The sequence below is a fragment of the Leptospira fainei serovar Hurstbridge str. BUT 6 genome, from assembly GCF_000306235.2.
Classification (GTDB): Bacteria; Spirochaetota; Leptospiria; order Leptospirales; family Leptospiraceae; genus Leptospira_B; species Leptospira_B fainei.
Window position 1 is genome coordinate 57,672 of record NZ_AKWZ02000004.1, and the last position, 115,343, is coordinate 173,014.

Annotated in this window: 87 protein-coding genes, 2 tRNA genes and 1 pseudogene (2 of these 90 cut by a window edge); 44 read left to right on the forward strand and 46 right to left on the reverse strand. The window is 43.7% G+C overall.

The window, feature by feature from the left end; translation table 11 throughout:
- The 5 genes in view from LEP1GSC058_RS06520 to LEP1GSC058_RS06540 are tightly spaced (at most 11 nt apart) and all read left to right on the forward strand, a layout consistent with a single transcriptional unit that may run on beyond the window.
- Window positions 1-1,878, forward strand: the 3' portion of a protein-coding gene (locus LEP1GSC058_RS06520) for a hypothetical protein (protein WP_016548841.1). The gene continues 642 nt to the left of window position 1, outside the view; 1,878 of the gene's 2,520 nt are visible here — the last part of the coding sequence; the start codon falls outside the window, past its left edge; it ends in the stop codon at window positions 1,876-1,878.
- A 2-nt stretch (window positions 1,879-1,880) separates the two neighbouring features.
- Window positions 1,881-6,674: a DUF6603 domain-containing protein gene (locus LEP1GSC058_RS06525; protein ID WP_016548776.1), complete on the forward strand. Its 4,794-nt coding sequence runs from the start codon at window positions 1,881-1,883 to the stop codon at window positions 6,672-6,674.
- Between the two features lie 11 nt (window positions 6,675-6,685).
- Window positions 6,686-8,626 (forward strand): hypothetical protein, encoded by a 1,941-nt coding sequence (locus LEP1GSC058_RS06530; RefSeq protein ID WP_016548894.1) that lies wholly within the window; start codon window positions 6,686-6,688, stop codon window positions 8,624-8,626.
- 8 nt (window positions 8,627-8,634) lie between these two features.
- Window positions 8,635-12,300 (forward strand): hypothetical protein, encoded by a 3,666-nt coding sequence (locus LEP1GSC058_RS06535; RefSeq protein WP_016548771.1) that lies wholly within the window; start codon window positions 8,635-8,637, stop codon window positions 12,298-12,300.
- Between the two features lie 5 nt (window positions 12,301-12,305).
- The gene (locus tag LEP1GSC058_RS06540; RefSeq protein WP_016548784.1) at window positions 12,306-14,081 is read left to right on the forward strand and encodes a hypothetical protein; all 1,776 of its coding nucleotides are present in this window, start codon (window positions 12,306-12,308) and stop codon (window positions 14,079-14,081) included.
- Between the two features lie 11 nt (window positions 14,082-14,092).
- Here the strand turns inward: LEP1GSC058_RS06540 and LEP1GSC058_RS06545 are convergent, their stop codons facing one another.
- From LEP1GSC058_RS06545 to LEP1GSC058_RS06565, 5 genes are all read right to left on the reverse strand, one after another.
- Complete coding sequence (locus LEP1GSC058_RS06545; protein WP_016548854.1) at window positions 14,093-16,123, reverse strand: hypothetical protein; 2,031 nt, start codon at window positions 16,121-16,123, stop codon at window positions 14,093-14,095.
- A gap of 395 nt (window positions 16,124-16,518) precedes the next feature.
- A complete protein-coding gene (locus LEP1GSC058_RS06550; protein WP_016548836.1) occupies window positions 16,519-16,899 on the reverse strand; it encodes a DoxX family protein in 381 nt (126 codons plus the stop codon).
- A 276-nt stretch (window positions 16,900-17,175) separates the two neighbouring features.
- On the reverse strand, window positions 17,176-18,414 hold the full coding sequence (locus LEP1GSC058_RS06555; RefSeq protein ID WP_016548890.1) for an SMP-30/gluconolactonase/LRE family protein: 1,239 nt from the start codon (window positions 18,412-18,414) through the stop codon (window positions 17,176-17,178).
- Window positions 18,411-19,298 (reverse strand): M24 family metallopeptidase, encoded by an 888-nt coding sequence (locus tag LEP1GSC058_RS06560; protein WP_016548821.1) that lies wholly within the window; start codon window positions 19,296-19,298, stop codon window positions 18,411-18,413. Before LEP1GSC058_RS06560 ends, LEP1GSC058_RS06555 begins: the two co-directional genes overlap by 4 nt.
- A gap of 100 nt (window positions 19,299-19,398) precedes the next feature.
- Window positions 19,399-20,184, reverse strand: a complete 786-nt coding sequence (locus tag LEP1GSC058_RS06565) for a helix-turn-helix transcriptional regulator (protein ID WP_016548789.1) — start codon at window positions 20,182-20,184, stop codon at window positions 19,399-19,401.
- Between the two features lie 605 nt (window positions 20,185-20,789).
- On the opposite strand from LEP1GSC058_RS06565, the gene LEP1GSC058_RS06570 reads away from it, so the two are divergent.
- Window positions 20,790-21,797, forward strand: coding sequence for a VOC family protein (locus LEP1GSC058_RS06570; protein WP_016548797.1), 1,008 nt, complete (start codon window positions 20,790-20,792; stop codon window positions 21,795-21,797).
- A 19-nt stretch (window positions 21,798-21,816) separates the two neighbouring features.
- Complete coding sequence (locus LEP1GSC058_RS06575; RefSeq protein WP_016548897.1) at window positions 21,817-22,860, forward strand: alcohol dehydrogenase catalytic domain-containing protein; 1,044 nt, start codon at window positions 21,817-21,819, stop codon at window positions 22,858-22,860.
- 521 nt (window positions 22,861-23,381) lie between these two features.
- Here the strand turns inward: LEP1GSC058_RS06575 and LEP1GSC058_RS06580 are convergent.
- Entirely contained in the window at window positions 23,382-24,275 is an 894-nt protein-coding gene (locus LEP1GSC058_RS06580) for a porin OmpL1 (protein ID WP_039948125.1), read from the reverse strand.
- Window positions 24,276-24,657: 382 nt separating this feature from the next.
- Window positions 24,658-25,278: a TetR/AcrR family transcriptional regulator gene (locus LEP1GSC058_RS06585; protein WP_016548868.1), complete on the reverse strand. Its 621-nt coding sequence runs from the start codon at window positions 25,276-25,278 to the stop codon at window positions 24,658-24,660.
- 73 nt (window positions 25,279-25,351) lie between these two features.
- Here LEP1GSC058_RS06585 and LEP1GSC058_RS06590 point away from each other — a divergent pair, with 73 nt between their 5' ends.
- Entirely contained in the window at window positions 25,352-25,864 is a 513-nt protein-coding gene (locus LEP1GSC058_RS06590; RefSeq protein WP_016548846.1) for a DUF1761 domain-containing protein, read from the forward strand.
- A 723-nt stretch (window positions 25,865-26,587) separates the two neighbouring features.
- Window positions 26,588-26,947, forward strand: a complete 360-nt coding sequence (locus LEP1GSC058_RS06595; protein ID WP_016548808.1) for a PilZ domain-containing protein — start codon at window positions 26,588-26,590, stop codon at window positions 26,945-26,947.
- A 531-nt stretch (window positions 26,948-27,478) separates the two neighbouring features.
- On the opposite strand, the gene LEP1GSC058_RS06600 is transcribed toward LEP1GSC058_RS06595, so the two are convergent.
- Entirely contained in the window at window positions 27,479-30,013 is a 2,535-nt protein-coding gene (locus LEP1GSC058_RS06600) for a methyl-accepting chemotaxis protein (protein WP_016548748.1), read from the reverse strand.
- A 371-nt stretch (window positions 30,014-30,384) separates the two neighbouring features.
- Between LEP1GSC058_RS06600 and LEP1GSC058_RS20465 the strand changes: the two are divergent.
- A pseudogene (locus tag LEP1GSC058_RS20465) lies at window positions 30,385-30,728 on the forward strand (transposase); the annotation flags it as partial.
- Here the strand turns inward: LEP1GSC058_RS20465 and LEP1GSC058_RS06610 are convergent.
- Window positions 30,720-31,997: a PilZ domain-containing protein gene (locus tag LEP1GSC058_RS06610; RefSeq protein WP_039948127.1), complete on the reverse strand. Its 1,278-nt coding sequence runs from the start codon at window positions 31,995-31,997 to the stop codon at window positions 30,720-30,722. The pseudogene LEP1GSC058_RS20465 and the gene LEP1GSC058_RS06610 sit on opposite strands and share 9 nt — an antisense overlap.
- Before the next feature lie 184 nt (window positions 31,998-32,181).
- On the opposite strand from LEP1GSC058_RS06610, the gene LEP1GSC058_RS06615 reads away from it, so the two are divergent.
- Both LEP1GSC058_RS06615 and LEP1GSC058_RS06620 read left to right on the forward strand, forming a co-directional pair.
- Window positions 32,182-32,709, forward strand: coding sequence for a hypothetical protein (locus LEP1GSC058_RS06615; protein WP_039948145.1), 528 nt, complete (start codon window positions 32,182-32,184; stop codon window positions 32,707-32,709).
- Entirely contained in the window at window positions 32,709-33,497 is a 789-nt protein-coding gene (locus tag LEP1GSC058_RS06620) for an enoyl-CoA hydratase/isomerase family protein (protein ID WP_016548839.1), read from the forward strand. The genes LEP1GSC058_RS06615 and LEP1GSC058_RS06620 overlap by 1 nt, the downstream gene beginning before the upstream one ends.
- Window positions 33,498-33,580: 83 nt before the next feature.
- Here LEP1GSC058_RS06620 and LEP1GSC058_RS06625 read toward each other — a convergent pair whose 3' ends face one another.
- Window positions 33,581-34,726, reverse strand: coding sequence for a putative glycoside hydrolase (locus LEP1GSC058_RS06625; protein ID WP_016548911.1), 1,146 nt, complete (start codon window positions 34,724-34,726; stop codon window positions 33,581-33,583).
- Between the two features lie 92 nt (window positions 34,727-34,818).
- On the opposite strand from LEP1GSC058_RS06625, the gene LEP1GSC058_RS06630 reads away from it, so the two are divergent.
- From LEP1GSC058_RS06630 to LEP1GSC058_RS06655, 6 genes are all read left to right on the forward strand, one after another.
- On the forward strand, window positions 34,819-35,745 hold the full coding sequence (locus tag LEP1GSC058_RS06630) for a histone deacetylase family protein (RefSeq protein ID WP_016548752.1): 927 nt from the start codon (window positions 34,819-34,821) through the stop codon (window positions 35,743-35,745).
- A gap of 25 nt (window positions 35,746-35,770) precedes the next feature.
- Window positions 35,771-36,028, forward strand: coding sequence for a hypothetical protein (locus LEP1GSC058_RS06635; RefSeq protein ID WP_016548896.1), 258 nt, complete (start codon window positions 35,771-35,773; stop codon window positions 36,026-36,028).
- Between the two features lie 323 nt (window positions 36,029-36,351).
- Window positions 36,352-38,391 carry a tetratricopeptide repeat protein gene (locus tag LEP1GSC058_RS06640; protein ID WP_016548786.1) on the forward strand — a complete coding sequence of 680 codons (2,040 nt, stop codon included), beginning with the start codon at window positions 36,352-36,354 and terminating at the stop codon, window positions 38,389-38,391.
- Complete coding sequence (locus LEP1GSC058_RS06645; RefSeq protein ID WP_016548877.1) at window positions 38,388-40,397, forward strand: tetratricopeptide repeat protein; 2,010 nt, start codon at window positions 38,388-38,390, stop codon at window positions 40,395-40,397. Before LEP1GSC058_RS06640 ends, LEP1GSC058_RS06645 begins: the two co-directional genes overlap by 4 nt.
- Before the next feature lie 840 nt (window positions 40,398-41,237).
- A complete protein-coding gene (locus LEP1GSC058_RS06650; protein ID WP_016548823.1) occupies window positions 41,238-43,646 on the forward strand; it encodes a TonB-dependent receptor in 2,409 nt (802 codons plus the stop codon).
- 12 nt (window positions 43,647-43,658) lie between these two features.
- Window positions 43,659-44,045 carry a hypothetical protein gene (locus LEP1GSC058_RS06655; RefSeq protein WP_016548887.1) on the forward strand — a complete coding sequence of 129 codons (387 nt, stop codon included), beginning with the start codon at window positions 43,659-43,661 and terminating at the stop codon, window positions 44,043-44,045.
- A 46-nt stretch (window positions 44,046-44,091) separates the two neighbouring features.
- Here LEP1GSC058_RS06655 and LEP1GSC058_RS06660 read toward each other — a convergent pair whose 3' ends face one another.
- Together LEP1GSC058_RS06660 and LEP1GSC058_RS20135 are read right to left on the reverse strand one after the other, a co-directional pair.
- A complete protein-coding gene (locus tag LEP1GSC058_RS06660) occupies window positions 44,092-44,538 on the reverse strand; it encodes a methylglyoxal synthase (protein WP_016548741.1) in 447 nt (148 codons plus the stop codon).
- A gap of 197 nt (window positions 44,539-44,735) precedes the next feature.
- Entirely contained in the window at window positions 44,736-44,885 is a 150-nt protein-coding gene (locus tag LEP1GSC058_RS20135) for a hypothetical protein (protein ID WP_156860662.1), read from the reverse strand.
- Between the two features lie 253 nt (window positions 44,886-45,138).
- Between LEP1GSC058_RS20135 and LEP1GSC058_RS06665 the strand changes: the two genes are divergently transcribed.
- Window positions 45,139-46,092 carry a lysophospholipid acyltransferase family protein gene (locus tag LEP1GSC058_RS06665; protein ID WP_051133774.1) on the forward strand — a complete coding sequence of 318 codons (954 nt, stop codon included), beginning with the start codon at window positions 45,139-45,141 and terminating at the stop codon, window positions 46,090-46,092.
- 61 nt (window positions 46,093-46,153) lie between these two features.
- Window positions 46,154-46,975 carry an FcpA-related putative periplasmic flagellar protein gene (locus LEP1GSC058_RS06670; RefSeq protein ID WP_016548772.1) on the forward strand — a complete coding sequence of 274 codons (822 nt, stop codon included), beginning with the start codon at window positions 46,154-46,156 and terminating at the stop codon, window positions 46,973-46,975.
- A gap of 23 nt (window positions 46,976-46,998) precedes the next feature.
- On the opposite strand, the gene LEP1GSC058_RS06675 is transcribed toward LEP1GSC058_RS06670, so the two are convergent.
- The 3 genes from LEP1GSC058_RS06675 to miaB form a co-directional block, all read right to left on the reverse strand.
- Complete coding sequence (locus LEP1GSC058_RS06675) at window positions 46,999-47,835, reverse strand: hypothetical protein (RefSeq protein WP_016548746.1); 837 nt, start codon at window positions 47,833-47,835, stop codon at window positions 46,999-47,001.
- 73 nt (window positions 47,836-47,908) lie between these two features.
- Complete coding sequence (locus tag LEP1GSC058_RS06680) at window positions 47,909-49,687, reverse strand: LptF/LptG family permease (protein WP_016548813.1); 1,779 nt, start codon at window positions 49,685-49,687, stop codon at window positions 47,909-47,911.
- Complete coding sequence (gene miaB / locus LEP1GSC058_RS06685; protein ID WP_039948147.1) at window positions 49,684-51,033, reverse strand: tRNA (N6-isopentenyl adenosine(37)-C2)-methylthiotransferase MiaB; 1,350 nt, start codon at window positions 51,031-51,033, stop codon at window positions 49,684-49,686. Before miaB ends, LEP1GSC058_RS06680 begins: the two co-directional genes overlap by 4 nt.
- A 144-nt stretch (window positions 51,034-51,177) precedes the next feature.
- On the opposite strand from miaB, the gene LEP1GSC058_RS06690 reads away from it, so the two are divergent.
- Both LEP1GSC058_RS06690 and LEP1GSC058_RS06695 read left to right on the forward strand, forming a co-directional pair.
- Window positions 51,178-51,795: a J domain-containing protein gene (locus tag LEP1GSC058_RS06690; protein WP_016548783.1), complete on the forward strand. Its 618-nt coding sequence runs from the start codon at window positions 51,178-51,180 to the stop codon at window positions 51,793-51,795.
- Window positions 51,773-52,414, forward strand: coding sequence for a hypothetical protein (locus LEP1GSC058_RS06695; RefSeq protein WP_016548822.1), 642 nt, complete (start codon window positions 51,773-51,775; stop codon window positions 52,412-52,414). Before LEP1GSC058_RS06690 ends, LEP1GSC058_RS06695 begins: the two co-directional genes overlap by 23 nt.
- Here LEP1GSC058_RS06695 and LEP1GSC058_RS06700 read toward each other — a convergent pair.
- From LEP1GSC058_RS06700 to LEP1GSC058_RS06710, 3 genes are all read right to left on the reverse strand, one after another.
- The gene (locus LEP1GSC058_RS06700) at window positions 52,397-53,275 is read right to left on the reverse strand and encodes an LA_3696 family protein (protein WP_016548871.1); all 879 of its coding nucleotides are present in this window, start codon (window positions 53,273-53,275) and stop codon (window positions 52,397-52,399) included. The genes LEP1GSC058_RS06695 and LEP1GSC058_RS06700 overlap by 18 nt on opposite strands.
- Before the next feature lie 144 nt (window positions 53,276-53,419).
- Complete coding sequence (locus tag LEP1GSC058_RS06705; protein ID WP_016548774.1) at window positions 53,420-54,259, reverse strand: methylated-DNA--[protein]-cysteine S-methyltransferase; 840 nt, start codon at window positions 54,257-54,259, stop codon at window positions 53,420-53,422.
- Window positions 54,256-54,993: an alpha/beta hydrolase gene (locus LEP1GSC058_RS06710; RefSeq protein WP_039948129.1), complete on the reverse strand. Its 738-nt coding sequence runs from the start codon at window positions 54,991-54,993 to the stop codon at window positions 54,256-54,258. Before LEP1GSC058_RS06710 ends, LEP1GSC058_RS06705 begins: the two co-directional genes overlap by 4 nt.
- Window positions 54,994-55,101: 108 nt before the next feature.
- On the opposite strand from LEP1GSC058_RS06710, the gene LEP1GSC058_RS06715 reads away from it, so the two are divergent.
- Window positions 55,102-55,680, forward strand: a complete 579-nt coding sequence (locus LEP1GSC058_RS06715) for a TetR/AcrR family transcriptional regulator (RefSeq protein WP_016548833.1) — start codon at window positions 55,102-55,104, stop codon at window positions 55,678-55,680.
- A 3-nt stretch (window positions 55,681-55,683) separates the two neighbouring features.
- Complete coding sequence (locus LEP1GSC058_RS06720; protein WP_016548832.1) at window positions 55,684-56,652, forward strand: MBL fold metallo-hydrolase; 969 nt, start codon at window positions 55,684-55,686, stop codon at window positions 56,650-56,652.
- 31 nt (window positions 56,653-56,683) lie between these two features.
- Here LEP1GSC058_RS06720 and LEP1GSC058_RS06725 read toward each other — a convergent pair whose 3' ends face one another.
- The 5 genes from LEP1GSC058_RS06725 to ribH all read right to left on the reverse strand — a co-directional run bounded on the left by LEP1GSC058_RS06725 (window position 56,684) and on the right by ribH (window position 61,676).
- A complete protein-coding gene (locus LEP1GSC058_RS06725) occupies window positions 56,684-57,322 on the reverse strand; it encodes a hypothetical protein (RefSeq protein ID WP_232224631.1) in 639 nt (212 codons plus the stop codon).
- Window positions 57,323-57,401: 79 nt separating this feature from the next.
- Window positions 57,402-58,691: a HEAT repeat domain-containing protein gene (locus LEP1GSC058_RS06730; RefSeq protein WP_198014389.1), complete on the reverse strand. Its 1,290-nt coding sequence runs from the start codon at window positions 58,689-58,691 to the stop codon at window positions 57,402-57,404.
- Window positions 58,692-58,729: 38 nt separating this feature from the next.
- Window positions 58,730-60,799: a tetratricopeptide repeat protein gene (locus LEP1GSC058_RS06735; RefSeq protein WP_039948130.1), complete on the reverse strand. Its 2,070-nt coding sequence runs from the start codon at window positions 60,797-60,799 to the stop codon at window positions 58,730-58,732.
- Window positions 60,747-61,211: a transcription antitermination factor NusB gene (nusB, locus tag LEP1GSC058_RS06740; RefSeq protein WP_084680383.1), complete on the reverse strand. Its 465-nt coding sequence runs from the start codon at window positions 61,209-61,211 to the stop codon at window positions 60,747-60,749. The genes LEP1GSC058_RS06735 and nusB overlap by 53 nt, the downstream gene beginning before the upstream one ends.
- Window positions 61,212-61,214: 3 nt before the next feature.
- Window positions 61,215-61,676 (reverse strand): 6,7-dimethyl-8-ribityllumazine synthase, encoded by a 462-nt coding sequence (ribH, locus tag LEP1GSC058_RS06745; protein ID WP_016548738.1) that lies wholly within the window; start codon window positions 61,674-61,676, stop codon window positions 61,215-61,217.
- 35 nt (window positions 61,677-61,711) lie between these two features.
- Between ribH and LEP1GSC058_RS06750 the strand changes: the two genes are divergently transcribed.
- Complete coding sequence (locus LEP1GSC058_RS06750; protein WP_016548831.1) at window positions 61,712-62,521, forward strand: tetratricopeptide repeat protein; 810 nt, start codon at window positions 61,712-61,714, stop codon at window positions 62,519-62,521.
- Between the two features lie 287 nt (window positions 62,522-62,808).
- Here the strand turns inward: LEP1GSC058_RS06750 and LEP1GSC058_RS20295 are convergent, their stop codons facing one another.
- The gene (locus LEP1GSC058_RS20295; protein ID WP_016548747.1) at window positions 62,809-62,976 is read right to left on the reverse strand and encodes a hypothetical protein; all 168 of its coding nucleotides are present in this window, start codon (window positions 62,974-62,976) and stop codon (window positions 62,809-62,811) included.
- 76 nt (window positions 62,977-63,052) lie between these two features.
- Here LEP1GSC058_RS20295 and LEP1GSC058_RS06755 point away from each other — a divergent pair, with 76 nt between their 5' ends.
- Together LEP1GSC058_RS06755 and LEP1GSC058_RS06760 are read left to right on the forward strand one after the other, a co-directional pair.
- Entirely contained in the window at window positions 63,053-63,637 is a 585-nt protein-coding gene (locus LEP1GSC058_RS06755; RefSeq protein ID WP_016548800.1) for a hypothetical protein, read from the forward strand.
- Window positions 63,631-64,974 carry a peptidoglycan recognition protein family protein gene (locus LEP1GSC058_RS06760; protein ID WP_016548751.1) on the forward strand — a complete coding sequence of 448 codons (1,344 nt, stop codon included), beginning with the start codon at window positions 63,631-63,633 and terminating at the stop codon, window positions 64,972-64,974. The genes LEP1GSC058_RS06755 and LEP1GSC058_RS06760 overlap by 7 nt, the downstream gene beginning before the upstream one ends.
- Here the strand turns inward: LEP1GSC058_RS06760 and LEP1GSC058_RS06765 are convergent.
- Window positions 64,971-66,104: a helix-turn-helix domain-containing protein gene (locus LEP1GSC058_RS06765; protein ID WP_156860666.1), complete on the reverse strand. Its 1,134-nt coding sequence runs from the start codon at window positions 66,102-66,104 to the stop codon at window positions 64,971-64,973. The two genes, LEP1GSC058_RS06760 and LEP1GSC058_RS06765, sit on opposite strands and share 4 nt — an antisense overlap.
- Window positions 66,105-66,409: 305 nt before the next feature.
- Between LEP1GSC058_RS06765 and LEP1GSC058_RS06770 the strand changes: the two genes are divergently transcribed.
- Window positions 66,410-68,725 (forward strand): hypothetical protein, encoded by a 2,316-nt coding sequence (locus tag LEP1GSC058_RS06770; protein WP_016548794.1) that lies wholly within the window; start codon window positions 66,410-66,412, stop codon window positions 68,723-68,725.
- A gap of 124 nt (window positions 68,726-68,849) precedes the next feature.
- Here the strand turns inward: LEP1GSC058_RS06770 and LEP1GSC058_RS06775 are convergent, their stop codons facing one another.
- The 6 genes from LEP1GSC058_RS06775 to lon form a co-directional block, all read right to left on the reverse strand.
- Entirely contained in the window at window positions 68,850-69,317 is a 468-nt protein-coding gene (locus tag LEP1GSC058_RS06775) for a Dps family protein (protein WP_016548904.1), read from the reverse strand.
- Between the two features lie 145 nt (window positions 69,318-69,462).
- Window positions 69,463-70,662, reverse strand: coding sequence for an NHL repeat-containing protein (locus LEP1GSC058_RS06780; protein ID WP_039948132.1), 1,200 nt, complete (start codon window positions 70,660-70,662; stop codon window positions 69,463-69,465).
- A gap of 669 nt (window positions 70,663-71,331) precedes the next feature.
- Window positions 71,332-72,567, reverse strand: a complete 1,236-nt coding sequence (locus LEP1GSC058_RS06785) for an NHL repeat-containing protein (protein WP_016548847.1) — start codon at window positions 72,565-72,567, stop codon at window positions 71,332-71,334.
- Window positions 72,568-72,756: 189 nt separating this feature from the next.
- The gene (gene lvrA / locus LEP1GSC058_RS06790; RefSeq protein WP_016548874.1) at window positions 72,757-75,222 is read right to left on the reverse strand and encodes a hybrid histidine kinase/response regulator LvrA; all 2,466 of its coding nucleotides are present in this window, start codon (window positions 75,220-75,222) and stop codon (window positions 72,757-72,759) included.
- A 279-nt stretch (window positions 75,223-75,501) separates the two neighbouring features.
- Window positions 75,502-76,617, reverse strand: coding sequence for a DegT/DnrJ/EryC1/StrS aminotransferase family protein (locus tag LEP1GSC058_RS06795; protein ID WP_016548888.1), 1,116 nt, complete (start codon window positions 76,615-76,617; stop codon window positions 75,502-75,504).
- Window positions 76,618-76,677: 60 nt separating this feature from the next.
- Entirely contained in the window at window positions 76,678-79,128 is a 2,451-nt protein-coding gene (lon, locus tag LEP1GSC058_RS06800) for an endopeptidase La (RefSeq protein ID WP_016548768.1), read from the reverse strand.
- Window positions 79,129-79,234: 106 nt separating this feature from the next.
- On the opposite strand from lon, the gene LEP1GSC058_RS06805 reads away from it, so the two are divergent.
- Both LEP1GSC058_RS06805 and LEP1GSC058_RS06810 read left to right on the forward strand, forming a co-directional pair.
- On the forward strand, window positions 79,235-80,173 hold the full coding sequence (locus LEP1GSC058_RS06805; protein WP_016548777.1) for an NADP-dependent oxidoreductase: 939 nt from the start codon (window positions 79,235-79,237) through the stop codon (window positions 80,171-80,173).
- A 199-nt stretch (window positions 80,174-80,372) separates the two neighbouring features.
- On the forward strand, window positions 80,373-81,869 hold the full coding sequence (locus LEP1GSC058_RS06810; RefSeq protein ID WP_016548787.1) for a pectin acetylesterase-family hydrolase: 1,497 nt from the start codon (window positions 80,373-80,375) through the stop codon (window positions 81,867-81,869).
- Between the two features lie 127 nt (window positions 81,870-81,996).
- Here LEP1GSC058_RS06810 and LEP1GSC058_RS06815 read toward each other — a convergent pair whose 3' ends face one another.
- Window positions 81,997-83,487 carry a hypothetical protein gene (locus LEP1GSC058_RS06815; protein ID WP_039948149.1) on the reverse strand — a complete coding sequence of 497 codons (1,491 nt, stop codon included), beginning with the start codon at window positions 83,485-83,487 and terminating at the stop codon, window positions 81,997-81,999.
- A gap of 438 nt (window positions 83,488-83,925) precedes the next feature.
- Here LEP1GSC058_RS06815 and LEP1GSC058_RS06820 point away from each other — a divergent pair, with 438 nt between their 5' ends.
- The gene (locus LEP1GSC058_RS06820; protein WP_016548791.1) at window positions 83,926-85,638 is read left to right on the forward strand and encodes a methyl-accepting chemotaxis protein; all 1,713 of its coding nucleotides are present in this window, start codon (window positions 83,926-83,928) and stop codon (window positions 85,636-85,638) included.
- Window positions 85,639-85,646: 8 nt separating this feature from the next.
- Here the strand turns inward: LEP1GSC058_RS06820 and LEP1GSC058_RS06825 are convergent, their stop codons facing one another.
- The 3 genes from LEP1GSC058_RS06825 to LEP1GSC058_RS06835 all read right to left on the reverse strand — a co-directional run bounded on the left by LEP1GSC058_RS06825 (window position 85,647) and on the right by LEP1GSC058_RS06835 (window position 88,326).
- Window positions 85,647-86,318: a hypothetical protein gene (locus tag LEP1GSC058_RS06825; protein ID WP_232224633.1), complete on the reverse strand. Its 672-nt coding sequence runs from the start codon at window positions 86,316-86,318 to the stop codon at window positions 85,647-85,649.
- Between the two features lie 104 nt (window positions 86,319-86,422).
- Window positions 86,423-87,190, reverse strand: coding sequence for a hypothetical protein (locus LEP1GSC058_RS06830; RefSeq protein WP_016548815.1), 768 nt, complete (start codon window positions 87,188-87,190; stop codon window positions 86,423-86,425).
- A gap of 104 nt (window positions 87,191-87,294) precedes the next feature.
- Window positions 87,295-88,326, reverse strand: coding sequence for a zinc-binding dehydrogenase (locus tag LEP1GSC058_RS06835; protein WP_016548867.1), 1,032 nt, complete (start codon window positions 88,324-88,326; stop codon window positions 87,295-87,297).
- Between the two features lie 263 nt (window positions 88,327-88,589).
- Between LEP1GSC058_RS06835 and LEP1GSC058_RS06840 the strand changes: the two genes are divergently transcribed.
- On the forward strand, window positions 88,590-89,171 hold the full coding sequence (locus LEP1GSC058_RS06840; protein WP_016548801.1) for a PaaI family thioesterase: 582 nt from the start codon (window positions 88,590-88,592) through the stop codon (window positions 89,169-89,171).
- A 61-nt stretch (window positions 89,172-89,232) separates the two neighbouring features.
- A complete protein-coding gene (locus tag LEP1GSC058_RS06845; RefSeq protein WP_016548760.1) occupies window positions 89,233-89,850 on the forward strand; it encodes a glutathione S-transferase family protein in 618 nt (205 codons plus the stop codon).
- Between the two features lie 159 nt (window positions 89,851-90,009).
- Here LEP1GSC058_RS06845 and LEP1GSC058_RS06850 read toward each other — a convergent pair whose 3' ends face one another.
- Window positions 90,010-90,396 carry a hypothetical protein gene (locus LEP1GSC058_RS06850; protein ID WP_016548825.1) on the reverse strand — a complete coding sequence of 129 codons (387 nt, stop codon included), beginning with the start codon at window positions 90,394-90,396 and terminating at the stop codon, window positions 90,010-90,012.
- 63 nt (window positions 90,397-90,459) lie between these two features.
- Window positions 90,460-92,352 (reverse strand): PAS domain-containing sensor histidine kinase, encoded by a 1,893-nt coding sequence (locus tag LEP1GSC058_RS06855; protein ID WP_016548893.1) that lies wholly within the window; start codon window positions 92,350-92,352, stop codon window positions 90,460-90,462.
- A 165-nt stretch (window positions 92,353-92,517) separates the two neighbouring features.
- Here LEP1GSC058_RS06855 and LEP1GSC058_RS06860 point away from each other — a divergent pair, with 165 nt between their 5' ends.
- Window positions 92,518-93,684 (forward strand): lecithin--cholesterol acyltransferase, encoded by a 1,167-nt coding sequence (locus tag LEP1GSC058_RS06860; RefSeq protein WP_016548819.1) that lies wholly within the window; start codon window positions 92,518-92,520, stop codon window positions 93,682-93,684.
- A gap of 206 nt (window positions 93,685-93,890) precedes the next feature.
- A complete protein-coding gene (locus LEP1GSC058_RS06865; RefSeq protein WP_016548749.1) occupies window positions 93,891-95,060 on the forward strand; it encodes a PilZ domain-containing protein in 1,170 nt (389 codons plus the stop codon).
- Between the two features lie 114 nt (window positions 95,061-95,174).
- Here LEP1GSC058_RS06865 and LEP1GSC058_RS06870 read toward each other — a convergent pair whose 3' ends face one another.
- Genes LEP1GSC058_RS06870 through LEP1GSC058_RS06890 form a run of 5 tightly spaced genes read right to left on the reverse strand, consistent with a single transcriptional unit; the run spans window position 95,175 to window position 99,649 of the window.
- Window positions 95,175-95,909 carry a histidine phosphatase family protein gene (locus LEP1GSC058_RS06870; protein ID WP_016548842.1) on the reverse strand — a complete coding sequence of 245 codons (735 nt, stop codon included), beginning with the start codon at window positions 95,907-95,909 and terminating at the stop codon, window positions 95,175-95,177.
- Window positions 95,910-95,912: 3 nt separating this feature from the next.
- The gene (locus LEP1GSC058_RS06875; RefSeq protein ID WP_016548898.1) at window positions 95,913-96,308 is read right to left on the reverse strand and encodes a DUF6285 domain-containing protein; all 396 of its coding nucleotides are present in this window, start codon (window positions 96,306-96,308) and stop codon (window positions 95,913-95,915) included.
- A gap of 8 nt (window positions 96,309-96,316) precedes the next feature.
- Window positions 96,317-97,360 (reverse strand): phosphotransferase family protein, encoded by a 1,044-nt coding sequence (locus LEP1GSC058_RS06880; protein ID WP_016548773.1) that lies wholly within the window; start codon window positions 97,358-97,360, stop codon window positions 96,317-96,319.
- 2 nt (window positions 97,361-97,362) lie between these two features.
- Window positions 97,363-98,538, reverse strand: a complete 1,176-nt coding sequence (locus LEP1GSC058_RS06885; protein ID WP_016548828.1) for an acyl-CoA dehydrogenase family protein — start codon at window positions 98,536-98,538, stop codon at window positions 97,363-97,365.
- Between the two features lie 28 nt (window positions 98,539-98,566).
- The gene (locus LEP1GSC058_RS06890; RefSeq protein WP_016548796.1) at window positions 98,567-99,649 is read right to left on the reverse strand and encodes an SMP-30/gluconolactonase/LRE family protein; all 1,083 of its coding nucleotides are present in this window, start codon (window positions 99,647-99,649) and stop codon (window positions 98,567-98,569) included.
- A 162-nt stretch (window positions 99,650-99,811) separates the two neighbouring features.
- Here LEP1GSC058_RS06890 and LEP1GSC058_RS06895 point away from each other — a divergent pair, with 162 nt between their 5' ends.
- The 4 genes from LEP1GSC058_RS06895 to LEP1GSC058_RS06910 all read left to right on the forward strand — a co-directional run bounded on the left by LEP1GSC058_RS06895 (window position 99,812) and on the right by LEP1GSC058_RS06910 (window position 101,874).
- Window positions 99,812-100,444 (forward strand): cyclic nucleotide-binding domain-containing protein, encoded by a 633-nt coding sequence (locus LEP1GSC058_RS06895; protein ID WP_016548876.1) that lies wholly within the window; start codon window positions 99,812-99,814, stop codon window positions 100,442-100,444.
- A 3-nt stretch (window positions 100,445-100,447) separates the two neighbouring features.
- On the forward strand, window positions 100,448-101,650 hold the full coding sequence (locus tag LEP1GSC058_RS06900; RefSeq protein WP_039948133.1) for an acyltransferase family protein: 1,203 nt from the start codon (window positions 100,448-100,450) through the stop codon (window positions 101,648-101,650).
- A gap of 66 nt (window positions 101,651-101,716) precedes the next feature.
- Window positions 101,717-101,790 (forward strand) — tRNA-Ile (locus tag LEP1GSC058_RS06905).
- 11 nt (window positions 101,791-101,801) lie between these two features.
- A tRNA-Ala gene (locus LEP1GSC058_RS06910) sits at window positions 101,802-101,874 on the forward strand.
- Window positions 101,875-101,940: 66 nt separating this feature from the next.
- On the opposite strand, the gene LEP1GSC058_RS06915 is transcribed toward LEP1GSC058_RS06910, so the two are convergent.
- Window positions 101,941-103,518 carry a hypothetical protein gene (locus LEP1GSC058_RS06915; protein WP_156860668.1) on the reverse strand — a complete coding sequence of 526 codons (1,578 nt, stop codon included), beginning with the start codon at window positions 103,516-103,518 and terminating at the stop codon, window positions 101,941-101,943.
- 183 nt (window positions 103,519-103,701) lie between these two features.
- Between LEP1GSC058_RS06915 and LEP1GSC058_RS06920 the strand changes: the two genes are divergently transcribed.
- Entirely contained in the window at window positions 103,702-104,952 is a 1,251-nt protein-coding gene (locus LEP1GSC058_RS06920; RefSeq protein WP_232224634.1) for a PQQ-dependent sugar dehydrogenase, read from the forward strand.
- A 14-nt stretch (window positions 104,953-104,966) separates the two neighbouring features.
- Here LEP1GSC058_RS06920 and LEP1GSC058_RS06925 read toward each other — a convergent pair whose 3' ends face one another.
- Complete coding sequence (locus LEP1GSC058_RS06925) at window positions 104,967-106,607, reverse strand: hypothetical protein (RefSeq protein WP_016548770.1); 1,641 nt, start codon at window positions 106,605-106,607, stop codon at window positions 104,967-104,969.
- A 143-nt stretch (window positions 106,608-106,750) separates the two neighbouring features.
- Between LEP1GSC058_RS06925 and LEP1GSC058_RS06930 the strand changes: the two genes are divergently transcribed.
- Complete coding sequence (locus LEP1GSC058_RS06930; RefSeq protein ID WP_016548900.1) at window positions 106,751-109,030, forward strand: NAD(P)-binding domain-containing protein; 2,280 nt, start codon at window positions 106,751-106,753, stop codon at window positions 109,028-109,030.
- 116 nt (window positions 109,031-109,146) lie between these two features.
- Entirely contained in the window at window positions 109,147-109,605 is a 459-nt protein-coding gene (locus tag LEP1GSC058_RS06935; RefSeq protein WP_016548872.1) for a TfoX/Sxy family protein, read from the forward strand.
- 35 nt (window positions 109,606-109,640) lie between these two features.
- On the opposite strand, the gene LEP1GSC058_RS06940 is transcribed toward LEP1GSC058_RS06935, so the two are convergent.
- Window positions 109,641-111,329, reverse strand: a complete 1,689-nt coding sequence (locus tag LEP1GSC058_RS06940) for a helix-turn-helix domain-containing protein (RefSeq protein ID WP_016548884.1) — start codon at window positions 111,327-111,329, stop codon at window positions 109,641-109,643.
- A gap of 801 nt (window positions 111,330-112,130) precedes the next feature.
- Between LEP1GSC058_RS06940 and LEP1GSC058_RS06950 the strand changes: the two genes are divergently transcribed.
- Both LEP1GSC058_RS06950 and LEP1GSC058_RS06955 read left to right on the forward strand, forming a co-directional pair.
- The gene (locus LEP1GSC058_RS06950; protein WP_016548753.1) at window positions 112,131-113,906 is read left to right on the forward strand and encodes a hypothetical protein; all 1,776 of its coding nucleotides are present in this window, start codon (window positions 112,131-112,133) and stop codon (window positions 113,904-113,906) included.
- A gap of 25 nt (window positions 113,907-113,931) precedes the next feature.
- On the forward strand, window positions 113,932-114,381 hold the full coding sequence (locus tag LEP1GSC058_RS06955; RefSeq protein WP_016548837.1) for an LA_3150 family lipoprotein: 450 nt from the start codon (window positions 113,932-113,934) through the stop codon (window positions 114,379-114,381).
- Between the two features lie 73 nt (window positions 114,382-114,454).
- Here LEP1GSC058_RS06955 and LEP1GSC058_RS06960 read toward each other — a convergent pair whose 3' ends face one another.
- Window positions 114,455-115,343, reverse strand: the 3' end of a protein-coding gene (locus LEP1GSC058_RS06960; RefSeq protein ID WP_016548806.1) for an efflux RND transporter permease subunit. The gene runs 2,216 nt beyond the window's last position; the window shows 889 of its 3,105 coding nt (coding positions 2,217-3,105); its start codon lies off the right edge, out of view — the gene reads right to left on this strand; the stop codon is at window positions 114,455-114,457.

The window sequence follows — 115,343 nt, forward strand, 5'->3', positions numbered from 1 at the left end:
CAAGGCACTTGGTACACTATCCAAGGGAAGGAAGGAATCGATAAATATAATATTAAGAATATAGCAACCCCAAAAAACAAGGGGGATACAAACAAAGGAATCCTCTTGTCTAGATGGTTGGACGGAACCGTAAAAAAATACGATGATTTACTTGCAATAGCAACGGCCATTAAACTTTCTCCCAATTTGAATCCGGAAGAGATCGCGGGTTTATCGCTCAAAAGCGTAAATATGGGAGCCCTCATCAAATCTATACCGGCCAATCTGGCAAACAAAACCCCTTACTATTGGGTAGACCAAGCGGGCACCTTAGCCGCGATATTAGGACGTTTTATCCCGAACATAGGAGGGGGAGGCGTCGGCGGAAGAGGAAGAGCGGATAACGTAGATGAAAATGTGAGTATCTGGTCCGGCAATCAGTTCATCGCGTACGCAATCGGACTGCCTATCGAGACAAAAGATCAATCCGCCATTATATCCTCGGGAGCGGATCGGGTGTTCAAAACCAATACCCCTTCCGCTACGTATGAACCGGATGCATTGTTATCCAAGAGCGAGGATGCAAAGATTTACGGAATCATTAAGAATAAAACCGTTCCGAATATTAAAAAATCCCTAAATAAATTTCCGCCTATCTTTTATTTTAAAAGGTTCAAGGGCGCGGATGCAAAAAGAAAGAATAAGCCTCTTGCCGGATATGACCCACCGAGGGTATTCGAATCGCCTATCAAGAATTTTAAATATATCGGAAAACAACTCTTGACCAAGAAGAAAATGAAAGGAGGCGAAGCCGCCAAGGTAACCCCGGGTGTCAAGTTGAGCCACAAACAATCGATGGAGAGGGAAAATGCGGGAACTGTTATGGGCAAGTTCCTTTATAATAAAAAATTTAAGAAAGACCAAAGTGGAGACGTGTTAAAGACGGGATACGACGCCTATTTCGCCCAAAATAATCCCGGCAATTCAGGAAGCAGTCTTCCCGCCACCGATTTTACCGATTATCTCGCTCAAAAAGACCAGATATTGAAGACTAAAATTTTGGATTTGTATAAAGATGCCACTCCCTATTTCAAAAATTTGGTCGTTCCTAAAGGCGGAGCGCAAGCGCTAAGAGTGATAACCGATCAAGAATGGTGTCACCTCTACGGCCATGGCGACGGAGGACCGGATATCCCCGAAAATTTCGTGTCCGGGAGCAAGCATTGCAATACGGAACAACTCGCGATTGAAACGGGCCAGAGAAAAAGGAAAATCGACGGGCTTACTGCAAAAATCACGGCATATCTGCTTCCCGCTCAAACCGTCTGGTATACCGGAGCGGCCTCCGATGACGGCCCCTTAAATCGAGGAGACGTAAAAATGCCACTGGCCGATTTGAAGGAATTTCCGCTCCCGACCGCACACATGATGCGCTATAAGGTCTATCACGGCGGAAAGAAAGTATTCGATCATTGGTACGACGCTCAAAGCCAAAGTTTCGATTATTATGAATTTCTTATTTTAGAAGAATTTGTGGACTGGAAGGTTTCCCTCTTAGATCCGCTAGCCAAATATGAATACAATACCTCTCTGATATCCAGATTCTTAGAAAGATTATTTCGGGATTGTGCAAAATTGGATCCTCCCATCGATTGCTCCTCGGCTGATTTCACTCCGTTTAAAGCCTTTCCAGCGGGCTACAAAGACGCGAAGCAAAAGAAGAAAAAAGACCCGAAAGCTGTCGCAGCATACGTAGTCGAGGGTGCCGGCAAGGGAATCTATGATAAGTTCAAGTTCGATGACGAAAGTGGAATCATACTCGGAGACGAAATCCAAAATCAAATCCCGCAGCCGATCAAAACGACCTTTGCCCAATTAATTAAGAAACTTCAAGCCTAACCATGCCTATAGTAGAAACCCAAACCTTTGCCCTGAAACTCCTGACCGATCTTTTTAATCGTGTAAAAAACACGGCGGGAGATCTGCTCATCGACCAAAACTTACTCGGACAGGATCACCTTCCGAAGATATGGAATACGGTCTTTAGTGTGGACCATCTGAAGCTAGGTTCCATCCAAGTGGATGCACAAGACACTTCGACCGGTAATTTTACGGTGAAGGGTAAAATCGATTTGATTCCCTTCCAAAATAAGGGAATACAACTCCAAAATTTGGGGGTGCAAATTCAGTTTTTTGCATCTAAGGATTCCAATAAACCGACCGAAACCGTTATCGAATGCATCGTCGATTTTCAAGGCTTACCGACAGAGTGGGACATACTTTCCTTATATCCTTATCTTCCCCCGTTTATGAATTATCAAACGGATATGCTCGCGGAAGGAGCTCAGGAATCTTTCCTTAGAAAGATATCGTTTCAAGATATTCAAACCCGATTCAGTTCCTATGATTTCTGGCGTGTCCGAAACGAAGAGGCAGAAACGCCCGGATTACAACTTCTTACAACTCTTCCCTCGGATCCCACATTAGGCCTAGAGCTTCTACGAGCCGGATTCAACTTTTCTTCAACGATCGTTGCCGACGGGGATTTTTGGGGCGAAGTCAAACTCATTCAGCCGGATCTAAATAAACTTACCGTTTTCGGAGTCGCAGGAGTGGACGATCAAGGATCCGGCAACGTACTCATCGGTCATAGTCTTCAAGACCCTACTACGCAACAATATCCGTCGCTAAGTATCGGCGGGCTGAAGATCGAACTGAGAAGGCTTTGTATTTACTCAGGATTGGAAAATATCAGTGGAGCTCCCCCGGGCTTCTTTTTCGAGGTTTATCTGGGCCCGGAAGGAGGCGGCCTCGAACTCATCGTACAAACCGGAATCGGTTCCACAAGCGCTCGTATTTTAGGAATTTTTGATAAAGGAATTACCCTTTCGGAAGTCGAAAGCTTACTCGGTCTTTCTAATTTAGCCCAAATGCTACCGGCGGGTCATGAATTAGGCCAACTCACGCTGAATTATCTGGAGTTGGGAATTTCTATCTCCCCGATGAGGTTGGATACGCTTGAATTTCACATTACGACGGAAAAACCGATTTCAGTATTTCACGATAAAGTAGAGATCACTCCCACTCTTATTTGGAACCGATATTATCCGCAAGGTTCGGATTCTCCGACCAGCACGCTATCAATCGCAGGAGATTGGATTTTAGGCGGAACGGAATTTTATACCTCCTTAGATCCTTCTTCAGGCGGATTTTTCGTAACCATGAAAGCGGATCAGAGCCTTAATGCCGCAGAACTAATCAATCGTTTTTTTTCGACAAAGGAACTTCCTGATATTGATATAGTCGATTTCGAACTGGATGGGAATTTCAAAGACTCCTCCTTTTCCTTCGAGATAGACTGCACTACCGATTGGGAAATCGATTTCGGCGGAAACTTGCCGGTCGTATTCAGCCAATTGGGAATTCAAGGGGAATACGCCCCTCCCGACGAAGACTCGTCCGGTGATCCGACAACTACCGGTTCGATCGTGGGAATACTTTTGATCGGTAATTGGAATTTAGATGTGGAGATCGATTGGGGAACTTCCCTTAGCATCGAAGTGCAGATTCCGCAGATCAACGTAACTTGGTTGATCGATCAACTATTACACGAAATACATATACCGATCGAGCTTCCTGATTTTATGATCCAAAACCTGGACGTAAAAATCACACCTAAGACGAAAGAATTTACAATCCAAGGCGGATCATCGGATACGATCGATTTCTTTTCAGGATTGGATCTAAAAATAAATTCGTTTCAAGCGCAGAGAAAACTTAGCGATCCGACTAACGGGATCTATTCTAGCACCGCGAGCATTAGTATCACGTTGGATGTTGGAGGAGTCGGCCTCGTTCTTTCGGGGACATACGATTCCAGTATTTCCTCGCAAAACGGAAAACCGTCTACAGAATGGAACTTTAAATTACAACAACAGAATACGCCGATTCCGTTCGGTAAGCTTATCGAAAAATTCGGGAACTGGATCGGTATCGATCTTCCGATGTGGGTAGGGGATCTAAATCTACAACAGTTCTATCTGGAATTCAACATAGGAGCCGCGAACAAATATTTCATCACGTCCGGAGCCGTCTACGACGGAACCGCAATGTTGGGAAGGTTTAGTCTCTTTGCCGAAAAAAACGATTCGACAGATACGTATTTGGGAAGCGTGCAGGATTATCTAACTTCGATTAACTCAGGGACGTATCAATCTGCGCCGGATACGTATTGGGATTACATACTCGACTTTGAAGTGGAGATCAATATTGACGCGGCAAATTTCCCCTTAGTGGGCTCGGAAATCAACTCCATACAAGCGATGAAATTACAATCAATCGCTTGCGCGATCGCATCTAGAAAATTTACCCAGGATGAAATCACCACTCTTGTCAATCGCTTACCGCAAGGCGCCTTAATACCTCCGGTTAAGGACATAGATAAGGGCAAAAATTTTTCCACTCATATACAACTCGGAAGTTCCGTATTGTCGCTCGCTATGCCTTTGGACGGGCCTTCGGCGGGCGGCGCCGGAAATAATTTTCCAGTCAATCCGGCCTCACCTCTCCAGCCGAACTATCCTATTACCCCCGCACAGCGAAGCACGGTTGATAAAACCAAATGGTTCGCCTTGAACGTTCATCTCGGATCCGTTACTCTGCAAAGAATCGGAGTCCGATTTGAAAACTCGAAAGTTACGTTTCTCCTAGACGCTTTCCTAAGTCTGGGCGGTATAGAAATCGGCTTAGCGGGATTAGGCGTTACGAGTCCTTTCGATCATTTTCAACCTAGCTTTATGCTCGAAGGACTAAGCGTAACCTATTCTAATCCTCCGGTTACGATCGGAGGAGGATTCCTAAAAGCGGCGGAAGGATTGTACGAAGGGCAAGCTATCCTGGGCCTCACTCAATTTGAACTTTCCGCGTTGGGCGCTTATTCGAATCGGAACGGAACAGTTTCCTTCTTCGTGTATTTGGATTATTCCGAGCCGCTCGGAGGGCCTCCGTATTTTTATGTAATGGGTTTAGCCGGCGGGTTCGGATACAACTTTACCCTGAATGTCCCTGGAGTGGATCAAATACGGAATTTTCCTTTCGTACAGATAGCGGAAGGATCGGAATCTTCCGCGAATTCCGATCCGGTCGCGATGCTTCAATATCTGGACGAAAATCGGATCACAGTTCCAAAATCGGGAGAATACTGGTTTGCCGCAGGTATACGATTTCTGACATTCCAGATGATCGATTCGTTCGCGCTCGCCACAGCGCAGTTAGGCGATCATTTCGAATTGGATCTCGTCGGATTATCCACCCTGACTATTCCACAGGGCGTTTCAAATCCGATCGCCGAAGCGCAAATGGCGCTCAAGGCGTCTTTCGACCCGCAAAATGGATTCTTCGGAATCAGCGCTCAATTGACTCCAAGTTCCTATATACTGTCGAAAGATTGTCACCTAACGGGAGGATTCGCTTACTTCGTTTGGCTCGGCGGGGATCACGCGGGAGATTTCGTAGTGACTTTCGGGGGATACCATCCGAGCTTCCAAGTCCCCGCTCACTATCCGAATGTTCCCCGTCTCGGGATTTATTGGCAAATCGGATCAAATATTAGTATTCAAGGATATTCTTATTTTGCTCTTACTCCTGGATATCTGATGGCCGGCGGAGGCTTGGAAGCGGTCTGGAGTTGCGGTAATTTAAGCGCTTGGTTTTCGGCTTACGTCGATTTTCTTCTTCGCTGGAAACCCTTTCACTACGATGCGGATTGCGGTGTCGACATCGGAGTCTCTTATCGATTCTCGATCGACCTATTGTTCTACACGATACACATTACGATCACCGTTCATATCGGCGCGGATATTCATTTCTGGGGTCCCGACTTTAGCGGAATCGCAAAAATTCATCTATGGATTGTTTCATTCTCGATCAGCTTCGGCGATAGCGGCCAACATCCTGATCCAATCAAGTGGTCGGAATTTAAAACTTCTTTCTTGCCGCAACAGGATGGTCAGACTCGCGGATTCGAAATATCCGCGACATCGGGAATCGTCAAAGATTTAAGCAAGGATACGTCTTCGAAAGTACAGTGGGTGATCAACCCCCATACATTAAGTCTTTCTTTTGCAACATCGATTCCGTTGAGAAAGACCTCGTTCGGGAAAGACACGCTTACTAGCGAGAATCCCGCATTCGGCATCGCACCTATGGACAGGAAAAGTACCGACATTCTAAACTCGGCGGCATCGATTACTATCACGAGGGATGGGGAAAGTGCGGAAGGAGATTTTGTTTTAGACCCGCTCTATAAGAATGTTCCCGATTCCCTTTGGGGTCAGTCCATTAGCGCCGATTTGAATTCAAAAGCCGTCCTTTCCGGAATTCTAATGGGTTATGAAATATCCCCGAAACCGATTCCGAACCCGGCGGTCACTTCAAATATTCCCTTGTTCAGATTGGAGTTCGCGGACGACCCGATCCAAAATGCCTACGTTTGGGAAACTGTGACGGAGCCGAACATCGGAAATCTAAACCCGGAACAACGAAGAGACAAGATTATCGGCACAATCTCCCAAACCGCACATTCTAGATCGGACTTATTTTCAGCCTTCGGCTTTGTCCCGGATGATTTTGACTTATCGAATCTTTCGAAGGGTTCGGATAACGCGTTTTTAACTCCTCCGAAAATATATTCTTAACGGTAGAACCCATGTCGGATAACAGAACAGTGGAATTCATTCAGTATCATCGCCCGGATTTAAAATCGGGAGATTATACGATTCAAATACAACACCAAGTGGATTTGGGCTTCGGAGATACGGATACGTTTTCGGAAACCAAGGTTCTATCGGTAAGAGGAGAACGATTTAAGATAGCATCGGAGGAGATTGTCGCTTACTTTCCTCCTGATGGAAGTTTCGGAGACTTTTCCAATTGTCTACCTCACGTTGTAATTTCGAAATCTACTTTACCTTGGGAAAGGACGGCGGGAACGGAAACCAGCGGAACTCCTTGGCTTGCGATTCTCTTAATCGATTCCTCCGAATTCTCGCAGGTGAAAACGGACACGATGCCGATCGGAAATCTTGGATTTCCGTTAGAATCCGGGGATAAGGCTGCCGATTCCTGTCAAACTCTTAGCTTGCCGAAAAAAATTCTGGATTCGATCATTCCCCTTGAAAGCGAAATGAATCGACTCACGCACGTCCGACTCGTGGAAACTTCGGATAAAGCAACCGCTACCGAGGAGGGACCCGGCGAATTTGCCGTAGTCGTAGGAAATCGCATCGGAAAACCCGGGTCGGTAAGCACTGCATATCTCGTTTCTTTGGAAGGATATTATGATCCTCTAATGAACTCTCGTTATACTCCGGATTCCACAGGGAGTGTCACACTCGTCCTCTTAAGCAAGTGGAGTTTTTCCGCCGAGTCCGAACAATTTACGTTCAAGCAATTAGTGTCCAATCTGAAGAGGGTTCCGTCTACACTTCGTTTGCCGGATCTCCCCGGACTTTCTGCTATCGCGCAAAATATGATCAAGTCCGGCTATCTACCTCTACCGCACCGTTTACGGCAGGGCGATAAGACCGTATCTTGGTATCGAGGTCCGCTCGTACCGTATTCAGTTCCCATAACGACCTCCTTTCCGGCCTCCTCTTCAGACGAACTCACTTCGTATGACTCCAATAACGGAGTCTTTAATCTTTCCTATTCGGCGGCTTGGGAGTTAGGTCGACTCTTGGGATTGCAAAGTCGTTCTTTCTCGATGGCTCTTTATCGTTGGAAGCTGTCTCAAAAACGACAGGATATTTTAGCGGCAGAAAAGCAGCTGATTAGCCAACTTTTCGGTGATTCGTCTTTAGCGGCGCCGGATACGGCGAACGGATCCGATTGGCAGGATATTATAAACGATTGGTTAGGGAAACTCTCTCTATTAATCGGAGTCCCTTTCTTCTATCTAGTACCTGACGAACGAATGCTTCCGCTGGAATCGATTCGATTTTTCGAACTAGATACGAATTGGGTGGATTCCTTGATCGACGGCGCATTTAGTATCGGTCGCTCAACTGCGGGAGATCTTACTAACGATCAAAAAACGGCGACTTCAATTCGACAAGCTGCCATACAAACTTCTCTGGCAATCCGGAAATCGTCCTCCGATGCGAACCCAACCCCACAAGCTCCTCAAAAAATCGCCGGAGTAATCTTGAGGTCGTCCGCAGTTTCGGGCTGGCCCAATCTAGAGATTAGGGGTTATGCAACTCCGCAGAAAGATGCAAACAACCTTGCGACCGACCAACTCAAGTGCCTGCGAATGGACCATCTCTCTAAAGACGTTATATTATGCCTTTTTGCAGGAGAGCTCCGCCAAATTGATATCCAACTTCCCTCCGAAGGAGTTCATTTCGGATTGGACTTCAACCAGACTTTTAGTAAGGAACTCAGGGATCCAAACGGGGACTTGGAAACTAATTTAATTTTGAATAATATTCCATTTAGGGATTACTCCGGGGTTCTAAATGTCGATCTTCTTGCGAACGAGATAATACAAAAACTAAACGTCTCCGCCGATCACTTCACTTCCGCTCAGTTCGCCATGCAGATGGTGGAAGGCGTGGATAAGATCAGCTTTTTAAAAACACAGGAGTGATTCAATCGATGACTCAGACAAATAATACGCCCTCTTTTTTACTTGTTCCGATCGATTTGGACGCGATGTGCGTAGGAAAGGAAGATTCGGAACAGCGTACGCCGCTTACTGCACCGGCTACAGCGAACTTCGTCACGCTACCTTACATGGGCGGCCCGCAGGGAGCGAACCTTAGCGATCTATTCGTAAACAAGCCTTTTCAAACGGAAAGCCTGCCGTTAAAAATAGGCGTTCATCTGCATTGGGCTCTTCCTGATGCGCTCACACAAGGAATGCAGATAACAAATAAGAACACCGGGGCCGAATCTATTCAATTTCAGAATGTGCCGAATCGATGGTTAGCCACGAGAATACTAACGAGCATAGACGGATTGCAAACGACTCAAAAATCCTGGGTTATCGAATCCGATTTTCTATCAACGGACGCGGATGCATATTACGATCATACGAATATTCCGTTTAATAAGGACGGAAATTTTGCCTTCTCTCAAACGAATCCGCCCTTTCGCTATATGGGAAGAGCGGTCGAATTGGAAAAATGGTCCGAAAGTACTGACCCAAGTACGGAAAGATTAACGCCTTTCACCGCGATCGGATACGGGGAACCTCGGTTTGCGTCATATTATCCGAATTGTAAAACCGTATTCGGATTTCAGGATACATTCGCCGATCTGGTCAATTTTAATCCGGACAACTATTCAATCAGTTATGCGGTCATTGGATGGTATAACGATCAAAATAACGATCCAATTCATTCCTCCGGCGATCTCGCTAAAACATTAGATACCTTTCAATGGGAGCTCCCCGATAAAACTCCGATCGATTCAATTTCCGGAATGGCATGTATAGGGATGCTCGGAAACGTAAAATGGAATCAGTCCACGAATTACATAAGTTCTAAAACGGACTTGAGCGCGACCCAGGTCGCTCTCGCAAATACCAACTCGGAAGGATTAGCTAGCCTACTCTCCGTTCTGATCCAAGTGCCGGGCTTGAACAGAAGCCAATTGGAACGTTTTATCGAAGCTTTGCAGATCGGGTATCTAGATAAATTAACGGATGTGGGGGCAATGGCTGATCTTGAAAGGGTATTGCATAAAAGCTTTTTCGGTACCGAACAAACCGAAACATTATGGACCGTCGTCCCGGCTGACCCGAAAACCGAGGATGCAACCGGATTACCGGAGCAGATAGCCAAAGATCTTAATCAATTAAATCGATACCAGACACAAACGGATCAAAATTCCGCTCAAACCCTTTCTATAAAAAAGCAGGTATTCGCAGATTGGTATAAATTCATCGCCTCGTTATATCCGGCAACGGGGAATACTCCTCCGGTAAGTTCGAATGATATAAGACAATTTATCGAAGCGAATGTGGGCGACCAATCGCAGTTTCAAGTTCTGAACAATAATCTCTCTACGCTTACGTCCGAAATCCAATCCCTTTCACAAAAAATTTCGGATGAGATCGGAAAAGGGTATTCTCTAAAGGCAATCGAAGCTCCTCGTTTTTATCAACCCAATGATCCGATAGTATTAATCTCCGGCAAAGATCTTCAACCCTCGGGTCGTTACGGATTCGACGGTGCATTTTCCGAAAGCGGTAAGTTACTCTGTCGGATTGATTCGCAAACGATCACCGCATTTCAGTTCGCTTATACCGGAACTTCTTATACCGTAGCATCGAGCCAATTGCCTAAGTATCCCGATATTTCCAATCTGCCTTTAGGAAATTTACCGAACCTAGTTCTTTCGGAATCGTATTATTTGGATAAGAGTCAATGGGGAGTTATTGTGAAAACGAGCGAAGCGTCTTCTATCCCCGGCATCCTGGAACAATTGCAAAACGAATTCGACTCGAGCGGATCGGATACATTTTACAAGAATCATATTACTTCGGGAGTCGTACCTTCCCCGTTGCAATTTAGTATATGGGATCGTCCTTGGCACCCGATTCTACTCCAGTGGAATTTCGCATTCCGACCTTACCAGACGATCGAAACCGTCACGCAAGGAGTCTCGCTCCCGAATTACGTACCCGATTTCATTCAAAAGAATTGTAAACTACCGGACGGGGAAACGGACTTAAAATACGGCGGCGAAGGATTGGGACAGGAACAAAACTATACCGGCTCCACGATTCTGACCCCGCAAGCCATCAAGAATTTAAAAGATCGAGTTAGGGACTATCAAAAGTATTCCGCGAACCCGATCGTCCAGAAGATTTTAGATCAGGCCGTAAATATTCCGGTTCTATCTCAATCCCTTTCGGGATTCAACGACGCGCTGGGGATGCAAGCCCAGGAGATGCAATTTCAGGTACACGATCCCTTGGCGCGCGGACTCGAAAGGACATTCAATCAAAAAATACAGACCTTCGTAGGCGGGACGAACGACACGAATCCTTTACCGGAAATCAATTTTAACCCGATTCGGTGCGGACTTGGACGCATCCAGAAGCTAAGGGTGGTGGATGCTTTCGGTCAATATCGGGATTATGATACTCCGCCGACCGTAGCCTCCCGAAGTCTTTTCATTCAAAACGATACTTATCCGGCCTTTCTTCCGCCGCGATTTGTTCAACCGGCAAGACTGTTGTTTCGTTGGTTATCGACTTACGACGATACGGAAGAAATGAACAGTATAAATTCGCCTATCCACGGTTGGATCCTACCGAACTATCTCGATGGAAGTTTGATGTTGTACGACGAGGACGGAAATTCGTTGGGGTCGATCGCGGCTTATGACGGTAGCGGCATCTTCTTTGAAAGTTCACCGGGCAACGATCCCTTTATTACGATAAGAGTTCAGGACGCGGATTTTTCCCAGAAAATGAACCAAACATTCAAAAATTCGCATATTTTAGAATTCGTTTCTAATATTCTAAGTAGGAATGAAGCCTTTCTGGAATCGTTTATAAGCACGTTGGATAAGTCCCTGCGATTCATAGAGCCCCAGAACTACAGCGAAACTACAAGTCTGGTTCAATTTATCGGTCGGCCGATCGCGATTGTGCGGGCGAAATTGAAGGTCGAGCTAAAAGGAAATCCCGTTCAAAACCAAAGTTGGGCCTCGCTACATTACAATATCGGCAATCCGAAACAAAACGATATCGCCGGCTTTACCGAGGTCTCATTTCCTCTCAGATTAGGAAGCGCTTTGCAATACGAAGACGGATTGCTCGGCTTTTATCCCGAGAAAGAAGGCAAAACGGATTTCTCAAATTTCTATTCCTCTCACTCCGACGGCTCCGATCCTACGATCCTAATTCCGTCGGAAACTACGATCACTCTTAAACCCGATCCCAACGAGGATCCTAGTACGGTTCTGCTCCTTATCGACCCGCGGGCTCCGATACATGCCACGATGGGAATCGTGCCTAAAAAAAGGATCGATATACCACGATATCATTATGCGCCGGCATTGGAAAAGATGAGTGTAACGTTTCAAACGGCGCCCGTCTTGACCCCTTCTGAGCGACTCGAATTACCCTTACCGCTCATACCCGGAACGGATTGGATATGGGTAGAAAAGGAATCCGGCTCCTGGCAAAACCTTTCTCACATCGAAAAGGTCCATACCGAAACGAATTTTTCCGTTAGTCTCCTCTTTAGAGAAGGATGGTTAAAAATAAAATCTACCGACTCAAACCGGAATTCAGAAGGAAAATAAACTTTATGACTCTCACTACAACTTACCCGTTAACGCTTTCCCTATCCCCGGTCGATGCGAATCAAAACGGAATATTATATGTTCCGAATGCGGATGGCGATTCGGTTGCGGCGGAGAATTACTTTACTTTAACGATCGCTAATAACGGAAGTGCTCCGATTTCTCTGAAAGGCGGAGAACCCGTGCCCGACGGACAAACTACTGGAGCAGCCTCGTTATTCGTAATCTATCTACCGGAGAGCATCGGAGCCGACGTTCTATCTTCCATCCGATTAAATTCTCCGGCAAACTGGAAGTTAAAGACGTTTACTGACGACGGAAATTATCTGGTAATTTGTCCGGGAAGCGATTTAGCGCTTCCCGCCGGTGGAGTCATCTCGCTCACTCTCGCCGGTTTCCTTGCGGCCCCTAGGCAAATTCCACAAAAACTGACCGTTAACGTCTTGAATGCGGATGCTTCCGCGGTCGGTACAGGAGAATACGACTTCAACATATTCATCCAACAGGTTCCGAAAAAGGGAAATAAGGATCTTAGCATCGAGTCGAGAACAATTGATGGAAATGTGGTCTTTATCACTTCTGGCGATAATACTGCAAATAACGAAAATACGATCGATTTTTATATCCTGAATTCGGGTCGATCCCTAACTGCAATTCCGGCAAAAGCGAACCAAACTTATATCAGAATCTCCTTCGATACCGGAAACGGGATGGGGGATATCGCGGAAGCCGCCGATTTGGATGGGATTGCCGTAAGCATCCAGCGAGCGTATGAAAATAATTTTACGCTGAGTTTCGAAAGAATCGGTCAAATTCCCACTTGGAAGTTTACTTCGGCCACCGACGTTTTTCTAAACGGCGGCAGCAACGATCGAATCGAATTCGACATACAAAAATTGATCACCCACCTTCCCCCTGGAATCGCAAAATGTTATATAGAATATTATAATATTCCAGGATACAACGACGGTTATTCCGATTTTACTTTGACGAAGGAATATCCTCAGGCGATTATTACCGGCTTTTTCGCATCGTCCTATGCGATTATCGGCGGTACGGAAATTATATTACAATGGGAAACGGAAGGAGCTTCTTATTGCACTTTGGAAGCGTCTACGGGAAGTTTGCTCGATGAAAATAATCAGACAATCCCGGCTTTTCAATCATTTTCCGCATTCGAATCGGGAGTAAAAATCATTCCGGTTCCGCCTGCGGTTATTCCGGCTTCAGGGGGGATTGTCTTTTCCATTTCGCTTCACGCGTTTAGTTTAGACGGAAGAAGTAACAGTAAAGAATTAGGGATACAAATTCTTCCGCCTACTTGCAACCTCTCCGCTTCCAACCTGAATCCGGTTCCGCCCGGAACTCCTATCACTCTTAACTGGACATCTCAGAATGCTCGAACAGTAACGATCGATCAAGGAATTGGTAATGTCAAAGACTCGGGAGAGATTACGGTCTCTCCTAAAAATACGACTCGATATACCCTGACTGCCACCGGGCTGCGAACGGTATCTTCCTCCGTAGTCGTAACCGTAGACGTCTTGGTAATCAATTCTTTTAAGCCGAACGCATACGTTGTCGGAGTCGGGGAACCGGTGACGATTAATTGGGACACGGCATTCGCAACCTCGGTAACTCTGAATGGAGCCAAGGTCGCCGCCACCGGATCCACGGATTTTTCCCTAAATAACTTCCAAACCTTTACTTTAGTTTGCCAAGGAAAAGACGGGACCTCTTTAACGCAGTCTTTCGATGTCGAGGTTACGGGAGCTATGTAACCCGCATTAATTCAAACGTTCGGGACCACAGTGTAAGCCTGGGAAACAGGACCTCCCGGCCCTTGCGCCGTCAGAATAAACGTTACGCTTTGCGGGTTATCGCCTGTTCCGGCGCCCACGGAGGCGCTCCCTGAAATCGCGGTGGAAACTACTCCTCCATTGACAGTGACTTGACAGGAAACCGCGCGAAGCGTCGCCCAATTGAAAACCGCTTGAGCTTCTTCGAAATAAAATTTATTCATCTGCCACGACCCGCCCACGCTAGTAATCTGCACCCCATCCGTTGCCGTTATGGAAATGGATCGAGAAACTGGACCATTCCCTCCGTTACAGGTTAAAGTGAAAACATCGGTAGAATGAGTTAAGGAAAGCTGAATGCTTCCTTTGCCGGAAGGCAATTGAGTCCCGTTAATATCGAGTATAGTCGCGAAATCCGTATCCCATTGGAAGGTGATTTGATCGCCGATTTTGGCGCTGGAGACATTCGCCTGAAAAAGATTGATCTTTACTGATTGCACCGTAACGGTCACGGCAGAAGTAACCGGACCGTATAATCCCTGAGCAGTAAGCGTATACGTAGTGTCATGCACCGGAGAAACATTGGTTGAACCGTTCGTTTTCACCGTTCCGATCCCTTGATCAATTGAAAGAGAATGTGCGAATCTTGAATTCCAGTTCAACTGAACCGAGTCTCCTACTTTAATAGGACCGACTGTGGAAGATGTCAATGAACAGCTCACCGGTTCGATTAAAATTCCTTCCTGCTTATTATTGCTACGGCCGTCTTGCGTAAACGCTGCGATCCCGACCGAGAACAAAATAGGTGAATTAGAATTTTGTAACTGAGGTAAAACTGGAGTGATTTTCAAACCCGATTCCATTGCGGGAAAAGTTTGGTAAGCCTGAATCGTTTGGCCGTTCTGATCCAAAAGGCTGCCGATATTGGTATTCAACGTGCAATACTCGGCTCCTTGTGTCTGCCATTGAAGTGTTATAGAGTCCCCGTAAGCAAGCTGGGACGGAGAAATAAAAAATGCGCTAATAACCGCGGCTGGGAGTTCCTTTTGCAGAGAAAAAGTCGCATAACCGTCGTTAAATCCCGGAACATTGAAAAATTCCAAATAAACGTTAGCGATCCCTGGCTCGATATGACTGACTAAATTTTCCAATTGGAATTCTAAACGATCATTGCTTCCTCCGTTTAGAAAAACGTTCGCACTAGCGGTAAATTTCCAAGTCGGAATGTTTCGAATTCTTTCCACGGAAAGGGAGAATAAATTTTGGTATTCCCGTAAAAGCGAAATATTCGCAAGTGCGGCATCGGCAGCGCTGGTCAAATCGCCCAAATCCTGTCCGGTATCAAAGGAAATCCTAATATAGGAAACGTTCGCCGTCGCAGGTATTTGCGCTGCGTTCGGATCACGATTAGTCAAATAGAAATTGACGGAGTTCGTGTTATTTGCGGGTGCATCGGAGGGAGTCAAATAGATCACCGAGGAATTTTCCGCGTTCGCAATTAAGATCAAATCCTTATTCCCCAGCTTCGGTACTTGGAGTATTTTAGCTTGGGTAGAATAAATTCCGTCGCCGATAATCGAAGCATCCAAATTATATAAGTTAAGATTCAAAGCTTGAGGAATCTGACGCGGAGAAGAAGTTTTGAACCCGGAAAGTTTTAGCGTAAGACTTCCATTCGCGGGAACGTTTATGTCCGAGACGGGGGAAAGCATTAAGTAAATTCCATCGTCCGAAAAACATTTTGCCTTCCAGTTCTCCTGCGGGCTAACTGCAATCGCATCCAAATCGGAGGCGGTAAAAGTTTCGGGAAAGAAAATACCTAGTAAAAACGAATTGGCAGGGACCGCCTGATCTGAAACCGGATCTCCCTTTTTTAACAAGACAGACTGCCCGCCCGCATTCGAGAGTTGAATCTCGAACGTTTGCTCGGAGGATACTGGATCTCCGGATTGATTCGGGACATATATGACGGTGTTTCCCTGAGAATCTGCGGGAGAAAAAACTACATTCAGCGTACGGCTCATTTTATTCTAACCTACAATAAAAGAAAGACTCCACATTCGTGAAGCCTCTTACTTATCTTAAGTCCCTACGACAAATTGGAATCGAAGATGGACCTTAATCCACGAGAATTGAACCGGGATGCGTGTTTAAATCAAGTCAAAAAAGTGAACTTTGTGAAAAATCGATCTGCATCGAATCGGCTCGGGCAGAAAATACAAAAACTCCGGGACAACCCTTAAAGACGGTCACTTCCATTAAATCCGTCCGTTAAGTATCGATCCATTAATACTTATTTCCGATTGCGAGAATATTCCCGAATGATAAGAATTAAGACCTTGAATATTAGAAAAAGATTGTTCTCACCCTTCCAATATTCAAACCCTCCGAATCTCGACTTTATTAAATAAATCGAAAATTATTCCTTCAAACTAAAAGGTCCCGACCCGAAATGAGCGATCAGTAAAGCTCCGCCAAGCATGGAAAGATTTTTCATAAACATAGCCTGCTGGACGCGAACTGCAATAGGATCGGTAATGCCCCAAAACTGGTGCATCATAACCGTTACAGGTACGAGGAATAACACGATTAACCATGCACCCCAAGCAGCTTTAAATCCCAGAACAATGCTGAGACCCCCGAAAAAAGCAATCATTCCGGAAAGCGGAACCGCAATCGAAGCGAGCGGGACTCCTAATTGCGCTGCATGCGCTATCCTTTCGGAAGAGAAATGTCCCGGACCCGCGACGATAAAAATTGCCCCGAAAAGAATTCGAGCTAACAAAACGATTAATTCCATATTTTTCTCCATTTAATTCTCTTATTTGAAAGATGGTTTAAATGGTTTCAATATTCTTCCCGCGCGTTCTTAGGATTATGATTAACATACGTTAATACCTTTTCCCGCAAATTACGTTCAAATATTCGTAATTAACCGTGTTTTCTTAGTACCCCCCCGCCCGCCCAAGTATGATTTTTAGCGCATTCCCGACGCGCGAGGGGTTCGGAATATCGAAGAAATTTAATGCAATATCTAATATCTATCGATGAATAAAAAAAATTTTCAAACCGAGTTTCATTCGGCTAATTGCAACTCCGAGATGGAAAGTGAATACAATCCTCTGGACTGTAGATCGAAAGAAGGAAAATAAACTCTTTCTCCGAAAGGAACCGCGACGGAGATATCCCGAATCTTGGAACCGTCATGCAAAGAATAATAGAGAGCTCGTTTCGCTCTCGAATCTAGAACAAGAAACCCTGTTTTTTTGGAAATCGGCAGAATCCATTGCGGAAGAGAAAGGAGAGCGGACTTCATCCAGGGATTTCCATGTACAAAATTGATAAGCCCGGATCTTCGCTTAATGATTCCCGCCCAAATCCGCCCTTTGTCGTCCCGTTCAAGCCCATCCGCCAAACCCGGTAAATTTTCGAAGAGAACTTCCGACGTTCCGCCCTTCTTTCCCGAGATAAATGCGCGTAGAATTCTAAATTTGGAAGTCTCGGTAAAAATAACGGACTCCTCCATTCCAGCCGGATTTTCCTCCAAAAGGATTCCGTCCACGAAAGTGAATCCGTTCAGCACCAACGAGATGGATTCCTTTTTTCGGTCGTATATCCAAAGTTTACCGTGAGGATACAAACCGATCGCTTCCGGTACCGCTCCGCTCCCCATTGAGGCTTCCTCTCTTTCGAAAGGTTCGGTGATATAGATGCGATTTCCATCCGGCGACACGGCGAGGTCGTTACAAAGAGAAAACGATCTGGAATTGGCCGGAGTTAGATCTTTTAGCAAAATCGCCCGTCTTTCGGATAATGTATAAACTTTTTCGAATTCTTCTTTTTCCGTTTTCGGTAGATCCAATACTAAAGGTTTCAATTTCTTAGTAGAGATCTCAACTTCGTATAAACCGACTCGATTTTTTTCATCGTAAGATTCTCCTCCCAATCTGGAAGCACAGACTAGAATCTTCTCCTTTTTGCTATCGGAATACTGTAGACCTGCGGGATTTACGGGAGGACGCAACCATTGAGAAGCCTTCCCCGTAACCAAATCCAATTTCCAGATCCAGCCGTCCATACCGGATGCAAATCCCTGTTTTTTTTCGGCGTCAAAGATCAAATCGTCGTGGCCGGGGAGATCCGTCATTGCCACTTTCAAACCGTTTAAAAACGAATCCTGTTTTGCTTCGACTTCTAAGATACCCGAAGGAACTTCTCCCAAGCGATACGCTTCACCGATTTTGATTTTTTCAGGGTTACAACCGATTATGTACGAAATAGAGATAAATATAATAAAATTCTGATTTAGTTTCATATCGATTCTTGTAATTTCCTAGCTTTATTTACGTGGGGAACATTATCGTCCAACCAGTAAACTCGATCTTTTTCCACCACTAGGATCTCTTCGAACTTAAATCCGGTCTTCCCTTTGCCGAGATGGGGCTCGATCGCCCATAACCCTGTTTTATCGCCTTCATGATCGGGCGTAAGAAGTTCCGGCAAGACCTTATGAGTTAGAAATTCATAAGATCCTTGGAGACTGAACCAACTGGCGAAACTGATCGGCAATAAGGGAAAGGAAATATTAGGAATACGTACTTTATATACGCGATGGCCCAGCACAGCGAACGGATACAAGGAGTGAATATTGTCAAAACCGTTCTGCTTTGCGTCCCGATCTATTTTCCACCAAATCTCCGAGGCGCTCATAGAAGAGGCAAAGTATTCGGGAATCGCTTTCCGGAGTTTTAGAAGATATTCCATTCCGGAATTCAATTCCGGATTCTCCCGTAGAGAAGAAGAGTAACCGATATCTCCGATATAACCTTCAACGACGGGAGAAACGTCCAGGATAAAAGATTCGTTCGGCGCTAGTCTTTTCTTACCTGGATGAAACTGAGTAAATCTCTTATAGCCGTCGAATCTAGCATGTTCCCCAAACCAGGCAAAGGGCCGATGCAGGAACACCTTCACTCCGTGGTCCCGTAAGAAAGTATCCATGCGTTTTGCCGTCTGGATCTCCGTCCATCCTTCCCGCATTTCCTTTTCGATTTCGGTAACGCATCGGTAAGCTAGTCTCTGGGCTTTTCGAAAACCCGCTTTCTCTTCTTCGCTCGGAGTTTTCACCGACTCGGAATGATATCTGGAAAATCTGGAAGAAAGTCTGGATAGAAATCCTTTTTCTGTCTCTACTGGCATTTTGTGCTTCTCTATGTTCTCGAATAAGAGAAAGAGTAACAGAACCCGAACCGCCTGGCTTGAACGATTCCGGTATTATAGGAAATTTTTAGGAACCGAATCATTCCGATTCGCAGAACCGGACTTCGATCGATTTTAAGTGACCGAAAAAAAAAGAGGGTACGAATCCGAAATTTTCCTTAAACGTACGGGTAAAATGCGCCGAGTCCGAAAAGCCCGCAGAGTGAGCGGCTTCGGTTAGGTTTTTTCCTTCCTTTAAAAGTTTTACGGTGCTCATGACTCGGACCCATAACAAGTATCTTCTGAGAGGAATTCCCAAATTTTCCTTAAAGAGACGAATCAATCGATCTTCGGAAATTGAAAAGTCCTTGCCGATCTCTTTCATCCGGATGCTGTCAGGCAATTCAGTTCGAATTTTATGCGCGATCTTTTGAACTCTTTCGTCTATGTTCTTTTCCAATTTTCGAAAAGGATAGACACATTGCAACAAATCAAGATGAAGCTCCCAAACTTCCGTATCATTTAAATTTCCATAATATAATTCCCATAATCTTTCCATCAGAGGAAGAAAAGCGGAAATTTCTAATCGTTTAACCTTTCCCGTCTCTATGAATTCGGCGATGGCTCCGTATTCATACGTTTCCGGATCGATCAGCAACGATACCATTTCCACTCCGGGGGAAACGGTACGATGATAGGTATTCGGTGCGACCAAGGCCGCCCGGTATTCTTCTTTTCCATTTTCGGTCTCAATACATATATTTTCGGTTAATGAAACCGCCAAGGTAGCCGCATAGTGTTCGTGAAAATCCGTTTGCATCGCATTCGTTGCGAATATCACTCGGCTGTTCCATAGATATAGAATGTCTTTTCGAGAAAAATCCATCTAAGATTCCGAATCTTCTTTGAACGTTTTAGGCATAGTAATATCGGACTCGGTTCTAACGGAAGGGGCCGAACTTGGAACAAATCGTCGGTCGCAGAAATCGATTCCGGAAATTGTAAGGAAATTGATTCTTCAAAGGGAAGAACCTTTATCAAGGAAAAAACGTCGGAATTTTTTCAAGTAGAGCGGGCATGTTTGTCCCCGTATTCAAATAGCGCCGTAACGATTTGAGTTAATATCTCTCCTTACGAGAAATCCGCCGTCACAAAAGTGTATGTGATATCGTAACCGAATACAACGATCTAAGCTATCGTTTTATTTAGAGCTATCGATCTCTCTTCAACGACTCGTCCCAAAACGACCGAATTAGTTTAGTTTGAACGATTCTACGATCGCCTACCCGATAATTTTTTATCCGCACCGGAATCATTCAAGCGGACCACCTGCTATTCGTGTATCATAAAGCAAGACTCGAACCTATTTCATTCAATCTCGCATGGTGATCATCCCCCTGATCCGATCTGGCGAGCAAATACGTGGATTAGTCGGACAGCGTAAATTGAGAGATCGATGATGAATGAAGAGAACTCGGAAATCGGAGCGAAATGAGAAAACTATTTTCTGCAATCTGTATTTTAATAACTGCCATCTTACTTTGGTGGGTTATCACTGCATCTCAAAGTGATTATCGTAAAATAGAAGGTATCGATTTTTCGTACGCAACCGTAATTTTAAATAGCCCAAATCCTGAACGACTTTCGAAATTTTATCAAAGCGTCTTTCGAACTCAAAAATCGGAAGATGCGTCGGACTGGAGTTTGGATGGCTCCGGTAAATCCGTCGTATCTCTTAGAACGCCAGGATATCAAGGGCACGGTCCATTATTAACTATTCTAAAAGGTGGTAAATCGAATGTTAAATCACCTTTACCGAACGATTTAGGTTACGCTCATATTTGCTTCGAGAGTGATGATATCCCCGGATTGATCAAACAAATCGCAAAGAACGGCGGCAAAATACTCAGCTCGTTCAAAGATATGGAGAAAGTTCCGGCAGTATATGCAACTGATCCGGACGGGAATGTTTTCGAAGTTCACATCCCGTTTCCCACACCGCTAACTCCTCGCACTATATATCGCTCATTGAATTCGCTGGTGCGAACCTATTTTGAATTATCACCGCCCGAGATAGACAGGATACGATTTCTTCACGTAAATATCAATTCGACTGATTGGATTAAGACAGTTAATTTTTACATTAAGGTATTAGAAACTTCCACTACCGGATTCGAAAGAGATTATAAAGGCGAATTCATTGAAAATCTAACGGGCATAAACGGAGCCGCTATTCGAGGCCGACACGTTGTATTGCCCGGCTATAGCGATGGAGGTCCAACTTTTGAAGTTTTCACTTATAATAAAGCGTCCTCAAAAAAACCGGTTACGATGACCGAAATGGGACGAGTTGCAACCGGTTTCCAGGTTCAAAATCTGGATACTGCAACAAACAAGATAATTAGAGAAGGTGGAACTTTTATACGCCGAAATGCAAGTCAATCGGTGATACTCAAGGATCTCGACGGCAACTTATTAATATTGGTGCGGAGAAAATAACTTCTTGGAGAATTAATTAATGATGAACAATGTACCGAGCAAAATGAAAGCCCTTCGACAACTCGGGCCCTTACCGGAGAATGCGCTTTCAGATCCGAACGAAATTCGGAAATACTTACAGCTTACTGAAATCGACGTCCCAAAACCCGGTCCGGGTCAGGTTCTTGTAAAAGTCGATCGAGGTTCAATGAATCCGAACGATCTTTATCATATTCAAGGAGTCTATAGTTCCACTTTAAATTATCCCTATCCGCGGGGTGTTGGCTTTGAAGGAGCCGGCATCGTCGTTGCCAATGGTGGAGGTATAGTAGGAAGACTAAGAATGGGTAAGCGAGTCGCACTTTACAGTAAGAACGGTATCTTTGCGGAATACGTGTTGGCAGACCCATTAAAGTTAATCGTTCTCCCCAAAGACGTACAGTTTAAAGAAGCGGCTTCATCCGTTGCAAATCCGATAACCGGTATCGGAATGGCGAGATGGGCGAAAGCGTCAGGGTCAAAATATTTTTTCATTACTGCCGCTGCCGGAGCTGTCGCGCGTATGACGATGCGTGTAGCGCACAGCTACGGGCTGAAGAGTATTGCAATTGTCCGAAGGGAAGAGCAAGCCGAGATTTGCAAAGAAGAAGGGGCTTCCTACGTACTAAACCAGGCAGAACCGGATTTCGAATTAAAGCTGACCGAATTGTGCAAAAAAGTAAATTGCACTTACGGCTTTGACTGCATAGGAGGCGAGATGCCGTTAACTCTGATGCGTGCACTGCCTCAAGGATCCACACTGTGCATGTACGGTTATTTTAATACCGGACCGATGCTATTCCAACCGCAAAAATTATTCAGCGGATGGAAAGCGACATTCTTCGAAATCGAATATATTATCGATTCGCTATCTCTTCTCTCAAGATTCCGATTATCAAGGGAAGTTATCAATAATGTTAACGGCATTTTCAAACCTAAGATTCAACGTCAATTTAATTTGACTCAAGCGGCGGAAGCGTATACTTACTATAGTCAACATATGACCGAAGGAAAGATCCAAATCATCGTGAATGACAATTTATAAATCGCGAATCCGTCTCTCTTCATTCGAAATCGATACTTTACATTGCTAGGCTTGGTTCGATTTGAAGAGATCGGAAGAAATTCGAAATCCGTAAGGAAGGCACTTCGCGTCGATTTTAACACAACAATCGTTTTCAATGAACGCTTTTATAGCTGACGTAGTCTTTCTACAAATGATAATCAATTGTAATATTAGCTTCGCCTTTCAGAAAGGCATTCCTCTTTTCATTGCAGCAGAGGATTTATAGAACTTTTTAATCGACCCTAGCTTTTCGAACGAATATCGTTTCTCTAAGAATATAGTTATCAATTTAAAGTAACCGGAGTCGGAGGCATCCGTCCTTCTGCATCTTATGGCATACCTTCACAAGGGATACAACTTATAACGATTTTCGTCTGCGTTAATATGGACAAAAAGAACGATCCGGGAGAATTTTATAAAAATATTAATTAAAAAAAGAAGGCTCCGAAAAGAGGTTATAAAAACGGAACCTTTTCCAATAATGGCTTTAATTGTTTGAGCTATATTTCGAATTTATATCCGAATCGATACTGAGTCCCTCCTAATATTACCGGAAATCCCGGAGAAGGAGCTAAACTGATAATGCCGCCTAACGAACGGGTGTGCCCAACTCCATACTGAAAGGAGTAAAAAGTTTCGGCTTCCATAAAGAAATAACCTTTCTCCGATAATCGAGCTTGAGCGCCGATCAACCAATTCGGAGCAAAACCGGCCGCATTGAATCTCGTATTTTCCCAATTCGATTGAGGACTTGTTCCATCGGCGACGAGGTTCGTAATTGTGTTTGTTGGGCCGAGGTTTGTTACCAAATATTGATGAACATCTTCCATACGATTGCTCCCGGCGAGACTCCAACCGCCTTTGAAATAATGAATCCCTGCGCCGATATAAATTGCGGCATCTTCGCTTATGGAAAGCTTAATACCGATATCCACGGGTATCTGGACAGCATTGTAATCGTACGTTATATCGTAATATTGATATCCGGCAAATTTGGCTTCCGAATAACCGCCCATAATCTTTCTCGTATAATTTCCGGATATTCGCCAAAAGAATACTTTTCCGAAATCTTTCTCATATCCGAAAGAGATGACACCGCCTGTCATAGGCCCTTTTGTTTTCACGCTAATAAGACCGTTCGTAGTATGCTGAAGGGTTACCAACCTGTCTTCGGGAATGAGTGCACGCCGGGTCGCGACGCCATTTTGACCGTCCGAAGACTGCACGTCGTAATAGCTGGAGGCATTTTGACCATCTTGAGTTATCGTCTTTCCTAGTTGACCGAGGTCAAACTGGGTTCCAAGACTCCCGAAGATATAAGATTTTGCGCTTAGATTTCCCGCCGAAGAGAGAAACATAAGAACGAGAATCGTTTTACATTTAGTTTGCTTCATACTTACCCTGTATTTCAGTATTCATAACATTGATGGACTCGATTAGAGGAGATACGGCAGGTACCTTATTGCTTTGCGCTCATTCTTTTTCGATTCCGAATGGCATCCGGAGATAGGTAACGTAATTCTTAATCAAAAGTACGTTTCGTTTTATCTACCGGTGCGTAAATCGTTACCTCGATCCGAATCGGGAAAATGATAACAGAACCTTAATTACTCCGCTTGAACGATACCGGTATTTCGGAGATTTTTTGAATGGAGCGAGCAGATTTAGAAGAACTCCGGAAATGCCCGCGTTAATGTGCACTTCCGAAAACGATTAATAAACATTATAATATCCCTATTCACTTAAACTAAGCAATTAAGCGAAATCTAAATATACTTAAGAGATCGAATCGAAATATCGATTCATCGCTTTGAATAGAATGCCGAAAAGATTCGGATCCCCCACTCCTTTGATAAGCCCGTAAAAACCTTCGTGAGCCATCACGATAAAATGCGCCGCCTCGCTGGTATTAATCTCTTTCTTAATATAACCGGCCGCCTTAGCTCGTTCTAAGGATTTTTCGAGCTCATTGATCCATAGCTTAAGAGCTGCCTGAAGACGAATCTTGAAACCCTTATCCACAGGCGACATTTCTTGCACGAGGTTATTCAATGGACAACCGTACTTAAGAATCTCAGGTTTCGCATTGCCGATATGATTCTGCATGAGTTCCAAAATGCCAACAATCGGATTTTCATATGCCTCGAGCGGCTTAATCCAACGATCGACTATCAACGATTTTAAAACCTCGTCAACGACGGCATAACCGAGCATAAGCTTGGTGGGAAATTGATGGTAAAAAGCTCCTTTAGTCAAGGAAGTCTGCTCTACAAGGTCATCCACACTGGTACCTTGAAAACCACGTTTAAAGAAATTCATAAAAGCGACCTCGAGAATTTGCTTTCTCGTAACTTCAAGATTGCGGGATTTCTTTAATGGGATCCTGTTTTTTTTCATGACCGAACACTTATTCATTCAACAACAAAGCAGTATAATTCAAGCGCAACAAAAAAGCTATCGATGAAAATTTTTGTTTACAACATACCAATTAGTATGTAAATATACTTCGATTCTCGGTTTTCAAAGAAAAATTGCGAAAGCCGCCATCAATAATGGAGATAATATGTTACCGATCAATTTAACGGCTGTTAGTTTAGCGGCCCTTACAGCGTTTGTCCTGGGATTTCTATTTCACGGACCTCTTTTCGGAAAACTTTGGATGAAATTAGCGGATGTTCATCCGACCGGAAATGAAAAATTTTCCGATATGGTACCTCAACTATTGTGGAACTTACTCTCCAATTTTATTACTGCATATGTATTGGCAGTAATATATTTGTTTGCATCTTCTTCTCCTTTCCTGGGTGGCGCTGGAGTTTGGAGAGGCGTTATTTGCGCTCTTTGGTTATGGCTCGGCTTTCTAGTTACTTCAACGTCAATCGAAGTTATCTGGATGGGAAGAACGGTTAAACTATGGTTATTCGAATGCGCTTGTTCATTTATAGTAATGGCAGCAATGGGAGCAATTATCGCTATTTTGTAAACGCATTAGAGACGAAGTAAATTTTATTCGAATCTATTTCGATGTCTTTGTCTTAAAAATTCGAATTCGAGAGAATTCTATCGGAATATCCTTACTTTGAGCGTGATTTGACATAAAAGTTTGAATATTTCGATAGTTGATCAAAATCGCAATCGACTGAAAATTGAATAAAGTTCGCCTTTGGTTTTGAGCACTCGATCATCGTTTCTCTCTTCTAAAGTAGTTTTGCAAAATATTGCAAGTTCGGGAACGAATGCCCATAATCGGGTTTTTTAACGGGTCCATCGACCGGCCTTTTGCGACCTTCGAGAAAAACTGAAATCTCCTAAGAAACCGCCGAGCCGAACTTCATAGATATTTGATGCAAATCGGAGACGTTTATTTCTTCGAAACCATTACCGGCGTCATCCTAGTAAAATTCGAGGATAGATATCGAATCTAGCTTTTCGTCCGAGTCTAAAGTGGCTATTTTTATGAAACTTTTACAAACTTAAAATTCATATGACTTAATCATCAAAGTTCCGCAATAATAAATCAACAGAACCAATTTATTTCCCGGGATTCAATCCACAACGATTCTAAATTTATCGTTTTTTCCACTTTTTTAAAGTCTACTAACAAATACGAAATTAGATCTGTATATCTATTCGCTGATCATGGAAAGATATCATTACGCAGATCGAATAGAGCTGTTTCGGGACTCTTCGGTGGAGATGGGATATAATGGAGCGTAGGAAAGCAGATAGATATTTTTCTGAGGAAATATGCAAATTTAAAGTTCGTGCTAAAATCGACGAAATCGCGGTTAATGGATTTATATTCGATATCTCCGAATTAGGAGTAGGCATCGTCGGACAAATGCCGGATGAAAAGAGAATATTCCCTGGCGCTAATATTTCCGGATATGTAATAAGCCCGGATGAAAGAAGAAAATTCCACTTCGAAGGATCGATTGTCAGAAAGGAATTTATTTCTCAGGACGAAATTGAAAGGCTTCTCATAGGAATCAAGTTTTCAGTCAAAATCTCGTTACCGGATTATTTGACCGTGCATGCCCTGCCCGTCGGATTCATCGTCGATTAATAATGATCCTTTCCGGTCGAAATAGGCGTCCCCATTTCGACATCTCATTGAATTTTATTCAGGTAGTATGAATCGTCCGCCTCTTGATAAAAACGTTTTCGTAAAAGTATTTAATTACGAAGTTAAGAGGCTGAATCAAGTTTTGCGACAGACGGAAATAACGTTTTGTCTGCGTACCATTCGCCCAATATTAAATAGATTAGTGAAATAATTATACTAAAAATACGAATCATTAACCCATACATAATCTTCAATAATCATAATTCTCGGATTATTACTTTTAAAGGGCACCCCATCTTTAGCCTGCCCGGAATTAAAATTGTTCTTATATCTTACGAAGTATTTAAATAAAATGTGATCAACAAATCACGTCATTTATCCCAATGCCAAAGCTCGATCACCACAGATCGGCGTTAATGAACCCTGACAGATTCTCATTTCCACAATCGTTTTGAATCTTTTTCTTTGTAATTTATATCGATTACGATTTTATTTTATAAATTTACCAATTCTTATAGGACACGAGTAGATTCAGAATTTGTAAGTATTGATTACCTGTTGAAGATTCTCTCCTATCTGTTCGACATCGTTCGAATTTTCAAGAAGAGTTAACGAACTATCGGCTATTGTCTGAGTTCCGGCAGCAATCACTTGAAGGGACTTAGATATTTCTGTCGCGGCAATCCTTTCTTGGTTTGCTGCATCAAGTATTTGATGTGAATTGTCAACAATCATTTGAATAGAATTTACGATCTTGTCCGCGTCATGGCTTTGCTTTTCTTTCGCATCGCCTACTAAATTTGCCGCATCGCGTATCCTCGAAATGTTATTCAGAAGCTGGCTAAAGCTGCTTTCCGTTTCTTCCACCATCTGAACGCTATTTGCAATTGCCTTTTTTGTTTCAAGAGTAAGCGAGAGGATACTCCGCGTATTCTGAGCCGTTTGATCCGCTAATTTTGTGATTTCTTGTGCAACTACTGCAAATCCCTTTCCCATTGCACCTGCACGCGCCGCTTCAATTGCCGCGTTCAGAGCAAGCAGATTTGTTCTCTCAGATATTTCGTTTATTATATCCACAACCTCATCAATGCGTGAGGCTTTTTGATTCACTTCATGAATCGATTCTGAAGTTTTTCTCGAACTTAACATGCCTGAGGTCGCTTGCGTTGAGAATTCTTCGGTTAACCGTTTCATATCCTGCATGGCGTCCTCTACATCCTTCATTGCGGAGCGGAATTGAACCACTACAGTTCCTATTTCTTTCAAATGCCCTGACTCAACCGTAAGACTTCCGAGAACGTTTTCCACAGAAGCCGTGAGCTCCTCCGTTGCCGCAGAGGTTTCCTCTGAGGATGCGGCTTGGTCCTGGGCGGCATTGGAATATTTTTTAACGAGTTCAGCGACATCTTTCGACTTAATCGTAAGTTTTCCCGTTACTTGTCTTAGCAGAAATACTATCTCAGTAAAATTCAGAATAAAAACTCCCATCCATTTCAGAAGTCCGCCGATTTCATCATTTATTCCGTAATCTAGATTCTCCTTTAATTCGCCTCCTCCTCTTACAATTTGCCGTATCTTATTTGTGCTATCTCTAATGACATCCAATATACTTTTTATAGTAAGAACCTGAAATAAAATCAAGAGCCCAAGAATGGAAATGACGGAAGTAGTAACAATGAATCCATCTTTTTTCGATTGTTCGGCCTTTACCTTTAGTTTTCTAGCAAGACTGGATGCAACCTTTTGATTAAGCGCAAAGACACTGTCAATGCATTCAGTTATTGGATCAAAAAATTCTCCGGATTTAATTTTAGGTCGGTTCGTATCAATTATTTCTGCTGAAATAAGAGTCGTAATTTTATTTATTTTTAAGGCGGTATCGTCGTAACCCGATGCAAAATCTTTTTCATCCGGATTAAATTGAACTATATATTCGAAATTCTTTGATAGATTTTCAAAGGACCCTCCTGCGTAGCCAAGTAATTCCTTAATCTTTAATTTATCAGAATTAGGTATACTCTCCCCTTTTACGAGTAACGGGACAATGTAAGCCCGCAACTGTCCAAGACTTTCCGCAAGATTCTGGAGTTTTGACACCGAGGCATCCACCATGAAATGCGTATCTTTTCCTGAATCGAGAAATAAACCCGAAGCTACTCCCACCGAGCTATCTAAATCTAATATTAAGCGAATCAATTTTACGTGTCTCGAAAAACTTTCTCTATACGTAAGATTACGATTATTGTCTCGCAAGTTCTCCCACCCGCTTATGATCGATTTTCCTTTTTCGAAAGCCTGAAACTTATTACCGGCGGCATCATTAAGAATCTCAAATTCTTTATATCTCGCATTCATTTCATTTTCAATTTCCGTAATTTTGGGCAAAACTACGCTCTCGCCCCCCAGAAATCTTCCCACCAATCCTCTGTGTTTTGCGGTGAGCCTCATCAATTCCGCAAGCTTCAGATTATATTCGCTACCTTCCAATCTAGATATCGAATTGAAATATTCCTCGTTTATATCTAGAATAATTTTTAATGAAAATGACCCTAACGCAATTGCCATTAAGATAAGAATGAAAAGAAGCTTTGTCTTAATACGATATCTTTGTAAAAATTTCGTTGGATTTAATATCCACTGAATATCAAATTTTGCTCCTTTTTTATCCTTATATCTCCTAATTGCCGCGGCAACCTGTTCTTCCGTTGGCCTTATTCTTATAGCTGTGAATCCGATTCTTTTGCCATTCGAATCAAAAATTGGCGTAACCGTCATATACGCCCAATAATAGTTGCCGGATTTTACTTTATTTTTGATAACCCCATTCCAAGGATCTCCGGAAAGAATCGTTGCCCACATTTCCTTGAACACCGCGTCGGGCATTTCCGAATGACGCATGATATTGTGATTTTTCCCAATCACTTCCTCTTTAGAATATCCGCTAAACTTAAGCAGATCATGGTTTGCCTCTATTATTTTCCCCGAAACATCTGTCGTACTAACAAGAGTAGTATTTTCGGGAATATCTATCTGGTTGCCGATAGTATTTGGGTTTGCAATCTGCATACTTACTCCTGCTCAAACAAATATTGAAAATAAAATTTCATGCTGTAGCTGCCCGGCGCCAGTTTCATTTTTAGCCTAGTTACTTTTTAGTGTACACTTTTTAAGCAACATTTTCTTCAAGCTCGGCAGAGCCCGCATAAACTACGAAAGAATTTGATTTCTGTCTATTATAATATACTTCTATATCATCATTAACTGCCGTTTCAGAGCGGAGTTTTCTAATTTAGAAAAGTAATTATATCCTATCTCTCCTGTTGAGGAAATCAAAAAGGATTCACATACTGGGGTCCGGACCATTTCCATTTCTTGTTCATCGATTTCTCTACCTGGATTTTTGAGTGAAAAAGGTGTCCGATTTTATGCGACGAGGCTACGGTATTGATGAGAATCACTGCTCAGTTAATCATTCCGCCAGATCAAAAGATAATCGATATAGATGGGCTCGCAATCGTTGGAGCAAGAATGAGTTCATAACCAGGTAGCGGAAGGTAATCAGAGAGTATTGAAGACCGCTTTTTCTTCTTACGGATATATAAGACCCGAGTATTCGCAACTCTACTTGAATGAGTTTAGCTTCATTAAGAATGCAAATGTATTCGGGCTAGATTCGCTAGTAGAAGGTAAAAATCATGATCGGAATAGACATCTCTTTCCCTCGGAGAGCCGGGGACCCTATGGGACGGTTCGGATTGGAGGGAAAGGATGTTTATTCTGAAAGGATTTTTAATTTCTTGCTGAAAATATAGTCCTGCAGATAAACCATATCGTCCGGATTGGAATCGAAGAAATTCACTCCGAGCTGGTATCGATTTTCCGAGATTGCCAAAAATCGTACGACTTCTCCCCTAAGAACCAGATCCCTTTCGGCAATAGGAACAAACATTTTAATGATATTATGTTTTTTTAAGTAATTAAAGGTTCGAAGTTCTTCTATTTCGAAAAGGAGTCCATTCATACTGATATCAAGAATCTTTGTAGCCGCCCTGGCGGTTTTATAATTTTCCTGACGAATATAGACTTTCGTAAGCGCGTAAGTTAAAATCTCGCCAAGCTCTTGAATGTACAAAGCCTGCTGAAGCACGATGGAGAATTTATCCATGGCGGTGGAAAAGACTCTAATATGACCGATGACGTCGTTGAAGAGCCTAACAGGCGTGACAACGTACGAAATCATAAAGTTGCGGACCTCCTCCTTTTGCATGTCCCGAAAAAATGCGTCCGCATTAGCCTGCCCTTCCGCTTGAACCATTCGAAGATATCCCGCCCGGAAATTCTCAAGGCCCTCTTCCTTTCCTTCTCCGATGTAATTCATGATCAAAGAACAGTCGGGAATATAAACCGTCGTATTGAATTCCTTAATGAACCTGCCCAAGAAGCCGCCGTCGTTACCAGGACCGTAAAACTCGATCTCATAATCGCGTGAAACTCCTAAGATGTAATCGGTAGCCATCAGATTGATCAGTTTTAGACTGGGATGATCTTTTTTAATTTCTTTCATTAAATGAAAGAACCTTTGTTCCACGTAAAGATTCTTACCTAGTTCCCGTTCTCCCCCCGTTAAGGAACGGTAGAGAATTACGTAGTTCATGAATAAGTCGTCTACGGCGACCCGAAGATTTTGTCTAAACGCCGCCGCCTGCAATTCGGAGGGAATTTTTATTCTAACATGGTCTTCCCAAAAATGCAGAATCACCACTTCGAATTGATATAGAATATTCAAAATTTCGAAACTGATCTTCGCCCGTAAAATCCCCTTAGACTGTATATACGGAACGAGAAAGATTAAAGTGTCCTCTCCAATCTCCTCGACTACGGCACTGAGTTTATCCCCTTCGTAATCGAATGGAAATTCGCGCTGGTCCGCCTTTAAACTGTAAAATAGATGCTTAACCAAATTGATGTCGGAACCGATGATCGTTTCCCCGAACATCGTTTCCAGGATTGTTATCAATTCTTGAAGACTATCCGATCTACCTACAGCCATAATGCGCCAAAATTAAAGAAGCTCTATCTAATATTTTCGACTTTTGAAGAAGTCGAATCCAGCCGATAACATCGCTTTCTCGTCCAGGACCCGCTTTTTCGAGCGATCCAATGGGACATAGTGGAAAGGAGAAAGGAAGGAAATTGTGCGATGGGTTTTTCCAGGTCATGCCGAAAAAAATAGCATGGAACAGAATAAGTCCGAACTCAACCCAGAACTCTTTGATATGATGCGCCAAGGCAAACTTTCCGCCACGAAAATTCTCGCATTGATTTCCCTAAAGGAATTGGTGGATAGATTCGCCTGCATCCCGTTCCTGGAACAAGATAAACTCGCCGAAATTAAAAGTAGAATCGGTGTGGAGCCGGACATCCTTAGTTGGGGGGATTATTTTCAAACGGAAGTCGCCTCTCGTTTCTTTGATAGATCCGACGCAGATTTTTCTAAAATCGTGGATACGATTCGGTTCGATATGATATCCGCCCATTTAATCTTTTCCGGTAAGCCGGACTATTTTACCGATTCCGTTCGCGGGCAAGCCATCATGTCCCGTTCCATCGATTCTAGTTTCTGGACGCTAGAGGATGAGGAGAATGTTCATTTGGAAATTCTTTTGGACTACTTCGAGCAGATGGGATTAGGCAATAAACCTCTTGCAGTGTCGGATAGAATTTGGTATGAAAGTTTTGAATTGAAGCAGGAAGCTGTTTAATGGCATTAGTCGAAGCCGAAACGGTGGAGTTATCCGCCGATTCCCGAATAGAAATTCTTTATCTAAATAACCCTGAAACGAAGAATTCTATGACCCGCGATATGGGTCTCGAATTTAAAGCTCATATCGATAGATTGAAAAAAAGTCCGCCACGATCGGTCGTAATCACCGGAAAAAACGGAATTTTTTCAGCCGGCGGTAACTTCGAATTGCTGAAGTCGTTTGCAGAAAAGGATTTTGAAACGAACAAAAAAGAAATGTTCGAATTTTATAATCTTTTTCTATCCGTTCGCGATCTGCAAGTTCCGATAATCTGTGCCGCTAATGGACATGCAGTCGGAGCCGGCCTGTCAATTACGTTCGCCTGTGATATCCGAATCTTCGCTACCGAAGGTAAATACCAATTTAATTTCGTGAAATTGGGAATTCATCCAGGAATGGGCTCCAGTTATCTTGTAAGAGAATTATTCGGGACTTCCTTGTCCAATCGACTTCTCTTTCTGGCAGAAACTTTGAACGGAGAAGAATGCTTAAGATTGGGAATTTCGTACGATTCCGTTCCGAAAGACGAAGTATTGCAACGCGCCACCGAAATCGCTATTTCATTAAGCGAAAGTGCGCCTTTAGCTTTATCCGAATTGAAGAAAAACACGTATAATCGGGAAGCCTTAAATGCCGCTCTGCGCTTGGAAGCGGAATCACAAGCGAGTAATTTTCTCTCTAAGGATTTTAGAGAAACGATCAAATCTCTCGAAGAAAAAAGAAAACCGATTTTTAGAGGGTTTTAAATTTCCTTCGAAGATAAAAATGCCGCCGCCTCCTTCAAAGCGACGGCATTTTTCGATACTTAAAAAATCAAGTTTTCTTAATATTATTCGGTGATGTCCAGTTTCCCCTCTTTTGCCGATTCGCGAATCGCTTTAAAAGTTTCCCGATAATCGCTCCACGCATTCCAAACGACAAACCCGTCACTCTTACTATCCACGCTAGCTTCAATTTGCGCTTTAACATAATCCTTTAACGTTTTTTTAGAATGAGCGATCTTCATGGTGAATCCTTGTATGTAACCGACAACTCTTGTCTCCGGGAGGGCACGCTTTTTAGCGTTCGTCAATCCGTCATAAATCGTTTTGTATGGATTGGAAATTCGTTCGGGTTGGCCGTAAAAATGCGAAGGATACAGCATCGGATACAATACGTCCACTAATTGAGAAAAGACTTCCACTTTCTGTCCGATTAGATCATCTTTATTGAATGGGATTCGACCGAATATATCCGCGCCAAGATACGGCAAATCCTCACATTTGTTCGCCTCGCTGCGAATCTTTCCTATGATAGATCCGATGTTTTGATATTTCTTTTTGATCGGAACCTTGATCTCCGGGTCATCGGCATATCGAATATAATCCAGTTGAATTTCCGGAAACCCCGCAGCACAGGCTTTTCCGACATAAGATAAAATCGAATTCAATCGAGCCTGAGTCGGAAACTCCGTTTTCAAGCCTCCGTCGAAGTTTACTAATCGACCAATCGGGTAAAATCCGAGTTCTTTAATTCTTCGGATTTCTTCCGCAGGAGGAGTCGCGGATTGAAGATCGATGACAAGAACATTCACGCCGGCTTCGGCAGCTTCCGATAGGACATTTTCCCATTTCTTTCGATTGGACTGATTCGAGATCAACGAGTTATGAATGTAAATCCCTCGATAAAACTTAGGTGGATGGACGTTATTCTCGTTGTTTCGCCGAAGGACTCTAAGCTTTCGTGGAATCTTAGGCTCGGAAGAAGCGAGAGTAGTATCGGTTACAGTTTCTTTTTCAACCGTCTTCGAAGTAATCGGTTTTTCCTTTTCGATAGTTCGATTTTGAGATCGAGCAGGCGCAGCGTTTTTTTCGCGAAGAACGTGGACCTGACTTTCCTTGGTTTTTCGATTTTCAGGAAACGGTAAGGTAAACTCCGCGCATAATGGACACGAGATCAAAATGAATAAAAGAAGGATAGAAAACGGTTTGCGCAATGTAGAACTCCAGTCTTATATTTAATATCGAACCGAATCGATTCAATCTTTTCCGGAACAGTTTAGTATCTGGAAAAAACCGGAGGAAACGAATGAATTTTGGATATGCATACGAAGATATTTTCCTCCAACACGATACCGGCGATTATCATCCCGAACGACCGGAAAGATTGGAAGCCATCATGGATCGATTAAGTAAAACATCTTACTTTGGGAACCTTACGCATATTTCTCCCGAAAAACTTCACGAAGAAATGATTCTACCGGCACATAATAGGACATATCAAGAACGATTCGTTGCCATCCAAGGAAAGAGAGGGGGTTTTGACGGTGACACCCCCTTCTCTCCAAAAAGTTTTGAAGCGGCGCTCCTGGCTGCGGGCAGCGGTGTAACGCTCGCAAAACAAATTCTATCCGGAGACTTGGATTCCGGAATTGCCTTAGTTCGTCCCCCCGGCCATCACGCTGAAACGGGTCGAGCAATGGGTTTTTGTTTACTCAATAATATTGCGATCACTGCGCATTACCTCTTGAATCGGAATATTCGAAGAGTGTATATTTTGGATTGGGACGTGCATCACGGGAACGGAACCCAGGAAATTTTTTATGATTCCGATAAGGTCTTTTTTACCTCGCTCCACCAATACCCTTTCTATCCAGGTTCCGGGTCCGTAAAGGAAACCGGTTCGGGATCGGGGAAAGGTTTTACGCTTAATATTCCTCTGCCGCGTGAATCTTCGAATTCGGATTATCTGCAGGAATTTCAAGAAAAGGTAATTCCCTCGATTCTAGAATTCGAGCCGGAATTCCTATTGATTTCGGCAGGCTTCGACGCCCATAAACAAGATCCTCTCGGTGGTATGTCCCTTTCTACGAACGCTTTTTCCGAATTTACTCGGCTGGCCAAGGAGGCGGCGTCTCAATCTAAGGCAAAGATACTTTCCTTTCTCGAGGGCGGTTATGATCTTCAGGCACTGGCCGAAAGTGTGGAAGCTCACGTAGCTGTATTAGCGGACTAAAGGGGCTTAAAAAAGTAACGCAGCTATGTCAAACTTCGCCGATACTAGGAATATGCAGGAGTTCTCCCCGCAATCTGACCTCGCCGTTCGATTTCGAAATTATGTAATTTTACTAGATCGGATTCTGAGAGAAGTGGAGGACGAATTGGAAGAAAACCGTGCGATCCGCCATGAATGGTCGGAATGGCATAGTAATTGGAAAAAAGTCTGGCTGAATCAGACGGAAGAATCCGCTCAACTCCGGGAAAGAGTGTCAGTGAAGTTCCGGAACCGATTACCTTAAATATCCGACGAACCGGCTTTTTCCACCGATGAAACGAACTCCAGACTCGGTTGTTCTTCTATAAATTCAATTGGCCGAAAGAATTTTCCCCACCCTTCTGGGCGGGGGCTGGAGCGAAGCGGTGGAAAATTCCGTATGTCACAAAATTCACCTCCAAGCAACTCCTTTCTACCTGCAAAACTTGTTGGAGCTCCTGCCGACTCTTAGCTTTAGCGTTTCTCATAGATATAGGATAAATAGGCGTTCGAGCAACCGAAACAGTTCGAAAAAGGGGTTGAAATTATGTCTCTAAACCGATTCACTCGGAAATACTGAGGAATAGAATGGAGAGAAAACTATCGCCAAGACTCTTTCTGCTATTCCTATTAGCGGCTTTGTTAGCAGGCCCGCTCCAGCCGGAATCCTTACCCTTTTTTAGCCTTAAGGAAAAAGAAGCGCGAACCTTTTTTAAACGCGGACTCGCCTATTACAATAAAGGAGAGTTCGCGGCCGCCCGAGAAAACTTTCTAAAGTCCCTCTCCTTGAAGCCCGATTTCGCACACGCTAAATTCTTTCTATCCGAAACATATTACCTAAGCGGGGATTGGCAGGAAAGTTTGGCCGAATTAGAGCAGTTAGAAACTTCGGGGAAACTGAATTTAATCCGTAAAAGCAGATTGGACGCTCTTAGATTCCAATTAGGCGGAAGCAATCGCAAGGACACTTTAGAATATTATAAATCAATTAATGGCGACGACCTCAGGAGGTTTCGATTTCGGAACCCGACAGACGTTGCAGTGGATGAGGAAGGATATTTATACGTCGCTAGTTTTGAAACCGCGAATATCGTAAAATTCGACGCGAACGGAAACCCGGTCGATAATTTCAAAGGTTCCTTAGGTCGTAATTTGCAAGGACCTACTGCGATTGCCGTCCGTGGAAAATCGATATTCGTTGCGGACTATGCAGGCGATATGATCTACGAATTCGATACTCGAGGGGGCTATGTTAATCGGTTCGGTAATACCGGAAAACAGCCGGGCAATTTCCATGGACCTTCGGGAATTTTTCTTACGAGAGAGGGATATCTGTTCGTTTCGGATATGGGAAACGACCGAATTCAAAAAGTTGCGAGGGACGGAAGCTTTCTTCAAGAAATAGGAAAGGGTATTTTAAGACAACCCGCCGGTCTTAAAATCAATTCAAAAGGGGAGATCTTTGTAGCCGACAAGGGCAACCGAAGGATCGTCGTTTTTGATAAGGAAGGAAATTATCTAAAAGAGATAACTCATCCGGCTTTAAAAAAACCCCGAAATCTGACAATCCGCGAAAATAAAATTTACTTAGCCGACGAAGCTGCAGGCCTATTCATCTATGATTCAATTTCCAAGAATTGGTCAAATTTTGAAAGTTTCAGGGATTCGAAGAATAACGTCAGAAATTTCGACCAAGCTTTTGGAATCGGTTTCGATTATACCGGAACGATGTTTGTAACGGATTTCAATCGACATAGATTGGATATCTTTTCACCGAAGGGTCAGCTAGCATCCAACTTAGACCTGTTAGTCGAGAGAGTGATCAGCTCCGATTACCCCGATATTTCCTTAGTCGTGCAGGCCCGAGATCGCCACGGCGCAGCAGTAAAGGCCATACCTCGCAATTCTTTTCGGATCTACGAGATGGATAACCTTTCTCCGCTCATCGGACTTACGAATATGCAGAAATATAATAATCGAGTGACGGTCTCGATAGTGACGGAAAATTCCAAACAAATCGCGGAATCATACCCGCTGATTGAAAAAGCGTTAAAACCGTTCCTATCGGAAATCCGTTCCGAAGATAAGATTCAGCTTCTGCGATCCGGAAAAGACACTCAGGTCGCTTATGCATTTGGAAAAAGTATGTACGATATTTTTCGTGCGATTAGAGCTTTTACTCCGGAAGAAGAATCACAAATCGGTAAATCGTTACAGAGAGGAATTACGGATTTGCTGGATAGCGTCGGACCTCGAGCGGTCTTAGCCGTCGTTTCCGGCAAGGATTTGAAAGCCGGATTTACGCAATTTTCCCCAACGAAAATTATACGCTTTGCCGTAGCTCACGATATTCCGATCTTCTTTCTCTGTTTGGGGGAAGAGGGAGAATCGGTTCAGGTGTACAAAGAAATTGCGGAAAAATCCGGCGGGAAATTCTTAATGATCCCCGGAGGAGGAGCTGAAAAGAGTTTGCGGAATTGGGTGGAATCCAAAAAAGATCGGCGGTATTTACTGTCATTCAAAAGCCGTATCGACTCGTCCGGCGGCGACGTATATATCCCCGTTGTCGTCGAAGCAGTATTCAGAAATTCGAACGGCAAAGCGGAAACCGGATTTTTCAGCCCATGAGAATTTTAATAAAAGATAAATTTCTTTTTTATAATATATTTACTATTTTATCGATCCTGGTATTATCGTGGGCTTCGCCTATCTTCTCCAAAGAAACGATAGAATGGATTAAAGAAGGAGAATCCGCCCTAAAAAGCCGAAATTATGCGGATGCCTACGACGCATTTAGGGAGGCAATCCAAAAAAATCCGCAGTCCGTAAGATCCCATCTCGGTCTTTCCGAGGCAGCATTAAGACTTCATAAAGAAAAGGAAGCGCTACGTTCCCTAAATAAAGTCTTAGAATTGGAGCCGAAAAATAAGACAGCCGTCAAAACTAAGGCGGTAACGCTTTCCAAACTTGGGCAGTATGAGGAAGCGCTGACCGTGATTCGCCCGTTTCTGGACGAGGATCGATACGATACGGATTTATTTCCCGTATTGGTGGAAGTTCAATTAGCACAAGGCAATACTGAGAAAGCGACCTTCGAATTGAATTCCGCATCATCTCGAATGCCGAAAAATCGGGAAATCCGAATGCTGGAGGCGAGAGTTGCTGCGCTCGGAGGTAATTTTTCGAAGGCCCAGGCATTAAGAAGTCAGCTGGAATCGGAAACTTCCGACGACCCGAGCGTATTTTTAGAGTCCGGAAAATTTTTGCTCCTTTGGTCGGAGAAACTGTCTGGAAATCGAAGGGATTCCAAAATTCAGGAATCGGCAGAAAAACTTGAACGGGCAGTTGCACTTTATCCGGATGAAGAGGAAGCGCTTAGATTACTCGCTAAAACGAGAATCTATTCCGGACGATATATGGATGCGGAAGAATTTCTGAACCGATTATTGACTCTCTTCCCTACTTCGACCGAATATTTATATTTACGATCGTTTGCTCGTCTTAAAAAAGATCCTAACTCGAAAGAAGGTCGGACCGACCTTGAACGTCTGCTTAGTCTCGACGATTTGGACCCTTTCATACGGGAGAGAGCCGAAACGTTATGCTTAGAAACTCTTCCTGAAGGGAACAATACTCGCAGAACTTTAGGAGAATATAGATTGCAGCGTTTTCGCGCAAATCGAAACAGTTTCTTATACGATCTAGCTTGGGTTCATCTGATGCGAGCGAGAGAATTACTCCCGAATCGGCCGGAAATTCTCGTACTAGTTTTGGAAGAATATAAGAGAAGAGGTTTATTCCCGCAGTACTTCAACCTTCTCTTAACATTGAGGGAAAAATTCCCGGATAATAAGAAATACGGATACGCGATCGAAAATAATCTAGACAATTTTAAAAAGACATTAAGCTATCGCGAAGGCCTGATCAAAATCGGAGAATTCGGTATCGAAGAAGACTACGGCCGAACTCCTCCGGAGCTTTTAATCTTCGATCTTGAGACGGAGGATTTTTTATCTAAACACCCGGACGCACCTGTAATTGCCGGAAAAGCAATTCGATCTTTCCTCTCCAAAGATCCTCGAATCAGAGCCGTGGATCTGGACTCATTTCGGAAGAAGGAAGGATTGGACCAAGAACCGTATTCCGGAGCAATCATCAAAACTGAGAAGAACTTTTCCCAAATCAAAACCGTGAAGGGAGAATCGCTCCGATTTGTAGCTAGCGGAAAACTCTCCTTTAAAAACGGGGCTCTAAGAATGGAATGGACCTTAAGAGACCGCAAAGAAGAAAAAAATCTAGGAACGTTTCGAGTCTATGCGAAAGGTCGCGATGCGCTTTCCGAAGCGACTCTACGCAGCCGAGACAAACTTCTATCCTTAATACCTGCCATGGGTAGAGTGCATCGAGTGAAAGAAGATTCGATCATAATCAACGCAGGAATAATCGACGGAATCGCTAAAGGTTCGACTCTATATTTGTATAATTCTTCCGCAAAGGTCGGAGAAGCTATCGTGCAAGAAGCGGATCTATATACCTCTAAGGCGATTCCTAAGAATACCGATGAGGTCCTGCGAACTCTTGCCGTCGGGAATAGAGCCTATTGGCATAAGACAAAAGAAGTTGGCAGCGAATAAACCGATTCTTCCTAAATCTATCAAATCCGCAGATGCGCAACTGGACGAACGGAACTCCTCTTTTCAAACTGGAATATATTTTCAGTAGTTCGGGCATCTTAAGAGAAAATAACGAGCAGGAGCTCCAACAAACGCCACGGATATAAAATCCTTGCTATAATGGCGATTTAATGAAATAAGGCATTTTTCCACCGCTTCGCTCCGGCCCCCACCCAAATCAGGGTGGGGATTTTTTACTGCAATCGGAGCGGAATCCCGATGGTTACACGTTCGCGCATGCGCAATTCGCCAATTTCATCTGGAGATCTCACTTTTTAAAAAGCATCGCCTTAAATTCCTGGGGCTTCGAGGCGCATTGATAACGAGGCTAAAATAGGTTTTTACTTGCTTCTTAATAACGAGTTATCATTATTGGTAATCGGTGGACTTAAGTTATTCAAAATCAATTCGGAATATGGCTCGGCGAATTCTAATTCGCTCGGGCTTTTCCTATTTCATTTTGGCTCTCTTCTTAGGCGGATTATATCTTAGTTCATCCCACCAACACGGCTACCGAGAAAAGAACCTTGCTTACGAGCAAAAATCGCAGGTTAGCCAGAACGATCATTGCTTCCTTTGCTCCCACAACAAACTGACCTCCTTCCGAGCAAAGCATTCTCAGACGATCACATCTGGAGTCATGTGCCTCGAACGGCTTCTCCAACCTGTATTTATTTTTAAAAAACCCCTTAAATACGATTCACGCCGAGAACGAGCGCCTCCACTTTTCTCCTAAACATTATCGAATCTTAATGTACCGCACTAAATGCGGATTTTCCTTTATAAAAAGGAATAGGAAAAATGAAAAAATCTTATCATATTCAATTAGTATTATTATTTACAGTTATTCTTCTCGCTCCGTCAACCGGACTCCTTGCCCTTGACGTTAATTTAAAAGGAATCGTAAAAGATCCGCAAGGAAAACCGATTTTCGGTGCGAGAGTGTTCCTGGTAGAAAATAGGATGAATTCGCGTACGGCGAACGAAGGTACATTCGAATTTCAGCATCTTTCTCCGGGAAGTTATACTCTAACCGTTGCAGCCCCTAATTATCAGCCGATCACTTTGCAAGTGGAATTAAAAGACGAAGATAAGATATTAAACGTAGTGCTTCAGAATTCCATAATAGAAGGACAAGCGATTAATATTACCGCAAAATCGGCCGCTTCCGATTTTCTTTCAGCCCCTCAGCCGACCACAGTAATCGAAGGTAGGCGTTTGGAACGTCAGCGAGGTCAAAACGTAATGTCCGCATTGGATAATACGCCCGGAGTCGCAAACCTCACTACGGGAGCCGGAACTGCAAAGCCTGTCATCCGAGGCTTGACAGGCCAAAGAGTCTTAATCATGACTGACGGAGTTCGTCAAGAAGAGCAACAATTCGGAGACGATCATACCGTCGATTTGGACGCGTTTAATATCGAGCGGATGGAGGTCGTGCGGGGTCCGGCTTCCGTCCTCTACGGTTCGGACGCGTTAGGCGGGGTCGTAAATGTGATTCGATCCAAAGCACCAACGGCAAAGGACGGAGCGCCGCTTTTAGGAGGAACGGTTTCGGCCAATAGTTTTTCAAACAATAGGCAGGACGCAGGCTCCGTTTCTCTTTTCGGTTATAATAAAGAAGCTAATTTCGGTTATCGAGTCCAAACGGACACTCGAAAAGCGGCAAGAATTACCACACCGAAGGGTACTCTTCCCAATACCGGATTCAAAGAAAAGAATATCAGTGCTTCGATCGGAACCGACGGTTCCTGGGGAAATTTCTATGTGGATTCGTTTCAAAGATTTCAAGAACAGGATTTATACGATAATCCTAACGAGTCGCCGGGGGCGAAAGGATATCAGCTCGTAACTCACCAAAAAACACACGTTCATTCGTTTTTCATATTACCTTTTATGAATGTAGAATTGGATGCCGGGTATCAGAGAAACAATAGAAGAGAAATCGAAGACAAAAATAGATATATGCCGATAAGAAGTACGCTTACGGACCCAAGCGTAGACACCTTCGGTAAGGCCTATGCACTCTATCAAGTCAACCAAAACGCGGTTAAACAAGGACTGAATCTATTCCTGGATACGACCACACTTGATGCAAAAGTTCATCATAAGGAATGGAAAGGCCTCAAGGGTACGGTCGGCGTTTCGGGCATGCAACAGAGAAACAGTACGATCGGCACAAACCCCTTAATTCCGGGTAACTCGCTCAGCAATATAGGATTCTTTTTACTTGAGGAATGGAAAGTCGGAGACTTTACTTTTTCCGCAGGCGCCAGAATGGACAAAAGAAGTATGGATATCAAAGCCAATCCGCAACTAAGCGTCATCGATCAGACTCGAAATTTTTCGGCGCACACCGGAACCTTTGGCACCGTTTGGAGATTCGCAAAAAACTTCGCTTGGTCCGTAAACGTAGGTAGGGGGTTTAGAGCGCCTACCGCATTCGAGCTCTTTGCGGACGGAGTACATGAAGGAACCGGAAGATTCGAGGTCGGTAAGTCCACTCTAAATCCGGAAACTTCCTTAAATTACGATAGTTCCGTGCGATTCGCTACCGATCGGATCCAAGCGGAATTTAGCGTCTTCCGAAATAGAATCAATAATTATATATACTCCGTAAGTGCAGGGGCTTTCGATCCCAATTCCAAGTTGCCGATCTATCGATACCGTCAAGATGCAGCCACTCTTCAAGGTGGAGAATTCAGCCTGCAAGCTCAGGCAACGTCTTGGTTGGTATTTACAGGAGGAATCGATATCATACAAGCCACGATTCAAAAAAATGTTCCCAATGAGATATTTATAAATCCGAATGCCACGGATCTTGACTCGATCGTTTCGGATCTTCGTAGTAAATATCTACCCAGAATCACTCCGAATCGAGGACGCTTGGGAGCCCGATTTACGACGGGAAAGCTTTTTGGAATCGATAACCCGTATTTTTCCGTGAATGGAACTTTTGTTCAGCCCCAATATAAAGTGGATAAGTTGGAAACCGCCACCGCAGGATATAATCTTTACGATTTAGGTTTTGGCGGCGAAATTCCGGGACTTTCGCAAGGAGCCGATTCCGCGACGTTTGACGTAGCCGTGTTAAACGTATTTAATAAGGAATACGTAAGCAATCTAAGCAGATACAAGGATTATGCCCTAAATCCCGGTACAAATATTACCTTCAAGACTACGATTCCATTCACACTAATAAGTAATTAAGGAGAAAAAGAAATGCTATTTAGAACTATAATTTTACTGATTTTCCTACTGCATTTACCTAATTGCAGCAGCGACCCCGCAGCCGAGAAGAGACGAAAAGACAATCAAAGGCAATCCCTGATGTCGTTGATCGCGAATCAAAACCTTAAAGCCGATTGCGTTTATTGCACTAATACGCAGGCGTTTCAAGGGAACTGTTCTTGCTATGTCGACATTCCAGTAGGGACCTGCCAAGGTATCTCGACCGGAACGGGAAAGTCAAACTCATATAAGATTTCATGCTCGGATTTAACTTCAACGGGGATATGGACGACGGACGGAGGCGGAAATTCCTCCTGCACATTCCTGACCTGCCCACCGGAAGCTTATAGGGCGGCATTCACTTCTAATGGACGTTAAAATATTAACCGGCTTGCTCTCTTCCTTCAAAACGAAACGGGCAAAATCAATAAATGGGAAGCCCCGTTTTATAATCGATGGAAGTTCTTCTATAGGAAGAGGAAAGTAAATTAGAAGAAATCAAATAATCCGCGGAAATTCTGTTGTTTGCAACGGGAATATTATATAGGACTGCAATCCTAAGCAACGCCTTTACATCCGGGTCATGGGGTTGAGCCGTAAGAGGATCCCAGAAAAAAATCATAACATCGATCTCACCGTCGACGATTTTCGCTCCTATTTGCTGGTCTCCGCCGAGCGGACCCGAAAGAAATCTGTGAACCGGAAGATCGGTTTTTTCGTGCACCACTTTTCCCGTAGTTCCCGTACCGTATAAATGATGACGGCGAAGCTCTTCTTTATGAAGCAGGACCCATTCGACAAGGTCCTGCTTTTTATTATCATGCGCTATTAAAACAATTCTTTTTGTCTCGGGGACATTGGCAGTTTGCATCGGATCTTCCTCTTCATTTCACGGTCTCCGCCGCCTCTCATTCCTGGAATCATTTTTTTAAGTCTCAACCAAGGTCTTTCGATTTCGGATTAGTCATCTTTGAATGCGGAAAACGATTCATTGCCTGTTGCGCGTTCAAACATAAACCAATTACAAAGTTATCACTCTTCGGATTCCAGTAAGAATCCTTCTCCGAACTAATCTATAAATAGAATGGCCTGGAGGCGGATCGGCGGACAAACGAAGACCTGAATTTCCACCACTCCGGCTGAATTGAAAATCACAGTCGTAAAACGTTCACCGATAATATAAATCAAAATATTATTTCCATATAATATTCGATTCAAACTCATTCTCTCATTTACTACGCTAACTCGGACCAGTAGCGCTGAAACCATTCCGATTAGAACGAGATTAATTTCTTTTTCGACACGAAGAAATTCATTAATGAGGCCTTGATTAGACCGAGGTCAAGAGCTACCGATCATTCTCCTTACAGAGAATTATACTTTCCTTATATTATTTTTGAACCCAGGTCTAACGAAAAAAAACTGCAAAATAGTTGTTCTCGTTTCTTCGTTTTTAGAATTGGAAGAAGCCGTGAGTGAAATCAATCAATTGGCAAACGAATTCGAAGCAAGATCAATAACGCAATTTAAGCATTTCGTTTCTTACCTAATCATGCGGTCGGTCCTTTTTCCATTTTCATTCCTGCCTTACAGAGTATGCATAGTTTTGGGTTCGGGATTAATGTTGCTACTATATCCGATAGCTTATAAGCATCGCAAGATAGCCTACCAAAATATATCTCACGCATTTCCGGAATTGACGCATAAAGAAATATTATCGTTAGTACGAAAGCATTTTAGATTTCTCGGCGTAATTCTCGGTTGTTTTTTCTACGAGCAAAGAAATCCGAAAGTTTGGTATGAAAATTATATATCTTACGATAAGGAATCCGAAAAAATCGAGAAAGCAATATCGGCTACCGGCAGCGGTGTAGTGATCGTTTCGGGTCATATAGGAAATTGGGAGAGTATGGCAGTTTATATGCCACTTCGACTTTCAAAGGTGGGTACTCTATACAAACCGGCTAGAAATCCTTATGTCAGCAATTGGGTGGATAAGAGAAGACGGAACGCCGGTACGGTTGCCACGATTCCGATCGATCGACCGACGGAAGTTCTTCGTAAATTAAAAGAAGGATACTGGCTGGCGTTCTTCGCAGATCAAAACGCGGGAGATAACGGGATTTTCATCCGGTTTTTAAACAGGCCCGCCTCGACGCACCAAGGCCCGGCGGTGATGGCCTACATGGCAAAAGTCCCGCTGGTCTTTTATACCACTGAATACAAGGGCAAAGGAAAATTCGAAATCAGCTGCGAAGATTTAGGAATTCCGGAAAGGTTGCCGGAAGAAACGAAGGAGGACATGATCAAAAGAACAACCGAGATCTGGACGAAAGTATTGGAAACGAAGATCAGGAAATCGCCCGAACAATACTTTTGGGTCCACCGTAGATGGAAGACTCAACCGAAACCTTTATCGTCTTAAAATACTAGGAAACATAGTTTCGAGCTTATGTTTATCCTCTAGGCGCCGATCTTATTTATGAATGCGCTTTTTTAGTTCGCTAAACTTTCCCAATAAAGAGCAAAGCCTCATTCTCATCCTGATAGCACCCTTGTTTTGTCTATTGGGGGAAACCGATCCGCATGATCGCTTCCCCGAAAAAAGGCTGGAAATGCTTATTCCTGAGTCTGCGAGCGAAGGCCCCTGGAGTGAAAACCCTTTAGAGTTTCATGATTTGGACTTTCTCGGCAATTTCTCCGAAGATAATTCAAAATCCTTAATAAAGAAGGCAGGTGAAGAGCTCGGGAAGGCGTTAGATACGTTTAGAAAATCCAGTTCCACAATCGATCGGAGACGAAGAGAAGAGGAAGCCAAATCGTTGGATTCCGAAAGATATGATTGGCAAAGAAAAACAAGACTCGAAAATTTCGAAAGAGTCGTGAATCGGGATCTTGCTCGGGCCAGACTGGAGACGATTAGCCTGCTCGCAATGGCATCACAAAATCTTGATAAAGTTAAAAACCCGAAAGTGAAGCAAACGAATTCTTTTTTGGAGATTCAGGCGGGCGTCTACCGAGAATTGATCAAGCACCAATATGCGATGAGAAACTTCGTTCAGTCGGCCGGTTTTCTGGAAAAATACATTAACTTAGACCCGAAATTCAACGAAGAGGCGGAACCCCATCAACTTCTCGCACATTGCTATGAAAGACTCTATCTAGCTGCCAAGAAAAGTAAGGATGAAGATAGCGCCCAATCTTATCTATCTTTAAGAAGAAAACACGGAATTCTTTACGCGGAACTTAAATACGGTCAAAATTCCTACGAATTCAAAAAAGTAATGGAGTTGCTTGCGCGGGATTAACGACTCGCAGCGCCTCTTCCAGATCAGGTATGCTCGGGAAGACCCAATTCCTTACGAAGTCGTTTATTTTCTTCGACTAACTCTCGTATTTCTTGTTCGGTGTACGCGAATAATTTCGTTTGAGCTTCCAGAATCCGATTCATTTCTATCTCTTCGATACTGGAATATTCGAGTGCGCGCTCGGTCGCTTTTCTCAACTCCAACGCATGTTTCAATTCCATCGTTTTAAGATTGTCGATAATCTCCGAAACTTTCAAACGCTCATGCAAGGTAAGCAGTTCTTGATTTTTAAGCTCGTTGACTCTCTCGATCGCCTTATTGATGTCTTCGTTATTCTTCTTTATCTTGGCTTCAAATTCTAAAATAGCATGTAAGGCGGCATTCGCTTTATGCGCATCCTGGTATTCTTTATTTGCCAGTTCGAAAACGCCTTCAAAGAAGCCTACATTTGCCAGGCAGCTATTACCGATTTCGTTAGCGATCAGCTTAAAGAATTCCGTTTGAATGACTCTATCCAAAATAATGCGTAGAGTCCTAGGTTGAACCGGATTTTCTAAGACCTCCGATTTACCCTTAGGAGACAATTTCGGAAAAATTTCCTCGGCATCGGGAGAAACGATAATAATTAAGGCAACGAACGGATGCAATTCGAAACGTTTCAAAAAATCGTCTTTAATTTCATTCCATTCTTTGATCTGGGTATTTACATAGAAGACATTGATATCTTGCGGATCTAATTCGATCGTTTTGTAATCCTTGAGGATCACTTTGCGCAATTCTATATTGATACGGGGATGCTTCCAGATATGGACGGGGAATTCCGCTCCGGAGGTGATATGCCATATATTTGCGGTTTTCAAAGCCGACTGCCCCCTATGCGCGCGTCTTAAAGATGACGGAATCCGAAATTTTCGGATCCTGCCGGGCTCAAGGCTAACCCCTTCCTTCCCGGTTTCTCCATAAAGATAATTTCTTGAGTACCACTGTCAATTTCGTTTTTAGGGGTTCCAAATACCCGAAACTCCTGGTTAGGAAATCGGAGACGGGAGAAAGTCTCTCCCCGATTCTCGCAAAAAACTTCATAACGGGTAAAGGCAATCGCATATCCGTTCTCTTTAGCATGATATTCAAGCTAATTATGGTAACGACGATATTACCGGCCCAGGGACCGAGCCAAACCGGAAATTTACTATTATCGGAGACGTTACTACCGACGGTGAATAAACCCCAATATATTATGATCAAAACCACTGCCATGGTAAAACTCATCCCTTTTCCGGAACGTTTCACCACTAAACCGAGCGGAAGAGAGATAATCGAAAAAATTAAACAAGAGATCGGCATCGCAATCCGCCGATGGATCTCCACATTAAATTTCGCGAGTACCTTTTTGGATTGTTTTAGTAAAGCGTCCAATTGAGTCAGAATCGAAAATTTCTGAGTCTTTTCGGAAGCGGAAATGGTCGGATCCTGTGCGGTTTGAATAACATCGATCTGCAACTGAGTTACCATCGCTTTCAGACCCCCGATCCCTTTTATGGACAATCCCATTTCGTGCAAAATTTCTAATCCGGGAATGTTCTCCAATCCTTCGCTTTCAATGCTGTTTCGAATAGAGATCAATACCGGCATCGTGAATGTTTCCGGACTTACGTTCAGCTCTAAGGTTTTCTTTTCTTCCTTTTTGGGAATGTTATAATCCATTTCCCCGTTGCGTAAATCATATACGGAGAATCCTTTCTTATCTTGATTCCATTCCAAAATCCAACCGCCTTTCAATCGGATCGATTTTTCGAATTCACCGTTCGGTCCCATTTTTTCCACAAGGGTACCTTTTTTAGCGGAAATAATCTGCGAAAGGCGTGAGCCGCCCATTGGAATCGCCGTCGTACCTATGTAAAAGTATTCGTCGCCTTCGAGAGAGATTGTCCATTCCCGAATTTGAACCCCGCTTAATTCTCCGGTTTCGGCGTTCACTCCTTCCGTATACATGGTCCGTCCTTTTTCCTCGAAAAGACCTTGCGTTTTATCTCCGCTGAATTGCCCCGGAGTCATGGCAAGAAGAGGATTATAAGCCATAACCCATTTATTAAATTCCTCCATCTTTCTGGTATTTTCGGGAGAAAGATAAAAATTCAGATAACCGACCACAAGCGCCATGACAGTTCCGAAAATGAGAAACACGACGTAGATTCTGGAGAAACTAATCCCGGCAGAGCGAATTGCGGTAATTTCGGAATCGCCGGATAACCGTCCGGCAGCCATAACCCCGCTCATAAGACAGGCCATTGGGATGGTCATCGGCATGATATTTCCCAGAAGATAACCGAAATAGTCCAATAAGCGAAGTGGATCCACGCCTTTCCCGACGAAAAGACCGATCATCTTTTGAAGAGCGAGAGCCATATAGACGGTTGTGAAAAATAGAAGGGATACGAAAAACGGAGGAACGATCTCCGATAAGATATACCGATCCAAGATCGGAATCCACCGCCAAAATTTTTCCCGATCCGTATGAACATAAAATCCGGGAGGAAGATCGGCGATGCTATGAACTCTAACGGAACGGAGGTCCGTACCTTGTCTGACTTTGCCTTTTGCTTCTACGCCGAAAACTTCCGTACTTCCCTTTCGGGTAGTACGAGCCTTGCTATTTGCAGAGGATTGGGCCGAAGCGCCTTTCCCCTTTGGTGAAGGGGAAGTTTTTTTCAAGCAAGGATCCTTCCCTTTAGGGTAGCGCTTGTAGCGGATACGATCGTAACCGAAACGGACCGACCTATCATCGATTCGGAATCCTCGCCTTCAGGGATCGGAAAAACAGTCATGCGACCGCAAGGAGTTCTACCGCAGACTTCGTTAGAAGATTTCTTCGATATTCCTTCAATTAGAATAGGATATGTTTTTCCGATCCTCGACTGATTCTGTTCCAAAGATATCGTGGTCTGTAAATCGACCAACTTCGTAAGTCGTTCCCCTTTTACTTGTTCGGGAACATCGTCCGGATAACGCTTCTGCGCGATCGTCCCCTCTCTTTCGGAATATTTAAACATAAACGCCATATCGAAGCCGACTTTTCTAACGACATCGAGTGTTTCTTCATATTGCTCGTCGGTTTCTCCCGGAAATCCTACTATGATGTCTGTCGTCAATCCTACATGCGGAACATAACCCCGGATTCGATCAACGACATCCAGAAATTCTTCCCGAGAATAAACCCGTTTCATATTCGCTAAGACTTCGGTATTCCCCGATTGAAGAGGTAAATGTATATTCGGACAAAATCTGGGATTTTCCGCCATCAACTCGAGTAAGTGCAAGGGGAAATCTTTCGGGTGAGGCGACGTAAAACGAATTCTCTCGATTTCCGTTTCGTTTAACAATAATCTTACTAAACCGGCAAAGTCGATATCTTCGAATTTGTAAGAGTTCACATTTTGACCTAAAAGAGTCAGTTGCTTTACGCCTTGGGCGACTAAATCTCTAGTCTCCCGTACTATCGAATGCGGATCCCTACTTCTTTCCCGGCCTCTTGTATAAGGAACTACACAAAAAGTGCAAAAATTATTGCAACCGCGCATAATCGTAACGAAGGCTTGAACCCCGTTTACAACCCTCGGCTCGATCTCGTCGTAGGTTTCGATTTTGGAAAGACGAGTTAGAGAAACGGATTGTTCCCCCGTGCGTATCCTGGAAATTAAGTCCGGCAACGTGCGGTAATTATCCGGTCCGACCACTAGATCCAAAGGAAGTTCCTGATGGAACAAATCCTCACCGAGATTCTGAGCCATACAACCCAGAACTCCGATCACAAGGGAAGGATTCCTTTTTTTTAAATAGCCTAGACTTTGTAAACGACCGTAGATTTTAGCGTGCGCATTCTCGCGGATCGCACAAGTATTCAAAAAGATGACGTCGGATTCTTCAGGATCGGAAACCGTTTCATATTGAGCGCCTTGCATTAAACTAGCGACGATCCCGGAATCGTATTCGTTCATTTGGCAGCCGTAAGTCTCTATATAAACCTTGCCGGCCTTGACAGCAGCTTCTATGACGCTCATAAGACGAGTTTTTGAGGTAGAAATCGTGTGTAAAGGTGATTTCATGACCCTTTTCCCGATTGAAAAATCGTTTCCTAATCTTCTCGAATCGGGCAGAATCGGGAAAAACGGAAAAACCAAGGATTGATAACCGTAGGTATTAGCATGAACCGAAAGGCAGATTATTACGGATTATTGGGACTGCCTCGAGACGCCGAAAAAAACGATATTGAAGAAGCGTTCGATAATTATATTTCCTCCTTAGACTTGAACATGTGGTACCCCTGGAGAACGGAAGCTATACGGGAAGGGGCGGAAGCATACTATTATCTTTCCGATCCGGTTCGAAGAAAACGTTATGACGGTTCTTTAGATTACGAATTAGTATTATTGGACCCGAACGGAGTTCCAAAGGAATTCGAACAATACTTCGAAATACAAAAAATTTCGACGCCTAAAGAATACCAAAGATTATACCGACAGTTTCTACTCCTGAAGTACGAACGTGAAGACAAACTCTGGTCGCTTCGGAATACTACGCTTTTCTTTCTGGGATGTTTTAGCTTTCTGATGATCGTATCCCTAATACTCGTTATTTTTCAAAAAAACGATTGGCTCTCATCGAATTCCGACCTTTTCTATCGTAAATGGGGTCTCCTTCTTTCTTCCGGTTTAATGGGAGGGGGTTACCTTTTCTTCCGGGTTCTTTACTTGAATCGGGTGCTATCGAAAAGAGAAAGAAAGAGAGAGCAAGAGATCGATGAAGAGAGCCGCCAAGCTTGACCCGAAAGCGCTTACAAGAGAAGAAGTCGAATATTATTATTCGCTTTTGCAAGAAGAAGTAACCGAATACAATTGCGGTTCCTTATGTGCACCCACCAACGGGGGAATTCCTATTTGTTGCCAAGCGGATAACGCACTCCCCGCATTGTATAAATCCGAATATGAAATGCTTTCGGAAAGGACGGATCTTTGGAAGGAATACGTTCCGGTCACAAAAGAGGAAAAAAAGGAATTCGCCGAATACGACCAAAGAAAAATTACGTTTTGCGAATGCAAAGGCGTCGCACACTGCGAAAGGGAAAATCGTTCCGTTAGTTGTCGCACATTTCCTTTAGAACCGTATTTGGATACAAGAGGCGTGATCGTAGGATTAGTTTTCATGAAAGAATTCACTTCTAAATGTCCGCTAACCTCCCGTGAGAAGGATATTCGCCAAGAATTTATAGACAATCATTTCCTTTTCTGGGAAAAACTTCTCTTTAGATTGGAATCCGAATACGAAGTCTATTGGGATTCCAGCAGAGCATACCGACGATGGCGCAAGAGAACAGGCAATGATTTTCCGATCTTATACCCGAGCCATTTAAAAGGTAAAGAATATCTAAAGCAATATATCTAGATAGCGCAACATCTTATCGACTAATTTGAAAATGATCGGTAAGATAGCCGCTATCCCTAATAGACTGGTAAAGATCCATCGCGTCTGATTTGCAATGGCAGCATGGATGTCCACTTTCAAACCAGCTATATCAGTTCGTATTTCCGTCCGGAAGGTTTCGAATTTTACATCCATCCGGGCAAATCTCTCAGTCATATCTGCTCGTAAAGTTTCAATCTTTAGATCAGTCTTTGCGAATCTTTCAGTCATATCTGATCTTAGAAATTCAATCTTCGCATCCGTCTCTGCAAATCTTTCGGTCATATCCGACCGCAATGTTTCAATCTTTAAATCAGTCTTTGCGAATCTTTCAATCATGTCCGACCGTAATGTTTCAATCTTCACATCTGTCTGTGCAAATCTTTCGGTCATATCCGACCGTAATGTTTCAATCTTTAGATCAGTCTTTGCGAATCTTTCAGTCATATCTGATCGTAGAAATTCAATCTTCGCATCCGTCTCTGCAAATCTTTCTGTCATATCTGCTTTCTGAATTTTGATCTCAACGACCGTTGATCCAAACTTCTCAATCATCTGGCTACGAAGAATCTCAATTCTTGATTCAACATTCGTAAATCCTCCCTGAACATTTTCCCGGAGGTCTAAGAATTGTCGGCCTACATCTAAGTTTGATTGCTGCATTTCTAACCGTAATTTTCCCGACTCTTCCGCAATTGATTTGGCGAAATGATTCGAAACCCGGCTTTCCAAAAATTCCGTTTCGGCTTCAAATGCATGATTTAGTAGGTCGATAAACTGATTCGATTCGTCCAGTCCCAGGACGTCTTTCAATCGTTTCGGGAGGTCTCCTATAAAAATCATTTTACTTCTCCTGAATGAACTCTGCAAGTTTTTTACTCTTTCCTCAAGTTCAGGTAATAAAAGAAGTGAAATGATCGCTCTTTTTAGGAACGAATTATATATTAAGGAATAATGATTCACCTATATTGGAATCATTATTCCGACTTAATGTTTCTCTAGTTTGGCAGCCTCGTAGGCAATGATGGCCGCTTTTCGGGTGGTCCCCCATCTATATCTATTTAATACTCCTGTTTTACGAATAACCCGATGGCATGGGATTAAATATGCTAGAGGATTTTTGGCCACCGCAGAGGCAACCGCTCGGACCGATCGTTTCGAACCTGTGCGCTCCGCAAGATCCTCATACGAAATTAGAGCCCCTTCCGGAATCGCCATTAAGGCTTCCCATACCTTCACTTGGAAATTCGTTCCGAAGAGATGAATTTTTATTCTATTCCGAGAAGGTGAGAACAATTCCTTGAGATCGGACGTGGCATTCGCATCCTCTATGAGTTCAGCGTTTTTCCATTTCCTGCGAAAGGTTTGTTCGATTTCGGAGATCGTTAAATCGTCCACGAAATGCAATTCGCAAATCCCTTTGTCGGTTTTTGCCGCGAACATATTTCCGAACGGACTCGGATGAATTCCATAACGAATTTTTAAATCTTTTCCGTTCGTTTTCCATTGACCGGGCGTCACGGCCTCGGTCGTAACGAATAAGTCGTGAAGCCTTCCGGTTCCGTTCATTCCGAGCGATAGAGCCGTATCCAAAGCACTCGAGCTTTTTTGCATTATCTCTTTCGCATATTCACGCCTTAGAAACTGCAAATACCGTTTCGGCGGAAGACCGGCCCATTCCGAAAAAATTCGATTAAAATGATATTCCGATAATCCTGCAACGGAGGCTAATTCGATTAAGTCAGGCTGCTCCGGAAAAACCGAATCGATGTATTCGATCACTCTGGCGACCGTTCGATAATATTCCGCCGATTTCTTTAAGTTCATTTTTTATCCAACCAATCGCAAATATCGGTCACAATTTGCCCTATAGAACTTTCCGTAATCATCCAATGGGATGTGTTCTCGTAAACCTTATAACCGGCAGCATATCGATCGGCAAATTTTCGCAAAGATTCGGCGTTTACGATCCTATCCTTCTCCGCAGCGGCCACAAAAACAGGACATTCGATCTGAGATTTGGAAGTATACGCGGTCCGAGAAATTTTTCCCGGAAGAACGCATTCGCGCACTACAAACGGATTTTCATTCAAAAAAGAAGGATATAAGTCTTCTCTCTCTTTACTGGATAAACACTGATAAATCCAAGTGGAAAATCCGGATAGACTCGGCCTGGATGACTTCGTAAAAAATCTCGAAATGAATGTTAAATATATTCCGAAAGCGATCGCATGTAAGCCAGGCCGATTGTATTTTGCGGGTACGACGGGACTGAGAAGGATCAATGCTTTAGGTTTTACCCGTGCTGCAATGATTTGCGCTAATAATCCTCCAAACGAATGACCTATCAGAATCGTATTCTCCCAATCGATGCTTTGTTTTTGCAGTATTTCCAGATATCGATTCGAATCGGGTAATACATCCCCTTCTTCCATGACCCCGTCGTTTCGTAATTCCGGGATCGAATACGTATACCCTCTTTCCTGAAACTTTTTTGCCATCGGAACGTATAAGCTACTCCGACACCATAAACCCTGTGCAATAACCACGTTTTTTTCCATAAATGGAGAATATACCTCCTGGAGACCGTCCTCAACCCGGTTCTTGCTATTTTGAGCCTGAATTTTTTATGTTGACCGGTCTATTTATTTAATGTTCGATGGAAATCTATGGGCGAAAAGGGTGAAAAATCCAGGGATAGAATGGTTCGAGCAATGGCTGAAGCGCTGGAAACACGCGGCTATTCCGGGACCGGTTTAAACGACATCGTCGAGGCGTCGGGAGCTCCGAAAGGATCCATTTATTTCCATTTTCCGGGAGGTAAAGAGGAATTAGCGACGGAAGCTTTATCGAGTTCGGGCGAAGAAATGGGGGAATTTTTCCAGCGAGTATTGAAGAACTCGAAAAGCGCTGCTAACGGTATCGAAAATATTTTACAATCCCTCGAGACAAAACTGATCGCTTCTAACTTTTCCAAAGGCTGCCCGATTTCCACAACTGCAAACGAAACCGCCTCGGAAGACGGAGCCGTAAACGAAATCTGTCAAAATATATTCAAAAATTGGAATGCGAAACTGGAGCTTTTCTTGAGAAATTCCGGATACGGAAAAGTTCGAGCCCGAGAGCTTTCCCTCGTTTTACTTTCCCTAATGGAGGGCGCGATACTACTTTCTAGAACAAGCAGGGATGTTCGCCCCCTTCGCTCAGCGGCAAAAGCCGCAAAACAATTACTTAATGCAGAGGAATAAAATATGAAATCATTAAAAATAATCCTGATCGTTCTGATTATCTTTACGGCGTCTCAGTTCTACCTTCTCGGATTTCCAAGATTGGCGATCCCCTCCGTTTCGACGGTGTCCGAAACGGTATCCGATCCTCGCGCTTCCAAGGAGGACTTTCGACCCGATATCCGTTTTTCGCTCATTAAGACCGGCGAAGGGAACACCCTGGAGGCGTTTATCGTAGAAGGCGGGTCAATATTCAAAAAACGTAAAATAATTCACACCGCCGTGTTAGTGCAGCATCCGAAAGGAACTCTTTTATTCGATTCGGGATTAGGAACCCGTGTCGCGGACGAATTTAAGCAACATGAATTTTATAAAAGACCTCTACTCGCGTACAAAAACGATCGCCCCGCGATTAGTCAATTGAAAGAGGCGGGCTTTGATTCTCGAAAAATCCAGTCCATATTTCTTTCCCATTTGCATTGGGATCATGCCAGCGGAATTAAAGATTTTCCTTGGGCGAAAATTTACACCACATCCGCGGAGAAGGAATTCGCCTCGTCGCACGACGGAAAAAAGAAAGGATACATATCTTCTCAATTTTCCGGAGATGAGGTGGCTTGGGGGAATATAATCTTTAATGATGGACCCTACGAGAACTACGAAAGTAGTAAAGATTGGTTTGGAGACGGAAGTCTGGTCTTTGTCCCGATTAAAGGTCACACGCCCGGCTCCGTGGGAGCATTCATAAATATCTCCGGAGAGCGTAGATATTTTTTTACAGGAGATACCACCTGGTCCCAGGAAGGATTCAGCTTTCCAGCCCACAAACCTAGAGCTGCGAGATGGATCGCCGACAACAATCCGAATCTTTTGGGCGAAGAATTGGAAAAAGTTCATCAATTACTAACGCGTTATCCGAAATTACAGATCGTACCCGCCCACGACGCGACGATCCAAGAGAGGCTTGGATTTTTTCCGAATTGGATTCGATAAAACGCACGAAAGAGAATTCAAGAAATTGATTTTATTGATCGTATCGAAAAATAAAGCGAAAAAGCAAGAGCTCATAACCTAGAATTTGTATATCCAATTTATTCTCCCCCGGCACTATGCATCCTTTTTGAAATGTGGCGATGATTCGCCTGGTCTCCTCTTCGTAGTAAGGCCGGGCTTTTTTACGCGGTTTTACTAACATCGCATAACTTTCGCTAGGATTTTTAGGGAATCTCTCTAATGTTTGAAACAAACTTTCCGGAAAAACTACGTAAGTATAAGGAATTTCCAATTTGTCGATCGCGTCGCATTCTCCTAATCGAACTCCTGTCTCCCCCAACTCGGTAACTTCGCGTCCGCCGAATTTAGGACGAATCGTGATCAGGAACGCCCGCTTTCCGAATCGTTCTAATTCCGAAAAACCTTCTTGAATATGATCTCGGTCAAAGTCCGGTCGGGAAAAATTATTCGGATCGGAAAGGATCTTTTTTAATTTGTCCCCCCAAATTTCGGAGGCAACGACCGCGTAAGAACCGTTCCAAGTCTGCCCATCAGGGATCCCTTTCTTAAACTCGTTTTCGGGAGGTAATTCATCGAAGGAAGTACGAACATTCGCACGACAATCGATACAAATTAGGCATAGGAAAACAAAAAGTAGGAATACGTTCATAGAGATGCGATTGCAGGAAAAAAGGGGCATTGATCTTCCATAATTTTCCGAAACAGTTCGTAACTAAGATCTGAAAACTCTAACGAGCGGTCTTGATAAGCAAAATTTCACGAGTGGCTCTTTCCAACTCATGTTTTACTTCCGGAGTCTTTTCGAAAACATAGGCGTCGAACAGTCCGGGTAAACATTCCGGATCACCGATAATTCGAATCGTATCTACGGCTTGCAAGCGTAACGTAAGTTTCTCCTTCTTATTTGAAGCGAACGTTATCAGAGCAGGAACAGTCGTCTTTTCTTTCAGATCGCCAACGGCTCGTAAAATGGAAAGTTTTACGTCGATGTTCCTTTCTTTATCCAAAATTCTTTTTAAATCGACCGAACCCGGATTAAACCCGAGTTTACCGATAGCTTCGGCGGCCTTGGATCGTAAAAAAGGTTCTTTATCATTTTCTAAAACTGTAATAAGCCCCTGCCCTCCTCCGTGATTTCCCAATTCAAGTAAAAGATCTATCAATCTAATTTTTAAGCTGTTTACGGTCTCTTTAGATAATTGTTCCGAAACGGACTTTGCTCCAGATTTGTCTACGAAGGGAAATAAAGCCTCGGCACACACGGCCCGAAGATCGGGATTTTGTTCGGTAATCCCTTTATAAAATAAGGAAATATATTGCCTATTTTTTCTGTCTTTCAGGACCTCGAGAGCTTGCAGACGAACATCCTCATCTTCGTCACTTGCCGCCATTTTTGGAATCAATCCCCGAGAGTCTTGGAGATTGTTCTTCAGTAACGTGGATATGAATTTTCTTCTCAACGCCGGACTTTCATCGGTCGAGAACTTATTTATCAAATTTTGGACTCTTTCATCCTTAATCCAAATGGAAGATTCTAAAAAGTACTCTCGATAAATCGGATTGGGAGAATTGGCCAAATCCAAAACATTCGGCATGGCGCGATCATCCTTCATGACCTGAACGCATCTATATGCAATCTGCCTAAGCTCGTAATCCGTATGAGTCAAACCGGTAATTACGGCATAGATCAGTCTTTTTTCTTTCTTTCTTTCGGCTAGTTCCAGGATTTTCTTTTGAAGCTCGACGTTTTTCGTTATTTTAAACAAGGCCTCGGCTTCTCCGCTCCAATTCGGAGCGAGCGAATCCAAATCGTCGATATCGGAGAATAATCCGAGTATTGCAAACTGCGTATCCTCTCTCGAATTCGGATTCGAAAGAATCCGAGGTAGTTCCCGAACAAGATCCAACCTTGCGCGGCTGCGGATCTCTTGGATGGATTTCGCCTGCTTTCTTCCATCGGATATAACATCCTCTTTGAAAGGATCTTTTACCTCCTCAGAATGTACGAAGGAGGTAATGACGAAGAAGCAAAAGAAGAGAAGGAAGGAAATCCGTCTCAGAAAACTCCCTCCCGTTGCGACGAACCTTCTAACGCGGCAGAAGCAGCACGCTTATTATCGTAAGCTTCCGTATTGGAAGGATCCAAATCTATGGAGTTTTGAAACGCTCGAACAGCTTTTTTATATTCTCCATTCTTATAATAAGCAACGCCTAGATAATTGTACGCCGTCGATGCGGTTTTGGGTTTTACTTCGGAGCGAACGATCGCGGTCAATTCCTCGATAGCCTTTTCGCGATCCAAAACGGAATTGGAGTCCAATAAAATTTTCGTCAGAACTAAGCGACCTTCGTAATCGTCCGGATTCATATGCGCGGATCGATACGCCTCGTCCTTTGCCCTGTTCCGCAAATCCGGATCCTTGGACTTGTTATATAATAAGGCAAGCTTCTTATGTGCCTGCTGTAATTCCGCGCTATTCCGAGATTGATTCAATATTTGTAATAGGATTTTTTCCGCGCTCGAAGTTTGATTCGAACCGATATACGCTTCCGCTAATTTAAGAGCCACCTTATAATAGTCTTCCTTCTGTTTAAACAGAGCGGAATACTCTTCGATTGCTTCGCGATAGAATTTATTTTCTAGATAATAATCGCCTAAAGCTTCCTTAGGCTTGATATCCGTAGGATCTAAATACGCCGATTTCCGGAAATTCTCAATCGCTTGCACTCCGTTGCCGGTATGTTTGTATACCAAGCCGAGATTATAATAGGCCTTTGCATTTTTAGGGTTGATATCCAACACGCGATTCAGGTACGTTACGGCTTCCCCATACCGTTCCATTTGGTCCAATACCACGCCCAAATTGATCAGAGCGGTTTCGGTAAAACTATCTCCGGGAGTCGAGTCGACGATTCTCCGATACGTCTCTTCGGCAGCGAGTAAATCACCTCGATTATAATACGTTTCCGCCAATTGAAAAAGTAAGTCTAAATTGTTCGGATTGTATTTTAAACCTTTATGAAGAGCATCTATAGATTGCTCTCCTTGATTTAATTGTTCGAATGATTCCGCAATGGATCTGAAAATCTCCGGATCCGAAGCGCCGGCTAACTTGGCCATCTCAAGATATTTTAACGCTTCTTCCATCTTTCCGTTCTTTTTTAATACTACGGAAAGGTTATATAGAGCTTTTGCATCGTTTGGAGAAAGAGTCGCGGCTTCTCGAAAATAATGTTCCGCCGAGCCGTAATCCCCGCGATTATAAGCGATATTTCCCAAATACGCGCTGGAAAGAGCGGATAACTTTCCTCCCCTGGATTTTAGAATTACCAGCTTGAATTGCTCTTCTGCCTGAGGAAGTTCCCCTTTTTTAAAATAGCTAACGGCTAAGTTATAGGCCAGATATGGATCATCGGGTGAGGTAGATAATCCCCGCTTATAGGCGTCAATAGCCGCGTCCGGGTCGTTGATTTCATTGAATAAATTCCCGGCTAAAAGAGCGATCCGCGGATCATCGGGGGCAAGCTCTTTGGCTTTCATCGCGGTAGATCTTGCATCCGCGAATTGACCGTTATGCTTATAGGCTAGAGTAAGATTATAATATGCGTGAACGTTTTTGGGATCGTAGAGTACCGCTTTTTGCAAGCGTTCGATCGCTAACGGAAATCTCCCGGCTTCGTCGTGAATGACTCCGAGAACCGTAAGCGCCACCGACTTCTCCTGTTCTGTCGAAGGTCCGTTTAGAAATTCGGTACAATAATCGAAAGCCTGTCGAGTGAATCTCTCTTTATAAAGATTGATGCATTTGGTTAGCTGCGGATTAGCGCTGCCTTCCGGAAGATAGGGCCTTTCCAAAAGTCTACTGATATCTCCTTTGGGAGCCAGTAAATCTTTGCTTCCGGAAAAACTTCCACCTATTAAATCCGTTTGACGATGAGTATAGTAGTACCATCCCGCGGCCAAGAATGCGAGAAGCACCAAGAGTATCATCGCACCCCAGAAAAATGCTAATTTATTATAAGTACGACGAGGCCGAAATTCTTCCGGCTCCTCACCGTAATAGGCTGAGGCTTTAGGTTCTTCCGTCTCCAGGAAGATCCGGTTTTTGCGGATCGGGTTTTCCATGTCGGTTGGTCTCGTATTGAAGAATGGAGTTCAGGATTCCATTAATGAACGGAACCGAATTTTCGCTCTCAAACTCTTTGGTTAGCTCAACCGCTTCGTCGATCACGACTGTAGGCGGGATTTCCATTGAGTTAAGCAGCCCGTAGATGGATAAGCGCAATATACACTTATTCACCGGGGAAATTCTTTCAAAATCCCAATTCCTCGAGTACTTCTTGATTAGAGTATCGATGGCCTCGCCGTTTTTCACAACCCCATTTATAATCGAAACGGCAAAATCCCTCTCATCCTTTTCGATTTTTTTGTCGTACCATTTGAATTTTAAGACTTCGGATAAGGGCGGTTTCACTAATTCCAGCTGATAAAGCGCCATCACGGCGATCTCCCTGGACTTCCTGCGGGAAGTGGACATGGATTAGAGTAGTGCCAACAGATTGACCATTTCAACGGCTGTCAGAGCGGCTTCATAACCTTTATTACCGGCTTTTGTCCCGGCTCTCTCAATAGCCTGCTCAATAGTATCTGTTGTTAGAATTCCGAAAGCTACCGGGAGAGAATATTGGACCCCAATAGAACCGACTTTGGCGGACTCTCCCGCAACATAATCGAAATGCGCAGTTGCACCGCGAATCACAGCGCCTAAGCAGATGATGGAGTCGTATTTCTTGGATGCAGCAGCTTTGGAAACGACAAGCGGAAACTCGTACGCTCCGGGAATCCGGACGATAGTAATGTCTTTGTCTTCGACGCCGGTCGCAAGTAGAGCGTCCGTCGCTCCTTTCAAAAGACTTTCCACGATAAATTCGTTAAAACGGGATACGATGATACAGTGTTTTTGACCTGTACCGTTCAGTTTTGCTTTGAGTTCCTTAGGCATCGGTTTCCTAGTTGATTCTATTATCGAAAAAACACATGTTACCCTCTGTGGCAACCGGAAAAGAGACTCGATTATTCAAATTCTTCCCTTTATCAAAGATCGGACTCGGCATTTTCCTTTGCTACTTCTCGTCCTGCGCTTCCATTCAAACTATCTGGAAACCTAACGATTCCTTTATTAAGAGCTTGGAGTTGCCAAACTGGGTATTGGAATCTTCCATCAAGCTTCGGGTCTTCAATGATACGCCGAATACCGCCAATCCGGAAGATGCACTTCCGGAAGACGATATCGCATTTTATTCCAATAATGCCCGCGTATTGATGGCAGCTTCACCCGCCGCAATGAAAGACATTTATAAAATGGCCGGGTGTCTGGATGGAACCGAATTAGTTACAATCCGCGGAAATAAAATCACTGAAAATCAGGAAGATATTTGGTACGGAATTTGTCGGAGCGGCGCCCAGGATACTGTCGTGTTCAAAGTATTCGATATGGGGAATGATCATCTTTATCGTCTTTACGAGGATGAACTCCTGCCCAACTGGGAGGAGGCAAGAAAGATCGTTCAGACAAATCCGGAGAAAGCCATGCGGCTGGCTAATAAATTGATCGAGCACGAACCCTCCCATCCCGGAGCACGGAGGTTATTGGGAAGTCTATATTTAAAGGCAGGATATTGCCCGGGAGCCATTCGCAACTACCGGATCTATTTGCGGATCATGCCACGGACCCCTGAAAAAGAAAAGATAGATTCTATTGTGAGCAAATCCTGCAAGGATAGCTTAATACCCAAGAAAAAAGAGCAGAAAGAATATTCGGAAGATTTGCCGAACTTAGGGGATTAGAATCTTGGTTCAGAAAAGCTTCTTTCCGGCAAGCATCTTCTCTTAGTGGTGTCGGGGAAAAAGGGCTGGATTCTGTGGGAGCTCATACCGATCTTTCGGATCGAAAATGGGTTGTGGCTCTTTGAATTTTGTGATACGCGGTATTTCCACCGCTGCGCTCCGGCCCCCGCCCAGGAAGGGTGGGGATTTTCTAGCTAAAATCCGACCGCTATGAAAGATATAATCCGCGAATTGTTCAGTGCATTCAGCTCTTGTTCGAGAAGATTCCTGAACGCTGCCTATCGCCTCTATTCCTTGATTCTCAAAACCAAGGTAATTTTTCCGTCGGGTTTCTCGACAACTTCAAAACCTTCTTCCTTTAAGGTCTTTTTGATCCTGTAAAATCCTAAATTTACAACTTTAGGAAGATTCTTCTTAGAAGATCGAGAAGAGTATTCGTTCGGCAGAGCATCCATCCATATTAGTTTCGGTTCCGGAACGCTTCGTCTTGACCTTGACAGGAAGAATTCCTCGCAGGAAATGAGAAAGGAAATGCAACGGATTTTCCTCAGTGTTCTTGTTCTTTTATTTTTAGGAACTGGGACTGCCGGTCTTTTTTTTCCGGAATGGTTTGAATCGCCCATACTCCTTTGGATTCATTCCAAATTTTCCTTCGTCGTTTTTGTAATTGTGATTTTGCTGGCTTCTGCCGCAATTTTACGCATTACGCTCAGAGCCCGAAGAACGATGCGAAATCAAGCAACTGCGGTTGAATCCCATCTGCGGAATATCCTCGAGGAACTGGTTCAGGATTCCCAAGCATTGGGAGATTTTTTGCGGACAGACCTCCCGCAAATGGAAGATAGACTGAAATCCTCGAGAGAAAAGCTTGCAAAGGAAGTTTTCTCATCCTTCACATCGGTCTGGACTCGAATCCGGACGGATGCCGAAGCCGCCTTTCGAGAATTGGAATACCTTCCGATGGAACCGGAGCAAGCGGCAGAAAAAGAAAGAAAACACGCAATATTAGAATATAAAGATCTTTTAAATCGCCATACGAAATCCAAGGCCGTACTAGAGCGGGTAAGATCCGACCTTTCTTTATTAAAGGAAAAGCTAAAGGAGAAAGGATGTTGAATCGTAGATACGCTTTCATACTGGCGATTTTATTCTATCAATGCGCATCGGAACAATCCATAGACCCTCAACCGGCAGGACCGTCCGTTTCGGAATCGGTAGTTCCGATAAAAACGTTTCTTCCTTCTGCCGAACGTTTCGGAGATCTAGTATTGAATCGGTGGAATATCCGGACAAAGGGAATATTACTTCACCATACGAGAGGACTTGGCCCGGAAGAATATATTCGCAAGAGTATAACGGGAGGTTGGCTTGTTCATTATCTAGTGGATAGAAACGGGAAAATCTACGGTGTAGAAGAAGCGGGAAAAATCCAGGTAAAGGCCGCGCCAAAAATGGACGAGAATGTAATTCATATCGCGTGGGAAGGCAACCGCGAAGATGTGCTTAAACGTTCCTCGCAAAAAAAAGCGTTATTCAACTTAATCAGAAAACTCGCGAAAGAATATAAGATCTCATTCACAAATTATGATATAGATTCTAGAAACGGGATTTTTACTCATACGCAAGCCAAAAAAAGATTCGGTCGATTTCTGGACGGAGGTGATTGCGGAAACGAAAACGTAGTAAAGGCGCTTCTGGAAGAATCGGGAGGAAAATATTACTCGGAGCCCGAGTGGAAAGACCGATTCGGTCCCGATTGGGTTTTGAGGAAAGAGCGTCCTTTTTCAGGGCCTACCGGAGAGCCTCAGGAACCGACATATGATAAAGGGCGAGGAGTAACGCCTGCCCCGAAAGCGGAATTAGAATCCATTGAAAAAACAAAGGATGGTCTCCTCCCGGAAGAACGTCGACTACGATATAATTATCGAGGTGCAATCACCGCGGACTGCGTAGTTTTGCATTTTACTGCGATTCCTGATTATAATCTCACGTTAAAAGTATTAGAAAAACGAAATCTATCGGCGACTTTCTTAGCGGACAAGGACGGGAAAGTGTATCAGCTTCTGGACCACCATTTGCATATGGCCGCCGCCGCGACCGGAACGAATAGAAATTGCTTTCAAGTCGAGATCGTCGGCAAAGATACTGAAATGCTCTTAGCAAACCCTCTTCAATCGGAAGCCGTTGCCAAACTCGTTAAAGAACTTTCACAAAAATATAATTTTCCTTTGGACAACAAGGCAATCGAACTGCTGAAAGGAGTATATTCTCATACACAGGCAAAAAAGAAATGGGGAGGCTCGATTTTCCTAGACGCGCAAGATTTTGATCCGGGCGAGCCCTATATGAAAAAGATTCTAGACCTGGTTGGCGGTAAATTCTATTCGGAAAAAGATTGGCAGGATAGAAACAGCGACAATTGGATCCTGCTTTTTACGGAATTTCAGCCCTAAAGGCTAACCGATTTCGCAATCCTCGGTTTGGCAGACTCCGTATTTTTTTCGGATCGCGTTCGACGAAGTTGACTAGGTGTTTTGCCCGTAATCTTTCGAAACGCGTCGTTAAACGAAGATTTCGAATTGAATCCGACAAAATAGCAAATGGAGAGAATGTCTTTTTCGGGATTCTCCGAAAGCAATGCCACGGCTTCGTCGATTCGAAACCGGTTAATATAACTATAGAAACCTACCTGTAAATGTTCGTTCAGGAATTCCGTAAGCTGGTACGGTTTGATTTCTAGATCGTCGGCAAGACTATGGAGAGTTAGATCCGGGTCTCGGTACAATTTCCCTTCTCGCATCAACTCATCCATTCTCAGTTCAAGCAAGGCCAAATCCAGTCCGACTAATAAGGATTTTTCGTATTTCTTTCGGCGAACTTCCCGCGTTAAAGGTGCAAAAAAATTGGGATATCTCGCAGGAGCGAGAAAAAGCAAAATAACGGTGAATGTTACGAGCATTCCCCCGATTTCGAACAGATCGTTCCAACCTGCCATAAACCCGAAAATCAGAGAATACATCGCGCAAACCGTGACCGTAGCTAAAGTCAAAATGAAGCGGATTTGCGGGCGGATTTCCTTTACGGAAAATACGGTTAATAGCATTCGATAACGGACCAGAAAGTATCCTGTCGTTAACAAGGTAGTCATCATGAACGAAAAAGCCAAATAGTGTCGAAAACGAGCGGTTCTAAATTCCTTTAAATCGTCGATTATTACCGAAATCGGTCTAGCAAAAAATGCGATTTCCAAAATCAGAAAAATACCCGGGACGATGAAATGCAATCGGACGTCGCGATCGAGCGCTTGATTCGGGTAAAGAAGTGAACGCGTGTATAAAAGAGTCAGGGGCCCTATCGTGGAAAAAGAAGTCAGTAGTAGAAAGATGGAATGCGGATAAGTTTGATCCACTTCTCTCACGACATTGCCTGAGGAAAATAAAATGATACCTAAGGCGACGAATAATACCGTAGCTAACCTATCCTCTCGCCCTTTTTGTCTCGATAGAATACGTTGGACCGCTAGCAGGAATGAAAGTCCGGCTCCGAAATAGATGATCGCGACTCCCGTTCCAAAATTTAACATGATCGGTAGTTTAAAAAAAAAGAGCGATCTGTCAAGTTTTCTGACTTTCAAATCACTTAGATCCGGATCGTTATTTCTTATTATTTCATTATAAAAACGGAAAGAATTAGTTGGAGGCAAAAGTAATTCTTATTCCTTACTTATAATTCACTTATTTCTAAAATTCCTTTTTTATAACAACAGTTCGAATAATATAATCCGAACGTTCGAGTTCTATCCGTCGGACGACTCTTTCTAATTAACAAAGTATTCTTCATCTCAGTAACGAATTGACGGATCAGCAAACCGTCGGAGTGGAGCTACAAATGGAAACGCGAAGTGTGAAAAAAGCTAAGGGGCTATTCAAGATCGCATTAGTTACCCTAACTGCTTTAGTTGCAGGATGTCCCGTAGGAATTTTTACCGAATTCCCCAATCAAGAAGAAGTTTGCACTTTCGATGCGTTGCGCGAGGGGATCAGAGCCGTATCTGCTGCCTCCTTTCCGCAACCGCAATTGCAATCTTTACTGATCAACGGAAATCTTGCCTGGCAAAATTTACCGAATAGCCCGATTCCGGTTCCGCCTCCCACACTCAGTCCCGGACAAACTATCACTCTGAAAGGTACGGGATTCGGAGCAGGGCCCGACATTGATTATTCCAAAATTATGATAGGAAATACCAGAGTTTTGGAAACGGATCTGACAATGTATGAACAACGACTTGACGTCGCCAAACAGGTTAATTTCGAAGTGGATGCCATCGAAGATACCTGGGGTAAATATATCGTCAGCTGGACGGATACTGAAATTCAATTTGTCGTTCCCGAACACACTACCAGCGGACCGTTAATCGTCCAAGTTCAAAAGAGGATCGGATACAATGAATCTCTTTTAAGACCGGGACAATCCCATAATGTCATCAATGCGCAAACGAGAAGAATCACCGACGAAAGCTTCAAACAAGCATGCGACGTTGTTTCCATCTTAAGCGATGCAAAGGCCACCGATCCGTTAACCGTAAGCGTGAATAATTCCGGCTTCGGAGCATTATTTTCGCTCGGTGAAAAGATTTTTTGGTCTTACGATTTTAATATCGGTATCGCTCATATCATTCGGAATCTGGATTGGAGTAAAATTTTCGGATACCAAGCCACCGATCCGGTTACGGGTTATATTGCCGATCCAGCATTATTATTCGGCGCAAACAAAGCCAATGCCGGGGAAGTTCCTTCCGCAGCAACCGATAACGTTTACTTCGACCCGTATCCTCAACCGACTCCGATCCCGGGGTTTTTGGGATCGGATCCTCTATTGAAAGGAAATACCAGAAGCAGCGGTTGGGCAGGCTACCGTTATGCGGAAGCGTCCAATCCTTACACCGGAAAAGGCGAATGGATAGGATTTAACTGTGCTTCTTGTCACGGCTATAGAGTCAGTTTCGAAGCTACCCCGGGAAACGTAGTCACAAAAGTGATACCAGGACTTCCCAATCCCAAATGGTCCCTGAAATGGTCATTATTAGGAAACTTTAAAGGTGTTATCGCAAGCGAACCCGGTCCGGTTTTCGATTCCGGCACTAAGGACGTGGATAAGACGATTCTCATTTACTCTCTACCTCAAGGCGCCGGAGAACATGCATTGATCCGGATAAAAGGAGAAGGCAGCGAAACCGACAACGATTATCAATTTTCCCCGATCGCGATTCCTAACGTAACCAATTATATGGGTATCAGGAGATCGTTATCGCATACTGAGTCCTACGTCGGATTCGAAGGTTCTTACATACATTCCGAAGAGCCGGACGGTTCCACAGGTTCGATGCGAGCTCACGAACTGCAAGCGCTCACCGCATATATGACTAAACTCGATCAGTATGATCGACCGCTACGGCAAGTCGGATTATATCGTTGGTTAAAATACAAAGGAAAATTAAGCGGTCAAGTCGGAGGGGACCCGGGAGAGGGAAGCTTTGCGCAAACCGGTTGGGAGTCGTTCTCCGGCATTTCTGCGGCGGTCAATCGAGGCAAAACCGTCTTTCAGAGGGATTGCGGAAGTTGTCATAACGATAAAGTGGGTTTGAACTCCAACGAAAAGATGTTTCGTTTAAACGAAGTCGGTCGATTCTTCACCCCGACCATTTACCAACGAAAACAACAGTCGATCCGAGCAACGTTCTTACGCGATATGTACTGGGTCCAACATCGAGGTTTACTGACCGACGGACACGTCAGAAATTTGGAGGATCTAGTCAATCCCGATCGATGCACGGAGGGATCGCAGCTATACAACTCCTACTATACCGTGCACAATGCCTCCATACCTGCGTTAGGTGGGCCCGATTTCCCGGATCCGTATCCTGCTCATAATAGGAAGGGGGACGTGTTTCGAGTACCGAAATCTCCTACCGATACGGATACCGGTGTTAAGAGAAATCGATTTATCGAAAGACACAAATACTTTGTATCGATTCCGGGAGATAATAATTGGTATTACTGGGATTATCAAAAGATGAGACGCGAATACGGTCCCGACGAATTAGGAACGACTACACCGATCGGAATGCCGGCTGCGCCTCATCCTTGGTGCACTAAAAATACTAACGATGTGGATGATTTGGTAGAGTATATCCTCACACTCTAGGGTCCTTTGACCGTCCGGTAAGAATATCCGTAACGAACAGACGGATATTCTGGAAAGGGTTCCGCTCTGAACGTTATTCTCCGTTCAGTCCTTTCCGGAGCAGATCCTACCGGACTTTTATTTTCTACTCAAGCATGCTTCGCAACATCCAAGCGGTTTTTTCATGAATTTCCAGTCGTTGAGTCAATAAGTCCGTTGTCACTTCATCCCCGCCTGATTCTGCAGCAGGAAGAATTGCTCTTGCAGTTCGAATCACTGCTTCATGCCCTTCTACCAAATTTTTTAACATCTCTTCCGCCTTTGGAACGCCATCCTCTTCTTTCAAAGAAGTCAGGCTAGAAAAGGCCTTGTACGTTCCCGGAGCCGGATATCCGAGAGATCGGATTCTTTCGGCAACTAGATCCAGAGCATTCCATAGTTCCGTATATTGCGTCATGAACATGAGATGTAGAGTGTTGAATAATGGCCCAGTAACGTTCCAATGATAATTATGAGTTTTGAGATATAAGAAGTAGGTATCGGCCAAAAGACTTTGTAAGCCTTTATTGATCGCATCTCTATCTTTATCCGGAATTCCAATGTTTGGTTTCATAAATACCTTCTGTGTAGAATTAATATAAAGTTAGAAAGCTCTACACACTTAGGCTCTTTTTCAAGCTGAAATACTGAAAAAACCGTTCAATTCCGATGAAAATAAAACCAAAAACGATGAGCGATAGGTTTCTTGTTCATTTTCCCTAAGGAAAGTATAGGACTCGAATATTTGTGGTATCTCCGACCCAAAGTTGGCCGCAAGAACTCAGCGCAAGAGCCGCAACGACGCCAACGCTATCTGCAGTCGGACCTGTTTTACCAATATTAGTATAATCGGACTGACCCAAAACCTTATCGGCCGCCCCGCCGTTGGCAACGCCACTAGCATAGTGAAGCACTCTTAAATTTCCGGTGTCCCCTACCCATACTCCCCCGCCGGAGTCGATCGCGATACCCTCGGGTTGGTAAAGGGAAATTTGTGTACGAGTAAATTGTCCAGCGCTGGAAGTATAGTTTGTCTGCCCCAGAACTCGATCAGCATTTCCTCCGCTTGCGACTCCGCTCGAAAAATGAAGGACTCGGTTATTCGCATATTCAACGATCCAAATTCCACCATTAGAATCGACTGCCAATCCACGAGGGTCATTCAATGCATTCTGAGCGGTTACACCGCCGGTTCCCGTCGTGTAATTCGACTGACCCAAAACTAGATCCGCATTCCCGCCGCTCACGATTCCACTCGGGAAATGAAGTGCCCGATTATTTCCACCGTCAGAAATCCAGATTCCTCCCGTCGATTCGACCGCTACGGCATGGGGAGAACTCAATCTATTTTGCGTAGTTGAGCTTGTCCCGCTGGTATAATTGGCCTGACCGATGACCAAATCCGCATTCCCGCCTGTAGCTACCCCGCTTGGGAAATGAAGCACTCTATGATTCCCGGAATCCGCCACCCAAAGTCCACCGTTGGAATCGACTGCCAACCCTTGCGGGGTCGTCAATGTGCTTTGAGTTGTTCCCGCCCCGCTTGCGGTAAAATTAGACTGGCCTATAACGATATCCGCATTGCCTCCTGTTGCTACACCATTTGGGAAGTGCAGCACACGATTATTAGTGGCATCAGCAACCCACAACCCGCCTTTCGAATCTACCGCAATTCCCGACGGTTGCTTAAATTGACTTTGGGTGGTTCCTGAAGCGGACATCGTAAAGCTTGACTGTCCCAAGACTACGGTTGCCGATTCGCCAAGCGTTAGTGTAGGATTCGCTGTACAATTTGATTGTGTGCCCGAAGCTGCCAAGAGTGCAATTAGTAGATTATTTTTGCTATCGTGCTTGGGTTTGCAAGAGAGTATGATTGTTAGAGAGGTTAAAATTAATACAGGCAATTTGAATTGGTTCATGTTCACGAATATCCTTTTCTATACGTCAGAACAAATTGATGATTCTCTTATGAAACTAAATAACTTCGATACAAAACGGCTTCGACTAGCCTATAACTTAGCAAAATCTATGCAGATAAGACATTTTAATACGGAAACATTTTCGCCTAACTCAATATACCAAAGAAGAATACGTCAATCGGATTTAGGAGAACTTGAATAAAATATCAATTTCAGAAAGAAAACAATTCACTTCATCTGAAAGAAGGCATAAGTATTCCGAAGTTTATAACGACGAACAACGGTTTGTCGACATCCCTTTTTGAATTAGATTCATTGGAATCGACGGCAAGATTTCTATTTAGGCAATTGGCACAATCGATTCGATCCGAAATCAATTTATAAGGCGATTGTACACAAAATAGGCAGAATTCTAATTCCGCAAAAGAACTATCGGAACTTTCGATCGACTAGCTATTTGCAATGGTTGTTCGATATAAATACCCCACCCTGCTTGGGCGGGGGCCGGAGCGAAGCGGCGGAAATGCCGTATTTCACAAAATTGCTTCTATTACAATCAGTTTTCTCTTCTAAAATCTGTTGGAACTCCTACAGATCTTAATTTCTGGTTGCAATCCTAAAGCTTCGCGAGGGAAGGCATCTTGCCTTCGATATAATAGAATATGTTTTCTACGGATAATAAAGAACGCGGTGATCGCTATAGTCGGCCACCCAAAGTTGGCCGCAGGGAGAAACGGTAAGCGCATTCGGTCCTCCCATCAAGGCTGCCGAAACCGTATTGCCGGAATTATTGGATGTATAATTCGGTTCACCTAATACGTTATCCCCATTCTTTCCGTTCGTAAACGGAGCTGAGAAATGAATCGCTCTTCGATTCCCGTAATCGGCAACCCAAAGACCCCCGTTTGCATCCGTAGACAAACCGGTCGGCGTCCATAATCCACTCTGGGAAGTTGACGGAGTGGAACTTCCAAACGTCGACTGTCCTAAAACGGTATCCGCATTCATGTCGTTTGCAAACGGAGACGAAAAATGCAAGGTTCGGTGATAACTCGCATCCGAAACCCAAATCCCTCCGCTTGAGTCCATCGTTACTGAATTGGGATTCGCCAAAGTGGACGCGCTCGCGCTAGTAGTGCCTCCCGATGTAAAACTCGTTTGACCAAGCACTAAATCCGCTGCCTTTCCGTTGGTTAACGGTGGGGAAAAATGCAGCATTCGATTATTCCCGGTATCAACGACCCATAATCCTCCCGACGCCTCAACGGCAACTCCTCTCGGACTATTCAATAATGTAGTAGATACTCCGGAGATTCCGCTTGTTCCAATCACCGTATCCGCGCTTCCACCGCTAGCAACTCCGCTTGGAAAATGTAGGATCCGATGATTTAAATAATCGGCTACCCAAATACCGCCTGCAGCATCGACGGCTACCGCCTGTGGATTATTGAATTGATTTAAAGCGCTTCCAAGAGTACCGCCTAAAACTATATCAGGTGTCCCTCCGGAGGTAACTGTCGAAGGATAATGTATGATCCTTTGATTTTGCGTATCCGATACCCAGATGCCGCCTTTAGAATCATGCGTTATTCCTTGCGGATAATGCAATTGGGCAGCGCCTGAACCGAATCCGCTACTTGCAAAGTCGGTCTGTCCAAGAACGACCGTCGCGTTTTCCCCCGAAGAAAGGCTAGGAATCGCACAACCGCCTCCGCCGGACGTCGAAAGGTTTCCAAGTATAAGCGACAGTAAAAATCCGCTTCCATGACTCATGTCTACGTTTAAGGGTTTTGCCTGATTGCAATCAAAGATTACAAGAAACACTAGCGGAATTAAGAAAGAAGACCGAAAATTTGCCGGCTTATATAGAGGATTCATTAAGCAATTTCGCAGTTCGTCTAACATTTCTATTTACCCGACCTTATCCTCTATTAGAGTTAACATTCTAGAAAGAAGAAATTGAATCGGAATTTGCAAAATCTTTAAAAATAACAATCAGTCAACGTTCTTAAAAAGAGAACACGATAGGCGGATGGATGAAAAGGGAAAAATATCTCGTTAAAACGAACTAAAACTTTAGAATTTCGCACAATTCTAAGCGATCTTTGGGAGAGTAAAGTAAAACGTCGCGCCTTGATTTACGGCGCCTTCGGCACGAACCTTCCCGCCGTGACGTCGAATAATGCGTTCCACTATAGCTAGGCCTACTCCTGTGCCTTCGAAATCCTGATTCGAATGCAAACGTTGGAACACTTTGAATAGCCGATTAGCGTATTTATCATTGAATCCGGCGCCATTATCTTTTACAAAATAGGTATTCTCCTCGGATCCTCGTTGGCAGCCGATTCGAATTTCCGGCTCCTCCTTTTTAGAAGTATATTTAAAGGCGTTTGCGATAAGATTTACCCAGACTTGTCGAATCATGGATAAATCTCCGAAGGCAGTCGGCAATTCTTCGATCTCCAAATTAAATTCCTTATTCGGATAAACGGCTTTTACGGTTGATGAAACTTCCTTTACCAAATCCGACATATCAATATTTCGAAATTTAGCTTCTAATTTCGTAACTTTATAGAAGGAGAGCAAATCTTCGACAAGATTGGCCATATGCGCGGCGGTGGATATTATCACATTCACCATTCGTAAACCTTCGGCATCCAACACGCTTGAATAATCTTCTAAAACGAACCGCGCGACACCTTCGATGCCGCGAATCGGAGCCCGCAAATCGTGTGAAATTGAAAAACTGAATGCCTCTAGTTCTTTATTCAGATTTTCTAAATCATCGAGCGATTTCTTCAGCTTAACAAAATTTCTAGCTCTGGCTAGCAATTCTTCGGGAGCAAAGGGTTTTAGCAAATAGTCCTGACCTCCATCCTGTAATAGGCGAATACGGAGAGCATCATCCGTCTTAGCACTTACGAGAAGAATCGGAGTTCTCATCAAATCCGGTACGATTCGCAACTCGCGAACCATCTGCTCTCCGCTCATAATCGGCATCATTACGTCCGTAACGATGAGATCCGGTACCAGCCGGATAGCTTTTTCCAGCCCGTCTTTTCCGTTCACAGCCAAGCTCACGTTGAATTCCGCGTTCAAAGTTTCGTAGATGTATTCTCGCATTTCGGAATTGTCCTCAACGACCAGAACATGCGGAAGATTGCGATTTCCGACTCCTGTTCCTTCTATTTCCGAAAGACGTCTGAATTCCTGCAGAGTGCCTGACACCGTTGCGTCCGAAATTGCGCTATACTTACCCGTAGAAACTCCAACCGATACGGGAGCTTTCAATGGTATCCTAACGTCAAAAAGGGCTCCTCCACCGGAATTTTCAGATACCGAGATTCTTCCTCGGTGCAAATCGACGAAATCCTTTACAATTGAAAGACCGAGGCCCGTTCCTCCGAAGGACCGAGTATCCCCGTCGTTCACTTGGCGGAATCTCTCGAATATCGCATCACGAAGAGAGTCCGGGACTCCCGGTCCGTTATCCGAAACTATAATATTAGCAAAGTCTTCTTTTTCGTTTAATAAACAGCCGACCTTTCCTCCATCCGGTACGAATTTGAAGGCATTTGCGAGAAGGTTCAGTAGGATTCTTTCGACTTTTGCCGGATCGACTTGCGCGGATAGAATACTTGGTCCTTCTACGAAATAGGAAATGGATCTTTCTTTCGCGACGGAATCGAAATGAGAAGCGATTCTTTGCAGCAGCTTGGACAAGTCGATTTCCGAATATTCGACGTTCATTTTGCCGGCCTCTACTTTCGACACGTCGAGTAAGTCATTGACGTGTTTTAATAAAGTTTGCGCATTTCTTTCGACCACTTCCAAGTCGGACCGGTATTTATCCGGGATTTCGTTCTTCGATAATAACTTTCGAATAGGTGCAAGTATCAATGTCAGTGGAGTCCGCAATTCATGACTTACGTTGGCAAAAAACTGGGATTTCAGCTGATTCATTTCGTTCAATCGTTTATATAATTGCTGGAGTTCCTTTTCTCTTTGAGATAACTCCTCGTTAAAGTGCAGCAATTGTTTGTTTGCCTTTTGAACTTCTTGTGCCCGTAGATAAATTTCCGATTCCATCGACGCCGTTCGCGTTAATAGTTCCTCGGCTAATCGATTCTGTTGGTTTCCTAAATCCTTGAGTTTAACGAACTCGGTCACGTCTTCCACTCGATGAATAATATAAATCAGGTTTCCGGAAGAATCCAAAACCGGCGAATTAACGGGACTCCAATATTTCTCTTCGAAACCTCCACCTTCCGATTCGGGAAGTTGAATATCGTATTTTTGGACCGCCATCGAATTTTGGGCCTTATCTTCAAGAACTCTTACCAATGAATCGCGTAGATTACTCACTCCCGTCGCCGTAGGATCGGACGGATTGTCAGGGAAGACTTCGAATATTCCGCGACCTAATATCGTCTCTCGCTCCGTCTTAGTGGCGGCAAGATATGCATCACTTACCGCTACTATCGAGAGTTTCGGGTCCAATACCAAAAACAAACCGGGGATCGATTCAAAGAGCAGCTTAAAATTAGGATTCGAGTGCAAAAGAATTCTCCGGCGATATAATTACAAGAGTAATGACTCGTTGAAAGAGATTAGAATGCTATATACTTCTTGCGCATTTTCAAGAACTTTAATAAGGATCGATGGATCTTTCGCATCTTTTTAAATGCGAAAATTTATTGCCTATGTCTAAAATCGGTTATAAAATGGGCCGCGACTCGGGGAATAAAAAACCGCCAAGTTCCCCGGGTAAGGAATCGAAGCGGTCAGTCTTAAAAATTAGAGTATAAGAAAATCGATCTATATCGAAATCGAATCTATCTATTTTTTATATTCCCGTATCACAGAAAAAACTTCCTCGAGTTCCGCATCCGTCATATACGGGAATAGAGGGAAATTCAGAACGGAAGAGCAGATTCGCCCCGTTCTATGTTCTTTTCCGAATCTACCTTTGATGTACGGCTTAGCGCCTTCCTGGTCGCTCATTGCGCCCGGATAAATATTTCCGAAGCCGATTCCTTTTGCTTTTAGGACCTCTTGAATTTTCGGTCGTTCCGACGGATCGAACAAAGTCACATTACAATAACCGTTTTCAAAAAAGTCTTTCGGAGGATGTATGACGTTTACGCCCAATGCTGGTAAAACCTCGTAATATTTTTCCACAGCCTTTCTTCTAGATGCGATTCGGGCGTCCAAGAAAGGTAAGTTCAAGTTCAGAAAACCAGCCTGCAAAGTATCCATACGCGAATTCCAGCCCACGTCACCATAACCGTAGTGGGATGTCCTTCCGTGATTTGCCAACATACGCACTTTCGCGGCGAGTTCTTCGTTATTCGTGAAGACGGCTCCACCGTCGCCCGCGCCGCCCAAGACTTTTGCGGGATAAAAAGATGTCGTACTAATTAGGGCATCTTTGTATATCGGTTCTCCTTTGTATTTAACGCCGAAGCATTGGGCTCCGTCTTCCAATAGGGGAATTCCTTTAGACTTGCAAAGCGTCCGGAAATCCTCCAGATGAGAGCTCCCCCAACCGTAAAGATGAACGATAATGGCAGCCTTCGGTTTTACTTCTTCCAAAGCTTTTTCGAATTCTTCAAAATCCATTTGAAGGTCGACCGAATTCGTATCAACGGTCGCAGGATTCGCACCCACATTGACGACTGCTTCGAACGTTGCCCAAAACGTAGAATCAGGAATGAGGACAGTATCTCCCTTTCCGACTCCAAGCGCGCGCAAAGCCAACTGCAAAGCGTCAGTTCCATTCGCGCATGCGACGGAAAATTTTGTCCCGGTTACTGCGGCTAAATTTTTTTCCAAGGTCGAGACTTCATCCCCGCCGATAAAAGAAGCGTTCTTACTGAGAGTCTTGACTTTTTCTTCCCAAGAGTCCAGAAGACCCGTCTCAAAACGCTTTATGTCGATAAATGGTACGCCCATGTGATCTCCTTCGAACAGCTTTTGATCCATAGCGGAAAAAGCAATTCTTTTGAGACGGCATTACTTACGGTTTCGCTTCTTAACAGGTACCGACTTACTTTTTATCGTTTTCTTTGCGGCGACCGTTTTTGAGTTCATGTAAGGAGCCAAAACTTTCGGATCAAACACTAACTTTTCGACGTCTTCGAATTTTGTAACCGGAAAGAACTCCATTCCTTTCTTCACATAATCCGGGATTTCATCCAATTGCGGTTGATTGTCTTTGGGAAAAATAATCCGATGGACTCCGACTCTCTTTGCAGCTACGATTTTTTCCCGTAGCCCGCCGATCGCTAAAACTTCTCCGGTTAACGTAAGTTCTCCCGTCATACCGAATCCCAGTTTAATCCTCTTTCCTATCGCAAGAGATAGGATAGCGGTAGCCATCGTGATGCCGGCGCTTGGGCCGTCCTTGGGGGTGGCTCCGTCTGGAACGTGCAAGTGAATCGTTTTATCCGTAAAAAGATCTTCAGAACCTAAGAAATTCTTAATAAAACTTAAAGCGATATTGGAAGATTCCTCCATCGATTTTCCGATCATTCCCGTTAGCATAATACCGCCCTTGCCTTTGACAAATACGGCTTCTATTAATAATGTCGCACCTCCAACCGACGTCCAAGCAAGCCCCAATGCGGTACCTGGAACGGTAGGTTTGGTCATCCGATCATCGACATATTTGGGAACCCCTAATAAGGATTCGATATCCGTAGAATGAATCGTCTTAGGATATTTTTGACCTTTTACGATCTGCAAAGCGATCTTTCGGGCAAGTTTATCCGTTTGCTTTTCCAATCCTCGCACTCCGGACTCCCGAGAATAGTGATCGATCATCGTCACGACAGCGTTTTTATCCATTTGGATACCGTACGGTTCGAGTCCGTTCTTCTCCAATACCTTCTTCCAAAGATGCCTTGAAAAGATCTGCACCTTTTCGTCAGTGATATAACCCGAGAGGTTGATGACTTCCATCCGATCCAAAAGAATCCGGCTAATACTATCCAGCGTATTAGCCGTCGCTATGAAAAAGACCGAGGAAAGATCGAAAGGAAGATCCAGATAATGATCACGGAAGGTTTTGTTCTGCTCCGGATCCAATACTTCCAATAATGCGGAAGCAGGATCCCCTTGCATACCCACTCCAAGTTTATCGATTTCATCCAAAAGAATAACGGAATCTTTTTCCTTTGTGATCCGAAGAGCCGTGATTATCTTACCCGGCATCGACCCGATATAGGTTCTCCGATGTCCTTTAATTTCCGCTTCGTCTCTCATTCCACCGACTGAGAATCGAAAAAATTTGCGACCCATCGCTTCGGCAATCGATTTTGCGATGGATGTTTTACCGACGCCCGGCGGACCGACGAATAGAAGAATGGATCCTTTCTCGGTCGGTTTCAATTTTTTTACTGCAAGAAATTCTAATATACGCTCCTTAACGTCGTCCAATTTATAATGATCTTTATCCAGCGTTTTGCGGGCTTTTTCAAGATCTATCTCGCGTGTAGGAGCCGGCTCCCAAGGAAGACTCTCCAAAATGTCCAAATAATTTCTAATTACGTTATAATCTGCGGTGTTCTGATCGGTGTATAGAAACTTCTCCATTTCCCGTTCGACTTCCTCGATCACTTCCGGGTCCGCCGGAACCGCTTTTAATCTTTCCAGAAATTTCTCGTATTTCTTCTCGTATTTATCTTCCTTAAGACCTAATTCGGTTTGGATCGCCTTTAGCTGCTCTCTCAGGAAGAATTGCCTCTGCTGTTTATCGATTTTATCCTGAATATTTTCCTGGATTTCCCGTTGTAAACCGACGAGTTCGATTTCTTTTCTTAAAAACAAAAGCACTTTCTCAATCCGATCCTTCAGATTGATCGCTTCAATTACGGATTGATAATCCGCTTTTTCTATATTCAAAATGCTGCATACGAAATCGGCCATTTTTCCGGGCTCGTTGACATTCAGCATCGTAAGCTTCATCTCTTCCGTAAAAAGGGGATTATTCTGAGCCAATTCTCGGGTCATTACGAGAAGGGTTCTCATCATCGCCTTGATCGTATTTTTCGGGGCCCCCGGGTCCTCTTCGGGATAGGAAACCTTCGCGACTAGAAGCGGTTCGGCAGAAACGAAGGATTCTACTTTAAATCTTCTTACCGTATTGATTAGAATATTGATGGCATCGTCCGGAAGGTTCACTTTTTTCAGAATTTTAGCGACGACACCGTAGGAATAAATATTCTCCTCCGTGTTCTTTTCGTGTTCCTCATCGATCAACAGAACCAGTCCTATGAAGGAGTTCCCACGAAGAGAATTTTCGACGGCTTTACTGAACTTTCCGCCCGGAACGATCAAGGGCGTGATAATTCCGGGAAAGACTGGACGGGATTTAATCGGAATAAGAAAAAGTTCCGGAGGTAAAATTGCGTCTACCGGAACAATATGGCTTTCCAATTCATTCAATTCGTCGATCGGTTCCAAGTTATCTCCTTTTTCATGCGGTACGACGGTTCGTTCGTTCCCGCCTTGTCCAGAATCTCGTAGAGTGCAAGATTCTTAAACCATTCTTTTAGTCTAAGAAAATAGCATGAAAGCAATCCAATTTCGGAATTTTGGCGGACCGGAAGTTCTTGATTATTTGGACCTCCCGGATCCGGTTCCGGCGGAAGGCGAAGTATTAGTTAAGATTATAGCTTCCGGAGTTAATCCTTCCGATTGGAAGATTCGCGAAGGAAGATTTCAATCGCGTATGCCCAATACTCTTCCGATCATTCCTGGATGGGAGTTTTCGGGAATCGTGATCGGCAGAGGCTATTCGGCCAGAAAATTCGAAATTGGGGAAGAGGTATTCTCTTTCTGCAGAAGACCCTGGATTCAAATGGGATCGTATGCGGAGTTGATCTGTCTTCCTGAAACTTATCTGGCCGGTAAACCGCATTCATTAACTCACGAAGAAGCTGCGGGAGTTCCATTAGCGGGAATGACCGCCTTCCAATGTTTGTTTCAAGCAGCCGATTGTTCTGCGAACGACTTAGTTTTGATTTTAGGAGCGAGCGGAGGAGTAGGTTCCTTCGCCATACAGCTCGCAAAAAACACCGGCGCCAAAGTCGTAGCTGTAGCGAGCGGAAGAAACGAACAATATCTGCGTTCTCTCGGTGCGGACGAGTTTATCGATTACTCGACGGGAGATGTTCGGAGTGCATTCATAGAGGCGTTTCCAGACGGGGCAGACCTAGTTTTAGACTTTGTAGGAGGCGAGACATTTACTCAAGGTTTAGCTTGCGTTAAGCCTGGAGGAAATATTATTTCCATCATCGTTAACGATTTCCCTTCCAACGGTAACTTCCAAACTTCCTATGTTTTCGTAGAACCCAATTCAAAACAATTATCCGAACTTGCCAGATGGGCAGATTTAGGAAGGCTCAAAGTTCATATCAGTGAAATCTTTTCGCTGGAGAATGCCCGTTTGGCGCAAGAAAGAATTTCTCAATTGCATACGAGGGGAAAAATAATTCTGAAAATGTGATCGATCCCGGAATCGTTTTTTTATAACGACCGCTATTTATTCGAACCGGTCTTAATGAACGGGATTGACTTTTCTATATTCCTTTTCTACACTCTTGGAAGAACATAAATAACTTTCTCATGCAAAGCGAATAAATAGAAAGTCTAAAATCGAATCCCAAAAAAAGATAATCAGATACGAATAGGAAGAGTTCCTTCTCATGAAAATAGATAGAATCATCATCGGGGCATTGGCAATCTTTATAACGGCGGCAAGTTGTAAGACGAAAAACGATAATAACAAAGAAATCGTCGAACTCGCTTTAGCTGTGGCGCTCTATAATCCGTACGAAAAAATCACCCCAACGTCCGGAACAATCACGATCACAGGCGCAAGTTACACCAACCGGGCGTATAGTCCTTCCTGCACGGGAGTGACAGGAAATACGACCTTCGATTTCTTTCGTAAAAAAATCGTGGATAATAATACGAAACTCTTAATCAATTTCATGGGCGGAGGAGCTTGTTGGGACGGATCTAATTGTTTTGGAAATAATACGACCACTTATTTCAATCAGTTGAATGCAGTCCCCGACCTATTCGTAAAGTTCGCGTTCCGCGGAATCATGAACGAAACCGCTCCAGCCAATCCGTTTAAAAATTACGATGTTGTCTTTATTCCGTATTGCACCGGAGACTTGCATATCGGTCACGCGAACACGGTTTACGTGAATCCGTTAACCGGCACGAATGTCACGATTAGTCATTACGGGTACGACAATGTACTTTCCGTGTTGAAGTACATCCAGCAAAATTATACAAACGTGCAAACAGTCTTTGTAACGGGGCAAAGTGCGGGTGGTTACGGCGCTATATTAAATTATCCTGTTGTTCGGGAGACGATCAAGGGAATCAACGCCGGCGCACAAGTAAGTATGCTTTCCGACGCTTCTAACGGAATCGTACCGGCATCGGGAACACCGGGGGCCTTCTTTCCAAAACTAGCCTCCAAGTGGGGAGTGGAGGCGGCTCAGAATTTACCTACTTGGGTGACGGGAATTGCAGCCGATTATACTTCGAATGCGGCAAACAACGCATCGATGAACGATTTCTTCACGAAAGTCGCCGCTTTTTATAGCGGAGATAGACTAGCGCAGTATGCAGCCATCTTCGACTCGAACCAGCGTTTCTTTTATAATGTAATGGGGCAGATCAATCGAATCAATGGAGTCGGAGCAGCGCTTACGTATTCAGATTCCGCAACCTCGGATCCTTACGATTTCGGTCGAACCTACTCGACAATTTTCGGAGATAGCGACGGAACTTCTCTCTCGGACGGAACTTCGACGAGTTCTGCCGACTTTACGACCTGCGATTGGTCTAAACAGGCAATCTCAAAGATGAAAGCGGTCGCCGCTGCGAGAACGAATTATCGCTACTATTTGGGTCCGGGCGATGTTCACACGATCACCACGTCCGATACCATGTTCACGCTTTCAAGCGGAGGCAACGACTTTACTACATGGCTTACCAATTTTGCGACGGGATCGATACCAGGAAATGTGGAATGCAGCGATAATAGCGGCTCCTGCGTTTCCACAAATTTGGTTAATAATACCGTTAATCGAAATCTTGGGCAGGCAACTTCGGATCAATCCTATGCCGCGTCACGGAGCTTATACACTGCTTGCGGCGGTTTTGCAGGATTAGGATTATAAAGGAGAGGAAAAGAACCGCATCTCTCGCGTTCAAGCGAGAGATGTTTCCTATCCATTCAATTCGTATTTTCCAATCCAACGATGGACTTCGAAAAGGAAGACATTCTTTGTCGGGACTTCCGAAGTTTCAGATGGACTGAATGACTAAGTCCATTATTTTTCCGAAAACCTTCCGGATATCATCGCGAGCATCTTCATCAGGGAGAACTTTATGGTTCCAAATCTTCAGCCCGAAGCGAATAAAGAAATTATCCAGAAATTCGCTTTCGATATGAGTTCTCATTAATGTTCGGGAATTTTCCCGATCCCATCTGAGTACAAAATACGAACCTTTCCCGCCGTTAGCTTTCACCAACGTTTCGGTAAATTCATGGATGATGGATTGCAAGTTTCCCGGGATGAAAAGATTGATCGCCCAGCTCGGTGCTAAATAGGCAAATGCGCCGCTAACTTCGAATTTTTCGATCTTGGTCAGTTTCAGATTCAGAACGCCCGAATTCGCCGTATTAGAGAATCGTCCCAAAAGTTGAATATCATCATTCTCTAATAAAAGTCCGTATAAATTCGCCTCGAGCGCGGCCTTGACAAGAAACGGAAATTCGGTAAGTGAAGCCAAGGAGAACGAATCCTGAGGATAAAAATTACCTTTGCCGTCGAATGGGACAACTTTTCCATCCTTGGTGAAGAAGCGTAATTTCATTTCGGCCTTTTTGGATTCTATGGCAAATTCGAATAGAGTTTTCCCTTGCAGGTTGGTAAGCTTTGCCCTGATCCATCCCAAATATTTAATATCGTCCAAATAATCGCCCAAATCCGTGAAATCATGCGTAAGCGTTTGTTCGACATTCCCGTCAAAGGAGAATTCAGTTATCCCTTGGACTTTTCCTTCCTTGCCTACTTTGACGAGCGAATTTAAACCGAAATAGTAATTCATAAATTTTGCAAGCGCCGGGAAAGAAGCCGCAAAATCGTCCAAGACCTTTCTAGCCTCGGGATCCTTTATTTTCCGAAAGAAACCTGTGGCTGGCGCATTGATCGAACCTAAATTATGCGCGTCCAAAAACTTTAATCCGGAATCCATCGCATTGATCCCGTGCTTATGCGTAAACGGACCGAGATGAGTTAGAATATCCAAATTTCCCGAATAGGAGTTGCCTCCGTAGTTAGGACTTGAATTGTGTTTCATTGCGAATTCCGCGGAGAAATCGCCGAATTGAGCAATCGGTACCTCTTTCATCCGGATCGGTTCCAAGCTAACTCGATAACCGTCTTGAGCGAATTTTCCTTTATAGGTTACGAAATGAGTTCCGTTATCCTTTTGCATGAATTCCGAATTATATAAGTTCTTTAATTCGAACCTTTCCAAAGATCTATCGAGGTATTTGTGAAATTCAACTGCCCTACCGTCGTATTTGTTCTTAAGGGCCGCTATTTTTAAAAATTGAAAAAATTGCCGAGAAATATTCCTTCCATCCGGACCTATAGTGTCCGGAATTTCCCGCAAAGAAAAAGTGGCCGATAACGACCCCGTAATTAGAAGAAGAAACAGAAGTAAGTAATAACGATATGCTTTGTTCCGCTTATCGTTCCTGTTTAATTTGGCTGAAAAAAGCATCATCCCGTTCCCCTTTTTATAAAACAATTGTTCCAAATAGAACAAAAGCCGCTTCCCTAACTTTATGTACGGACTCACGAATGTCAAGTGTATAGCGATCGCTACAATACTCCAATTCTGAAAGAAAACTAAAACGGAGGTAAGCATCCACTTAAATTTGCGGCTACGGTAAAAATTTAAATTTTCAATCCGTACATTAATCCGTCTCAGCTTACTAACGCATCGGTTTAGAAAACATCCAGCGAATAGTTAATTTCTAAAAGAGAAAACTTTATATTGTTTCTATACAACTTCGCTTAAACAATCAATAAGGGACATGAAGATAAATTGAGTTCCTACTAAAAATTTCTGGCGGGAAGTGAGGGCCACTATAATATGTTCTACTCGTCCCGTATTCAATGAACGAATATTTCGAAATTTCAGCTAAGAGGGTTTTTTAAAATGACTTGGTATTCACATTTAGGTTTAAAAATCAAACTTACACTTTTATTCTCATCTCTTCTCTTACCGATCATCGTAATCTTAACACTATCTCTAATAAACTCTTCCTCGCGAATCAGAGATATCGAAACGATCCACAATGATCGACTCGTTCCTTTAAAACAATTAAAGACGATCTCCGATCACTATGCGATTTCCATCGTGGACTGTGTACATAAGGTTCGAAGCGGAGCCGTTAGTTATCGAAAGGGAGTCGATAATTTGGATTTAGCCAAAAAGGAAATCGCCGAAGTGTGGGCCGCATATTTAGCCACTAGCTTAGTCCCCGAGGAAACCACGATCATAAACGAACTAAAGCCGTTATTCTTGGAAGCCAACCAAGCGACAGACGAGGCGAGAATTATTTTTGTTTCGGAAAATAAGCAAGCGCTGGATGAATTTGCCGATCGAAAGTTATATCCTAAAATCGATCCCGTAACGGAAAAGATCGATAAGTTAATCAGAGTCCAGCTTGAAATCACCGAAAGAATATACGCCGAGGCTGAACGAGAATACGAATATAGTTTAGCGGTATTCCTGACGATTTCGATCGGCACGATCGCATATATTCTAATTTCTTCAATTACCTTTTCTATTCGTCTAGTGCGGGGACTCACGTTAATAACGACTTCCATCAAAAACGCCGATTTTAGTCAGCCGATCGTCGTGGAAGACGATGAAAGAAACAAAGACGAATTGCATCTACTTTTAATCGCCTTTCGGGAATTTCAGGAAAAAGTCAAAACAATGCTTTCCACCATTTTTTCCTTTTCCGAATCGATCTTAATTTCTTCCGAGGAGCTTTCCAAGGCCAGCAATTATTTATCGGAAAATGCGCAATCGGAATCCGCTTCGGTAGAGGAAATTTCAGCCTCCGTAGAAGAGATTAGTGCGGGTATGGAGCAGGTTACCAAGAACGCAGAGGAACAGTATTCCTCCATCTCGTCTTTTGCCGGAGAAATGAGAGAGTTAGATTCGCTTATCAACCGAGTCGGTGATGCAGTGAGGGAATCCTTATCAAGAATTTCGGAAATGTATTCTAAAGTTGAAGCCGGTCGAAACACGATGGGGAATTTATCGACGAGCATGGGAAAAATCGAAAGCAGCTCCGTGGAAATGAGATCGATAACTGCGATCATCAAGGAAATTTCCGAAAAGGTGAATCTATTGGCTTTGAACGCGGCGATAGAGGCGGCTCGAGCCGGAGACCATGGCAGGGGGTTCGCGGTTGTGGCATCGGAGATTACCCGTTTAGCGGAACAAACCGACGATAGTACGAAAACGATCGAGGAACTGATCAGAACCAGTAACGAAGAGATAGAATCCGGAAAGGGGTTCGTGGAAAATTCCGCCAAAGTTTACGTGGGAATCATGGAAGGGTTGAAATTCGTGAAAGAATCTTCGGACAATATAGTCGGGATAATGAAATCCCAGCAAGAAAAGAAGGAGACTATCCGTGACGGAGTCAACCAGGTTGATTCCAAATCCGCCGAAATAAGAATTTCAGTGAAAGAACAAAAGGTCGCAATCATCGAAACGGCAAATGCGGTTTCGAACATTTCGATCACCATCCAAAGTAGCGCGGCAAATTCCGAAGAAATTGCCGGCAACGCTTCCAGTTTATTGAATATAGCAAAAAACTTAAGGGAAACGATGAGTTTTCTAAAGGCCTAAAAATTTGCTTATCCCGATTCTATCGGACCGTCCGAAAGCGGGTTCGTATCCGTGGATGCATCGATTTTTTTTACGATATAAAAAACCGGAAAATGCAATATAAGGTCCCATGTTAGAGAGAGAAAGATGACGATCAGGACCAAAAGCAACCCGAAAAACGACGATAGGAAATTAGGAAAAGACGATAGAATATACAATACGAAGAACGGAACGAAAAATACTAAGTAGGATGTCCACGCGACTTGGATATAATCCGTTCTTCGCAAATATTTTCCGAAGGTCAAAATTCCCTGAACAACGCTTATTTTAGCTATTAACACCGGGACTAGAGTAAACAAAACCAAGCCTATCGCAAATGGAAGCAGAATGTATAATCTCTCAAGTTCGGGAGGTAACGGAGTTTTTGGATCCTTAACATAACTTTCCAAATACGGCTTTAATTGCGGACCAACGAATGGGCTGACTGCAAAATCAATGATGAGGACGACAACTGCGCTAAATACGAGCATCAGGAAAAAAAACTTCAGATAGCTTCCTAACGTCGTCGGTTTATCCGACTCCATGTTCGTACGAATTTCATATCCGTTCGCGGCGTAAGTTCCGATTAGTCCGACAAAAATCGCTGCAAGAGCTAATACTGCAAGAGCATTCCCTCCTTGCAGCATCGGCTGAATATACATTGATGAAATTAATAATAACGATCGGACAGTTATGATGTTTCTTATTTTTCGAAGGTTCGTGATGTACTGAAAATATTGTTTAAGCATTTATACAAAAGCCTCGGTTATGATTTCGATTCCGCTCGCTTTCGATCGATGTTGCGAAGATAAGCGAATACGGGGAGCGCATATAGAAATTCGTAAAATAGCACCGGAATTGAATATACTATAACGGCAATTCGGCTATGTTTATAGACCGTTTCCAACTGGGACGAATCCGGAATTCCTGCAAGAGCAAAGGATAAAAAATACGAGCCCAAACTGACGACCAACACAAGCAACCAACTGCACAAAAATTCGCGATCGGCAATCGCGTCGCGTAAATTCTCCCAACCGGGGAAAACTTTCAAAGCGCCGATCTGCACTGAAAATAGAAAAGTAATAACGGGAATCGCGACGATCATGATCGAAAAAGACCGAATCGCTTGAATCGTTGCGTTTTCTCCCGCCGTCCGATCCGAAAAGTCCTTACTCGCGCCGATACCAAATGCGGACAATGCGAAAGAAAAAATAACGAAGCATAGAACTAAGGCCAGTATGAGGCCCGATAGCCGCAGAAGAAACAGAAAGAAATCTTTCTTGGTTACGGGTCTTTCCGAATCCATATCCTTTCGAATCAAATAAAAAGCTCCGATTAAAAGGAATAATTGAACGGTCTGAGCCAATGAAAATAGGAAATTTGAGTGATCGATTCCCTCTCCATTCAGAAGGGAAGTAAAAATGATAAACGACGTGTAACTTATGTAAATGGAAAGAACCGCTCTCGCTCCCCAAAGAATCCAAAATGTTCGGAGCGTAAAAAGGTAATCCTTAAATTCTAGGAAAATTCTCATCCTGTTTTCCTTTCTGAATACGTAACGATCCCAATCGATACCTTTCCGGGAAAACACAATTCTTCAGTATAAGTCGAAAAAACTCCCTCGGGAAAAATGTAAAATCAGGGAGAAATGATAAAGCGTATCGGATTCCCTTTTCTGTCTTCCAAATCACGAAGTCCCTCGTTAATGTCGTCCAGCTTGCGAACATCGGTGATGGACTTAGTCAAGTTCAGTTTTCCCTTCATATACAAATCGATTAATTCCGGAATCGCTCTACGATCGGATCCGTAGGAGCCCGCGATCGTAATTTGTTTTTCGATGATGGAAAATGGAATCGCGAAAGTCAACGGCTCTCTTCCGATTCCGACTAAAACCATTCTTCCGCCCGAATTCATCGCCCGAAGAGATTCCTGGATATTGGAAGTCCTTCCTGAAAAATCAGCCAGTAAATCCACACCTTTGGTGATTTCCTTTAAGGTCTTACCTGCATTTTTGACTTCGCGTAAATTTATCGCCTCGTTGGCTCCGTACGCAAGAGCATTGTCGAGCGCACCTCGGTCCACATCCAACGCGATTACATTCCCGCTAGTAAGCGCGCGAGCAATCGCGACTGCGTGAATTCCCAATCCCCCGCAGCCGAAAATAGCAACGGTTTCTCCATCCTTGATATTACCGCGAAATTTAATAGCATTATACGGAGTGGAGACCGCGTCGGCAAGAATCGCTCCCTGCTCGAACGGAATAGCATCGGGTAAATGATAGAGATATCTTTCTTCTACGACGTTGTATTCCGCAAAGCTTCCTGCCCGATCAAAGCCGAAAACTCCCAGGTTCTTACAGAGATTCTCGCGGCCATTCAGACAATGAACGCATTCGCCGCAACTCGTACCGGCGGCAATTACAACTCTATCACCTTTTTTGAATTTAGTGACGTTTTCCCCGATTTCTTCGACGACACCCGAGGCTTCATGTCCCGGAATTTGGGGATAATGGCTGCACTTTAACGTCCCATGTAGAACCAAATGTATATCCGAACCGCAAATCCCGCATGCTTTAATTTTTACTTTGACGGACCTAGGTTCCATTATCGGAACAATAACTTCCTTGATCTCTAAGGATCTTTTTCCGGATTCTAAGACTGCGGCTTTCATTTCAAACTCCAAGTACGACGCTACGTAGAATAGAAGAGCGAATCACTAGGTCAAGGGAATATCATGCGCAAAAAAAGAAGAGTGCGTAAATCGTTTGGCGTCGGAACCGTTCCGACAACATTTTCAATCCTTAGTTTTAACGAGACTTATCACTGTTCGTTAGGTTGCATGATTTAAACGGGATCGATTTACTCCTTGTCCATGCTTAGACTCGTTTTTCCATGGTATCAATCCGCAATTTCCGCTAAACGGAGCCCTCTTTCATGTTAGAAGATCAACTCTATCGAAAAATCAAAGCGAGCCAAAACGGTCAAGACTGGCATCATAAAAACTGCTTCGGTTGCGGTCCCGAAAATCCGAAGGGTTTGCATGCGAGTTTTCCTTTCCACGAACCGACCGGCGAAGTTCGATTTAGTTTCGTTATGGAAAAAGGATTCGAAGGCGCACCCGGTTATACTCACGGAGGGGCACTCGCAACACTAATGGACGAAGCCCAAGGAGTCCTTTGTTTTCATTTAGGTCATTTCGTAATGACGGATCAATTGTATATGCGGTATCTGAAAGCGTGCCCGTTAGGTGCCGAGATAGAAGTCCGTTGTTGGGTTACGATGGTTCGCAGAAGAAGATTATACACTAAAGGAACAGTTCATCTCAAGAAAACCGGGGAACTTCTTCTTTCTTCCAAAGCTCGTTGGTATGATATGCCGGAGAAAGTCTTCGCTAGGATGTTCCAAGGCACGGTGTTTCCGGTCGAAACAATATCGAAAGTTTTAGAGGAAAACCAGAAACGAGGTAAGGAAATCCGGAAACGCTTGCGAAAGGAGAAGGCAAAGCTACAAGGCTAATCGTCTTTTACTAATGCTTCGGACCTTTATCGAGTCTAATGCAGTATAAAGGAGAATACCATTGATCGATTTATATACGGCTTCCACGCCGAATGGCCGAAAAATTTCCATAATGCTGGAAGAAACAGGACTTCCATATGTAGTTCATCCGATCGACTTAAACAAGTTGGAACAAAAGGAAGAATGGTATTTAAAAATGAATCCAAACGGAAGAATTCCTACGATTGTCGATCGGGACAACGATGATTTCGTAGTCTTTGAATCGGGAGCGATTCTTATTTATCTTGCCGAAAAAACCGGGAAGTTCCTGTCCAAAAATTCGAAAGAAAGATCGGTCGCCATACAGTGGTTGATGTTTCAAATGGGAGGGGTCGGCCCGATGCAAGGCCAGGCAAACTTTTTTCTAAGATCGGCGCCTGAAAAAATTCCGTTTGCAATTCAAAGATACCAAAATGAAACCAAACGGTTGTATTCGGTATTGGAACGCCGTTTGCACGAGTCGGAATTTCTTGCCGGTAAGGAAATATCCATCGCGGATATCGCAACCTGGCCTTGGATTGACGGGCATACGTGGGCCGAGCTTTCGATAGACGAGTTTCCGAAAATAAAGGACTGGTTGGAGAAATTAGGAGAACGCCCTGCTTTCATCAAAGGCAAGAATATTCCGGTCAAAAAATAAATTTGATCTTCCCTAGATCGAAATCCATATCCGACGTGATTTCCGTTTCTGCAAAAACGATTTCACATCGGATACTCAATTACTTCGGATAAATTCTGGGTCCGATGCTTTATTGAATTTCGTTTCGTTTATTACGCCATATAAACCGAAGACGAAATTCTACCGTTTAGATGCGTCGATTGCCGCTCCCACCGCGGTGGAAACGAAGAGAATTACGAAATACCGAAGTCCGATTTGAATAAAATAATCGTGTAAATTCATTTTGGACATCGGAACGAGAATTAACATATCCAATCCTAAATTTTCCAATAACCAAATGACTCCGATGATTAAGAACGGTTTCAATGCGGGAAGAGTAACTCGTTTCGAAATTAAAAATAAGAAATAACAGCCCGTCGCGTTTCCGACTAAAATCATCACCGTCTTAAATAGGAATATGTCCGTCTGCAATTTACCGTCAGGACTGTAAAATCCGAAAGCGATAACGAACGGAATCAGCCAAACCAAAAAACCGAACAATAGTACTCTAATAATGATATTCTTCAAAGAATCACCCTCTAAATCGCATAATATTGAACCGGTCTCCGAGAAAGTGTCCATAAAAATTCATCATTTAGGGTGGGACGGTAATATGACTTTAAACGTAGTTTTGCCGACCCTCGACTCCACTTCTATCTTGCCTCTATGGCTTTCCACAATCTTCTTGCAGATATCGAGTCCGAGACCGCTTCCCTCCCCCTTGGCCTTAGTGGTAAAAAAAGGTTCGAAGATTTTATCCTGTATTTCCGGTGGAATACCCGGCCCGTTATCGGTAATTAATACGTTCAAATAATTGCCTTCCTTCTGAGTTTCGAGTTCCAGACGACCTTTATAAGAAATTGCTTGGAAAGCGTTATTGATCAAATTAGCCCAGACTTGCGTTAGTTGGTCAGCTTGCCCGTAAGCCATAGAAGGCTCGTAAAATTTCCGAACAATTTCCACTCCATGCTTTAGTTTATTATAATACAATGTAAGAACCAGATCGAGTTGCTCAGGAACGTTAACCATCGTGACACCGGCATGATCCTGGTATACGTACGTCTTTAGCGCTCGAATCACCTGCGAAGCCTTGTATGCGGCCTCTCGAATAACGTTACTTTGTCGAAAAATACCCGACAAGTGAACCGCGTTTGCCACTACGAAATGAAATCGTTCCTTGGGAACGTCCTTAATGATGTCCGGTAGATCTTCGATATGAATACCGAGTTCAGCAAGATCGTCCGATAACGAATCGGTTTTGGAAAAACCCGAAGCTTTAAGTCGATCGCGTATCGCTTTACGCTTTCTTCTTTCCTCCAAGGAATCGTAAAATTCGGGCAGTATGCTTCCTTTTGAAAATAAGCTTCTCCAAAGTTTTTTTTCGATTTCGTCGAATTGGGAATATTCCGCTAGAAACGATTCCCATCCTTCTCGAAAGACGCTCTGAATACCTTCGTTGGAAGATATGATCGCTCCTAACGGTGTATTCACTTCATGAGCGATGCCGGCAATCAATTGTCCTAGGACCGCCATTTTTTCCGACTGGACCAATTGCGCCTGAGTCGATTTTAATTCCGACAGGGTGGATCTTAAGTTTAAATTCGTACGTTCGAGATACTTATTACTCGCATTCAATTGTTCGGTCCTAAGTAAAACCTTAACTTCCAATTCCTCGTTAAGTTTCCTAATTTGCTCTTCGGATTTTTTTCTCTCGGATATATCCCTCACAATAGCTTGCAATAAACGTTTACCGCCGACTGTCACGGAGTTAAGAGTCACTTCCGCATCGAAATTCGTTCTATCCTTCTTACAATGCAGCCATTCGAAAGTCTGGGGTTTACCGGCAAAGGCTAGACTGATCTTGTTAGCCGCCTTTTCCATGGAAAGAGTTCCATCAGGTTGAAACTCCGGCGAAAAATCAACGGGAGAGTGTCCGATAATATCCTCTTTTTCACATCCGAAAATTTCTTCAGTCTTGCGATTGCATTCCAGAAAGAGTCTTTCGTCCATTAGAAAGATTGCATCTCCCGCAGCCTCGAATAATGCCCTAAATTTTAGCTCTTTTTCCCTAAGAGACTTTTGCATCTCTATTCTTTTTGTTAGATTTCTTGCTAGCTTCTTCTCGGTGTTTTTTCTTTTTGTAATATCTTCGAAAGTCAAAACGACTCCGTCTATGCGATTCAAATCGTCAAAGATCGGAGCGGCTCTCAAGGCGATTTGGATCGTCATTTTGGAGACGGTCGTAAAATACGGTCCTTCGTATTGTTGAGTTTCTCCGGAAAGCGATTTTTCCAGGATGGCGATCATATTCTTATCTTTTAAACCTAAGAAAGATGCGCCTAATAGATCGGTCCTCGTCGCGTTAAGAATATTAAGCGTAGCTTCGTTCACATCGACGATTTTACCTTCACGATTCAAGATAACAAAACCTGTCGGCGATTGTTCAAAAATTGCGCGGTAAAATATCTCTAATTCCCGATCCACGTAAATAATCCGATCCGAGTTCTTGAAAACTTTCTACCTTACTCTAACATTCACTCGGTCGGTATCCAGCTTAATTTTTCCGTTTCCGAAGATCGGGAACGTCGATCGGCTTCTTTTTTAAATTTCAATTCGACAATCTTTTGTCATAATGAGAGTCTAACCCTCATGGCAAATGCGAAACGCGTTTTACCGCTCCTACTTTCATTCCTTTTTCTTTTATCAAACTGCTCGGGAGGAGAAAAAGCGCCCAGCGGCCCGAGGCTCTTAAAACCGATCGAACTTATTTTACCTAATTCGACTCCGATCGTTTTCGTACCCGGATATAAAGGCTCGGAATTAATATCTTCGAAAGGAAAAGTGTGGTTAAGTCCCTCGCAAGCCCTCGCCTTCTCTTCGCCCGATCTTATTCTGCGCGAAAGCGATGAAATTAAACCGGGCGACGTCTTACGTTCCGTAACAGCAATACCGGTCTTGTTGGACGTAAAAGTCTACGCCCCTTGGCTGGATCGAATGATTTCCGAAAAGCAATGGATTCCTTATGTTTTCCCTTACGATTGGAGAAAAGACAACGGGGATACGTCTTCTCAACTCGAACTCTATCTAACCCGAATCAAGGAAAGTAGCGGGGGCAAATCGCCCATCGTTATCGGACATAGTAACGGAGGCACTCTTACACTAAGCGTTTTAAACCGTAGACCGGATTTGATTTCCAAAGCGGTATTTGTAGGCGCGCCTTTTCGTTCCGGAATCGGATTTATGGAAGACTTATCGCTGGATCAATCCACCGGACTAAACGGAAAAATTATGGGTCCATGCGTTGCATCTTCGTTTATCAGCGTGTATACTTTCTTTCCCCGCGAATCCTCGTTTGATACGAAGGACGTTTTACAAAATAAGAATGGAGAATCGCTGCCGACCCGCTTCTTCCAAGCCTGGTTCTGGAAAGAACACGAATTGGGGGCTTATAGCAAAACCGCATCTTGCAGTCCTCTCCCTAACCTAAGCGAATTCCAAACCCGTTTGGATAAAGCCAAATCGTTTCGCAATTCTTTGTCTCCCAAAAAGGGAACAAAGTATCCGCCCACTCTCGTGATTAGAGCCACGAATCATCCTACGTTACGCGTTTTACTGGGCTCTAAAGACGCTCAAGGATGGAATTGGGACTTTCACGCTTCAAAAAGGGTGAATGGAGACGGTAGAGTTACCGCTGAAAGTGCATTGCCTCCCGACGGGTTACCGTACGAACTCTTCGAATCGGAACTAGGTCACTCCGAGTTACTAAACGACCCGAAAGTTCAGTCAAAAATTTTAGAATTCAGCGGGCTGAAATGATAAGCGCAACGGCATTCGATTCACATGAAAAAGATTGCGATTTTCTTACAGTCGCTTTCATTTTTTAATAAAAAAGATAATCGACTCTTGCTTAATATCAAATTTGCGGATGTCTGAATTCGAAATTGTATCCCGTCTACCTATTTTAAGTTTAAGTAAAAATCGAAACGAATCGTTCCTTAAATTTATTACTGAAGTTATAGAAAATGGACCACCAGCAGATTGAGAATCGAGATTTAATTCTTCTTCCGAGTCGTGAGCAAAGATTTCAAGCGATCAACACTTACCTTTTAAATCAAAACTTATATATCAAAAAGGCGCCTTTCTTTTTCGAGGCGGTAATTACGGCATGTTTTGAGAATGAAGACAAAATTCTCGTAAACATTCCCACGGGCATAAGCCTTACAAAAGGAGACCCTCTATCCTTTTTCAAGGCTTTCTCAAAATACATCCAGTTGGATTGCGTTTTCATTGAAGAAGCGGAAGAGTATAACTACTTTTTTAAGCTGCAGGATTTAGGTATCGCAACCGCGGCCAGAAAGGCGGAGAGAATACCGGTACCGATCGAAGTCGGGTTTGCTAGCAATATTCTAACGTACAAATCCTTTTCGGATCCCAAGCAGTTTAAAATTCCCAATATAGTTAATGATATTTTCGCAAAATACCAAGAGCGGTTGCATAATGGTAGATTCGAACACGTAAAAGTCGAAGTTTTTAAACAGAATCAAGACCCTAAATTAGAAATCGTTAAGAAGACCTTGAAAACCCTTTTCGTCGAAGACACTTCTAAGATCGAAAGCTTCCAGTACAAGGATCCGTCGATACTGAATTTTGAAGGGGAAGTGAACAATCATCTTCCGGTGATTATGCAGAAATATAAGGATGATGGTATTAAATCCGAATTGATTCTTCCAATAATCTATAAAGACCATCGTAATGAATCGATTCCATTAGGAGCTATTTGGATTAAAAATTCAAATCATAAAATCGCAAAGGAAGACTTATCAGAGCTAAGATCTTCCGCGGAAGAAATCGTGGATATTATAAGAAGCTGGAATACGTTTCGAACTACGGCTTCGTACAAAATTATGGATATTTCACGGACCGGCATGTGCGTAAGAATTCAGGAAAAGAAATTGATCGAAACCTTACCGAAAAGACAAAAGCTCGAATTGGACATTCTTTTCAAACGCCAAAAACCGCTTCCTGTTACCGCAGCAATCCGATGGTGGAATAAGGACGAAAAAGGATATTTATATCTTGGATTGGAATTTGAGAACCAAGCGGACAAAGAAGTCGAAAGAAAAAGACTGGAAAAAAATTTAGACGTATTGAGCCAACAGTACAAAAGACTAATGAGCTTACGCGCCTCCTAACATATCGCCCCGTCTAAGAACGAGTTAGTATATCTTGTAAAATTAATATTCTAACTCGTTCTAAAGTCGCTTCATCATCGCTTCAAAACACGAAATTGCCGATACTGCAATTTTTTAAAAAAGGGTCCGATTATTCTTTTCCGGCAAATGAGGTACGTTATTGATCGAAACGGGTAAATACCTGCTTCGAACCCATCGAAACGTACTGACCGAAGTATTCCAAATCCAAGGCATCCAAGCAAACCCATCCTCGTCCTGCCTTAAAATTCGTTTTAAAACGAGTGAAATAGGCGTACCCGAAGTGAAAATGAAAACCCTTTCCTTATCCGAAGGAGAAAACCAAGTTTCGTAAGATCGAAGCACTCTAGATTCAAAAGCCTGGTACGATTCGATACCTGAAGGGGTTTCTTCTCCTTCCCTCCATGTTTTTAGGATCTCTTCGGTTAGCTTAAAAAATAAAGCGGCAGAACGAATTCCACCCCTTAGCCGGACTTTCGAAAATTGGGTTAGCGATCGGAGAAAATCCGGATTCCTGGAAGAAATAACCTTCGCATATGAACCCCAGAGCTCGGGACTAAATTCGTTCCATCCCGCATCGACTTGTCGAAACAAGCCCTCCGAGAATTGAGAATGTTCCCCGACGACGGATATTACGCCCTCCAAAAAAGAATCAGCGGTTTCCTTATGGCGACGCATAGTTCCGGTGACGATTCGATCGGGAATATCGCCGCTTTCCGCCATAAACTTTCCTAATTGAAACGATTGTCGCTTTCCGTGGGGAGTCAGTAAGTCGTAATCTTCTCCTTGAGAATTCGCCTGGCCATGGCGTACCACATGGACTATCGACATTTCCTAAGCTTCCGTAGTAAAACGAGGATTGGTTACTTCCACCTTTTCCCGCACGGATTCCTTTACATGATCCCAGTAAGGTCGATCATCGATCGTTTTCTTTTCTTTTCGAATCATATCTCTCAACTCGAAATTCCAGACGGATGCTAGTTTCTTTTTTTCGTTCAGAGTCGACGGAAATTTTCCGTCTTTTTTCAAAAGCTTAGCTAATCGAGAAAGTTCCTTATCGAGCAGCTCTTCCCCCGAGCGAATTTCACGGGAGACCACTCCTAACATATTCCAACTTACTAATGTTTTGTAAGAGAGTAAGTCTTTATCGCGAAATTCCGGAAGAACTTCCTTCATCAAAAAGTCCTGGATAGCTTCTAATAATTCCGTACTAGTAGGTTTATCTTGCATAAAATGTCCTATGAAAGGGATTCCTCGATAAGGCGCATAGCTTCGTATTCCATCTCGCAGGCCCTTCTGCCAATGGCCGCAAGTTCGATTCCTTTATCCTTACCCGATAAATGACGTTCGGCTTGCCCGATGCATCCGATGGCCCACCGCAAATTGCCCATCACTTCCCAGTAAGTTACTTTCTTAGGGTCCAATGTCACGCCTGCCGCCTTCTCGTACGCTTCGTAAAACTCTCGCCTATCCGCGAATCCGCCCGCTTCCTTATTCAATTTTCCGAACCGCCAGTCCCGCATGCAAAGCCAAGTAAGATCTTCGTGTCGATCTCCCCAGTGAGCGAATTCCCAATCCACGATTCCTTGCAAGCCCTCCGGAGTTACCATGAAATTTCCTGTCCTAAAATCCCCGTGAATCAAAACGATCTTGTCGCTAGGAAGGGGATTTTTTTCCAACCAGTTCAAAATCATTTCCATGGCGGGATAAGGCTCATTCATCCCATCCAACTGTAGTCGCAGGTTTTTAGCGGAGCTTTTGGCTACCGTCTTATCGTTCAAATCGTGTCCCGATGCAAGTACCGTTTTTAGAGCGGCATCCTTGCATTGTTCCGGAGTAACGGAATGTATTTTCGCTAAGTTCTCGGCCAACTCCTGAGTCAGCTGCTTTCGAATTTTATTTAAGCTGGGATCCTTAACGATAAAGCGGCCGGTAGCCTTACCTTGAATCCTTTTCATAAAGTAAAAAGGATTCCCTGTAATACTCGAATCGGATTCAAGCCAAAACGGTTCGGGAGTTTTAACGCCCGCTTCGAACGCCATTCTGCACACTTTAAATTCGTCGATTCTAGAGAGGGACGCTAACAGTGCTGCACCTTTATCGGTTCGATAAACCGTTTGATAAAGACCCTTATCGGACCCATCCGCAACGGTAATGTCTGCGGAAAAATTTTCCTGACATGCTCCTCCGGAAAGCGAAATCATATTCGCAATTTCCACTTTCCCTTTCAGCCTGTTACCTAAATACGATTCTAATCTTTCCTTTAATTCGGCATCCTTCACTGTTAAAAGCTTTCCTTTCCGGACATTAAATTTCGTCCGATAACCATCTTATGAGTTTCCGTCGGCCCATCGGCGATTCTGGCCGCTCTCGCATCGCGATAAAAAAGTTCCAACTTCAAATAGCGGCTGAATCCATGAGAGCCGCAAATTTGAATAGCCCGATCCACGCATTTATTCAATGTTTCGCTCACTTGCCATTTCGCAAACGAGATAGCCTGTCTAGCATCGCCTCCTTTTCGGAGAATATCGGCAGCTTTAAGGGTTAATAAAAATCCGGATTCTATTTCCAATGCCGCCTCGGCGAACATCCATTGAATTCCCTGTTGTTCGGAAAGTTTACCTCCGAATAATTCACGCTTAATCGCATAGCTTCGGGCAATCTCCAAGGACCTTCTTGATAATCCGATCCATCGCATACAATGCGTTAGACGAGCTGGACCCAATCTTTCCTGTGAAAGTCGAAACCCTTCCGCAATTTTACCGAGTACTTGCGATTCGTGCACTTTTACGTTCTCGAACTTGAGTTCGCAATGCCCGCCGGGGCCGTGAGATCCGAGAACGCCGATTTCCTGCACCATAGTGTAACCGGGCGCATCCGTAGGAACCAGGAACATCGAAGTTCTTCGAAAGCTATCATTTACCTTTGCCATTACGATCAGGAATGCCGCTCCGTTGGCTCCGGTGCAGTACCATTTGTGACCGTTAAGAATATAATGATCTCCTTCTTTAACCGCATTCGTCGTGAGAGTCATAGGATCGGAACCGGCGCCAGGAGGAGGTTCGGTCATCGCGAAGCCCGACCGAATTTTTCCCTCTACGAGAGGATAATAATACTTTTTCTTTTGTTCTTCATTTGCGGCTAAATGCAGAAGATGCATATTCCCTTCATCGGGAGCATCGCAATTACATAAATAAGGGGCGATCGGAGAACGTCCTAATTCGCTGAAGACCAACGCAGTCCCGACCAGGTCAAGCCCCAAGCCGCCTTCCGATTTCGGTAAATGGGCCGTCCATAATCCTCGCTTCTTTGCCTCTTCCCGTAATTTTTGCACTAGCGCTTCGGGCATTCTGCCGTGATCGTAGTCGTAATGATCTTCCGCGGGAATTGCCACCTCTTCCACAAAAGCTTTAGCCTTTTGTCTTATTTCGTCGACATCCTTAGAGATTGTTAAATCCATAATATGTTCAATTTTCCTTATTTATTATTTACCGAAACTCCCGAGGGAGTTCGAATTTTCCGATTCTATCGTTATGAAGGCTACCGAGATATAGATAATCCCCCTTTCTCTTCACCGAAGTGATTTCTTTAAGGTGATTTCCGCTCGGTTCTTGAAAACTTGCTAAGACGCGAGCATCTTCGTTTAATAAAACGGCGAAACCGTACGGCTTCGGTTTAGGCCATAGAAATTTAGGCAATTTCGCTACTACGACTTTCGCCCAAGGGCGAGGATGAAGTAGGTTATCCATCATAGGATTTCTGACCGTAAACAGAGCCAAATAAAAAGTCCCCTTACCGTCCGAAGATATATTGTCCGGAAATCCCGGAAGATTCTCTATCCATATCTCGCTAGTGCCGGCTTTCGGTCCTTTCAACCAGTAGCGATGGATTCTATATTTATATGTTTCGTTTAACACCACGAAGTCTTCGTTCTTAGAAAGGGCGACTCCGTTTGCGAAGAAAATTTCCTTCAATAATACCGTCGTCTTTTTAGTTCTCGGATCGTATTTCAAAAGGCGACCGTGAGGAACTCCTTCCATCAAATCGTACAAATATTCGGGGGCACCGTATTTATAACTTGCATCCGAGAAGTAAACGGTCCCGTCCTTCGCAACATCCAAATCGTCCGTAAATTTAAAGGGAATTCCTTCCGCTTCGGTCGAAAGCACCTCGACTCGACCGTTAGGATTGATCTTTAAAAGCCCTTTCACCGCATCGGCTACGTACAATGTTCCGTCAGAAATTAGTTTCATCCCCAAAGGTCTTCCCCCGGTCGATGCATGAGCTTTCATTTCTCCATCTTTAGAAATGAAGTAAACTTTTCCGTCTTCGCTGGCAGAATAAACGTTCCCCTCCGAATCTGCCTCTATATCCTCCGGACCGTGAATCTTGCCTAATGCGATCAATTCCGCGGAATTTAAAAGATGATTTTCGGCGAACAAGCCGATCATTCCTGGAGCCGGAGGGGGATCATATGCGATCGGCTCTATGGGTGAAGGTTTAAGGAGAATCCCCGCCGCGAGAATAATTAAAATAGCCGCGATGAGGAGGAGGATTTTTTTCGTATTCACGATTCCCTCCTTAGGGAAAACGTTGAAGAAGCTAACTTGGAAGGGAGTCCAGTCAACGGAAATTTCCGGTTCTATACCTTAGCCCTTGCAATTATTGATTGCGGCTCCCAACCAATTATAGATACCCTACAGAAGAAATTAGAAGGTTTGCGTTTCTAAAAGATGAAAATTTCGGAAGAAATGGTCCAAAAACACGGAGTCCGATTTACGGAATCCTCGATTATCTTCGATGAGAACGAACCTGCAGATCAAATGTATCTTATCCTTTCGGGGAAGGTCGGCATTCATAAAAAAATCAAAGAAGCGTTTAAGCTTTTGATCGAACTGAAAGAAGGGGACATGTTCGGGGAAATGGCTTTAGTGGATAAGAAGCCGCGAAGCGCTCGCGCCATTGCGAAAACCGATGTCCTGCTTTTCGCAATTACTGAACCTGTTTTTTATAATATGGTCCAAACGAATCCTTCATTTTCACTGAAGATGGTCAAGATGCTCTCGTCGCGTTTGCGGGAAACGAATCAAACGATTACGAGTCTTCTAAAGGCAGATCGCAAAAATCTAGTTACTTCCGCATTAATAGCCTTTAGTCAAACGAGAGGCGAACAGGAAGGCGGCCTTTATAAAATTCATTTAGGGGCATTTATCAAGTGGGCCATCCTGAGAGTCGGGTTGGAGCATCAAGATTTAGTCTCGTCGATAAACCTGTTAGTGAGAGATAAATTGGTGGAACAACCCAAAAACGATCCGAGCCTTTTATACATTCGAGAGGCTTTATTTAAGTATACGGTGGACGTGTAATCCTTGCTCGTTTCCGAACTCCAACCTCGCAGTGCGACGAGGTTAGATTATCTAGATAATCTAAGATCTTTTGCCCTTCTTCTCGGGCTGACCTTTCACGTCGCGATCGTTTACGCTGCAGATATCAAGTATCCGCTCCGCAACATAGACCGCATTTGGATATTCGACGTCTTCGGTGAATGGGTTCATCTCTTCCGGATGCCCTTGTTCTTTTTTCTATCGGGTTATTTCAGCGAAAGAACGTTTCGTTCCAAAGGGATTTTCGATTTCATTCGGCTTAGAGGATTCAGAATCATCATTCCGTTGATAAGCGGCATCATACTTTTTGCACCCATGCAATATTATATCACCGCTCTTATCGCAGGTTATCAGGAAAACTATTTTGTTTTCCTATGGAATGAATTCCTACAAAAGTATCCCCGACCTTCGCATTTATGGTTCTTGCAATATTTGGTTTTGTATACGTTTCTGTACGTAGCTATCCGACCGATTTTATCTAAGATCGGACAATATCTTTTTCCTTATAGTCGATATGGAGGCGCGGAAATCGAACCGGCTTCCAAAAAAAGATGGGAAGTCTTGTTGATTTTAGGACTTTGGAGCTCTTTTTGGACCTGCTTAATAAATTACTTTTTCTTAAAGGATACTACGTATTTTACTGTCGAACCCGTTCAATTCGTTTATGATATCAGCTTCTTCACGGCCGGCGGTTTTTTTCTAGGAAAAGAAAAAACGATATTAATGGGAAGAACCGAGGGGAAAGAAATACTTTTGCTCGGGATCCTGGCGCTATTTGTTTTCAAGGGATTTTATTGGATCAAGGAGATAGATCCGTTTTGGTCTTACTTCGGTTATACCGGCGACTGGAGAAGAATTCTTCACATTTTTTTGAAGTGTTTAGGCGGATGGCTTTGGGTTTCTTTTTTTATTCGCCTTTTTCAGTTTTTCTTTGCCGGCAAAAATAGTTTCTCGGAATACTTGAGAGATTCCAGTCTGCCCGTTTATTTGGTACACCACCCTATCACTCTCGGAATCGGTTACGTCATTGTGCAAAAACCCTGGTCCCTTTGGGTGAAATTCCCGATACATCTGTTATCGACGTACTTTCTTACATTTGCAATCTATCATTTCGTAATTCGGAATTCTCATCTCTTAAATAGCATTTTGGGAAATGCAAGAAATGTGTCTCCTCCTAAGATATCTTAAAAAACACGGTCGCAAATCCAAAAATCCCTTGCCATCCGATCTCAAAACAAAATCATGTCTCTTACCGGGCCTGTAGCTCAGTTGGTTAGAGCACACGCTTGATAAGCGTGGGGTCATGTGTTCAAGTCACATCAGGCCCAAGGTCATGCAAGGGGCGTTAGCTCAGCTGGGAGAGCATCTGATTTGCATTCAGAAGGTCATCGGTTCGATCCCGATACGCTCCAATTTTCCTCCTCGCAGACCGTGATTCCGGTTCTTTTTCTTCGAAAAATGACATGAGACCGGTTCTTCTATTTTAATCTTCCCGTAAGCCGTTTCCATAACAAGATCTGCGATTGTTTCTCTTCCAAAAATGCGCGGGAGGAAAGTCTTCGTTCTTCATTAAAAACGAAAATAGACATCCCGGCACATCGAACGACTCGATCCGGCTTTCCGAAATATCGTTCGACAGAATCCGTTCTTACAGGATCTATAATTGCGAAAGAATACGGCTCCCCGTAATCGTACCAGCGAAATGAATTTTGCCAAACCGTAACGCTTAAGTCCGCTTCGAACGGATCGACAACTAAAGACTTTTTACTAAAATTTCGGACAGGAGATGCCTTCCAAAATCCCGAAATACCTCTTTTCAAATTCCACTCTTCGGCGTTTCGATCCAGGCATTCTATCCAAGGCGGGTAGTATCGAGTCGAAATACCTAGTCGAACGGCCGCAAGAATACAAAGACCAAATAGGACAAAAACTAAAATAGAAAGAATCGAGCTCCAAAGTTTTGTCCGATAAGAAAAAACTACTGCCAAAATTCCGAAGGCTGCACCGATAATTCCGCCGAAATATCTGTTGACAGGTTCTCCCTGCTTTATGATTCCTTGAAGTAATCCGACTGCAATCAAGCAAATCGGAACGACCATGCCGGAAAAAAACAGCAAAACCAAAATAGAATCAGTCTTCTCACTCTTCCCCTTTCCACTTCCATAACGAATATGAAATATAGAATATAGTAATCCTATAATTAGAATCGAAAAATAAATTCCCTCGTTTGAAATCAGTTTCAAGGCAGTGTCGAAAATCCGACGGATTAGCTCATGCGGATTTTTCGTGACCGTATCAAAATTTATTGCATCTGAAAAATAATGAAAGGGAAAGAAAATCGTTTTACTTCTAGCTAATAAGCGATAAGCAATTATGGATGATACGATCCCGATCAGGCTCGGCGCAAAATTTTGAAAGAAGCGTATTAATTTGAGAGAAAACGGTTCGAAGACGTTCGATCTAAATTTAAAAACGCTCTCCGCGATTACAGGAATCGTATATGCCGGTATATACAGCGGATCCGAAATACCGCATAAAAAAGACAGAACGGTTCCCGATAGAAAATTGGCTGAACTCAGCTTTTCACGATACTTAAAATAAAATCCCCAAGACCAAGGCAGAAGCGCCCATAACCCTCCATGAAATCCCGGCATAAACAGATATAAATTTTGCCGAGAGAGCAGGAGAAGTGCACCCAGGGCGAATCCTAGAGCGAGAACTGAAGACGAAACGGATTTTCCGAATTTTTTATCAATATTACATAAAAGAAAACGCGAACCGAAAACAAAAAGACTCCATTGAAATGCCGCGTAACCTATCTGAGCAAATTCTACTGAAGGCAGGCCGATCCAAGAAACAACCGATCGTATAATGAAATAGCCGATAAGGTCGGGGAAAAAATAAGGAGACGGAGTCCAAGTCCAATCCTGAAAAGGCGAGATCCCCTCATTCTTACGAGTAGCAAATTCAGAATACAAATTGGAAAAGAATAAAGAATCGGAACTATAAAATACGTTTCCTAACTCAGGATCCGTATTTACAGCCAATAAAGCCAAAAAAAACGATACAACAAAAAGCCATAGGCAAATCGATCTTTCGAAAACTTTCCGTAAATCGGCTTTACTATCATTCACCCGAGAAATCTTTTTTTAGAAGTTCTCTAAGATCAAGTCTTATCCGTTTAAAAAAAGGTGGATCTTCTCTTTCTCAAAACGAAGATGCAGCCAATGAGCATTTCCATGTTTCGTACGATAAAGTATTTGATCTGTCTTGTTTCTATTCTTCCCCTATTTTCCTGCGATGAACTTAGGCGAATCTTGGTAGCGAATATCGGAGACGCTTCCAAATACCAGGCCGAAGGAAAGGAGTCTGGATTTAAACCGACCTTTACGCTGAAGGATGAAAATCGAAAGAAAATCGCCATTTCCTTAACGACGATCGGAGAGGGTTTCGATCAAACTACGGATTTACTGATGATTCCAGGTCCGGATATTTTCCTAGTTCTAGAAAAAACGGGCTCGATTAAATGGTTAGATCCTAAAGACGGGAGTTCGGGGACTTTATTAAAAATTCCCAACGTTCTTACGGATTCGGAAGAAGGCTTGCTTGGAATAGCGTTGCATCCGTCCTTCCCCGAAAAACCGAAAGTATATATTAATTATGTAATTAAGAAAAACGGAAAAGATACCAGTAGGATTTCCGAATGGACTTTTGATTCTCCCAAGGACCCGAAAAAAGGAAAATTTTCCGAAGAGCGAGTAATTATGGAACTTGTCCAGCCTTATGGCAACCATAATGCGGGACAATTGGCGTTCGGGAGAGACGGTAAATTATATATCGGTTGGGGGGACGGAGGATGGAGGAACGATCCGAACGGAAACGGACAAAACCCCATGACGTTCTTAGGATCCATGTTACGGATCGATATAGACGCGAAGGATCCCGGTAAACAATATGCAGTTCCGAAAGACAATCCGTTTGTCGGAATCAAAGGTTATCAACCGGAAACGTTCGCCTATGGACTCAGAAATCCCTGGAGATATTCTTTCGATCCGGCCGGTAGATTGATCCTCGCAGATGTAGGACAAGACGCGTTCGAAGAGGTAGATATCATCGAAGCGGGTAAGAATTACGGCTGGAACAAAACGGAAGGCTTTCACTGTTTCGAGCCTAAGGAAAATTGCGATCGCACAGGACTTACCGATCCTATCTACGAGTACGGCAGGGAGGACGGCAGTTCCATTACCGGAGGATACGTCGTCACCAATGATCGTATCGGAGATCTACACGGAAAATACGTCTTCGGCGATTTCATATCGGGACGACTCTGGGCAATCTCCATCCCGAAAGACGGAGGAAAAGTAGAAGAAGCGTTCGCATTAGGAAAATGGCCTATACTTGTCTCCACGTTCGGAAGGGATACAAGAGGATCCCTATATCTGGCGGATTTCGGATCCGGAAAAATTCTCCGGGTCGATCCCGGAAGATAAGAACGAAAGCGCTCCTATTTTTTCCCGACCGAGGCTTTCCATAAATCGATCTTCCGGCGATTCAAGGAATTCAGCGCAGCGGATTTAGTTCCCGTCGGATCGCCGACTTCGTAAACGTTCCAGTCTCCGCAATGGATCACTGCGGAGGCCGGACCGAAATGCGTCTCGAAAGATTCCTTTTTGATTCCGTTCATAATCGCGAACGAGTAAGGACGATCCGATAAAAACCAACGAAAACTATTTTGCCAATAGAAAAGGCTCATATCTTCCAAATAATCGTCCACGGCGATCTTATTACGGGAAAAAATTCTTAAAGGACGACTTTCCCAAAAACTCGCGAGACCTCTACGCCAATCTTTAGCTTGAATTTCTCGATCGATGCACGCGATGCTTTCGGGATAGTAAACGACTCCTTTTTCACGCGGCAAAACCGTATATAGAACGAAGACCATCAAAATGGACGACAAAAACGAAGAAATTCGAGAATACAATTTTATGTTGGAAGAGACACCTAATAGACCTGCAAAACTCCCAAGGGCAGCGAGAATCATCTCTCCGAAATAACGGTCGATAGGCGGCGACCCTTGAGTGGCATGACCGTTGATTGCAGGAATAAAAACGAGAAATAGAGGTACAATCATACCTAAAGAAGAAAATAGAATAATAGGCAAAATCCGATTAACGGCGGATATTTGCGCTCGGCTTTTTTTCTGAATCAAAATATAGAGCGCCGAAGTCGAAACGAGTGCGATCAATTCGAAACGATTGGCAATAAAAACGGAAACGGAGGCGCCATAAAATCCGTTCCACCAAAGAGCCGGATTACCGAATACCGTTTTCCAGGCGATTCTCCCGGAAGCATAAAGGCCGGGGAAAAGTATTACTTTATTTTTATCTAATAAACCATATGCTAACTTAACGGCGATCATCGCCAATAGAATCGGAATAAGACATTTACCGAAACTTCGAATCCGTGCCCGCCATGTCTCTTTTATAAAGAGGATGGCGATTCCTTCCGCAAAAATTAACGGAATCAGAAACGCCGGGAGAAAAAACAAATCGCTTAATCCTAGTGCGAACGCAGATAGCAAACACGCCAGAAAATAAATTCTTTTCTGAGACCGTTTCCATAGATAATAGAAGGACCAAGTCCAACCGAGCGATGCCCAGGCACCCGTATGATACCCCGGTAAAAAAAGGAAAATCCGGCTTTGCTCTAAAATACATAAAGCACCGAGTAAATACCCTATTCCCAAAAAAAGAGAATCCGCATTACGATTCTTTCTTTCGATCCCTAATGTCCGAATTAAAAATAGAATTCCTAGTAAAAGATAAGTCCATTGAACGAAGGCATAACAGAGATGGGTATATTCCCATGCACCAACTTCCCGAAGAAGAAATACAGTCCTGAGCACGAAGTAGAAAAATGCATCGGGAAAGAAATATGGCGACGGAGTCCAGCACCAATCGGTAAATCCATACAGCCCCAAAATTCCATCCCGTAAAAAAACTTCCGAGTAAAGAATCGGAAAAAAAAGAGAATCCGCATTATAGAAAGAATCGGCAAGTCGCGAATTCGTGGAAATCGTTCCCAGGCTAAGAATAAAGAGAAAAACGGAAAGAATCGGAAAAACGAAAAATAAAGTATTCCGCATGAAAGAAAATTTCGCCTCCAAATGAAAGGTTTTCTCATGAAACTATTGAATCAATCCCGATGAATCGTAGGCCAAGAACGAAAAAGAGTGGCATCAATCATGGATATATCTTACCAAATAGTAGTTACAGAATAGGCTTATGAATGAAACTCCTTTTACCGTTTAGTTCCGAATATTTTAATTGGCTTCGCAAAGATGCGCCTCAGGGACCTGTAGAAACTTACCCTTTGATCGGAGATGAATTTCGAAGCTCCATTCCCGGCATCTATATCGTAGGCGATTTAACCGGAATTCCGCTCTTAAAGTATGCGGCCGATAGCGGCGCAAAAGTAGTATCATTTCTGGATTCGAACACCGAACCGAAATCGGAGAATGTTTACGATTTATTGATTATCGGAGGAGGCCCTTCCGGGATTTCGGCAGGTATCGAAGCCCGAAAAAAAGGACTAAAATTTCTAATTCTTGAGGGGAACAAGGCCTTTCATACGATCCACAGCTATCCTAAAGGTAAACCGATTTTCGCGGAACCGGAAACGTTCCTATCCGCCTCGGAATTGCGGATCGATAACGGATATAAGGAAAGTCTTATACGAGATTTACAAACCGCATTGGATGGCTACGACTTACCTTTATTGGAAGGGAAGCAAGTCGTTAAAATTGTCCCTTCCGGAATCGAAGGTTCTCGATTTGAACTTACTACCGAAGACGGGAGTAAGTTCCGCTGCTTCAATATCGTACTGGCCATCGGTAAATCCGGAGACAGCAGACGTTTAGGGATTCCGGGAGAAGATGGAGAAAACGTCTTTCACCGTCTAATTGATCCGGCCGATTTTAACGGACAGGATGTCGTCGTAGTCGGGGGCGGAGATTCCGCTATAGAAGCCGCACTAGCGTTGGAAGGAAAAGCTAAATCGGTAGCTCTTTCCTATCGCGGAGAGGAGTTGGTGAGACCGAAGGAAGAAAATAAGGCTAAGTTTTTATCCAAAGTTTCCGAAGGAAAAATTGATTTCCTACCGTCCTCGTCCGTAAAGGAAATACAAAATAAAAATGTAATATTCTTTCGTAAAAATTCCGAAACGAAAGTGCCTGCGGATTCATCACTGATTTTGATCGGTTCCGAACCTCCGATTTCTTTTTTGCGGAAAATCGGACTGGCTATTCAAAACGTTCGTTCCGTCCGCGAATGGTCGGGATTTTTCGCGATGATCTCCTTTTCGTTTCTCGTTTATTTCGGCAAAGCCGCCTTCTACGGAATCGAATGGTATTCCTGGGCGGCGGGAGCAGGGTTAATCGGCTTCGTCTTTTTCTCAGCCGCATGGCTCGGAAGCGGAAGGAAGAAATCAATTTCCGTCGGATGGAATTGGAATTTATTCAGGACCACTTATCTATCGTTTGCCGCCGTATATTTTATTAGCGCGTATGTAGGAAGTAAATACTTCGGGTGGTTTCTTTTAAACAAGTATCCCGGCTTTCATTATACTTTACTGTATTCCCTCACGATCACCGTGTTTGGAATTCGAAGAATGAGAGTTCGCCCGACGAAATATATTAAAACCCAAACCTGGACTTTAATTCTTGTACAGGTTTTTCCTCTCTTCCTAATGCCGGAAATTATTTTGCCCTGGTTAGGAGAATTGGGACTGCTCGGTTCCTCCGACGGATTTTTATTAACTCAAGTATTCCCCGGTGGCGCCTATTGGAAGGCTTACGGTTTGATCCTTGCTTGGCCATTGAATATGGGAGTTCTTTACGACGGTGGAATCACGGCCTTTTGGTTGATTTACGGCCTCGTACTCAGCTTCGGAGTCATTCCATACTTGGTGTTCCGTTACGGTAAAGGAGCTTACTGCGGTTGGATTTGTTCTTGTGGTGGCCTAGCGGAAACGTTAGGAGACGAAACCCGAACGAAAATGCCTCACGGAAAATGGGCGTACCGATTAGAGCATTCCGGTCAGTGGGTTCTACTCGCGGCGATTCTTTTAACAACGGCTAAATTGTTAGGAAGCTTTATTTCGCCGCTTTGGTTCCTGTCTTTAGGTGCGGATTCCGTTAAGCGAATCTATGACGCAATCGTGGATATCAGCCTAGCCGGCGTCATCGGCCTGGGCGCTTATTTCTTTCTCTCGGGCAGAATTTGGTGCAGAATGTTCTGCCCTTTAGCGGGACTGATGCATATCTATGCGAGATTCAGTCGCTTTAGAATTTTCTCGGAAAAGAAACGCTGCATTTCCTGTAATATCTGTACGAAGGTCTGCCATCAAGGAATCGACGTTATGAGTTACGCTAATCGTGGACGCCCGATGGACAGCGTTCAATGCGTCCGATGCTCGGCGTGCGTAGTCAACTGCCCTACGAACGTTCTGTCTTTCGGAGAGGAAATAAACGGATTTTCGGTATTCGGAAAATTGAAAGCAACTCTCTGAGTGAACTCCTAGATCGAAAAAGGGTCGAATCGAAACCCGATATCGGCTCTTGAAATAACCCTTATAGATAATTTTCTACTCGCCAGTGCATCGGTCATTTCGGTAAATTATTTCTCATGAGTTCTTTTTTAGAATATGCCCAAGATCGTTTAAAAGTTTGCGGTCCAATTACGGTAAAAGCGATGTTCGGAGGTTATGGAGTCTATTCCGGAAATCGTATCTTCGGAATGATCGTAAACGATCTCCTTTATTTTAAAGTCGGTCCGGGTAACCAAGCCGAATACGAAGCCGCGAGCATGTCTCCGTTCACATACGACGGCAAAAATGGGAAGCCGGTCCGCATGTCCTATTGGCAAGTTCCCGAGGAAATCTTAGAAGATGACGAAGATCTTCGTTTCTGGTTCCGAAAAGCAATGGCGGAAGCGGCAAAGGCGGCTGCCCCTAAAAAGAAAGTACCGATAAAAAAATCTCCGCCGAAGAAAAAGGGAATCGCGAAAAAGAAACTTCCAGCCAAAAAGAAAAAGGTCGCTAAAAAGAAGATCGTAGCTAAGAAGAAGTCTGCAAAGAAACGCTAGGAATTTTTAGCGGTATTATCTAAACACCGGAGATTTCAAACCGAAATCTCCCGTCCATTTTTTCTACTGTTGCTATCACCAAGAATGGCTTTTCGGCGGAAGGCGTTCGGATTTGTGTTCGTCGCCTTTTTAAACTCCAGATGAAATGCGGATTTAGAGCTATACCCTGCCTTGATTCGCACTTCATTCGTAGACATCCCGGGATCTTCGATTAATAATCGCTTTGCCTCTTCGATGCGATAGGAATTAATTAAATTGGGAAAGGTCGTATGAAATTGCATGCGAACTACTTCGGAAAGCTGGTGCGCGCCGATTCCCAGTTCCCTAGCCAAATGCTCTTCCTTTAAAGAATGTTTTAGGAAAATTTTATCCGTCTCCAGCAATTCTTTTAATTTCGATACCGTTTGATTGATATCGATCGAGCCGATTTTGCTTTTTCTTACAAAGGATTTCGCAGGAAGGGAAATCCATAATCCTTCCGAAATTATACGGGATAAGGAATAGGTCGTCACTACGGCATGCAACGGATACAAAATCAAAAAAGAAAAAACGATGAGCCAATTATACGGCGCATAATCGAAGTGATAACTGGCTTTAATGAAGAAACAACTAATAAACAAAAGCCAAGAAAGTAGATAGAGTCGTATCTGGAAGCTATTCTTTACTATCAGATTAGAATGAACTCGATAGAAATAGTAAGCTAAAATCCCGAAACCTCCGGCTAAGAGGAAGAATCTTTCTTCGGCGAAATTTTTAACGAGCGGTATGAGAACAAAGGAATAACTGAATAGGCATCCGATGGTAAAAAAGAGAACCGACTTGTTTTTAAGTTCAAAGAATCGAGCAAGATGAAAAAGGTAACCGAACAGGGAGAGAAAGAATACGGTTAAAAATAGATAGTACGAATAAAAGCTTATTTTGTTTTCCCAACCAATCCAAGAATGAATGGAACGGCCGTGGAGAAAATAGAATCCGAAAAATAAGACGGTCATATAAGCCGCAAGAGAAAGAAATATGCCGGCTTGCAGCTTGCGCGAATAATAGATATTCAAGCCGACTGCGAACAAATAAATCCCGAGAATAGCGGAAAAAATAACACGTTTCCAAACCACCATCTCATGAAAGGCCCCCTCGTCCAAGAGAGTTAAAGGAAAATTTACGTAGGTCAATTCTTCATAAGCATCCAAATGAATGTATAACACGTATTGCGTTTTTGCAGGAAAGCGAATACGGAAGTTAGGGCGCGGAGAGACGATCTCGTTATAAAAGGCGTCGGAATTATCGGTTATTTCAAGCCTGCGGAATTCACCTTTCTCGGACTGGTAGCATAGTTCGGCTTTGGGAACGTTAATCGAATTAAAAAGAATTCGTCTATCCAACGGCACATCCGACTCGTTCCGAACGGTTAACCGCAACCAAACGCCGTTGGATGTCCGCCTCACCCGCAAAACGTCTTCGATCGGATTTAAGTACCACTCGAAAGCCTGCAAACCTTTGAGATTATCGATCGTGCATGAAGTGAATTTCCGATCACGATGTCTATATTCCACATGGGTACTAACGTTCAGGCTGCGAACCCCGTCATCGATTCGGACAGGAGATTCTGCATTCAACGGGAAAAGTAAGTATGTTTGAGTCAAGAAAAACAAAAGAAGAAATTTCAGAAGAATTATCAAAACTGAATACTTTCTATAATTAATTTTCGAATGTAACAAGTTTATCATTGATGCTTAGCCGAAAGAAAGACCTTCAGCTAAGGTCACTCGACTTTCAATCCCGGTCAAGAACATTGAAAGAATTCCAGTTCATTTATAAATAAGAAATAATCGTAATAAAGATTTCGAGCTCGATATGTTAACACAAAATCTTTGCAAAACGGCCCCTTTCTCCTTCAGGAGCCGATCCATTTCGATAGATTCCCAATCAAGATTCATTTCGTCGTTTTTTGACAAATAAAGTCCATTTTCCGGAAATAGGACTTCAAGATAGGTTAGCTCCTGCCCTTAGAATTTATTTCCGCCGATCGCCTCGATCGATTCAGGAAGTCGGCCGAGATTTCTCCGAGACCGGAAAAATGAATAGAGTACAATTTCCGGAATTTGCACTCCACTTTCATCACATCAATGAACTCGTATAGTTATAGTATTATTATACTTAATTTTATATTAATATTTATTGTTAAATCTTTTCACATAAATTCCAATTTCTTAAATTTGGAATACTTTTCTCCGCCCTTTCGGAACCAAAAACGAAAATCACTTCGACGAAAAAGGGGGCTAAAAATATCGTCTCCCAAAACGCAAAAGAACCGCCCTCTTTTAACAGACAACTCGCAATATGCGGTAGAAACATTCAAAATCTACCTCTGCCATTCTTTTATTTAAATAATTCTAAATTATATTTTTATAATACTAAAAAGTAAACCTTCCGTAATGCAGCCGTAACCATTTTTCCGGATAACATTCATATCGGAATGAATTAGCAATTCAATCGCCAGTTCCGAAATACACGAACGGAAAAATGAAATGAATAAGCTTATTAGGAGGATCGCAATAACGGCATTCCTTCTGCCTTTGTCAGGAAATCTTTTTTCAAAAGACTTATACGTAGATAAAACAACCGGGCAAGTCTTTGCCGCTCCCGGCGCAAATAGAGTCAAGCTCCAAGACGACTCGAACGCACCGGCCCAAGATAACGGGAACGGAGCAGACAAATCGAATGCTGACCCGAGCAAAGTCGATAACGGACTTACCCAAGAAAACAATTTTCAAAAGGGTTACGGCTTTACGGACGTGCCTAACCAATCCGCTCACCGCCCAAGAGATCCGCAAAAAGAGAAATTAACGATCTACGGAAGACTTCAATTTCGCGGAATTGCGGGATCGAAGGACACCAACTACAGCAACGGCCATGATAACTTCCAAGCAGTCGACTGGAACGTCAGACGACTCCGCCTCGGTGCAATGTATGAAGGCGCTGATTGGTGGGGAGGCTTGGTCAATATTCGTTTAGAGAACCTAGTCGCTAGACCGGAATTAAGTCCTGCAACTACGGCTACCGCCTGTACGAACGCGGCTTGTACTCAAACTACGACTGTTGTGACTAAGGGCCAAACCTTAGCGAATAACAGAGGCGCCGTTCAGGAAGCGGTCGTTTGGCTCCAATCGAAATATGCGAATTCTCGTATAAGCCTCGGTCAGCTCAACGTTCCGTTCAACCGCGAATACATCGCTTCCTCTCAGAACTTAGTCAACATTGAGCGCTCCATGATCACTGCTGCTCTCCCTCAATTCGATATGGGAGCCATGCTGAACGTTCACCCTCTGAAACAAATCTTGGGCGACAAATACACGCAAATGCTCACCGTAACCGGGTATGTCGGAAACGGTAGAGGTGCTGGCGGCGACTACGGAACAGGTCGTAAAATCGATTTATTCAACACCAGAAACGGAAATGCAGGAACGATAACAACCGCACCTACCTACATCTGGCGCGTAGTTTTCAACCCTCTGGGTGGTCTCGTGAACCAAGTCGGAAAAGAAGTCGGTTGGCATGAAGGAGAAGAGATCTTCCAATCCAGAACCAAATGGTCCATCGGTGCGGCTGGCTGGCAAACGGCAAGTTTCAATACCATCGCCACCTCCACGATTCCCGCCTTAGTCGACGCTTATCCGAGAGGAGCTGCTGCGGTTAACATCGTAACTCCTCAGAGTACTCCGGATAACGGGACTACCGGTACTTCGGCAAACGGGTTTGGATTCGGAATTCCATACGGTCTTCCCGGTTCCAGCAACGCTACGTTGGTGCAAAATAACTCGACTACGCCTGCTTCTCCTCGTTGGGGTCTCGTGGCGCACACTTACGATACGACTTTCTATTCCAACGGAATTTACGTAAACGCAGCGTATACGAAAATGAGCGGTCCTGCATCCAACAATACGATGGGTTACCATGTAACATTGGGGTATAACGTTCCGATTCTTGCGAAATACTATATCATGCCTGTCGTCAGATATGACTACCTGCAAGGTGACTTCAATCGGGATCATCATATCGATCCGAGCGATGCATATCGTTCCTACTGGGCGGGTATAAATCTCTACTTGGATAAGCATTTGATGAAACTTCAACTTTTCTATAATGACTTTCACACCATGTTAGGATATAATCCTGCTACCGGAGGCGCCAAAGCTCTGGACAACCAGGCGATTATCCTACAAGCTCAGTTTAGCTTTCAAACAGGTGTGTCGACCAATGAGAAACAGTATTCTGCAGCGGAGGGGAACGCCAGATCTAACTAATCGCGCGATCTGAAACGGAAAAATTATGAAATCAATATTAATTAAAACATTAATCATCGCTTTATCCTTCGGATACGTCGGATGTAGCAATAAGGGTAAAACGAACGATTCGGATTATAGCGGATTGCTAGCGTCGATTTTAGCGGCGCCCGCACCCGATGGAACCAAATCCGTCGTGAAAATCACGCAGCTCGATTCGGTATCCTGGACAGGAGTTTGTTTCGATAGCTTTACCATTGGAAACAGCGGCGTCAGTGCTTCGGGAACGGATTTTTTTAACGCGACTCTGGGAGCTTTGCAAAGTGCGCCTCCTTTAGTTCTGGAAAAGACTTCCAAATCCACCTGCTCGACTTTGGGATTTCCCGGAGGGATCACTCAAAGAAGCACGGACAATAACTTCAATTACAAAGTTTATTATTGTAATCCGGACGTAGGAGTCTGTACTTTCAGCGCCATACAAGCCGCCGGTTTCTAATCAGCGTAGTACTTTTAGAGTTATCACTGAGGCGGAGGAAACTCCGCCTTTTTTCTTTCCGAGAATAAATCGACTATCCCTTTCCTCGTTTCACTCTATGAATAAACCTCGCGTATACGACCGGAATAACGATCAACGTTAAAAGACTTGCGCTGATAAGTCCGCCGATCACTACCGTAGCTAAAGGTCGTTGCACTTCCGCTCCCGGCGAAGTCGACAATGCCATCGGTAGAAACCCGATGGACGCAAGTAATGCGGTCGTGATTACGGGACGTAACCGATGCTCCGCCGCTTTTTTGATTGCGGTTACCGAGTCTGACCCATCAATTTCCTCCTCTCTGGCAAACGTGACCAAGACGAGTCCGTTCAAAATCGCGATTCCGAACAAGGCTATAAATCCTATTCCTGCAGGAATGCTGAACGGCATCCCCCTTAGCAGAAGAGAAAATACTCCGCCGGTAATCGCAAAAGGAACGTTCAAGAAGATTAATAGCGCCGGAGAAGGTTCGCGAAACGCTAAATATAGAAAAAGGAAAATGACCACCAAGGTGATCGGAACGACAAGCAGAAGAGTCGAACGAGCCGAATTGTATTTTTTGAACTCTCCTCCCAACTCATAACGATAGCCCGGAGGGAAAACGATTTTGGATCTGATGCGATCATCCACCCTCCGTACCGTACTGAGCATGTCGCTCCCTCTTACGTTGAATTGCACAAGCGCCAATCGATATTGATTTTCATGGTTGATCTGGACAGGACCGTCTTCGATAGAAACGTCGGCAAGCTCCCCGAAAGGCACGATCTTTCCTTTCGTGCCCACCGGCAGGGCGCGAAGACTTCCCAAATCATTCTCCAATTTCCAATCGGAAACGACCGTAATTTCAAAACGTTTCTGCCCTTCGAATAAGATGCCGACGGGATATCCGGATGCTAAGGACTCCGCGATTTGATTCACGTCGTTT

Coding starts and splice junctions, on each gene's coding strand:
- LEP1GSC058_RS06600 (WP_016548748.1), bottom strand. CDS start 30,013: ATGCAGATTGCAAACCCAAATACTATCGGCAACCAGATAGATATTCCC.
- LEP1GSC058_RS06765 (WP_156860666.1), bottom strand. CDS start 66,104: ATGTTAAATTTTGGAACGGGAGTCGCGATCATCTATTTCGGAGCCGGA.
- LEP1GSC058_RS06895 (WP_016548876.1), top strand. CDS start 99,812: ATGAAAATTTCGGAAGAAATGGTCCAAAAACACGGAGTCCGATTTACG.
- LEP1GSC058_RS06620 (WP_016548839.1), top strand. CDS start 32,709: ATGGCATTAGTCGAAGCCGAAACGGTGGAGTTATCCGCCGATTCCCGA.
- LEP1GSC058_RS06940 (WP_016548884.1), bottom strand. CDS start 111,329: ATGATAAACTTGTTACATTCGAAAATTAATTATAGAAAGTATTCAGTT.
- LEP1GSC058_RS06580 (WP_039948125.1), bottom strand. CDS start 24,275: ATGAAGCAAACTAAATGTAAAACGATTCTCGTTCTTATGTTTCTCTCT.
- LEP1GSC058_RS06635 (WP_016548896.1), top strand. CDS start 35,771: ATGTCAAACTTCGCCGATACTAGGAATATGCAGGAGTTCTCCCCGCAA.
- LEP1GSC058_RS06595 (WP_016548808.1), top strand. CDS start 26,588: ATGGAGCGTAGGAAAGCAGATAGATATTTTTCTGAGGAAATATGCAAA.
- LEP1GSC058_RS06575 (WP_016548897.1), top strand. CDS start 21,817: ATGATGAACAATGTACCGAGCAAAATGAAAGCCCTTCGACAACTCGGG.
- LEP1GSC058_RS06645 (WP_016548877.1), top strand. CDS start 38,388: ATGAGAATTTTAATAAAAGATAAATTTCTTTTTTATAATATATTTACT.
- LEP1GSC058_RS06775 (WP_016548904.1), bottom strand. CDS start 69,317: ATGAAACCAAACATTGGAATTCCGGATAAAGATAGAGATGCGATCAAT.
- LEP1GSC058_RS06545 (WP_016548854.1), bottom strand. CDS start 16,123: ATGAGCCGTACGCTGAATGTAGTTTTTTCTCCCGCAGATTCTCAGGGA.
- LEP1GSC058_RS06715 (WP_016548833.1), top strand. CDS start 55,102: ATGGGCGAAAAGGGTGAAAAATCCAGGGATAGAATGGTTCGAGCAATG.
- LEP1GSC058_RS06610 (WP_039948127.1), bottom strand. CDS start 31,997: ATGGCTGTAGGTAGATCGGATAGTCTTCAAGAATTGATAACAATCCTG.
- LEP1GSC058_RS06670 (WP_016548772.1), top strand. CDS start 46,154: ATGCGCTTTTTTAGTTCGCTAAACTTTCCCAATAAAGAGCAAAGCCTC.
- LEP1GSC058_RS06700 (WP_016548871.1), bottom strand. CDS start 53,275: ATGATTTTTATAGGAGACCTCCCGAAACGATTGAAAGACGTCCTGGGA.
- LEP1GSC058_RS06695 (WP_016548822.1), top strand. CDS start 51,773: ATGAAGAGAGCCGCCAAGCTTGACCCGAAAGCGCTTACAAGAGAAGAA.
- LEP1GSC058_RS06815 (WP_039948149.1), bottom strand. CDS start 83,487: ATGATGCTTTTTTCAGCCAAATTAAACAGGAACGATAAGCGGAACAAA.
- LEP1GSC058_RS06780 (WP_039948132.1), bottom strand. CDS start 70,662: ATGAACCAATTCAAATTGCCTGTATTAATTTTAACCTCTCTAACAATC.
- LEP1GSC058_RS06820 (WP_016548791.1), top strand. CDS start 83,926: ATGACTTGGTATTCACATTTAGGTTTAAAAATCAAACTTACACTTTTA.
- LEP1GSC058_RS06805 (WP_016548777.1), top strand. CDS start 79,235: ATGAAAGCAATCCAATTTCGGAATTTTGGCGGACCGGAAGTTCTTGAT.
- LEP1GSC058_RS06705 (WP_016548774.1), bottom strand. CDS start 54,259: ATGAACTTAAAGAAATCGGCGGAATATTATCGAACGGTCGCCAGAGTG.
- LEP1GSC058_RS06785 (WP_016548847.1), bottom strand. CDS start 72,567: ATGTTAGACGAACTGCGAAATTGCTTAATGAATCCTCTATATAAGCCG.
- LEP1GSC058_RS06725 (WP_232224631.1), bottom strand. CDS start 57,322: ATGAACGTATTCCTACTTTTTGTTTTCCTATGCCTAATTTGTATCGAT.
- LEP1GSC058_RS06885 (WP_016548828.1), bottom strand. CDS start 98,538: ATGGATTTAACAATCTCTAAGGATGTCGACGAAATAAGACAAAAGGCT.
- LEP1GSC058_RS06865 (WP_016548749.1), top strand. CDS start 93,891: ATGGACCACCAGCAGATTGAGAATCGAGATTTAATTCTTCTTCCGAGT.
- LEP1GSC058_RS06770 (WP_016548794.1), top strand. CDS start 66,410: ATGGAAACGCGAAGTGTGAAAAAAGCTAAGGGGCTATTCAAGATCGCA.
- LEP1GSC058_RS06840 (WP_016548801.1), top strand. CDS start 88,590: ATGTTAGAAGATCAACTCTATCGAAAAATCAAAGCGAGCCAAAACGGT.
- LEP1GSC058_RS06920 (WP_232224634.1), top strand. CDS start 103,702: ATGTTTCGTACGATAAAGTATTTGATCTGTCTTGTTTCTATTCTTCCC.
- LEP1GSC058_RS06870 (WP_016548842.1), bottom strand. CDS start 95,909: ATGTCGATAGTCCATGTGGTACGCCATGGCCAGGCGAATTCTCAAGGA.
- LEP1GSC058_RS06935 (WP_016548872.1), top strand. CDS start 109,147: ATGAGTTCTTTTTTAGAATATGCCCAAGATCGTTTAAAAGTTTGCGGT.
- LEP1GSC058_RS06530 (WP_016548894.1), top strand. CDS start 6,686: ATGTCGGATAACAGAACAGTGGAATTCATTCAGTATCATCGCCCGGAT.
- LEP1GSC058_RS06630 (WP_016548752.1), top strand. CDS start 34,819: ATGAATTTTGGATATGCATACGAAGATATTTTCCTCCAACACGATACC.
- LEP1GSC058_RS06760 (WP_016548751.1), top strand. CDS start 63,631: ATGTTGAATCGTAGATACGCTTTCATACTGGCGATTTTATTCTATCAA.
- LEP1GSC058_RS06585 (WP_016548868.1), bottom strand. CDS start 25,278: ATGAAAAAAAACAGGATCCCATTAAAGAAATCCCGCAATCTTGAAGTT.
- LEP1GSC058_RS06810 (WP_016548787.1), top strand. CDS start 80,373: ATGAAAATAGATAGAATCATCATCGGGGCATTGGCAATCTTTATAACG.
- LEP1GSC058_RS06640 (WP_016548786.1), top strand. CDS start 36,352: ATGGAGAGAAAACTATCGCCAAGACTCTTTCTGCTATTCCTATTAGCG.
- LEP1GSC058_RS06555 (WP_016548890.1), bottom strand. CDS start 18,414: ATGAAACTAAATCAGAATTTTATTATATTTATCTCTATTTCGTACATA.
- LEP1GSC058_RS06750 (WP_016548831.1), top strand. CDS start 61,712: ATGTTACCCTCTGTGGCAACCGGAAAAGAGACTCGATTATTCAAATTC.
- LEP1GSC058_RS06690 (WP_016548783.1), top strand. CDS start 51,178: ATGAACCGAAAGGCAGATTATTACGGATTATTGGGACTGCCTCGAGAC.
- LEP1GSC058_RS06655 (WP_016548887.1), top strand. CDS start 43,659: ATGCTATTTAGAACTATAATTTTACTGATTTTCCTACTGCATTTACCT.
- LEP1GSC058_RS06950 (WP_016548753.1), top strand. CDS start 112,131: ATGAATAAGCTTATTAGGAGGATCGCAATAACGGCATTCCTTCTGCCT.
- LEP1GSC058_RS06615 (WP_039948145.1), top strand. CDS start 32,182: ATGGAACAGAATAAGTCCGAACTCAACCCAGAACTCTTTGATATGATG.
- LEP1GSC058_RS06875 (WP_016548898.1), bottom strand. CDS start 96,308: ATGCAAGATAAACCTACTAGTACGGAATTATTAGAAGCTATCCAGGAC.
- LEP1GSC058_RS06650 (WP_016548823.1), top strand. CDS start 41,238: ATGAAAAAATCTTATCATATTCAATTAGTATTATTATTTACAGTTATT.
- LEP1GSC058_RS06570 (WP_016548797.1), top strand. CDS start 20,790: ATGAGAAAACTATTTTCTGCAATCTGTATTTTAATAACTGCCATCTTA.
- LEP1GSC058_RS06955 (WP_016548837.1), top strand. CDS start 113,932: ATGAAATCAATATTAATTAAAACATTAATCATCGCTTTATCCTTCGGA.
- miaB (WP_039948147.1), bottom strand. CDS start 51,033: ATGAGCGTCATAGAAGCTGCTGTCAAGGCCGGCAAGGTTTATATAGAG.
- LEP1GSC058_RS06550 (WP_016548836.1), bottom strand. CDS start 16,899: ATGGAATTAATCGTTTTGTTAGCTCGAATTCTTTTCGGGGCAATTTTT.
- LEP1GSC058_RS06755 (WP_016548800.1), top strand. CDS start 63,053: ATGCAACGGATTTTCCTCAGTGTTCTTGTTCTTTTATTTTTAGGAACT.
- LEP1GSC058_RS06535 (WP_016548771.1), top strand. CDS start 8,635: ATGACTCAGACAAATAATACGCCCTCTTTTTTACTTGTTCCGATCGAT.
- LEP1GSC058_RS20295 (WP_016548747.1), bottom strand. CDS start 62,976: ATGGATGCTCTGCCGAACGAATACTCTTCTCGATCTTCTAAGAAGAAT.
- LEP1GSC058_RS06710 (WP_039948129.1), bottom strand. CDS start 54,993: ATGGAAAAAAACGTGGTTATTGCACAGGGTTTATGGTGTCGGAGTAGC.
- LEP1GSC058_RS06735 (WP_039948130.1), bottom strand. CDS start 60,799: ATGGAAAACCCGATCCGCAAAAACCGGATCTTCCTGGAGACGGAAGAA.
- LEP1GSC058_RS06930 (WP_016548900.1), top strand. CDS start 106,751: ATGAAACTCCTTTTACCGTTTAGTTCCGAATATTTTAATTGGCTTCGC.
- LEP1GSC058_RS06565 (WP_016548789.1), bottom strand. CDS start 20,184: ATGGATTTTTCTCGAAAAGACATTCTATATCTATGGAACAGCCGAGTG.
- LEP1GSC058_RS06720 (WP_016548832.1), top strand. CDS start 55,684: ATGAAATCATTAAAAATAATCCTGATCGTTCTGATTATCTTTACGGCG.
- LEP1GSC058_RS06835 (WP_016548867.1), bottom strand. CDS start 88,326: ATGAAAGCCGCAGTCTTAGAATCCGGAAAAAGATCCTTAGAGATCAAG.
- LEP1GSC058_RS06560 (WP_016548821.1), bottom strand. CDS start 19,298: ATGCCAGTAGAGACAGAAAAAGGATTTCTATCCAGACTTTCTTCCAGA.
- nusB (WP_084680383.1), bottom strand. CDS start 61,211: ATGTCCACTTCCCGCAGGAAGTCCAGGGAGATCGCCGTGATGGCGCTT.
- LEP1GSC058_RS06825 (WP_232224633.1), bottom strand. CDS start 86,318: ATGTATATTCAGCCGATGCTGCAAGGAGGGAATGCTCTTGCAGTATTA.
- LEP1GSC058_RS06830 (WP_016548815.1), bottom strand. CDS start 87,190: ATGAGAATTTTCCTAGAATTTAAGGATTACCTTTTTACGCTCCGAACA.
- LEP1GSC058_RS06525 (WP_016548776.1), top strand. CDS start 1,881: ATGCCTATAGTAGAAACCCAAACCTTTGCCCTGAAACTCCTGACCGAT.
- LEP1GSC058_RS06660 (WP_016548741.1), bottom strand. CDS start 44,538: ATGCAAACTGCCAATGTCCCCGAGACAAAAAGAATTGTTTTAATAGCG.
- LEP1GSC058_RS06540 (WP_016548784.1), top strand. CDS start 12,306: ATGACTCTCACTACAACTTACCCGTTAACGCTTTCCCTATCCCCGGTC.
- LEP1GSC058_RS06925 (WP_016548770.1), bottom strand. CDS start 106,607: ATGCGGAATACTTTATTTTTCGTTTTTCCGATTCTTTCCGTTTTTCTC.
- LEP1GSC058_RS06860 (WP_016548819.1), top strand. CDS start 92,518: ATGGCAAATGCGAAACGCGTTTTACCGCTCCTACTTTCATTCCTTTTT.
- ribH (WP_016548738.1), bottom strand. CDS start 61,676: ATGCCTAAGGAACTCAAAGCAAAACTGAACGGTACAGGTCAAAAACAC.
- LEP1GSC058_RS06795 (WP_016548888.1), bottom strand. CDS start 76,617: ATGGGCGTACCATTTATCGACATAAAGCGTTTTGAGACGGGTCTTCTG.